We start from the raw sequence: 113,250 nt of genomic DNA, 5'->3' as shown, positions 1-113,250 counted from the left end.
AAGGCGCCCGGGGTGCGTCCCGCCGTCGTCCGCCCCGGCAGCTTCACACAGCTGGCCGGCCCCCTGGCGCCTCCCACCCGCGTGACCGGGGAACTGGTTCCCGTTTCCATCACCCGCCTGCCAAACGGCAACCAGGTGGTGGACTTCGGCCAGAACCTCCACGGCTGGATCCGCCTTACCCAACTGGGGGCGCCGGGCGAAACCGTCGCACTGGAGTACGGCGAGGCCCTGGGTCCGGACGGTGACGTTACCCGGGACCACCTGCGCCCACATGATTTCCGCTCACCGGGGGCCTTCCTCGACGCCGGCCAGGTGGACACGGTCGCCGCTTCCGGGGCCCCGGGCGAAGTCTTTGAGCCCCGGCACACCACCCACGGCTTCCGGTACGTCTCCTTGCAGGGCCTCGCCGCGGACCTGGCACCGGCGGACATCACCGCCTGCGTGGTCCGGACGGACATGGAGCGCATCGGCACCTTCAGCTGCAGCGATGAGCGGCTGAACCAGCTCCACGGGATTGTGGAGTGGAGCTTCCTGGGGAACACCTGCGAGGTCCCCACCGACTGCCCGCAGCGCGAGAAGGCCGGCTGGACCGGGGACTGGCAGCTGTTCGTCCCCACCGCCGCGTACCTGTACGACGTCACCGGCTTTACCCGGAAGTGGCTCCGCGACGTCCGCGCCGACCAGTGGGAGGACGGCGTCATCGCCAACATCTCGCCGTCACCCGGGCCGGAGGCCACCTCGGCCGAATTCATGGCCTTCACCAACGGCGCGGCCGGCTGGGGCGACGCGATCGTGATGGTGCCGTGGGAGGCTTATCTGGCCACCGGCGATGCCGCCATCCTCGCCGAGAACTGGGAGGCGATGAAGCGCTGGCTCGGTTTCGTCCGGACGGCCGCCGAAACCCGGCGGCATGCAGCCCGCGCAGCGCGGGCGCCGTTCCCGGCCGCCCACGAGAAGTACCTGTGGGACACGGGCTTCCACTTCGGCGAATGGATGGAGCCGGACGGCCCGGAACCGGACCTGTTTGCCGCCCGCACCGCGGACAACGGCATCGTGGCCACCGCCTACTACCGGCACACTACGGAGCTGATGGCACGCATCGCCTCGATCCTGGGGCTCGCCGGGGAGGCCGCCGCGCTGGCGGAACTTTCGGCAAGCATCCGGGATGCCTGGGAAAGGGAATACCTCGACGCCGCCGGACATGTCACCCAAGCCAGCCAGGCCAACTGTGTCCGCGCCCTTGCCTTCCACCTTGTCAGCCCGGTACACCGCACCACCGTCACCGCGCAGCTGGCGGAACTGATCCGTGGCGCCGGCACCCACCTCGGCACCGGCTTCCTGGCCACGCCCTATCTGCTGCCCGTCCTGGCTGACAACGGCGAACTGGACCTCGCCTACGAACTGCTCATGCAGGACTCCGAACCGTCGTGGCTGGCCATGGTGGACCGCGGCGCCACCACAGTATGGGAACTCTGGAACGGCATCGACGGCGACGGCATCCCGCACCAGTCGCTCAACCATTACAGCAAGGGCGCCGTGGTGTCCTTCCTGCACAGGTACACGGCCGGGCTTCGCCAGGCACCCGGAAGCGCAGGCTGGGACCGGGTGGTCATCGAACCCCGCCCCGGCGCCGGACTCACCTCCGCATCCACCTCCCACCAGGGGCCGCACGGCCTGATCGAAGTGCATTGGGCTGTGTCGACGGACCCGGCGGACGGCGCCGTGCTGACGCTCACTGCCACGATCCCCGCCGGCACCACCGCCGAGGTGCTGCTGCCCGGCCGGCCGGCAGCCGTCGTCGGGCCCGGACACCATACTTTCCTGGCCGCACCCGGCGGGGACAGCACCCAACCTGAGCTGATGAGGAGCACACTATGACAGTGGAAGACGCTACCGGGGTACTCGACCCGTCCCGCCCTGACGTTTCCCGCCCCGGAGGCCGGACTGTTCCGGCCTTCCCGGTCTACGATGCCCCCGGCAGGCCGGAGCGGGTGGGCGACGGTTCCCTGGCCCACCGCGAAGTGACGTACGCCCGCGCACTCGGCTTCCGGCCGCTGAAGCTGGACATCTGGCTGCCCCGCAACGCTGCCGGACCCACGCCGCTGGTGCTGTGGGTGCACGGCGGCGCGTTCCAGCTGGGCGACCGGCGGGAACTGCCGCCCACATTTGTGCCGGACTCCGTTTTCCGGCTGCTCAACCAGGCCGGCATCGCCTGCGCCACGGCCGACTACCGGCACTCCCTGGAAGCACCCTTCCCGGCGCAGCTGCACGACCTCAAGGCCGCCGTCCGGTACCTCCGCGAATTCGCCGCAGACCTCAACATCGACCCGGAACGGTTCGGGGCCTGGGGCGAATCCGCCGGCGGGCACCTGGTGGCGCTCCTGGGGCTGACCGGGAACCGCCCGGACCTGGAGGGCGGCCTCGGCGTGCAGGGGCGCTCCAGCAGCGTCAGCGCCGTCGTCGACTTCTACGGTGTTTCCTCCCTGGTGGACATCCCGCCCATGCAGCGGCCCGACGGCCTGTTTCCGGACGCGTTGACCGCCGCCGTGCCGCCGGGCATGTCCCTGCAGCCCGAACACATGCTGGTGGGCGGCTCGGATGATCCGGAGCTGCTGGCCGCGGCCAGCCCGGTCAGCTACGTGGATGCCGGCGCCGCCCCGTTCCTCCTGGTCCACGGTGACTCCGACGGGCTGGTGCCGCATTCGCAGACCGACCTGCTGGCCGCGGCACTCGCGGAGGCCGGCGTGGAGCATGACGTGGTCACCATCCAAGGCGGCGACCACTGCTTCTTCGGTGCGGAGGACCAGATGGACACCATCCTGGCCACCGCCGTCGACTACTTCTCACGGAAGCTGGGCACACCATGACCCCCACCAAACGTGCAGACTCCGCCCCGGCCGCCGGCACGGGGCACGACCGCCAGGCGCCTGACGCCGGGTTCGCGGAGTACCTGGCAACCCCGGAAGGCCCGCAGTTCCTCAACCCGGACGCCGTGCGCTCGCCCGGACCCGTGGTGCCCATCCGCACGGTGGCCGCGGACGGCCGGCACGGGCCGGTAGGCATACGGATCTACGGCGAACCCGGAGCTCCGGGCAGCCCGGGCCTCGTGTGGCTGCACGGCGGCGGCTTCGTCAGCGGCAGCATTGACAGCCCCGAATCGGATTACCTGGCACGCGTGCTCGCTGCCCGGGGGACGCCGGTGTTGTCCGTGGACTACCGCCTGGCGCGCAACGGCGTGTCCTTTCCCGTTCCGCATGATGACACCCTGGCAGGGTGGTTCTGGGCCCGGAAGAACGCCGGATCCCTCGGCCTGGATCCGGACCTGCTCTGCCTGGGCGGGGCCGGCGCCGGGGGCAACCTCGCAGTAGGGGCCGCACTGTACCTCGTGGACGCCGGCAAGCCGCTGCCCGCGAAACTGCTGCTGGCCTACCCCTTCCTGGACGCCGAACTCCCAGCGCCTGCCGGGGGACTGGACGATGAGGCCATGGCCGGGCTGCCGCGGCACCTGCGGTTCACGTTGGAGGACTGCATCCGGACGGCGGAGAACTACGTGGGCGGGCCGGTCAGCATGGCGCCGTCCTATGCGATGCCCGGCTATGCGGATCCTGCCGGGCTTCCGCCCGCCGCCCTGCTTGCCTGCGAGTACGACGACGCCCGCGGCTCAACCGAGCAGTTTGCCTCGGCATTGGAGCGGGCAGGGGTTCCGGTGTCCTATTTCCTGGCCGAGGGCGCCGTGCACGGCCACCTCAACCACACGGCCGGGCTGCCGGAAGGGCAGGCGGCCCTGGAGTTCCTGGCGGGCCAGCTGGCGGCGGTGCGCCGGCCTTAGCCGCGGCCAAGGGATCAGGGCTGCCCGGAACTTTCTTCCTGGTGGCTGCTGGACCAGATGTCGCCCATTTCCTCGGTGGACTGCTCCACGATCCTGCTCATGGCCGCGAGCGCGGCTCCCGGGTCGCGGTGCTGGATGGCACTGGCCACATCCACGTGCAGCTGCAGCGCCTCGTGGTCCGGCAGATGCGGCATCAGTCCGTGCTGCGTCCGCCCGGCCAGCACTTCCGCCACGAGGTTGTGCAGCTGCGAAAACATCAGGTTGCCCGAGGCGTTCAGGACCGCGGCGTGGAACTCGATGTCCAGGCGGAGGAATTCGTCCTGGTCCCCGCGCTGCCCGACGGCCCACAGGCGGGCGGCCATGGAGACAAGGTCGCTGGCTGCATCGAGTGACGCCCGTTCAGCGGCCAGGCGGGCGGCCTGCGGTTCAATGGCGCCGCGCAATTCATTCAGGGCCCGCAGCTGCTCCAGCCGCTTGGCCGACGCCAGCCGCCACCGGATCACCTGAGGGTCGTAGAGGTTCCAGCTCGCCTCTGGCTGGACCACCGTGCCCAGGCGCCGGCGGGACTCGAGCATTCCCATGGAAGACAGGACGCGGGTGGCCTCCCGGATCACGGATCGGGACACCTTGTGCTGGGTTTCCAGTTCGTCCAGCCGCAGGATGGAGTTCGGTGCCAGTGTTCCCTCGGCAATGGCAAGCCCCAGGTTGTCGACCAGCGACGAATGCAGGTCCGGGGACAACGCCGCCTTTGGGATGGTCATGAATAAATCATATGGCGGGACGGAGAGACCGGGTATTTGTCTGTCTTATTTGTCTCTGTCCACGGAACATGGCAGACATGAAGGGGGTGGCAGGGAAGCCTTAGCCCTCCAGTACGAAGGGCCTGCTGTGCCCGGCAGCCTCGGGTGCCAGCCTCTCCGCAGCCTCCTCCGCGTAGGAACGGGCATCCTCCAGTAACGGGTTGTAGAGGGCTAATAGGATGCGGCGCGCTTCGAACAAGGGGAAATCGTGGGGCAGCAGCTCCGGGGGGAGCCCGGGGTCCTCCCAGGGGAACGCCCGCCAGGCGTCCATCACCTCGGTCCTCAGCCGAAAGGCCTCTTCCCCCGGGAGGCGTTCGCCGGCCAGGGCGTCAGTTTTCTGGCGGTAGGCGTTGATGAAGGGGGTGTACTGCCGGCGTACTTCGTCCAGGTCCCAGGCCTCCAACAACGGCCGCCCGCGCAGCCCTTCCGCGGCGGTGCGGAAGATGACGTAGTTCTCCACCCCCAGGTGGCGGCAGGAATCCTCCAGGTCGTCGGCGGTGTCCCACGCGGAAACCCACACCGCCCCATACAACGGAGCGAACCCCAGCCATTTGAGCCGGCTCCGCAGCAGCTCGCGCACTTCGCGCGAGCGCTCCGGGACACTGAAGGCCACCACGGTCCACATGCCATCCCAGGGGCGTTCCCCGGAGCCGAAGCCACTGATCTGTCTCACCCCGATCTCCAGGCGTGCCCTCGCCTCCGGGGTGAACCTGTACCGGGAAGCGCGCCCCGCACTCGACTGTTCCAGGACGGCGCGCCCTGCGAGCCGGCTGAGGGCTGTTGAGGCAGCGGAAGAGCTAAGGCCCAGGGCCGCGGCCAGGGACACAATCAGCCGGGAGGGCAGCCACCCGGTGTAGTCGCGCCAATAGTCCGCCAGCATCGTGACCACCAGGTGCTGGGTCGCCGAGCCTTTCGATGGGCGCGGGAAATTGACTTCCTCGGCGGCAACACGGGGTTCGGCGGGCCCGCCTGGGAATGGATGCGGCTCAGAAGTCACACCCCATCTTCGCAGGCAGGCAAAGCGGAGCAAATTTACTTTGCATATTTGTTGACGGTCGTCTTGATAAGCGCATAACATTTAGCCAGTGATCCGGGCCACATCCCGCGCCGGCACGCACAGTCCCCAGCAGGCGCCTGCTGACCCATCATTTCCAGGAGATCCGCAATGACCGCAGGTCCCATCCCGGTGACGCCGTTGTCCCCGGACGCCATATCACTTCCCGCATCCACCGAAGAGGGCACGCAGAATGCCCGCCGGGCAGCAGTCGCCAGCTTCATCGGCAGCACCCTCGAGTACTACGACTTCTTCATCTACGGCTCAGCCTCGGCGCTGATCTTCAACAAGATCTTCTTCCCGGGCATCGATCCCGCCCTCGGGATGGTCTTGTCCATGGCAACCATTGGTATCGGCTACGTGGTGCGGCCCCTGGCTGCCGGCGTGATTGGCCACTTCGGCGACCGGATCGGGCGCCGGCAGATGCTGGTCCTGACGCTGGTCCTCATGGGAGTGGCCACGTTCCTGATCGGCTGCCTTCCTCCGGTGTCCGCCATCGGTGCCGCCGCGCCGGTCCTGCTGGTGCTCCTGCGCGCACTGCAGGGAGCCTCGGCGGCCGGCGAATCCGTCGGTGCCGTCACCATGACCATGGAACACGCCCCCACTCACAAACGGGCCTTTTACGCCAGCTGGGTCAACACCGGAGCCGTGGCAGGCATCATGCTGGCGTCGCTGGCATTCCTTGCTGTTTCGCTCCTGCCGCAGGACGACCTGCTCGCGTGGGGATGGCGCCTGCCGTTCCTTGCCAGCATCCTGGTTGTCGCGGTGGGCCTGTACATCCGCCTCCGCCTCCCGGAATCGGAAGTGTTCGAGGCCGCCAAGGAGGAGGACCACAAGCAGGAACTGCCCATCAAGGTGGTCCTCCGCGACCACTGGGCCACCATCCTCAAGGTGATCCTCTTCGGCCTGTGGAGCGTGGTCTCCTCGGTGTTCGCTGCCTTCGGGCTGGCCTACGCCGGCAAGCTCGGAGTCCCCGCGGCCGTCATGCTCACCGTCACCATCGTCACCGCGGCCCTGGGCATCATCGTCCAGCCGTACGCCGGCATCCTGGCCGACCGGATCGGACGTAAACCGGTGTTCATCACGGGCAACATCGTCTGTGCCGGGGCTGTCTTTGCCTTCTTCTGGTCGATCAGCGCCGGCTCCATCCCGCTGATCTTCGCCACGGCCATCCTCTTCATGACCGTCGGATACGGCATGGTCAACCCGCTCGGCCCATCCATGACCGCGGAAATGTTCGAGACCAGGATCCGCTACACCGGAGCAGCCACTGCCTCCCAGCTGGGCCTGGTCGTCACCGGCTTTGCTCCCGCCATTGCCGCCGCCATCGTCCAGCCCGGCCCCGACGGGTGGCTGCCCGTTGCCGTCTTCACGGCCGCCTGCTGCCTGGTCTCCGCCCTCGTGACCGCCGTGTGGGTTAAGGAGACCTACCGGACCAGGACCGAAGACCTCGGCAAGCGGCCCGTCCAGGCCGCCTGAGCACCAAGCCACCCCCCACCCAAACGAAAGGCACGCACGTGCGCTACCCGGTCGTCGTCGACGGCGATGTTGAAGCAACCATGACCGACGGAACCATCCTCCGGTCCACCGTTTACCGGCCGGACGCGCCGGGCAGCACCTTCCCGGTGCTGCTCACGCGCACTCCCTACGGGCGGGACCTGGCGGTCAACTCGGCCTACTTCAATCCGTTGACCGTTGCGGCGGCCGGGTACGTGGTGGTGATGCAGGACTGCCGCGGCAGGTTCGGCTCGGACGGCAGGTTTGAGCCCTCGGTCAATGAAGCGTCCGACGGCGCCACAACGGTGGAGTGGGCCACGCGCCTTCCGTGGTCCAACGGCCGCGTGGGCATGTGGGGCCGGTCCTACTTCGCGGAAACCCAGTGGCGTGCAGCCCGGTACGCCCCGGCCGGGCTAAAGGCCCTGGCCCCGGGGGTCTCGGCGGGCGGCAACGCCAACAACGGCGCGCTGTACCGGGGCGGCGCCCATGAGCTGGGCAGCCGCCTGGCCTGGGGCCATGCCTCGATTTCGCTCAATGAACTGATGCGGGAACATGCTGACGATCCCGAGCGGCGCGCGAAAGAGCTCCAGGAATGGCTTGCCCTGGATGCTGGATTTGCTGATGGTTCCTGCTACGGCGTCCTGCCGCTGCGGGACCTGGAGCCCAGGGTGGGCACCTTCCTTCGCAGCGAGGTCATTCCGTCGGCGGGGGAGGGGCCGGGGAGTAATTTCTGCCGGTTGTGGGATGCCGCTTCCGATGCGGCGGTGCCGCTGCCAACGCTGCACATCGGCGGCTGGTTCGATATCTTCGCCCCCAACACGCTGGACCAGTACCGCCGCCAGGCGGCCCTCAGCAAGACCTTCCCCGGTATGGAACCCCGCCTCATCCTGGGTCCGTGGACGCACACCAACCTCACCGGCGGGTACCCGGACATCCACTTCGGCGCGGCCGCGTCCTCCGGCATCGTCGATGGCCGTGGAGATCTGTCGTCCCTCCATACGGCCTGGTTCGACGCCGTCCTCAAGGAGGACGAAGCGGCCATCGCTGCGGTCCCCCCGGTGCTGGTGTACTTCCTGGGCGAGAACCGCTGGCGCGGCTTTGATGAACTTCCGGTTCCCTCAGGGCAGAGGTCGTGGTTCTTCTCCGCCGGCGGGGAGCTGCTGGACCAGGCGGGTGCGGACGGAAATGTTGAGTACGCCTACGATCCGCTGGACGCGGTCCCCACCATCGGGGGGCCACCATGTTGGCCGGCGCCTTTCCTGCGGGACCGGCACGGCAGGACGCCGTGGAGGCGCGGGCCGACGTCGCCGTCTTCACCACGGAGCCCTTCACCGAGGCCACCACCATTTTCGGTGCCGTCACCGCAACGTTGTTCGCATCATCCAGCGCCGTGGACACGGACTGGGTTGTCCGGCTCTGCAAGGTGTCGGCGGACGGTGTTTCCCTGGGCATTGCCGACGGCATCGTCCGGGCGTCCTGGCGCGACGCCTACGCGGAAACCGGGCTGTTCAAGGAGGGATGCCCGCCCTCTGCCATCGAGCCGGATCGGGTTTACGAGTACACCATCTCCCTCTGGGAGACGGCGTTGACTTTTGCGCCGGGGGAGCGGCTGCGCGTACAGGTCACCTCAAGCTGCCACCCGCGCTGGGACCGGAACCTTAACACCGGCAAGCTCGCCTACGAATCGGGAGTTGCCGTAACCGCCAACCAGCGCATCCATGTTGGTTCCTCCCACCCCAGCCGCCTGACGGTTGGCCTGCTGTGAGCACTCGTGTACCGCCGCCCCTGGAGTTCCTGACGGAGCTGCACGTCATGGTGGAAACACCCATTGACGTCGGCCAGGCTCCCACGGGACACCGCCGGATCATACCGATCACTGGCGGTTCGCTGACGGGGCCCGCCCTCAGCGGCACGGTGCTGCCCGGCGGCGCGGATTTCCAGACCCTGCACAGCCCGGAACTGACAGAACTCGATGCCCGCTACGTCATCAAGGCGGCGGACGGGGCATTGATCCACGTGCACAACAGCGCCCTCCGTCACGGCTCCGCGGCCGACATCGCCCGTCTGAACCGCGGTGACGCAGTGGATCCGGACGCCATCTACTTCCGCTGCTCGTTGAGGTTTTCCACCGCCTCCGAGGCGTGGGGGTGGCTGAACCATATCGTCGCGGTGGGCACCGGCGAGCGCTACCCGGACTCGGTGAAGATCGCCGTCTTCATAGTTCGCTGACCCGGGTGCTGCGGCTTCAGTCGTGTTCAGGGTGCAGGTTTGCGTCTGCATTGGTCTCAACCCATCGGGTGAAGGTGGTCGTGAGGTTAGCCCGAGTAGGCGAGGCACAAAATGGGCCGACCTCGGCATTTACTGTTTCATCCAGAGGAGCAACGCGGACGAGCCGGAAAGACTCATCCCCGGCGCGAGCCCTGATGGTGACGGCGTTACCGGCCCTGCTCAGCCGCACTGTGACTTCCTGATTGATCCACTCAGGGACTGGTGCCACCGACCAGTCGGATACCCCGCGTGTTACGACGGCCCCAACCTGGGGAACCCCGTCGGACACCTCCACGCCGGCCTTGATCCAAACGGAGTCCGAAACGTGCAGATAGATTCCCGCCTGGTCGAACTGCTCGGTGTAATTCAGGAGGAATGAAACCTCCACGGCCCCCTCAGCGGGCAGCGGTGCCAACAGGGCATGCGCACTGTCATGGACGAAGCCGTACGAGGTGTGCCTCCACGCATCACTGTTCTCGGCTGCGGTTACCCGCAGAGTCCGACCATCTGCGATGACACGCACCGGCGGGTTGCGCCACCTTCCCCGGTCCCAGGAATAGGAATCGTTTGCTTCCTTTATCAGTTGTGTCACGTCAGATTTCCTAAGTCGATCGTTCAGGCCGTAAGCCCTATTCAAGCAGCGGCACATCCAACACGACGGCTATTGCCCGTTGACCGATCCTTGAACGGACACCATAGCGTCGGATGTGCCGCGGGCTCATGGAGTACTCGCGTTTAGCGCGATTTGTCACTTCGGCTCGAGGCTCGGATCGCTTCGAAAGCTGGCCAAGAGTTGTTCGAAGCTGGAAACGTGCTTGTGGATCCTTGCTGCGTCCTGTTCAGCGTTGAGCCAGGGCTTACGCTTCCCGATCAAGAGAACGTCGCGAGGCTTACCGGCAAGGTCGAAGGGTGTCCTAAGCGGGAGAATGGCCTTCAATGCTTCCGATTCCAGTGTTTCAGGCAGCCGTGCTCGGAGCCAAGCGATCTGCTCTGTCGTGAACAGGTTGAAAGGTATCTGTAGATTTTCGAGGTCGGTAAGTTTACCAAGAGGCTGGATCCGACCATCGTCGATGCTTTTCGGAAGCAAGCTTAGGCTGAGTAATCCCGTCAGCGAGGCCAAGGGCTCCAGCGTCTCGAAAGTGGTCTTGTTCCATACCGCGTCGCCGAGGATGAGTTCCTTTAGTGCGTGTCCGGCCGAGAGGTCATCCAGCCGATGAAAGCGTGTGAAGTCCTGTACCCGTAACTCAGTCAAGTGTGGCGTACGGGATAGGTTCCATAGTCGCGCGGACCGCTGATTCCAATAGAACGAGACCATCCGGAGCCCTGATAGGTCCTCAAGCGGGGTGAGGTCTTCAATTCTGGGGCACTTCCAGAACTCAATTGCTGTGAACTGTTGTCCGTAGCTGGAAACTAGTCGCTCAAACACAGCCTGGTCCAGCCCGCTGATACGAAGCGCCGTCGCTTCAGGGCGTGCCTCGATCCGCAGGAGATCTCCTGGATCAAATTTTCCACCGCCAATCTGCGGTTGGACGAGGTCAAGGAACCACACGGGCTGGGTATCTCCAGCCCACCTGAGCTCTGACAGGTTCTTGGGGCCCGGTTCCCCGATTGCACTGTCTACGGTCATAATCATCAAAACGTTAGTCGCAAGGCACCAAAAGGGCGCTGAGGTAGGATCGGCAACCGGAACAATGTCGTTTTGCGATATGCCCGTTAGCCGATCCTTCAGCGGGCGTACTTTTGCTACGCCGCTATGCTCACGGATGTGAGCCCGGGCATGGATTCATCCCTCAGCTTCGTTGCCGACCCCTGATATGCACGTTTACCCCGAACGCTGACATGCACGGTGAGGGTGCCCTAACCGCTACGCCTCAGACTGCCTCGAAACCCTTGTGACAGGCAACGTCTCAGCGGTCCTCGGACGAGTTGTCGAAGCTGCCCCTACTCGTGGGGCCACATGGTTCTCGTAACTATGTCGCATTACCCCGCGCTCGACTCGCTGCACGCTTCGTTAGTTATAGGACACCCAAAAAAGCACGCTTGCGACGGACCCGCTAGGCCGGCAGCGCCCTATTCGGACGCGCCCCAGAGGGCTTTGCGTAAAAGCCGCTTCAGTTCCTGCGACTCCTCCCCGGAAAGCCCGGCCAGCTGGTCCAGCTCGGCCTCGTCCAGGGCTGCCCGCGCCTTGGTATGCATCCTGCGGCCCTCGGCCGTGGAGACGATGATCTTGGCGCGCCGGTCCTGCTTGCCCTGCGCCCGTTCCACCAGGCCGCGGCGTTCCAGGTCGTCCACGAGGGTGACCACCTGGCTCGGGTCCAGGCTGAGGAAATCCGCCAGTTCCCGCTGCGTAGGCTCCAGCCCGCTGCACGCCAGCGTCAGGATAGAGAAGGACCGCTCCCGCAGCCCGAAGTCAGCCAACGCCTTGTTGTTCAGCACCGAGCCGGCAGCATGCAGCTTGGCCAGCAGCAGGCCCACATCACTGCCGATCCTGGCTGCCGCAAGGCGGGGGGTCTGAACTTCGGTGCCCAAGGTGGCCATCACAACTCCGGTGTAAAAAACAATCGTTGACTTTTTCAATGATCCGTAATTTCATTGATTTCAACAAGGATCTCACACCGCAGTGGGACCACCCCAACGGCTTCGGCCGGCGCATGCGAAGGAGCAGGCCATGAGCTTGAACGGCAAGGTTGCAATCGTCACCGGCAGCGGGCAGGGCCTCGGCCTAGCCTACGCAAGGGAACTGGCCCGCCAGGGCGCCGCCGTCGTCATCAACGACGTGAACCCCGACACTGCCGCGCAGGCCGTCGCGCAGATCGAGGCCGACGGCGGCCGGGCCACCGCAGTGGTCGTTCCGGTGGGCACCACCGATGCTGCCAAGGCGCTGGTGGTCGGAGCCGTCGACACGTTCGGCCGGCTCGATATCCTGGTCACCAACGCCGGAATCCTGCGGGACAAGTCCCTGCTGAAGATGACGGACGAGGACTTCGACGTGGTCATCAACGTCCACCTCAAGGGCACCTTCACCTGCGTCCGGGAGGCCTACGCGTACTTCAAGGAAAACAACGTGCAGGGCCGCATCATCACCATCGGGTCGCCCACCGGGCAGCGCGGGAACTTCGGCCAGACCAACTATGCCGCCGCCAAGGCCGGGATCGTGGGCATGGTCCGCACCTGGGCGCTGGAAATGAAGAAGGCCGGCGTGACGGTCAACAGCGTCATCCCCGTGGCCGCCACCGCCATGACCAAGACCGTCCCCTACTTCCAGAAAGCCGTGGAGGCCGACGAACGCGGCGAGGCCATGCCGTCCTTCTTCCGCCACGACCTGGGCTTTGGAACGGCCGACGACGTCGCCGGGCTGGTTGCCTTCCTCGCCTCCGACGAGGCCGCCACCATCACCGGCCAGGCCATCGGAGCCGGCGGTGACCGGCTGCAGGTCTGGACCCACCCGGAAGCGGCCACCACCGAGTACCGCGAGGGCGGCTGGAGCTACCAGGCGCTGCTGGAGAACGCCGGCCAGCTGTTCACCCCGGAAACGCTGCAAAGCTACGGCGAGGAATTCCTGCCCCTGCCCGCGGACCTGCAGCCCGAACCGGCCCAGGCACGCTGATCATGGCAACGGACCGCTACGAACTGGGCGTCGACCCCGCCAAGCTCGACGCCATCGACATGCACGTCCACCTTGAGGTGGACAGCTGCGGACACGGCTCCCTGCCGGAGGAACTGACCGAAGCCTCGGCAAAATACTTCAAGGCCGAGGACCGCACCCCCTCCCTGGACCGCATCGCGGACATCTACCGCGAACTGAACATGGCCGCCGTCGTCTTCACGGTCGACGCCCGCACCCAGCTCAAGCACGAACCCAACAGCATCCCGGAACTCATCGCCGGCGCCGCCCGGAACAACGATGTGCTGATCCCATTCGGCAGCGTGGACCCGCGCACCGGCGAGGACGCCATCGCCGGGGCCAAGCACCAGGCCGTAGAACTCGGCGCCCGCGGCTTCAAGTTCCACCCGTCCCTGCAGGGCTTCGACCCGTCCAGCGAACGCTTCTACCCACTATGGGAAACCCTCCAGGAACTCGGCCTGCCCGCCATCTTCCACACCGGGCAAAACGGCATGGGCGCAGGCCTTCCCGGTGGGTACGGCATCAAGCTCGCCTACTCCAACCCCCTGCTGCTGGACGCGGTGGCCGCGGATTTCCCCGGCCTGCAGATCATCATGGCCCACCCCTCGGTGCCGTGGCAGGACGAGGCCAACTCCATCGCCACGCACAAGGCCAACGTCTTCATCGACCTCTCCGGCTGGTCGCCCAAGTACTTCCCGGAATCGCTGGTGAAGGCCTCCAACTCCTATCTCCAGGACAAGGTGCTGTTCGGCACCGACTTCCCGCTGATCACCCCGCAGAAATGGCTCGGTGCCTTCGCGGACCTGCCCCTGAAGGACGAGGTCCGGCCAAAGATCCTTAAGGACAACGCGGTCCGCCTCCTCGGGCTGGGGGCCTGAGATGGGCACGCTGACGACGGCGGAGGCCGGCCCGGGTGCCCGGCTCTATGAGGCAGCGGACTGGTACGACGCCGAGTCCCTCCTCACGCCGGAAGAACGCCAGGTCCTGTCCCGGCTGCGGTCCTTCCTGGACGCGGAAGCCAGGCCCCTCCTGGCCGAGTACTGGGAACGCGGCGAATTTCCGGAGCAGCTCGCCCGGCCGCTGATCGACCTCGACATGATGGAACCTGCCGGCCTCACGGCCGACGGTCCGGCCCGTGGAATTTACCAGGGCTTCCGGATCTTCGAACTTGCCCGCACCGATGCCTCGCTGGCCACCTGGTACACCGCCCAGGCCGGCCTGTTCCGCACCGCCATCCGGGTGGGCGCCTCGGCGGAACAGCAGGCCGAATGGATGCCCAAAGTCATCGACTTTTCGCTCAAGGGCGTGTTCTCGCTGACCGAACCGGAATCCGGATCGGACATCGCCGGCGGACTCTCCACCACCGCCCGGCGGCAGCCCGACGGCAGCTGGATCCTGGACGGCGCCAAACGCTGGATCGGCGGCGCCGCCACCGCGGACGTCCTCGCGGTATTCGCCCGGGACACCGCGGACGGGCAGGTCAAGGCCTTCCTCGTGGACCGGACAGCCGACGGCGTCACCCTGGAGAAGATCCACGGGAAGACGGCACTGCGGATGATGCAGAACGCCCACATCACCCTCACCGGTGTCCGCGTCCCCGAGGCCATGCGCCTGCACAACGTGAGCTCCTTCAGGGATGTCGCGGCGATGCTCCGGGCCATGCGCTCGGACGTCGCCTGGATCGCCACCGGCATCGCCGCCGGCGCCTTCGAGGCAGCGCTCGCCTACGTCAACGAACGCCGTCAGTTCGGACGCCCCCTGGGTTCCTTCCAGCTGGTCCAGGAGAAACTGGCCCGCATGCTCGGCAACGTCACGGCCAGCCTGTCCCTGGTGGTCAGGCTCACCGAGCAGCAGGCCAAAGGCATCTACCGGGACCAGGACTCGGCCCTGGCCAAGATGCAGACATCCCTGTTCATGCGCGACACCGTAGCGCTGGCCCGGGAGGTGGTGGGCGGCAACGGCATTACCCTCGCCGCCGGCGTCGCCCGCTTCCACGCCGACGCCGAAGCCGTCTACTCCTACGAAGGCACCCACGAGATCAATGCCCTCATCATCGGCCGCGCCCTCACCGGCGAAAGCGCCTTCACCCGCTGAACCACTACTTCCCAACCAACAAACAACTGCCAGGAGGCAACGATGCCCAATCTCGTCGTCGATTTCGACACCCTGCTCACCCTGTCCGGCAAGGACCTCGGCACCACCGACTACCGCCAGATCACCCAGGACCAGATCAACCAGTTCGCGGACGCCACGGACGACCAGCAGTGGATCCACACCGACCCCGAACGCGCCAAGGACGGCCCGTTCGGCGCCCCCATCGCCCACGGCTTCCTCACGCTCTCGCTGATCATCCCGTTTTGGGGGGAGCTGTTCGACGTCGAAGGCGTCACCACCAAGGTCAACTACGGCCTGGACAAGGTCCGCTTCACCTCCCCGGTCAAGGTCGGCTCCAAGGTCCGTATGAAGGCCACCATCGCCGACGTCACCGAGGTCAAGGGCGGCGCCCAGATCAAGGTCAACGCCACCATCGAGATCGAAGGCCAGGAACGCCCCGCCGTCGTGGCCGAATTCCTGGCCCGCTTCTACAAGTAAGCCGCTTCTACAAGTAAGCCACTTCCACCAGTAACAGCAGTCCCAAACCCCAGGCGGCGCCCCGGCGCCGCCGCCTCAGGCAACCCCAAAAACCCCACATTCCTCCGTCTTTAGGAACAGCCATGTCCGGACACACCACGCTCGCACCTGCGGGCACGGCCGCCAAGCGCAAGGAAGCGCGCACGGTCATCCTGTCCAGCTATCTGGGCAGCACCATCGAGTTCTACGACTTTCTGCTCTACGCCACGGCCGCAGCGGTGGCCTTCCCCAAGGTCTTCTTCGCCGGCACGGACGAATGGGTAGGCGTCGTGGCCGCCTACGCCACCTTCGCCGCCGGATACGTGGCCAGGCCGCTGGGCGGCATCATCTTCGGACACTTTGGTGACAAGGTGGGCCGCAAGGGGATGCTGATCATCTCCATGGCCATGATGGGCATCGCCTCCACCCTCATCGGCCTGATTCCCGGCGCCGGCGTCATCGGGCCGTGGGGCGCCGTGATCCTGGTGCTGCTGCGGGTCTGCCAGGGCATCGCCGTCGGCGGTGAATGGGGCGGGGCGGCGCTCATGGCACTGGAGCACGCGGACCCGAAACGGCGCGGCTTCGCGGCGTCGTTCGTCAACGCCGGGGCGCCCACCGGCGCCGTGCTGGGCACCCTGGTGATGGGTGCCTTCTCGGCCCTGCCGCAGGATGCCTTCCTGGCCTGGGGCTGGCGCGTGCCGTTCCTGCTGTCCTTCGTGCTCCTGATCGTGGGCATGTTCGTGCGCCTCCGCGTTTCTGAAAGCCCCATCTTCGCCGAGGCCGTGGCCAAGGAAGAAGCACAGGGCGCCAAGCGCAAGATCCCGCTGCTGGACGTGCTCCGCCGGCCCAAGGCACTGATCATGATCATGTTCGCCGGGGCTGCCGGGTTCGGCCTGCAGGTGGTGCTGCCCACCTTCTCGGTGACCTACGCCGTGTCCAAGGGCGCACCGCAGCAGGGCGTGCTCTACGCGTTCGCCGGGGCCTCGGCCATTTCCATCGTCTTCGTCCTCCTGGGCGGCCGCCTTTCGGACCGCTTCGGCCGCCGCCCGGTGATGATCACCGGCCTGGCGCTGTTCATTGCGTACCTCTTCCCGATGTTCGGGATGCTTGGCTCGGGCAACGTTGCCATGGTGTTCGTGGCCTTCACTGTGGCGCTGATCCTGCACTCCTCCCTCTACGGGCCGCTGGCAGCATTCGTGTCCGAACAGTTCGGCACCACCTCCCGCTACACCGGTGCCGCGGTGGGCTACCAGTTGGCCACCCTCATCGGCGCCGGCTTCACGCCGGGCATAATCGCCGGCCTCTACAAGGACTCCGGGCAAAGCATCCTCCCGGTGGTGGTGTTCCTGTCCGTCATGGCGCTGGTCTCGATTGTCTTCATCGCCCTGACGCGGGAATCTAAGAACAACGACCTCACCACGGTCCGTTAGGAGAACCATGGACAACAACGGAGTTGGCTCCTGGCTGCAGCGCCGCCGCCGCAAGTCGGGCACCAAGACGGCCCTGCTGTCAGCAGCGGGCACCCTGAGCTACGAAGAGCTCGCCGAACGGACGGACCGCCTGGCCAACGCGCTCCGCGACCGCGGAGTGGCCAAGGGGGACCGGGTGGCCTACCTGGGGGAGAACCACCCTTCTTTCGTGGAAACGTTCTTCGCCTGCGGCCTCCTCGGCGCCATCTTCGTCCCGCTCAACACCCGGCTGGCACCGCCGGAGCTGCAGTTCCAGCTCCAGGATTCCGGAGCCCGGCTCCTGGTCAACGCCGGCGCATTGGAGGCCTCCGCCTCCGCTGCCGTGCAAGGAACGGCGGTGACCCACCGCATGGTCGTAACGGCCGACGGCGGGGCGGAACCTTCCGCCGCCACGTCACCGGCCGCCGTCGAACATTCTGCAGTGGTTGTGTCATACGGGGAGGCGCTGCAGGCGGCGGCGCCGGACCACCCCGACGTGCCGGTGGGGCACGATGACGGGGCAATGATCCTCTACACCTCGGGGACCACCGGGAAACCCAAGGGTGCGCTCCTGACCCACGGGAACATCACGTGGAACTGCATCAACACCATCGTGGACATGGACTTGAACCGCAACGACGTGGCGCTGATGATTTCGCCGCTGTTCCACGTGGCGTCCCTGGACATGGGGCTGCTGCCGATGCTCCTCAAGGGGGCCACCGTGGTCCTTGAGGCGAAGTTCGATCCCGCCCGGGTCCTGGAACTCATCCGGAAACACAAGGTGACCACCCTCAACGGAGTGCCCACCACGTTCCAGCTGCTCTGCGAAGATCCGGGCTGGGCGGCGGCCGACCTCAGCTCCCTGGACAAGCTGACCTGCGGCGGCTCAGCGATTCCCCGTCGGGTCCTGGACGCGTACGAGGACCGCGGCATCGGTTTCACCAGCTGCTACGGCATGACCGAAACAGCCCCCGGCGTCACCATGCTCCCCGTGGACCGGTCGCGGGAAAAGGCGGGTTCGGCCGGCCTGCCGCACTTCTTCACCGACGTCCGGATCGCCGATCCCATGGGCGGCACGGTGGAACCGGGCGAGGTGGGGGAAATCCAGATCTCCGGACCCAACGTCATCAAGGAGTACTGGAACCGGCCGGAGGCCACAGCCGCCAGCTATGCGGACGGCGCCTGGTTCCGCTCGGGCGACATGGGCTACCGCGACCAGGAAGGCTTCCTGTTCGTCTCTGACCGGCTCAAGGACATGATCATTTCCGGCGGGGAGAACATCTACCCGGCGGAGGTGGAGGCGGTCATCTCCGAGCACAGCGCTGTGGGCAGCGTCGCCGTCATCGGCGTCCCGGATGAGAAATGGGGCGAGGTCCCCCAAGCGATCGTGACGCTGCGGGAGGGGGAATCGCTGACTGCGGAGCAGCTGCGCAGCTTCCTCGACGGCAGGCTTGCCCGCTACAAGATCCCCAAGTCAATGGTGGTGGTGGAGGACATGCCGCGTACCGCCAGCGGCAAGATCCGAAAGATGGAGCTCCGGAAACAGCTCTAAGGGCGGAACCCCCTCCGGGACTGCCGCCGGTATGGTTCCGCCGTTGTTACCGTTCACGGTCATCAATTGGCGGAACCATACCAGCCGGTGCCACCATGATTGGATGCTTGAGGCAACTAAACCCCAGAATTCGGACGGGACACCCGTCAACCCCGCGCTCGAAGCGGAAAGCAAAATCGCCCGCATCGCGGTGACAGTGTTCCCCATCCTGGTGGTTGTCGCAGGCATGCTCGGGTTCCTGCTCCCCGGCCTTTTCAAGCCCATGGCCCCCAGCGTGCCCTACCTGCTCGGCATCATCATGTTCTGCATGGGCCTGACCCTGACTCCGCCGGACTTCGCCGCGGTAGCCAAGCGGCCGTGGGCCGTGGCCCTGGGGATCGTGGCGCACTACGTCATCATGCCCGGCGCCGGCTGGCTGATCGCAGGCGCCCTCAACCTTCCGCCCGAACTGGCCGTCGGCGTGATCCTGGTGGGCTGCGCCCCCTCCGGCACAGCCTCGAACGTCATGGCCTTCCTGGCCAAGGGCGATGTTGCCCTCTCCGTGGCGGTGGCCTCGGTCTCCACCCTGATCGCCCCGATCGTCACCCCGCTGCTGGTCCTGTTCCTGGCCGGCTCCTACCTGCAGATCGACGCCGCCGGCATGGTCCTGGACATCGTCAAGACCGTGCTGCTGCCGGTGGTCGCCGGCCTCCTCGCCCGGGTCTTCCTCAAGAAGCTCGTCGCCAAGGTGCTGCCCGCGCTGCCGTGGGCGTCCGCCGTCGTAATTTCCCTGATCGTGGCCATCGTGGTGGCCGGCAGCGCCAACAAGATCATCGACGCCGGGGCCATCGTGTTCCTTGCCGTGGTGCTGCACAACGGCTTCGGGCTGGGCCTTGGGTACCTGGCCGGCAAGCTGGGCCGCCTGGATGACAAGGCCCGCCGCGCCCTGGCCTTCGAAGTGGGCATGCAGAACTCCGGCCTGGCGGCGACGCTCGCCACCGCGCACTTCACCCCGCTGGCTGCGCTGCCGTCCGCGGTCTTCTCGCTCTGGCACAACATCTCCGGTGCCATCGTGGCCGCCTGGCTCGCCCGGCGGCCGCTGCAGGACACGCAGGCCTAAGGGGCGCGTTTCCGGCCCGCCATTCCGGGTACAGGATCCGGTAGGGACAGCGATGTTTCGACGCTGTCCGCCAGTTCCTGTAAGGAGATGGACAGATGGCTCGGATCGACCGGATAGCTGAACCATGGGGGACACGGACACCGTACGGCAGCGGCGGTGACTGGCCCGTCAGGGTGGACACCCACCTGGCCGAAGGAGTGGCTCCGGAGGACGTGGACCGGTGGGTCCAGACGGCCTCGCTCCTGCACTCCAACGGCGACGCCATGGACATCGCGGTCAAGGACAACAGAATCGTTGGCGTGCGGGGACGGGCCGTAGACCGCGTCAATCACGGCCGGCTGGGCCCCAAGGACCTGTACGGCTGGCAGGCGAACGCGTCCCCGGACCGGCTCACCAAACCCCTCATCCGCGAGGGCGGGAAGCTGGTGGAAACAGACTGGGACACCGCCATGCAGCGCATCGTGGACAAGTCCAAGGCGCTGCTGGCGGAACAGGGCCCCAGCGCCCTCGGCTTCTACACCACCGGCCAGCTCTTCTCCGAGGAGTACTACACCCTGGGTACGCTGGCGCACGGCGGCATCGGCACCAACCACGTGGACGGCAACACCCGGCTGTGCACGGCGACGGCCGGGGAGGCGCTGAAGGAATCCTTCGGCTGCGACGGGCAGCCCGGCTCCTACACGGACGTGGACCACGCCGACGTCATCGCCCTGTACGGGCACAACGTCGCGGAGACCCAGACCGTCCTCTGGACCCGGATGCTGGACCGGCTGGCCGGCGCCAACCCGCCCAAGATCATCTGCGTGGACCCGCGCATGACGCCCGTGGCCAGGGCCGCCACCGTGCACCTGGCGCCGCGGCCAGGCACCAACGTGGCCCTGATGAACGGCATCCTGCACGAGATCATCACCAACGGCTGGGTGGACCGGGAGTACATCCAGGCGCACACCGTGGGGTACCCGGAGCTCGAAAATGAGGTCAAGAACTACCCGCCGGCACTCGTGGCGGAAATCTGCGGTGTCCCGGCGGAGCAGATCACCGAGGCGGCCGGCATCATCGGCCACGCGGAGCGGCTGCTGTCCACGGTGCTGCAGGGCTTCTACCAGTCCAACCAGGCCACCGCGGCAGCGGTCCAGGTCAACAACGTCAACATCATTCGCGGAATGCTCGGCAGGCCCGGCTGCGGCATCCTGCAAATGAACGGCCAGCCCACTGCCGAAAACACCCGCGAATGCGGGGCCGACGGCGACCTTGCCGCCTTCCGGAACTGGTCCAACGACGCGCACATCCAGGACCTGGCCCGGGTCTGGAACGTCGATCCCATGTCCATCCCGCATTACTCCCCGCCCACGCACGTTATGCAGATGATGCGGTACGCGGAGGACGGTTCCATCCGGATGCTGTGGGTCAGCGGGACCAACCCTGCCGTCTCGCTGCCCGAGCTGGCACGCATCCGCGGCATCCTGGAACAGGACCGCCTGTTCCTGGTGGTGCAGGATATCTTCCTCTCCGAGACGGCCCAGCTGGCCGACGTCGTCCTTCCCGCCGCCACCTGGGGTGAAAAGACCGGGACCTTCACCAACGTGGACCGCACCGTCCACCTCTCCGAGAAAGCCGTTGACCCGCCGGGCGAGGCCCGGCCGGACCTGGAGATCTTCATCGACTACGCCCACCGCATGGGCCTGCAGGACAAGGACGGGCAGCCGCTGATCAAGTGGCACGACCCCGAATCGGCCTTCGAAGCCTGGAAGGAATGCACCCGCGGCAGGCCCTGCGACTACACCGGCATCACCTACGACAAACTGCGCGGCGGCTCGGGCATCCAGTGGCCCTGCAACGAGGAGAACCCGGACGGTACGGAACGCATCTACGCTGACGGGAAGTTCTGGGCGCACCCCGGGTACTGCGAAACCTACGGCCGCGACCTCATCACCGGTGCGCCAGTGGAACCCACGGAGTACAAGGCCCTGAACCCCGAGGGCAAGGCCATCATCAAGGCCGCCGAATACATGCCGCCGCACGAGCTGCCCAGCCAGGACTTCCCGCTCCAGCTCATCACCGGCCGCACGCTCTACCAGTTCCACACCCGCACCAAGACAGGGCGGGCACCTGAGCTGCAGGCTGCCGCGCCCGACGTGTGGGTTGAGTTGTCAGCAGACGACGCCGGCGCGTACGGGATTGCCGAAGGCGACCTTGCGGAGGTGGAGACACCCCGCGGGTCCGTCCGTGCAAAGGTGCGGATCAGCGGCATCCGCAACGGCGTCCTCTTCCTGCCCTTCCATTACGGCTACTGGGACACCGATGGCGGACACCAGCCGGACGGGGCCGGCAGGGCTGCGAACGAACTGACCATCACCGACTGGGACGCGGCGTCCAAGCAGCCCATCTTCAAATCGGCGGCAGCCCGCATCACCCGCGTTTCCGGCGGCAACGGGCCCGCTCCGGCGCCCACCACCACGGCATCGGCACCTGCCGGGTACTTCCCGGAAGACGCCAGGACCAAGGGCATACCCACCGCTTTGGCGGACGAGGCCACCGAAACTGGCGAGGCCACCGAAACGGCAGGAGGGGGACGATGAAATTCGGGCTGGTACTGGAGGAAATGCACCGCTCCGAGAACGACCTGGCGCACCACCTGCTGGTCATCTCCGACCGGCACAAGGTAGACCACGAGATCCACCACCTGGCCCGGGACCTGGCACGCTGGTCGCAGCAGCACGTCCGGGACATCGCGGACATCGCCAAAAACTACGGCCAAAACCTGGACCCGGAGCCCCGCGGCGAGGCAGGGCTAATGGAAACCATCAGGGATAAGGGCAGCGAGATGGTGGGCAGGCGCCCCGAAACCGGGATGCTGCTGCTGCGCGACCTCCGCGAGCTCTACCTGAAGGCCTGCGGGGTGTCAGCCGACTGGGAACTGCTGGCCCAGGCCGCCCAGGGGATGAAGGACAAGAACCTGCTGGCCCTGGCACAGAAGTGCCACCCGCAGACCATCCGCCAGATGAAATGGGCCAACGGCAAACTGAAGGAATCCGCCACGCAGGTCCTGGTCAGCTAAGCGCCAGCTGCGTGAATCCTCAGCAGCTCCCGGGCCGCCTGCCGGTGCAACCGCCGGCGCACCCGGATCTTCCCAGCGCCCTGTTCCGGGCGAACCAGTTTCAATCAGTGAAACTGCCAGCGCGTGCATCCCTGCCCATGCCACAGAGTTGAATCCATGGATGCGGGTCCCGTTGCGGGCCCGCCCAGCCCATTCAGCAGTCCGGTAAACACAGCACAGAAACGGCGCGCCACACATGGAGTCAACGATGACGGGACGGCAGATCCTCAAGGGGATCGAGTTTGCCCGGCCACAGAACGCGGAGCCGCTGCTGCTGGACCTCTACCTTCCCGCAGGAGAAACGCACCAGGGCGGCCGGCCGGCGGTGGTCCACTTCCACGGCGGCGGTTGGCGGACGGGGGAACGGTCTTCGCTGGGCCCCGCTGTTGACGGTTTCGGGCTCAGCCCCATCGGGCAGCTGGCAGATGCCGGGTTCGTGGTGGCCTCTGCCGACTATCGCCTCAGCACGGGTGCCACGTTTCCTGCCCAGCTGGAGGACGCCAAGGCGGCCGTCCGCTGGCTCCGCAGCCACGCGGCCGAATACGGCGTGGACCCACACCGCATCTACGCCTGGGGAGACTCGGCCGGCGGCCACCTCGCCGCCCTCGTGGGCCTGACCGCGGGGGCCCCGGACTTTCCAGGCCGGGGCGGCAACGACGGGCCGGACGGTGACGACTCAGTTGCCGGCGTCGTGGCCTGGTACCCGCCCACTGACCTGCTCCGGATGGGGGGACAGGCACGGCCGGACGCCGTAGCCCGGGCGGATGACCCCGGTTCCCGCGAAGCACTGCTGATCGGCGCGCAGCCCGCCGACGCCCCGGACAAGGCCAGGGCCGCAAGCCCCCTCGGCTACGTCCACGCAGGCGCCCCGCCCTTCCTCCTCATCCATGGAACGGCGGACCGCTTCGTCCCCGTGGAGCAGTCCACCTCGCTGGCCGCGGCGCTCGAAGGCGCGGGCAACGCCGTCGAACTCCTCCTGCTGGATGGTGCGGACCACATGTGGGCCAGCCCGGACGGCAACAGCGGCGCCGCGGAACGGGCCATTGCCGCCACCATCGATTTCCTCCGCCGCCAGTCGGAACAGCACTGATTTCCCACCACCATGCGGGGGCAATACGCGCACCCCGGACCAGACCGAAAGGCCTCCCATGCAGTTCATCGGCATCACCCACCACGGCGGACCCTGGGCAGCGGCGCTCGCCGGCTCCCGCGTCCTCCCGCTCACATCGGTCGACGAATTCTGGGCCGACGCCGAGGGCTGGCAGGACAAGGCCGCAGCCCTGGTTGCCGGCGCTGCACATGCTGGAGCCTCCGACGACGACGGCTGGCTGGAGCGCGGCAGCGTCACCGAAGTCCCGCTGGTCCCGGCCTCCGCGCGGGTGATCTGCGTGGGGCTGAACTACAAGGCGCATGTGGCCGAGGGCAGCTACAAGGACCAGGAACTCCCGCCCTACCCCACGCTGTTTGCCCGTTGGACGGCCTCCCTGTCCGTGGGCAACGCCCCGGTCCCGGTCCCGGCGGGCGAGGCAGGGCTGGACTGGGAAGGCGAAGTTGCCGCCTACATCGGCCGCCGCGTGGAGTCCGCCGGCGAGGACACCGCTGCCGATGCCGTCTTTGGCTACTCCACGTTCAACGACATCACCTCCCGCAGGGCCCAGAAGCTCACGTCGCAGTGGACCCTGGGCAAGAACGGCGATTTCAGCGGCCCCCTGGGTCCCGTGGTGAGCCGCGACGAGGTGGGCGACCTGCGCGACGGCCTCCAGGTCCGCACCCGGGTCAACGGAATCGAAGCCCAGAACGGCAACACCCGGGACATGATCTTCTCCGTCCCGGCCATCATCTCGCTCATCAGCGAAACCTTCACCCTGCACCCGGGCGACGTCATCGCCACGGGCACCCCCGAAGGCGTGGGCTACGCCCGTACCCCGCAGTGGCTCCTCCAGCCCGGCGACACCGTGGAAGTGGAGATCGAGAAACTCGGCACCCTGACCACGCCGGTGGGCGACATTTCCCTGCGGAGCCGTGCCTGATGAACGGCTTCCATACCGCCGCGGACCTGCCGTCGGAGGTGCAGGTCCTGGTCGCCGGCGGAGGACCCAGCGGACTCTTCCTCGCCCTGGACCTCGCCTCCCGGGGGGTGCCCAGTACCGTCATCGAACCGCGGACAGCGCTGGACCACACCCGGCCGCGTGCCAAGACCACCAATGCCCGCACCATGACGCACCTGCGCCGGCTGGGCCTCGCCGAGGTCCTCCGGGACGCGGCGCCGCTGCCGGTGGAGTACGCACAGGACGTCATCTTCTGCACCGGCCTCACCGGCCCTTCCGCCCATGAGCTGCGCCGGTTCCGCAACGCCTTCCAACTGGTTCCAGGCCGGTACGGGCCGCAGCCGGAGTGCGGCCAGCAGGTGCCCCAGCCCGTCCTCGAGGAGGTGCTCCGGGCCGCCGTCGAAAGCCACCCGCTGGTGACGTTCCTGGCCGGCTGGACCGTCACTGGCGTCAGCGTCCCGGAAGGCGGGGCAGCCACGGAACCCTGCGCCGTCGTCGTCCGGGATCCTGACGGGGCCGAACGCACCACCGCCGCGGAGTACGTCATCGGGGCCGACGGCGGATCCTCCGCCGTGCGGCGCAGCCTGGGGCTGCGGCTGGAAGGCGGCTCCGCCGAGCTGTCCAACATCAGCATCCTCTTCCGCTCGGCGTCCTTGGCGTCCGCTGTGTCCTTGGCTCCGGCGGTGCAGTACTGGGTAGTGGGCTCGGAGACCGCCGGCATGGTGGGACCCATGGACCGTGACGGCACGTGGTGGGCCATCGTCCAGGGCGTGGATCCATCCGTCAGCCCCACCGCGGGGGAGGCAGCCGCCATGGTCCGCTCCCTGGTGGGCCCGGACGTGGACATCGAGGTGGTGGCCACCGACCCCTGGACGGCCCGGATGCTGCTCGCGCCCGAATACAGCCGCGGCAACGTCTTCCTGGCGGGGGACGCCGCCCACCTCAACCCGCCCTGGGGAGGCCACGGGTTCAACACCTGCATCGGCGACGCCGCCAACCTGGCCTGGAAGCTCGCCGCCACCGTCAACGGCTGGGCCGGCCCCGGACTGCTTGCCAGCTACGGGACAGAACGCCGCCCCGTGGCTGCGCGCACCATCCGCGACGCCGCCACCAACGGCAAGGCCCTGGCCTACCACTTCGCAGACCCGGAGCTCGTTGCGGCCGGCCCTGCCGGGGAAGCGGCCCGCCGGGCTGCGCACCGGGCACTCGCCGTGAAGCAGAGCGAGTTCGATTCCCTGGGCCTGGTGCTGGGCTACGACTACGGCGGCTCACCCGTCGTGGTGCCGGACGGTTCAGCCCTCCCCGACGAGGACCCCATCCGCTACGTTCCGTCCGCTGCTCCGGGGGCCCTGCTGCCGCACGCCTGGCTGGCAGATTCCCGTTCCCTGTACAGCGCCCTTGATGCGGGCTTCACTTTGCTGGCCGACGCCGGATCGCTGGGCGGGCTGGACGCGGGCGGAGTTTTCGGGCCGGTCCTGGCCGCCGGTGCCCGGCACGGCATCCCGGTGACCGTCGCCGCCGTCGGGCCTTCCGAGGACGGAACCCCCCTGTCCCAGCTGTGGGGTGCCCCCGCCGTGCTGGTCCGTCCCGACCAGCACGTGGCCTGGCGCGGCAACTCCCCGGTGGAGGCCGCCGCCGCGCTCTCCGTCGCCGCGGGCTGGGCGCCGGCTTTCCCGCCCGCACGTCCCGAAGAATCTGCACCTTCCATCCAAACCAGGAGCGCCCGTGTCGTCGCCGTCATTCCGTGATTTCCTCTTTGCCCCGGACCATCCCCGCGTAGCGGACATCCGGGGGCTGGCTGCCCGCGAATACGCCGAAGCGGCCAAGACCGATGCGTTCGCCGGGCCCATGATCGAAGGCTGGCGGAAGCTCTACCCGCAGCCGTTCACGGGCATCACCAGCGACGGCGTCCGCCGGGAGGCCCTCTATCCGCTGGTGCCTGCCCGCCCCGGGGAGGAAGCACCCACCGCGGACATGGTGGCTGCGGCGCGGAAGCTGCTTGGCGCCGCCGCCGCGGACCAGACCGGAAGGCTTCGCTACGCCGTGGACGCGCCGGAGTGGCAGAGCTGGGCCAACCCCGAGTTCATGCAGCACGACACCGGGCTGCGGCTGGACGAGCTGGAACCACCGGTCCGCGACGCCGCCCTGGGCGTGGTGGAAGCAAGCCTGAGCGCTTCCGGGTTTGAGCTGGTGCGGAACCTGATGCGCATCAACGGGTTCCTGGGTGACCTGGTGGAGCTGCCGCTGCTCATGAACGAGTTCAGCTACAACTTCGCCCTGTATGGGGAGCCGTCCGAGACGGCGCCGTGGGGGTGGCAGCTCTTCGGCCACCACGCGGCGCTGAACTGCCTGGTGGCCGGGACGCAGCTGGTGATCTCGCCGGTGTTCATGGGCGCAGAGCCGGACATGATCGACGCCGGCCCGCATAAGGGCGTCAAAGTGTTCAAGGAGCGCATCACCCTGGCCCGGCAGCTGATGGCCGCCCTGCCTGTGGACCTGCGGGACCGTGCTGTTGTTTACGCGGAGATGGTGGATCCTGCCATGCCCGAAGGCCGCCTCCACCCGGGCGACGAACGGCACCTGGGTGGCTGTTTCCAGGACAACCGGGTGATTCCGTACGAGGGCATCCGGGTGGCGGAACTGCCGGCCGGGGCCCGTGACTTGCTGGACGCGGTGGTGGAGGACTTCATCGCCTACCTGCCCGACGGTCCACGGGCCGCGCGCCGCCGGGAGATCCAGGAACACTATTCAGAGACGTTCTTCAGCTGGATCGGCGGCTGGGAGGGGGAGGAGGCCTACTACTTCCGGGTGCAGAGCCCGGTGGTGGTGCTGGAACTGGACCACCACACCGGCGTGTTCCTCAGCAACGATGAGCCCGCCCCGTTCCATATGCACACCGTGGTCCGCACCCCCAACGGCAACGACTACGGCCGCGAACTCGTCAGGCAAGCCACCCCCTGACCCACCCTCCTACAAATACGTAAGGCCCGGATTTCCTCTCGGAAGTCCGGGCCTTACGTATTGGGTGGGGTTAGGGGATGTCCAGGGCCGCGCGGCGCTGCGGCGGAGGGCCGACGACGGTCAGGTCCATCTCGGCCTGGGCACGGCCGAAGCCCTCCATGTCCATGTACGGTTCGCCGCCCTCGGTGTACATGTAGTCCTCCGTGGGCTTGTTGAAGTACTCAAAGAACCCGTTGAACACCGACGGCGTCAGGAAACCCACCATCTGGGTGTTGTGGGCATCGAGCGCGAACGAGTGGACGGTTCCGGCGGGGGCATGCACAAAGTCGCCCTTGGTCAGGAGCATCTCCCGGCCGTTGGCGTAGAGCCACATCCGGCCCTCGGTGCAGAGGAAGTTCTCCGTGTGCTGCGAGTGGAAGTGCAGCGGAATGTAGGGGGATTTGGCGCCCTTGGTGTGCACGGCGAAGTAATTGGAGCCGGTGTTGGCGGGCCGGGACAGGTAGGTGAACATGGTCTGGTAGCTGACCATGCGCTCACCCTCTCCGGCGCTGAGGAAGTACGGGCTCTGTGTGGGCGGCAGCCCGGCGTCGTGCTTGAACGACGGCGCCACACGCTCAACGTCGGGGAACGTGATGCCGAACTCGGCGCCCACCTCTGCCTGCTCCTGGAGGCTGGCCTTGTGGCCGGCGCGCACCGGCGGGACGTGCGAATCGATGGGCGTGCCCACCCGCTCGTAGTAAGCCTCGCCGCCGCCAGGGGTCATCCAGTTCAGGAAGCGGGTGTAGTGGCTGGCCATCCGGTAGGCGTGCGGGGTGTTGGGCGGGATGACCACCGAATCGCCGGGGGTCAGGATGCGGCTCTCGCCCGGCAGCCAGACGTGCAGGATCCCGTCGAAAACGTAGAGCGTCTTGTGCTCCACCTTGTGGCTGACGAACGGGGATTCGGCTCCCATGCCGCCGGAGATGTAGGCAGCGCTGAAGATGCCCCCGGTGTCGGCGGCGCGGGCGATGACCGTGACCAGCTGGCCGTTGAGTTCGTAGCGCGCGCCTTCGCCCGACGCCATGTAATACGGGACTGCCTCGCCGGGCAGCGCGTTGGCCACCGGGAGCTGCTTGTTCATTTCCTCAACGCTGAGGGACATGGTTTCCTTCTTTCCAGTCGGCCGGCCTTGCCGGAGCGTGAGTTCCAGCATGGCCGTCCCACGCCCGGGCCACGAGCCCGGATTCCATTAGTTGAAATCCAAACCTGGCCGTCATTGTCCCCCTGCTAGCCTTCACATTCCTTGCAGTACTTCTTGCCGTCCTTCTCACGGGCCAACTGGCTGCGGTGGTGCACCAGGAAGCAGGACATGCACGTGAATTCGTCGGCCTGCACCGGAACCACCTGGATGAGGAGTTCCTCGTTGGAGAGATCGGCGCCGGGCAGCTCAAAGCTATCCGCGAGGTCCGTTTCATCCATGTCGGGAGCGGCCTCCCGGCGTCCGGACTTATCGGACTTCAGCTCCTCCAGGGCGACATTCGGCTCCTCCTCGGGAGCCACCCGCGGAGCGTCGTAGTCAACTGACATGTGGTGTTTTCTCCTGTCGAGCTTTAGTTGTCCAGATTGTTCTGAACAAATCGACAACGCCGGATGGGCGCAACTAATTCCCGTGCCCCGGCATCCGGCCCCTGGGGCGGGCGCGGACGGCGTTGGTCACCGGAAGTCGTTCCCTGCCAGCCCGGCACAAGCGTCCCACAACCGCCGCCGCGCCTCCGGGTCAGAACCCATGCCGGGGGTGGGAAGCTCCTTCCGGCCTGCCCACAGCTTGCCGGTCAGCCCCGCCGTTTCGGGCGAGGTTGCCAGCCAGAGGGACGTGTCGGTAGCTTTCTCTGCCGACTTTCCCAAGGTGTTCGTGATCCACCGGAACGGGCCGCCCACGTCCTGCAACAGCCCCGTGTTCTTCACCAGTCCGGGATGGACGGCGTTGACTACCACCCCAGTTCCACGCAGCCTGGCGGCGAATTCCTGGGTCAGGAGGACCCGGCCCAGCATGGTGGGCGGCGTGGAACGCAGGAAGCTGTATTTCCCCGTCGCTGTCTGCAGGTCATCGAAGGGGATCCGGACGTTACCGTACTTTGACGCAATATTGATGACGCGTGACGGCAGCGCGGCTGACGCTTCCTTCCTGAGGTCGTCCAGCAGGAGCCCGGTGACCAGGTAGTAGGACATCACGTTCGTGGCGAAGGTGAGTTCCAGCCCTTCGGCAGTTTCGTGGCGTTCTTTGCGGAACACGCCGGCCGCGTTCACCAGCACATCCAGCCTGCCGTGACGGGAGCGGAACTGGTCCACGGCAGAGCGAATCGAAGACTGCAGTGACAGGTCACAGGCGAGTGGCTCAAGGTCCGCTCCCGGAACGTGGGTGCGGATATCCGCCATCACCGCCTGGGCCCGCGCCACACTCCGGCCCACGACCACCACCGTTGCACCTTCGCGGGCGAGGCCGGCAGCTACTGCCCGCCCTATCCCACCGGTGGCACCGGTCACCAACGCAATACGCCCGTCCAGCCGTGCCATGCCATCGCCTCCACATCGCCAGCAGTTGACGACACTATCCCAGCACCTGTTCGGGGCGGCTGGCCAGGGTCTTCCGGACCGGAACCAGGGTACGCGGGTATTGGTGGTGCGGCGGCCCTGGCAACAGGAAGACCTCTTAGTGGTTGGCTGTTGGTGCCGTCACTAAGAGGTCTTCACTTGTTCACAACGGAATCAACGTTGTGGGACGTACCGCGAGTCCGTGATCATCTCAAGGGAGATATCCCGTCATCCCGCTCTTGGGTCTAACCAGCGAGGCCGCGGGCAGCCGGGCTTGGGGACATGGCCGCGGCCGTGAGCACGGACGTTTCCCGCTCGCTCTGCTGCACCTCGTCGAGCTCCTTGAGGGTGAACTTCCTGGTCTCCTTGGCGGTGAGGGCTGAGGCTCCTGCCAGGACCATGAACCCGAGCGCGACCATGGACGGTCCGACCCAGTCCTTCAGGTCGGGGCCGGCGAGTGCTGTCGAGAGAACGGGGCCGATGACGCCCGAGATGGCGAAGCCGACCTGGGTGCCAAGAGCGAGCCCGGAGACGCGCAGGCGGCCGGGGAACATCTCCGCGAAGAATGACGGCCAGGACGCGTTCACCATTGAGTAGAAGAGGGAGTAGTTGATGATGCCAAACAGGAAGATCAGCGACCAGTTCCCGGTCGTGATTGACCACAGGTAGGGGACCATCGTGACGCCCACGCCGCCTGTTGCGATGAGGAACATCGTCTTGCGGCCGATCTTGTCCACAAGGAATCCTGCCAGGGGCGTGATGCCGAGCGCGATTACGGCCGAGACCGTGGTCGTCAGGAGCATGGTCGGCTTATCCAGCTTGTATCCGGCGGTACCGAATGCCACCGAGAAGGTCTGCATCATGTAGCTCGTGCCCGCGATGAGGGCACAGAACACGATCCGCAGCACCGCACGCCAGTGGAAGCGCAGAAGATGCCGGAGGGGAGCAACGTTCACCTTGGCGGCCTGGGCCTTTACGAACTCCGGCGGCTCCTCGATGTGGCGGCGGATCAGGTAGGCAGCTACGACTACGAGGGCGGAGGCCCAGAACGGCAGCCGCCAACCCCAGCTCAGCAACTGCTCCGAGGGCATGGCGGCGATCGGGATGAAGACCAACAGGGTAAGCAGCGTGCCGGAGGAGGAACCCAAGGTGGTGAAGCTCGCGAGGAACCCGCGCCGGCCTTCGGAAGCATGCTCCAGGCTCATGGTGATGGCACTGGGCTGCTCACCGGAGAGGCACAGTCCCTGGATGACGCGGATCAGCACGAGCAAGACTGGAGCAAGAGGACCGATTTGGGCGTATGTGGGCAGGCACCCGATCAGGAAGGTGCAGCCGCCGATGCCGAACAGTGTGATCATCATGACGAACTTGCGGCCGCGACGATCGCCCAGCGGCCCCAGGATGAGGGAGCCGAGGGGGCGCACCGCGTAGCCGACCGCGAAGGTGATCATGGCGAGCAGTACGCTGAGGCCCTGGGGAAGCTCGGGTGAAAAGAAGAGCACGTTCAGAACCAACGCCGACGAGGTGCCGTACACCGCGAAGTCGTAGTACTCCAACGTCGTACCGATCCAGGCCGCGATTGCGGCCTTGACCGGGGTCTTCCTGGGAAGTGTGGTTTCTGTCATTTCGTCTCCGTGGGTGATGGGTGAACACCGGTTGCCGCTAAACCTGGGCTCTCGGAAAGAGATCTTGAGTGGAATATCCTGTTGGTCCTGCTGTGAGCTCTCTCGCAAATCGTGTTTACGGCTTTGCGGACCGGCCTCAAACATCAAGTTAACGTTTGCGGTGTGGGTCACACAAAGTCCGCTTTTATGTACCTACATAGCGATTTGTTATGGCTTGGAGTCGAAGAACCGGGGACCTGGGACAACAGGAAGCTCGCCTTGGAACGGGGATGGCAGAGCGTAAGGCCGCCGGCAGGGGATCAGGCGGGACGATTACTGGGCTGAGCCACACGCAAGCCGACGCCCCTGGTCATTTTGCGGATTTCGTCGGACTTGAGACCGCTTGCCCCGGCAAGTTGGTAGTCGTCAAGGAGCCGGGACTTCCTGGCCAGGGCCAGTACCTGCGTTCGTTGTTCTTCCGCGTCACTGCGGGCGCCTTCTGCTGCCGCCAGCTCCGAAGCCAATCCCGCAATGAGGTGAAGATGCCCGCTTCGGGTTTGGCCGGACGGGTACAGCTCGCCGCGTGCCAGTGTGGCAGACCGGATACTGGCTGCCGGCTGTCCGGCGGCCTTCGCGACAGCGGCAACCTTCACGCCATCGCACACGGCCTGGGCAAGGCAATCACCCAACTCGGCGGTGAGGGCACGTACCCTGCTGGACCGAAGTGCCAGGGTCGTCCTCAGCTGGGCCAGCATGGCCAGGGCTTGTTGGGCTCGGGCCGTGGCGGGGTCCGGCTTCGGGACGCCGCGGTACCGGTACGCTGCCGCGCCGGCCGCACCCGTCCCGGTGCTGGCTGAACGCGGAGGTATCCGAACGTGAATTTCTCTGCCGGGCACCTCTGCTCCTTGTCTCCGTTAGTGTTTCACTGCCCGCGCGGCTTCCCGCCGGCAGGCGTACCCCTCCTGCGGGCCGGCCCGTCGGCCTTGGAGGCGCCGCGGGGGCCGGCGGTGTGCCTTCATTGGGCCAGTTATCCACCCTGCAGGCTACGCCTCAGGCAAGCCGGCAGGGCAATACCAAAAGTGCGTGGAGCAATAGGCGAAAGTTCTATGTGCTCCGTCATAAGGGCTGCTTATCTGTCCACGCACTTTAGGTCTTATCCAAGGGGCAGGCTCCTTCCCTAGGCTCGAATGAACCACCCTCATCCGTACCGGAAGCCTGGAAGACACCATGCCTGAATTCGTGCCCGCGTCACGCGTAACCCGTATCAAATCCTCACCCAGCGTTGCCGCGGCGGCCCGTGTCCGGGAGCTCAAGGCCGAGGGCCGCCGGATCCTGGACCTGACGGTCGGCGAGCCGGATTTCGACACGCCCCAGCACATCAAGGACGCTGCCGTCGCGGCCATCGACCGTGGTGAAACCAAGTACACATCGGTCACCGGGACGCCCGAACTGCAAAAAGCCATCCTGCAGACGCTGCACCGCAAAACCGGCCAGCAATACACCGCCGGCGAAATCACCATCGGGGGAGGCGGCAAGCAGGTCATCTTCACCGCGTTCATGGCCACTCTCGATCCGGGCGACGAGGTCGTCATTCCCGCGCCATACTGGGTCTCCTACCCGGACATGGTGCTCGCCAACGAAGGCACCCCCGTCATCGTTTCCTGTGGTGAGGACACCGGTTTCAAGCTAACCCCTGAGGCACTCGCAGGCGCACTGACGGAGCACACCAAATGGGTCATCCTCAACACGCCCTCCAATCCCACAGGAGCGGTGTACTCCCGCGAAGAACTGGCAGGCCTGGCCGCCGTCCTCATGGACCACCCTGCCGTCTATGTCCTCACCGATGAGATCTATGACGGGATTCATTTCGGCGAAGAGCCCATAACGGGTCTCGTGGCCGTTGCCCCTGGGCTCAAGGACCGTGTGCTGGTCACCAACGGGGTCTCCAAGGCCTACGCGATGACCGGATGGCGGCTGGGTTACGCCGGCGGACCGGCCCCCCTGGTGGCTGCCATCAACAAGCTGCAGTCCCAAATGTCCTCCTGCCCGTCCTCGATCAGCCAGGCAGCTGCCGCCGCGGCACTCACCGGAGACCAAGCATTCGTCCGCGAAAGTGTTGACGTGTACCGCGAGCGGCGTGACGCGGCAGTGTCCGGGCTGAACGCGGTCAACGGCCTGCAGTGCGCGACGCCGGAAGGCGCCTTTTACGCGTACGTCAACTGCGCCGGGGTCATCGGCAAGACGACGCCCGATGGCAGGCAGATCAGCAACGACGAGGACTTCACGCTGTACCTGCTGGAAGCGGCGTCTGTTGCCGTCATCCAGGGGTCGGCGTATGGACTAAGCCCCTACTTCCGGATTTCCTATGCCACCGGGCTGCCGGTGATCGAGGATTCCATCGCTGCCATCGAAAAGGCCGTCAGGGCGCTGGCCTGACCCAAACCACCACGTTGCCCACGCTTTCTACAAAACAGGAGCACCTCATGATCCATGTCAAAACGAAATTCGACCGGCCTTCCGAAGATGCCGTTCAGCGACTTTCCAAGTTCTCCTCTGCCACAGTGCATGAAGCGCAGGGCCGCAAAGGTGCCCTGAGTTCGAAGATCAAGCCGATTGACCGCAGCATGTCCTTCTGCGGCCCCGCCGTCACAGTGGTCTGTGCACCGCGGGACAACCTGATGCTTCAGGTGGCCATCCACTACGCCCGGAAGGGTGACGTTGTCCTGGTGGCAGCCGGTGAGTACGAGGAAGCCGGGACGTTCGGCGACGTGCTGGGCAACGCCATGAAGGCGAAAGGCCTGGCCGGTATGGTCACGGATTCAGGTGTCCGCGACACCAAGGACCTGATTGAACTCGGATTGCCGGTGTTCTCCGGCAGTGTCTGCATTAAGGGGACCGTCAAGGAAACCATTGGCCCGGTCAACCATCCCTTGGTGTTCGGCGACGAAATTGTCTACCCGGGCGATGTCCTGCTGGGTGATGCCGACGGTGTGGTGGTAGTCCGCAAGGATGAGATCGAGGAAGTCATCAAGCTGTCGCAGGCACGCGTGGACGCTGAGGACGACCTCATCCGCCGCTACAAGGAGGGTGGCACCACCATCGAGCTGTGCAAGCTGACTGAGGTCCTGAAGGCCAAGGGGCTGCTGGTGGAAGACGCCGAATTGGAGCCCGCGCTGTAGCTTCACGCCGATGGGGTTAAACCACAGAGGCCCGGCGTTCCTTCTGGAACTCCGGGCCTTCTCTTGGCCGCCGGCGAAGTGCGGTGGTTCAAGCCACCTCAGTTCATCCCGGGAAGAAGGTACGCAGGTGGCCCCACCTGGCAGTCGTCCAGGTACCACATGGTGGATCCCCGCTTGCCCGGCGGCATCATGCTGCCCTCGAAGACAAACACCGGATCCGAGGCAGCACCGTCCTCGGGCCGCCAGAAACCATTGGTGGGGCAATGCGAACCGGTGCTGGCCTTAAGCTGGATCCTTCGTTCCGAGGATTTCCGGTATTGCAGGCTGGTGATCTTTTTCATGCTGGGCTCCAAGGGAATCATTTGTGCCGGGTAACGCCGTTGGCGAACCTTTATGGCTTTTATCCTAGGACGCAGCAAAATCTATGGATAAGACTAATGGGGCGTGACCTGATAAGGCCCGCTTATGATGCATCCGCGCCAGCTGAGCGTGTTCCGCTGGAAAACGGCTGGTATTTGCTGCGCAGCATTTCCTGGAGCATTTCCTTCAGTACCAGCAGAACGGCGGAACCGGCCTCGGAGAGCGGTTCGTGGTCCGGAGTGCACAGCGCGATCTTGCACTGCAGTGCAGGTCCGGTGATCCGGAGGACCCGGAAGTCCTCCTCATGGAACAGGGCATCCGCGGCCGACTTGGGCAGGATGGTCGCACCCAGGTCGCTGCGCAGCAGCCTGGTCAGGGACGGCACGGATTCCACTTCCCCCACCAGGTGCAGCGTGAGGCCCCTGCTGTCGAAGCCCGCCTCCACCACCTGGCGCAGGGTGTGGATCCGTTCTGGCAGGAACAGGCCCAGCGTGGCCGCCGCTTCCAGGGCGATGGTGCCGGCCCCGGGGTCCACCGGAAGCTCCCGCGCGGCGTTGACCACCAGGTACAGGTCCTCGACGATGAGGGTGGTGAATTGCACACCCCGAATGGGCCCCGGTTCATAGATGAGGGCCATGTCCAGCCGCCCGTTCTTGATGGCCTCGCTGAGTACGCCGCCGTAAATCTCGGTCAGGTGCAGCACGATGTCGGGATAGCGCCGCCCTACTTCGCGGATAATCCGCGGGGTAAGGCTTGAGGCCATGCTGTAGGGAGCGATTGCTATGGAGACGCGCCCGGAAGGTGCCGCTCCTGAAGCTGCCACATCGATCCTTGCCTGCTCCACCTGGCGCAGGATGGTCTGGGCATGCCGGTAGAGGGTATGGCCCGCCGCAGTGGGCTCCACGCCCTGCTTGCTCCGGATCAGGAGCCGCTGCTTCAGGTCCGTTTCCAGCGCCGACACCTGCTGGCTCAGCGCCGGCTGGGCGACGTGGAGGGCGGCGGCCGCCTTCGTGATGCTTCCTGAGTCGACGATCTTCACGAAGTACGCCAGCTTCCGGGTGTCCATAGCGCTCCTCTTTTCCAGCCGGGGACGGCACAGCATGCGGGGTCATACGTTGGCGCTATGGCGGGACATGCAATACGTCTTTGTGTGATCCGAGTCTCGGGCATAGGTTAATTGCAGATGACTTTCCAATGACCAGAGCATTCTATCCCGACCCAAGCCATCGCCGGTTTTGATGCCGGCATATATTTTGTGCATAAGTAGGGAAACAATTTATTGGAAAAGCCAGTCTTGTTGTCACGAAATAAGGGCCGCTTGCATTTTTTGGGCCGCCAATAGCGCCTCTAAAGGTCATAACTGTTCCCTATAGCGTGATACCGCATTCGTCTTTGTGTGGCTCCAATCCCGATGCCACACTGATTTACACCCGCAGCACCAGCAGAGGAAGGCCCGCAATGCCCACAGTTGATCTCGTAGCGGATCTTGGTGAAGGTTTTGGCGCCTACTCGATCGGCGACGACAACGCCCTCCTGGACATCGTGTCCAGCGCCAACATCGCCTGCGGCTTCCACGCAGGGGACCCTGACATCATGGACGCCACCGTGGCTGAATGTGTCAGGACGGGAGTTGGCATCGGCGCCCATCCGAGCTTCCCGGATCTTCGCGGCTTCGGCCGCCGGGCCATGGACCTCACGGCTGACGAAGTCCGCAACGATGTCATCTACCAGCTGGGTGCCCTGTCGGCGTTTGCCGCCTACCACGGCGGTACCGTCTCCCACCTGGCTCCCCACGGCCGCCTGGGCAACCTGGTGGCCACCCGCGCGGACTACGCCCGAGCCGTAGCGGATGCCGCCGCCCGGGTGGACCCGAAACTGATCATCCTGGCGCAGGACGGTGAACTCGCCACTGCGGCGGCGGAGCGCGGCCTGCGGGTGGCCATCGTTGGCATCGCGGACCGCGCCTACCAGGATGACGGGACCCTGGTGCCGCGCAGCCGGCCCGGCGCCGTGATCCACGACCCCTCCGTCATTGTCCGGCGCACTGTGCGGATGGTGACCGAAGGACTCATCGAAACAGTCTCCGGCAGCGACATCGCCGTCCATGCCGACACGGTGCTGCTCCACGGCGACAATCCGGGCGCCGTCGAACTTGCCCGCCTGGTTCGCAGCGAACTGATCGCCGCGGGCGTCACCATTGCCCCGCTGGCGCAAGTGCTCGCCGCAAAGCAAAAGGTTTCCTGACCATGGCCGCCCCAACGACAACCAGCCGGACAATGCTGGACATCTACGAGTCGGGCGACGCCGCCCTGCGCGTGGTGGCACAGTCCGGTGACGCAGAAGCCAACTGGGCCACGGTCCACGCCCTGGCCGGCTGGCTGGCGACCGTCGGTGTCGAAGGCATCCACGGCGCCGTTCCCACCTACGACTCCGTCCTGGTCGAATACGACCCCTACCTCACCTCCGCCCGCCAGGTCAGGGCGTTCATCCTCCTGGGGATGCGCCAGCTGGACTTCGTGGGCACCACCCTGCGCGAGCCGCGCCGCTTCGAAGTACCCGTCGTCTACGGGGGCAGCTACGGGCCGGACCTGGAAAGCGTGGCAGACCACCAGGGCCTGGATGTCCAGGACGTGATCACCCGGCACACGGCCAAGACCTACGTCATCCGCTGCCTCGGAGCGCCGGCAGGCTCGCCCATGATGGACGGACCAGACTTCCCGGTCCCCGTCCCCAGGCTCAAGGACCCGCGGCTGTCCGTACCCGCCGGTGCAGTATCCGTGGCCGGACGCCAAGCCGTGATCGCGCCCGCAGTCGCACCAGGAGGCTGGTGCGTCATCGGCCAGACCCCCCTGGCGGTCCTGGACGCAGCACGCGAACCCCTGGTGCCCTACGTCCCCGGCGATGAACTGCGCTTCTACCGCATTCCTCCGGAGGACTTCGGAAAGTACGAGGGGCAGTTCCTGGAGGCCCGGCCATGACCGGGTCACTCATCGTCCTTCAGCCCGGACACTCCGTCGTTACCGACCTTGGCCGGACGAAGGGTCCTGCATTCGGACTTCCCGTCAACGGCGCCCTGGACCAGTTTTCGGCCAAGGCCGCGAACATCCTGGCCGGCAACGGCGACAACGATCCGCTGCTGGAACTCACCGCCCTGGACTTCAGGATGCGCGCCACCACGGACCTGCTGATCGCCGTGACCGGCGCGCCGCTGGACCTCTCTGTGGGCGGCCGCGGCTGCCCCCAGTGGGAGCCCGTCTCCGTCCGGGCCGGCGAAACAGTGACGGTCCGCGGAATCCGCACCGGTCTCCGCGCCTACATCGCCGTCCGCGGATCCTTCACTGTCCCCACGCTGCTGGGCAGTTGCGCACCGGACACGGTGGTGGGCTTCGGACTGAAACTTGTTGAGGGCACCCGGCTTGCAACGCAAAAGACCACCGCACCCCTCACCCAGCCATACTTCGGCCTGCCCCTGTTCCGGCTGGGGCTGGCAAAGCCGGAATTCACCACCCACCCGGTCATCGACGTCACCGACGGGCCGGACGTAGCCGAATTCGGCGACACCGCAGGCCTGCTTTTCACCTCGCAGTACACCGTGAGCCCCCGAAGCAACCACATCGGACTCCGGCTCGGCGGCGCACTGCCCGAACGCCAGCTCACCTCCGAGGTCCTGTCCCGCGGTGTCCCGGTGGGGGCCATCGAGGTTCCGTCCCGGGACGAACTGCTGGTCCTGCACCGGGGACGCGGCGTTACCGCGGGCTATCCGGTCCTGGGAGTCGTTACGAGCCGCTCCCTGGATGTCCTGGCACAGTCCAGGCCTGGACACACCGTCACCTTCAGAAAGACAACCGTGGCTGAAGCAACAGCCATGCACCGCACTGCCTGCCAGGAGCTGGACAGACTCCGGAAGACGATCGACACAGTCTTCGGACTCCTCGGGGTCGGCGCCGGCGAGCGCTGGTACGAACTCAGCCCGGCGTCAGGAGCCTGAACGTCATGAATGCCCGGACCACCGCCCAGGACCGCACCCACAAAGTGCTGCGCGACCCCTAACCCCCTGCCCACCACTGCGTCCAGCCCCTTGCCGGACGCAAGAGCCCGTCCATTCCCACTTTGGAGTATCAAATGCCTTTTTCCGACTACACCACGGCCCTGGTCACCGGAGCCTCCACCGGCATGGGCGCCGCCATCGCCGAACGGCTTGCCAAGCGGGGCCTCACCGTCCACGCGGTGGCCCGCAACGAGGAACGCCTCGCCGAACTGGCCGACCGCACGGGAGCAGTCCCGCACGTGGTGGACCTGACAGACACTGCTGCGCTCGCCGCCGTCGTCCGCGACCTCAAGGTGGACGTCCTGGTGAACTGCGCCGGCGTGTCCCGGCCCGGCAACATCCTGGACTCCTCCGAACAGGACATCGACGAACTGGTGGATGTGAACCTCCGCGGGCTGCTGCAGCTCACCCGGCTGGTGCTGCCCGGAATGGTGGAGCGGGACCTGGGCCACGTGGTGAACATCAGCTCGATCGCGGGCGTGTACAACTTCTACGGCCACACCGTGTACCACGCCACCAAGGCCGCGGTGCACCAGATCTCGCGCCAGCTCCGCAACGACACCGTGGGCAAGCGTATCCGCGTCACCGAAATCTGCCCCGGCCGGGTGGAAACCGAAATCTTCGGCCGCAACATGGGTGGCAGCCCCGAAGCCATGGAAGAAGCCTGGAAGACGTTCTACGAAGGCTACGAGTCGCTCACTACCGACGACATTGTCAACGCCCTTGATTACGCCATTGAGACCCCGCGGCACGTGAATGTTGGCATGCTTGAGCTTATGCCCACGTTCCAGGTCCCGGGCGGCCTGACCTTCGACCGCCGCGAGCCCACCGCCTGACGCCCGACCGGCACTTCAACCACCACTACCCGATAGGCCACCACCAATGCAGCACGTGCACACCGTCAGCTTTCCCGATTCCCAGCTCCTGGCCGACCTGTCGCCGCTTCCCGGCAGCCTGCGCGGGGTGGTCTGGGATATGAAGGAGGCACCCGGCGTGGACCTGGGCGGCATCGACGGCGTCATCCTGCCCTACCTCAACGCCGGGGCAGTGCTGGGCTCCCTGGGCAAGGTCCCGGACCTCAAGTTCGTGCAGACGCAGTCAACAGGGTACGACGGCGTCTGCGAGGCCGCCGGTCCGGGCGCCGCAGTGGCAAACGCCTCGGGCGTCCATGCAGCTGCCACCGCAGAGCTGGCCGTTGGCCTCATCCTCGCCAAGCTGCGCGGCATCGACCAGGCCGTCAGGGACCAGCAGGTTGAAAGCTGGAAGCCGCAGCGCCGCCAGTCCCTGGCCGACCGCAAGGTCCTGCTGCTGGGCATCGGCGGAATCGGCAAGGAACTGGCCCGCCGCCTGGCACCCTTCGAAGTCACCATCACCCGGGTGGGAAGCACGGCCCGCATGGACGCCGAAGGGCAGGTCCACGGCCCGGACGAACTGGTGGCCCTCGCCGCCGACCACGACATCCTGGTCTCCGTCCTGCCCCTGAACGGCAACACCCACCACCTGGTGGGCCGGGACGTCCTGGCCGCCCTGCCCGATGGTGCCCTGGTAGTGAACGTAGGCCGCGGCGCCGTCATCAGCACGGAGGCCCTGACCCGCGAAGTGGTCTCCGGCCGCCTCCAGTGCGCCATCGACGTCGTCGATCCCGAACCGCTTCCCGCCGGCCACCCGCTCTGGTCGTCGGAGAACGCCCTCATCACCCCGCACGTGGGCGGAAACGCCTCGGCCTTTGAGCCCCGGATCCTGAAACTCCTTAAACAGCAGCTCGAGGCCCTGGCGGCCGGGCAAACCCCGGCCAACCTGGTTCAGCAGGGACCCTTCGAGCAGGGCTCGGTCTAAACGGCTGCCGGGATTTAATGCATACGGCGGCACGACACAACAATGAAGAGGAAGTAACCAGGACATGACAGGGCTTTTTGATCTCACGGGGCGCGTAGCCCTGGTCACGGGTTCGAGCAGGGGCATCGGTTCGGCCCTTGCCAAGGCATTGGCCGACGCCGGTGCCACAGTAGTGCTCAACGGCGTAAACCCGGAGCGGCTCAAGGACGCCGAGACGGCCATGGCGGCAGGCTTCCCGCCCGGCCGGATCCACAGTGTGGCCTTCGACGTCACCGACGACGACGCCGCCGCCCGCAGCATCCGCTGGATCGAGGACAACGTGGGCCCGCTGGAAATCCTGGTGAACAACGCCGGCATCCAGCATCGGGTCCCCATGCTGGATCTTGATGTGGCGGACTGGGAACGCGTCCTCTCAACGGACCTCACCAGTGCCTTCCTGGTGGGCCGCGAGGCGGCCCGCCACATGATCGGCCGGGGCCGCGGAAAGATCATCAACATCTGCTCTGTGCAGACCGACCTGGCCCGCCCCACCATCGCCCCGTACATCGCGGCCAAGGGCGGGCTGCGGAACCTCACCCGGGCCATGACCGCCGAATGGGCGGCCTCCGGGCTGCAGATCAACGCCGTCGCACCCGGCTACATCCACACCGAGATGACCCAGAACCTGGTGGACGACGAGGAGTTCAACTCCTGGATCCTCGGCCGGACACCCGCCCACCGCTGGGGCACCGTGGAGGACCTCGCCGGTCCCGTGGTGTGGCTGGCCTCGGATGGCTCCAACTTCGTGAACGGACAGACCATTTTCATCGATGGCGGAATGACGGTGGTGGTCTGATGGCAACGCCCCTTGATATCGCATTGCCGGCCACGGGTCCTGCGCTGGTGGCCCACGCCGCCGGCGACCTGCGGATCGACGAGGTCCCGGTGCCCCAGCCCGCACCCGACGAAGCGGTGGTCGAGGTCCTCTACGGCGGCATCTGCGGCTCAGACCTGCACTACTGGCTGCACGGCGCGGCGGGGGAGTCCATCCTCAAAGCGCCTCTGGTCCTGGGCCACGAGATCTCCGGCACGGTGGTGCGCCAGGCCGCGGACGGCTCAGGGCCGCAGCCAGGAACCGCCGTCGCCGTCCACCCCGCAACGCCCGGTCCAGGCGCCGCCAGGTATCCCGCGGACCGTCCCAACCTCTCCCCGGGCTGCACGTACCTGGGCAGCGCCGCCCGCTACCCGCATAAGGACGGCGCCTTCAGCCGCTACGTCACGCTGCCCGTCCGGATGCTCCGCCCGCTCCCGGACAGCCTCAACCTGCGCACTGCAGCACTGATCGAACCCGCATCCGTCGCCTGGCATGCCGTGTCCAGGGCCGGGGACGTCCGCGGAAAAACCGCGCTGGTCATCGGCTCCGGCCCCATCGGCGCCCTCGCCGTCGCCGTCCTCAAGCGCGCGGGCGCAGCCCATATCACCGCCGTCGACCTCCATCCCAAACCGCTGGAAATCGCCAAGGCCGTGGGTGCGGACCAGGTGATCAACGCCGCGGACGCCGAAGCCATCGCCGCCGTGGAGGCCGACGTCGTGATCGAATCCTCCGGCAACCACCATGGGCTGGCCTCTGCCATCCGCGGCGCGGTGCGCGGGGGCACCGTGGTGATGGTGGGGCTGCTGCCCACCGGCATGCAGCCGGTGCCCATCTCCCTGGCGATCACCCGCGAACTGCAACTGCTCGGCTCGTTCCGTTTCAACGACGAGATTGATGACGTCATCGCGGCACTCGCCGAGGGGTCCCTGCACATCGAGCCCGTCATCACGCACGAATTCCCGCTGGCCGATGCCCTCCGCGCCTTCGAGGTAGCCAAGGACTCCACCCGCTCCGGCAAAGTGCTCCTCTCCTTCGGCAACGCCGGGCAGGCCCAATAAGCGGGCAACTGCCACCCTTGGTCGCGGTGGGAGTCCCGGGTTGCGGCAAGTCCACCGCCGGCGAGCCGGCCGGGACAGGGGTTTCACGCTCGCACATTGGTAGGTAGACTGGTCTACCTATCAACGTGCGAGGAGTGAACCATGGCTGCAGCAGGCCTCCCAACCCAAGGCCTCCCGGCCCCGGCACGGCGCCCGGCCCGCGAGCTGCTGCTGGAAGCTGCCGCACGGCTTTTCTATGCCAACGGCGTCGCAGCCACCGGGATCGACACCATCACGGCCGAGGCCGGAGTGGCCAAAAAGAGCCTCTACAACAACTTCAGTTCCAAAGCGGAGTTGGTGGCCGCCTACCTGGAGGCCAGGCATGAGGAATGGCTGGGCCTGTACCGCCGGCGGCTGGAGACGGCGAAAACGCCGCGGGACCAGGCCCTGGCGGTCTTCGATGCCTACCTGGACCACGCCAACTTCGCCTACCGGCACGGCTTCCGGGGATGCGGCCTGCTCAACGCCGCCGCGGAACTCCCGGCCGGCGATCCCGGGAGGGAAGCTGTGCGCCGCCACAAGGAGGAGGTCCAGGAGCTCCTGGCCGCGCATGTGGCGGGGTTGTTGCCGGGACGGGAAGAGCTGGCCCCCGCCACCGCGGCGCACCTGGCTTTCCTGCTCGAGGGTGCCATGGCCAGGGCCGGGCTGGAAGGCGATGACGGTCCGCTGAAGGAAGCCAGGAGCATTGCCGGGCACCTGCTGGACGCCCTATGAACGTCACGCACCACCCCAAAGCCCAACTCCGGGGAGCAATGTGCGTGGTGGCGGCCTCCGTCCTTTGGGGCACCACCGGGACCGCGGCCGCCTTCGCCCCCGGCGTGAGCCCGCTCGCCATTGGCGCCGTGGCCATGGGATTGGGCGGCCTGCTGCAGGCACTCTTCGCCGCACGGCACATCGCGGCCCAGGCGGGCAGCCTGCTCGGCCGGTGGCGCCTTGCGACGCTCGGTGCCGTGGCCGTGGCCGTCTACCCCTTGGCCTTCTACAGCTCCATGCACCTCTCCGGCGTTGCAGTGGGAACGGTCGTCTCAATCGGTTCCGCCCCTGTGGCGGCAGCCCTGATTGAACGCTTCGCGGACAGGAAACGGCTGGGCCGGCAATGGATCCTTGGGGCACTGCTGGGAGTCGGCGGCGCTGCGCTGCTCTCCTTCGCCGGGCACACGCCGGCAGGGCCTGCCCCAGCAGCAGCCGCACCGGCTGCTGCGGAAGCAGCCGCGGATTGGAGTCCGACGGCGGGAATCCTCCTTGGCCTGCTGGCCGGCACAACCTACGCACTGTACTCCTGGACGGCGCACCGCCTGGCGGCCACCGGGGTCACGTCCAGGGCTGCGATGGGGAGCATTTTCGGGCTGGGCGGACTCCTGCTGATGCCCGTCCTTGCGGTGACGGGCGGCCCGCTGCTGGAGTCCTGGGGCAACGTCAGTGTGGGTGCCTACATGGCTGTGGTCCCCATGTTTGCCGGGTACCTCCTGTTCGGCTGGGGCTTGGCCCGGGTGGGGGCAAGCACCGCCACCGGCATCTCCCTGCTGGAAACCGCGGTGGCAGCCGTCCTGGCCGTGCTGGTGGTGGGCGAAAGGCTCCCGGCACCCGGGTGGCTTGGCGCCGCCGTCGTCCTGGCCAGCCTGTTCATCCTGGCGCCGCGCCCCCGCCCGGCAAAAGTTCCAGCGGGGCAGCCGCGTGCTGCAGAACCTCCGGCGGCAGAATCAACCGGTGTGCTGCCGCCGGGCGCTCCGGGCCAGTACCGTGGGCCCCAGCAGCAGGCATGCCCCCAGCCCCAGCAGCAAAATCCCTAGCACCATTGCCCCCGGCGCGGGGATCCCGGCCCCGGCGAGGATGAGCACCACGCCGATCAGGGCCGCCGCCATGCCCGGGAACAGGCCTGCAGGAAGACGACGTGCCGGATAGCCGGAGAGCAGTTCCATGGCCAGGTGGGGATCATCCACGATCAGCCCCATTTCCAGCTCCTTGAGCAGGCGTCGCTCCTCGTCGGACATTGGCATGGCAGGCCCCTGCTTCCCTGGGAGGCGGTTTCGGTATCAAACCGTAGGAGCCTTCTACCACTTAGTCAATAGTTTCAGCCGCCCCCGGGCTGCCCTCATGCCGGGACGTCGTAGCGCAGCTCATCGCCCACAACCCGGACTCCATGGGTGGGTACGTGGGGTACGGCCTTGCCGGGTGGCATGAGGTGTTTAACGGGCAGCCCGGCCAGCAGCACGCAATGATCGGCGATGAGGCGGCGGTGGCAGCGCCACCAGAGGGTTTCGCTGCACATGATCGCTGTCCGGGCCACCTGGGATCCGGCCGCCAGTTCTGCGGCTGCCGCCAGGAAGTCTTCACTGCGCATGTAGCCGGCATAGGCTCGGAAAGAGTCATTCCGGAGGGCCGTGTCCGGGGAGTCCGGGAGCAGTTTGCGGAAGCCGCCCAGCCGTTTCTCCCAGCGGTAGCCGATCCCCGCCTCCGGAAGCCACACCGACAGGCGGTCCTTTCCGAAATGCGGATACTTGCGGCTGCCCGGGCCTATCCGGACATCTACCAGGGACGTCACGCCGGCGGTCTGCAGCAGCGCTGTGAAGTCCTCCTGGGATCCAGTGCCGTGGCCGATCGTGAACAGCGTCTCCATCCCGGCCATCATAGGCAGGTGCGGCGCCGCCGTACCTGGCGCCGCCGTACCTGGCGCCGCCGCGTGGCGGGCGCCAGGTACGGGAAGCCGGCTAACGTCGTCGTAACTCCGCGAACTCGATGGATGGCACGATGGCGCCCGCGTCCCGCTCCACGAAGTTGGTGCCCGGGGGCACCAGGTCGTCGATGGCGTCGAGTACCGTCTCGCCCAGCTGGACGTCGGCGGCGCGAAGGTACGCCTGGAGGTGTTCTTCGCTCCGCGGACCGATGATCACACTGCTGATGGCGGGATGCGTCAGGGCAAACCCTACGGCCAGGTCCACCAGGGACAGCTCCAGCTTGTCTGCCAGGCGGGCCAGCGAATCCTTGGCCAGCAGCTTGCGCTCGCTGGTGGGCCCGGACATGTCGTACCGGCCGGGAAGCGTGTGCACCCGGGTGGCGGGCTGACCGGATTCCAGGACGAAGCTGCCGGAAAGCCAGCCGCCTGCCAGGGGTCCGTACGCGAGGACACCCACGCCATACTGTTGGGCAATCGGCAGTACGTCGCGCTCGTTGCCGCGGACCAGCATGGAATACGGAACCTGGTTGCCCATCGGCGGGATCAGGTGGTTGGTGGTGGCCAGCCACTGTGCTTCCACCAGTTGGGCCGGCGTGAACACCGAGGTGCCGTAGTACAGGATCTTGCCCTGGCGGATCAGGTCGTTCAAGGTGGTGATGGTTTCCAAGACGTCGGTGTTGTAGTCCGGCCGGTGTGCCTGGTAGAGGTCGATCCGGTCTGTCTGCAGCCGGCGGAGGCTGCCTTCCACGGCCTGGGTGATCCAGCGCCGCGAGTTGCCGGAGTGGGCCGGGTTGGGGCTCATCTGGCCATGGAACTTGGTGGCCAGGAAGACGTCGTCCCTGCGGCCCCGCAGTGCCCGCCCCACCACCTGCTCCGATTCGCCCTGCGAGTAGACGTCGGCGGTATCAACCGCGGTGATGCCAGCGTCCAGCGCCGCATGGATGATCCGGATGCTTTCCTCCGCGCCGGTAGGGGCACCCTGGCCGTTGCCGGTCCCCTCGCCGAAGTTCATGGTCCCCAAAGTGAGGGGGCTGATGGGGGTTCCCGACCGCCCGAACACGCGCAGTTCACTCAGGCTCATCTCCGGTCTCCTCCATTCAGTGGCCATGCCCTGGATCGTCACGACGCTACACAGATTCGGCAGGCCGGCACAGATTTCCGTTTTAGTCCTTCTCTTTTCGTCGCACGGAGTAACCAGAGCAGCGGGGATGACGAATTGTGGCGCCCAAACAGCCGGAAACAGCGCTTATATTGAGGCATGGGCACCCTCAATAACGACGAACCGTTCGTCCAGTTGCACGACCTCATCATCGGCAGCAGCAACGTTGCTGACTTCCTGTCCGAACTCTCGGCTGTTGCCGCGTCAACGCTCAGCGATGCCGCAGGCGTCTTCATCGAATGCGGGGTTACGCTCCGCCGCCGCAAGCGCAGCGCCACCATTGCCGGCAGCAGTGAACGGGCAGCCGTGCTGGACAAACTGGAGCAGGTCCTCGGGGAGGGGCCGTGCATCGCATCCCTGGATGCCATGCAGCCAATGATCCTGTCCGACGTTGAGACCGATACCCGGTGGCCCGAATACCAGAAAGTGCTGGCTGACAACGGGTGCCGCAGCGTGCTGGGAGTTCCCCTGGCGCTGGACGCCGACCAGGCCGCCGCGCTGAACTTCTTTGCCGCGGAACCCGGCGTCTTTGCTCCCAAAGTCCTCCGCACGGCGGAGGGGTTTGCCGACCTCGCCGGCAGGGCGTTGAGGCTGGCCCTGCGGATCGCCGACGCCCAAAACCTGGCGGATGACCTGAAGGCCGCCATGGCAAACCGCACCACGATCGACCTGGCGTGCGGGGTGATCATGGCGCAGAACCGGTGTACCCAGGATGAAGCCATGGCCCTGCTCACCAAGGCGTCCAGCCACCGGAACCAGAAGCTGCGGGACCTGGCCGCTGAAGTCCTTGGCCGGGTGAGCGACGGGCCGGTGACCACGCACTTCGATCCGTAGCCCGGCCGGATCCGCCCTCAAGCTTTTCCCGCCCCGCTGCATGCTGCGTGGCTTTCGCCCCTGCGCTGCCCTGCAATAATCTGAACCAACGGTTGTGCACGGGGGTGTGAGCGCCCGGCACGACAGGCAGCACTGTAAGTTCCGGGACCATCACAGACGAGGCGGACACCCATGACGGAAGCAGACCAGCAGCACGCAGCACGGCCAACGATGCCCGAAGATCCTCCTGCCGCTGCCCCCGGGACGGTGGATCCGCACCTGCTGCAGCAGCTGGCCGACGCGCATGGCGTGGGTACGTCCTTCCAGGGCTGGGACGGCCTGCCGCACTCCGTCGCCGAGGGCACGCTGATCAAGGTACTTGCCGCGCTGGGGGTGGAGGCCCACACCAACCAGCACATCGAAGCCGCCCTCGCCGAGGTGGAACTGGCGCCCTGGCGGCGGATGCTGCCGGCCGCCGTCGTCATCAAGCAGGGCGAACCGGCCCAGGTTCCGGTCCACGTGCGGGACGGTGCCACCGCGAGCCTCACCATCACCCTTGAAGGGGGAACCGGATCGCGGGAGGCGCTCCAGCAGGACATCTGGATCCAGCCCCGGCAGGTGGACGGCGTTTCCACCGGGCGTGCCACGTTCTCCCTGCCCGAGGACCTGCCTTTGGGCTGGCACACCCTGCACGCGGAGTCGGAGGGTGCCGCAGCCACTGCCGCGCTGGTGGTCACGCCGGCCAGGCTGGACACGGCCAAGCCCCTTGAGGACCGGCGCGGCTGGGGGCTGGCCACGCAGCTTTATTCGGTCCGGTCCAAGCGGTCATGGGGCATCGGCGACTTTGCGGACCTTGCGGACCTGGCGGCCGTCAGCGGCGCACGCGGGGCCGACTATGTGCTGGTCAACCCGCTGCACGCCGCGGAGCCCGTCCCGCCCGTCCAGCCCTCGCCCTACTCGCCGTCCACCCGCCGGTTCTTCAACCCCCTCTACATCCGGATCGAGGCTATCCCCGAGCTGGCATACCTCCGGCCACGGAAGCGCGCGGCCCTGGAAAAGCTGCACGAGGAAGTGGCCGGCCTGAACAGGGACGGCACCCGGCTGGACCGTGACGCCGTCTACGCGGCCAAGCTGCAGGCACTGGAGATGCTCTACCACACCCGGCGTTCGCCCTCCCGGCAGGCCGCCTTCGAGGAGTTTTGCCGCGTCTCCGGCCCCGGCCTGGACGATTTTGCGCTCTGGTCCGCCATCCGCGAAGACCTTGCTCCCGCCGATCCGTTGTGGACGGATCCGGAGTGCGCCATCGGAACACCGGCCGCGGAGGCATTGCGGGAGCAATTGGCGGACCGGATCGGGTTCCACCGCTGGCTGCAGTGGATCTGCGACGAGCAGCTGGAAAGCGCGCAGCAGGCGGCGCTCCGCTCCGGCATGCGGCTGGGCGTGGTGCACGACCTCGCAGTCGGCGTGGACCACAACAGTGCCGACGCGTGGACACTGGGCCGTGTACTGGCCCCAAACACCAGCGTGGGTGCGCCGCCGGACATGTACAACCAACAGGGCCAGGACTGGGGCCAGCCGCCGTGGCACCCGGCCCGCCTGGCCGAAGCCGGCTACGAACCGTTCCGCAACATGCTGTCCAACGTGCTGCGCCACGCCGGCGGCATCCGCGTGGACCACATCCTGGGCCTGTTCCGGCTGTGGTGGATCCCCATCGGAAATGCGCCGGGGGACGGTGCCTACGTCCGGTACGACCACGAGGCCCTGATTGGCATCCTGGCCCTTGAGGCGCACCGTGCCCGTGCCGTGGTAATCGGGGAGGACCTGGGCACCTTCGAGCCCTGGGTGCGTGACTACCTCGCGGACCGCGGCATCCTGGGCACGTCCATCCTGTGGTTCGAGTACGACGGCGATTCGCCCCTTGCACCGGAAAAGTACCGTACACAGGCGCTCGCCAGCGTAAATACCCATGATCTTCCGCCCACGGCCGGCTACCTTGCCGGCGACCATGTGGGCCTGCGGAGCCGTCTTGGCCTGCTCGAGCGGTCCGAAGAGGAAGAGCGGGCCGAGCACAACGCATCCCTGGAGAAAATGTTCGCCCTGCTGCGTGAACGGGGCTACCTCTCCGAGGGGACTGCTGCCGGGGCCGGCCAGCAGTCCGCGGAGGAGCACACCATCGAGGCGCTGCACCTCCTGCTGGCCCAGTCGCCGTCGGTATTGCTGGGCGTGGCGTTGGTGGACGCGGTGGGGGAGCGGCGGCTCCAGAACCAGCCCGGTACCACGGAAGCCCTGTATCCCAACTGGCAGGTTCCGCTGGGCGGCCCGGACGGCAGGCCGGTTTACCTTGACGACCTTCCCGGCAACAAGCGGTTCAACGCGCTGCTCGCCGCGGTGGAGGGATCCCTGCACGGATCCTGAGCAGCTGGTCAAAGAACGATGGCCCCGCCACTTCCTCAAGCGGCGGGGCCATGGTGCTTTCTCCGCTGGCCTAGCCTGCGGTGATCACGTGGGTGACGTGGTCGTACCGGAAGGTGACCGGGCCGCCGTCGTGCTCAAACACGATGTTGGCCCCGGGCGTTGCGCCGCCGGCCCCGTAACTGGCGTCCCAGGACTTGTTGAGGGCCGCCTTGAACTCGTAGCTCCCTGCCGGCAGCTCCGGCACGGTGAGCTTCCAGACGAGGTCTGCCGGGTCCAGGGCCAGCTGGGCTTGCTGGCAGGCCGGCTCCCAGTCGGTGGCGCAGCCCAGCTCGCTGTCCATGCTTCCCGCCGCCGCCACGGCGGACGGCTGCTGTGAGGCGTAGACGGCGCTGAGCAGGTGCGTGCTGTTGTCGTAGCGGAAGGTGACTGGTCCGCCGGGATGGTCCAGCACGATGTTCTGGCCATTGAACTGGCCGTCGGCACCGTAGTTTTCGTCCCAGCCGCCGTTGAGCGCTGCCTTGTATTCGTACTTCCCGGCCGGCAGGTCGGCGGTCAGCCGCCAGATGCGGTCCGCCGGGTCCAGGACCATCTTTGCCTGCTGGCATGTGGGATCCCACTGCGCCGTACAGCCCATGGCCTGGTTCAGTGATCCGGCCACAGTGACCGAATCGGGTTGCGGGGCCTGGCCCACGGTGACGGTCCGGGTGCCGCTGGTGACGTTGAAGCCCGTGCCGGCCATGACGGCACGGTATTGGACCTTCGTGCCGTCAGCCAGCGTGGAAACATCATCGGTTGCCGAATACACCGGGGACGAGGAATCGGTGCCCACCGCGGTCCAGTTCCCGCCGTTGACGCTGCGCTCAAAAGACACAACGTTGCTCGCCTTCTCAGGATCGGCAGTGGCGCTAAGTTCCACCTTTCCCTCCACACTGCTGCCTTCGGCGGGCTTCTGCAGGGTCAGGACCGGCGCGGGGACGCTTGCCCGACGGCTCTGGCTGGCGGCGGTATGGCCGCCGTTGTCCAGCACGGTGGCGCGGTACTCCAGGGCTGTGCCGGCGTCCAAATCCGCGACGTCGTGGAACACCTGGTACGGGGCGGTGTCATCCGTGCCGATCGGCTGCCATTGGCCGCCGGCCGTCCGGGCTTCGAAGGTGACCTCATTGAACGAAGAACCCTCGACGTCGGCCGTCACGTTGATGCGCCCGTTGTCGCCCGGGGCTGCGGCCGGCTGCTGGAGGGCGACGGCGGGCGCAGCCTTCGAGTGCGGGATCCGGCCTGCGGATTCGTAGACGACGGCGGAGAGCGGCGGCACGGTGACCGTCAGCTTGGCATCCTCCGAGGTTTTGGCCTCGTCGGGTCCTTCGCCGTAGATCCGCGTGTAGCTGCGCTTGGCGATGTAGGTGGGGATGGGGGCTGTCTGCGGCTGGGCGCTGTTGTTCAGCGCGACCACGTATTCGCGCTGGTCCTGGGCGTCCGTGCGGGAGAAGGCGTAGATGCCGGGGCCATCCGAGGCGTAGCGGTGCTGGTGGGCACCGTTCCGCAGTGCGGGATGCTCTTTGGTCAGGGCAGCCAGCTCACGGATTTTGGCGTACAGCGGGTGGCTCGGGTTGAAGTTGTCCGTGGCGTGCGTGGCATCGGTGCCCAGCAGGTCGTCGTCAAGGTACTCCGGCACCTTGCTGGCGAAGAGCGTCTGGCGGGCGTCCTGGTCCCCGCCGGGGCCGGTGAAGCCCTGTTCATCGCCGTAGTAGACCACCGGGTTGCCGCGGGAGAAGTACATCAGCTCGTGGGCCAGTTCGTCGCGGGCAACCTTCTCGGCGTCGCTGGCTGCCGGGTTGTCCTGGCTGATGAAGCTGCCGATGCGGCCCATGTCGTGGTTGCCCAGGAAGGTGGGGAGCTCATAGACGTTGGAGTCGGCGTCGGTGTACCAGTCGTCACCGGCGAAGAACGTTTGCAGGGCCCTGGCGTCCTGGCTCTTGGATGCGAAGTTGCGGGCCGCGTCCTGGAAGGGGAAATCCAGGACTGCCTGCATCTTGTTGCGGGTGGTGAACTGCGAGGTGAAGCTCTTGCTGGTATCGAAGACCTCGCCGAACATGAAGAAATCGTCCTTGCCGTGCTCTTTGGCGTAGGTGAGGACATTGGGGCCGAATTCCTGCCAGAACTCGTTGTTCACATGCTTCATGGTGTCGATGCGGAAGCCGTCCACGCCGAAATCGCCGATCCAGGACTTGTAGATGTCCTCCATGCCGTGCACCACCTTGGGGTTTTCGGTGAACAGGTCATCGAGGCCGAAGAAGTCCCCGTACATGGAGTCCTCGCCGGTAAAGGTGGTGTCGCCACGGTTGTGGTACAGGGTGGGGTCGTTCAGCCAGGCCGGGACTTTGAGGTTTTCTTCGCCCGGTGCCAGGACGGGCTTGTAGGGGAACGAGGTGTTCGCGTCCAGTTGGGGGAAGGCACCGGTGCCGGCGTAATCGCGGTCGTCGAAGGGTTCGCCGGAAGCTGTTTTGTAGGGGACGGTGTCCTTGGACACGTAGCCCTTGCGGTCGCCTTCCTGGTAGCCGATGACGTCAGCGGTGTGGTTGGTGATGATGTCGAAGTACACCTTCATGCCGCGTGCATGGGCCTCGTCGATGAGGCCCTTCAGTTCGTCATTGGTTCCCAGGTGCGGATCGATCTGGGTGAAGTCGGTGACCCAGTAGCCGTGGTAGCCGGCTGACTTGTCCTCCGGCTGGACTGCCTTGTTCTTGAAGCTGGGGGTCAGCCAGATCGATGTGGTGCCCAGGCCCTGGATGTAGTCGATCTTATTGCGGAGGCCGGCCAGGTCGCCGCCGTTGTAGAAGCCCTTCTTCGTGGGATCGAAACCGGAGACCATGGGGTCGGGTCCGAGGCCGCCCTGGTCGTTTGCAGTGCTGCCGTTGCTGAAGCGGTCCGCCATGACGAAGTAGAAGTTTTCGTCGGTAACGGGACCGCGGAGCGAATGCAGGGCTTCTGCAGAGCCTTGGTTCTTGGTGCCGGGGTCCTTGGAACCCGGGCCGTTAGGGGCGGCATGGGCGGGGAGGACTGCGGCGGAGACGGCGACGGCGGCCGCAAGAAGACCGGCCGCGGAGCGGGCTGCAACGCGTTTCCGGGTTGGCTTGGTTGTTGAGGGGCGAATTGTTACGGCTGGACTGGCCGGCTGGTGGGCGCGTGGGGGAGCGCCGGGAGGGGTGCGGAATAGCAAGGGTGAGACCTTCCTGGGAAGCAGCGCTGCTGTACAGGCTTGCCGTTGACATGGGGATGCGGCAGGAGGGTTCGAAGGACAGCATGCTGCCTTGTGAACCGAGTCACAACTGTAAGCGCTTGCACTGAATTACTCCAGTGTTTAGGGAAGGGGACCTTCGGGTGGATCCGCCGGGGCAGCAGCGCTATCCCGCGGCTACCACTGCGGTGGGCGACGGGACGTTGACGGTGTGCCTGATTGGTCCGGGGAGGCCGGTGATGGGATCCAGCTCAAACGTGGCGATGTTGTGTGAGCGTTCATGCGCCACGTGGAGCAAGTTCCCGCGGACCATGTGGTGGCGCGGCCAGTTCCCGCCGCTGTCAAAGTCCTTGACGGGAATCAGTTCGGTGCCGTCCCCGGAGACTTCCAGGACACTGATGAGATTGGACCCGCGCACGCCGGCATAGGCGAAGTTTCCTTGCGGGCCCAGGCAGATCTCGGCTGCGGAGTCGCCTTGCTGGCTTCCGCCGGCCGTCGCGGGTCCGCGGAATACCAGCTCGTAGGTGCCGGCCTCGGGGCGGACTACGAAGACTTCCACGGAGTACTCCGAAACTATGAAGACGTTCCCGTTCTGGTGCTGCACCAGGTGCCGCGGGCCACTGCCATAGGGGAGGACGACCTCGTGGTCCGCCACCAGCCCGGCGCCTGCCTGGTAGGTCCAGATACGGAGGGTGTCGTGGCCCAGGTCGGTGGTCATGATGCGTCCGTCCAACAGCATCAGGCTGGCGTGGGCACGGCTTTGCCTGGGGCTTCCGGGCGGGAGGGCGGCGTGGGGATCAACCGATGGTGCGGCGGGAAACCGCCGGGTCATGCCGCCGTCGGAATCCAACTCGTAGAGGAGGACCTGCCCGTCGCCCCAGCAGGCGGCAGTAACAAAGCGGCCGTGCGGGTCAACGGCAACATGGCAGGTCGCCTCGCCGGCAAGCTGCGGTTCCCCGTGGGCCTCCAAAGCAGCTTCGCCGTGCCGGCGGTACGCCTGGACTTTCCCGCGCTGTTCGGCCGCCGCGTACACCACCGGCAGGGTTGGGTGTACAGCAACGAACGACGGCGATTGTGCTTCGACGGCCGTTCCCAACCATTCCAGGCTGCCGTCCAGGTGCGCGCGGACGGCGCCGATACCGTCCGCGCGGCCGCCGCCGTCGGGCGTGTACGTGCCGATCCACTGGATATTGGTGGCTGGACTGTTGTTGGCTGCGCCGTTGGTCATGGTCCAATCCTGCCAAGGTTTAACCCCCTATTCCCGTACCCCGGGCGGCCGATTAGCATGGGGTTTCCGGCAGTGGAAGAGCGGAGGCGGGCGTGGTTAGGGCTGAATTGATGTCGATTGTCCGCACCGGGCGCTCTCCGGAGACCTGGGCCTGACCGGCGTGGAGGTGACCCTGGGCTGCCCGGAGGGCGGTGTTCAGCCTTCTCCCGGCTCGCGGGCTGTCCATGGCCAGTCCGGGCCGCCGGGCTTCAACCAGATCGTGTCCCGGTTGCGGTCCGCCGGCTGTGTGTTCGCCGAAGATGAGGCCCGGCTCCTCCTCGCTGAGCGCGCCGGCCCCGCGGAACTTTCACTCAGTGTCCAGCGGCGGGTGGAAGGCGTCCCCTTGGAGCACATCCTGGGATGGGCTGAGTTTGCCGGCGGCCGTGTTGTGGTTGCGCCCGGCGTCTTCGTGCCGCGGCGACGCACGGAACTTCTGGTCAGCGAGGCCCTGGATCTGCTGCTTGGCGAGGCCTTGGGCCTGCCGCCAGACGCCGCACTGCCGGTGCCTCCGGTAGTGGTGGATCTCTGTTGTGGATCCGGGGCCGTGGGAACGGCCATCCTGCGAAGCGCCCCGCACGTGGAACTGCATGCAGCGGATATCGAGCCTGCTGCCGTAAGGTGCGCCCGGCGGAACCTGGAGCCCCTGGGTGGCCAGGTTCATGCGGGTGACCTGTTCGCAGCCCTGCCGCGTGAACTGCGTGGCCGAATCCGGGTGCTCGTGGTCAATGCTCCCTACGTGCCCACGGAGGCAATCCGAACCATGCCCCCCGAAGCGCGGTTGTACGAACCTGCGGCATCCCTCGATGGCGGTCCTGACGGACTGGACTTCCACCGACGCGTCGCCGCCGGGGGCATTGGATGGCTGGCTGCCGGCGGGCACCTGATCATCGAAACCAGCCAGCGGCAAGCTGCCGGCACCTCCGCAATCCTGGCCGCCGCCGGGTTCGGCACACGGACAGTCCATTCGGAGGAAGTGGACGGCACCGTGGTCGTCGGGCGCGTGGCGGCAGGAACCCACTGACACCGTCCTCCCCCTCCCCAGTATCCGGCCTGCCGCCTGGAGGATCGAGCCAACCAGGCCCAGCAGCCGTGGACCGCACGTAGCGATCCTTCTAAACCGTCCGGAAAACCCCAGTACGCCAGGCTGCGCCCTACCGGGCTGCGTTCCCTATTCGTGTTGATGGGGTGGTGGTGGGGGTTTGAAGTAGTGGTTTTGTTGGGGTGTTTGGGTGGGGTCGATGTGGGGTGGGGGGATGAAGGCGGGTGTGCCGGTCGTGGTGGTGATGGTCCATTGTTCTTTGTGGATGAGGTGGTGGTGGTGGCTGCAGAGCAGGACGCCGTTGTTGGTGGTGGTGGGTCCGCCGTGTGACCAGTAGGTGATGTGGTGGGCTTCGCACCAGGGTGCGGGAATGGTGCAGCTGGGGAAGGCGCAGCCTTGGTCGCGGGTGGTGAGGGCGGTGCGTTGGGCGGGGGTGAAGAGGCGGGTTTTGCGGCCGAGGTCGAGGATTTCGCCGTTGGTGCCCAGGAGGGCGGGGATGGGGATGATGTCGGCGTCGCAGGCGATTTTGCGCAGGGTGGCCGCGGCGACGGGGCCGGTGAACGCGAAGGTTCCTGTCCCTGCTTCCGCGCTGTGGTCTTTTCTTGCGGAGGTGGCGGCGTGGGTGGGGAAGAGGTCCCGGTAGTGGATGGTGGCGACGATTTGGGGTCGGTTGCCGCCGGTGGTGGGCAGGGTGTTGGTGGCGAGGGCGGTTTTGGCGGCGGTGATGAGGCCGTCAAGTTGTTTTTGGGCGCGGGTGCGCCGGTCCAGGTCAGGCAGGTCGGGCAGGGCTGCTGTTTCGGCTGTTCGCCTGCTGTGTTCGGTGCCGGTGCCGGGCGAGTCGCCGGTGCTGGTGGCTGGGGTGGTGGTGCGGGGGTTGGTGGCGGTGTTCATGACGGTGAGGAGGTGTTCGTATTGGTCGGTGGTGGCGAAGATTTCGAGGTGGTGCAGGCCGTGGCGGGGTTTGCGGATGAAGGCGCCTTGGGTGTTGCGGAGGGCTTCTTCGGTGGGTTCGGTGCCGTCGGCGTCGATGGTGTCGGTCCAGCGTTGGGCCAGGCGGGTGAGGAAGTCGGGGTCGGTGTTGGTGGCTGCGGTGGTGAGGTGCTCTTCGATCCGGTCCAGGGTCTCTGGGGTGGTGTGGTGTTGGAGCCGGTCCAGGGTGGCGGTGATGAGGGTCGCGGCGTGGGAGGACACGGCGGTGCCCTGAACCATCCGGGAAGGGTCGATGGAGTCCGTGCCGGGTGTAAGGGCGGCGGCAAGGTGGAGCCGGGGTGGTGTGAGTGGTTCGCCGGTCAGTGTGCTGCCGGACAGGGTGTGCTGTGCGAGGGTGAGTCGGCGGCGGGCTTCGCGGATGGGGATCCGAAGCCGGAGGCGGAGGAACTCTGCGGTGTTGCGGCACCCGTCATCGGCCGGTGAGGGCACGGCAGCGTGGGTGGTCCGGGCCGCGGCCTGGGTGATGGCCTGGGTACGGGTCCGCTCCACGGCACCGGCGGCCAGGAGCTGAAGATACTCCACGGTGCGGGCCAGTTCCTCGGCGTGGCCGGCGTAATCGGCCGCCTCGCTGTAGGTGGCGATGGCCAGCAGGCCGGGGGCGGCCAGGGCGGCGGTGGCGAGTTCTTCGGCAAGCGCCCCGAGGATGGCAGGGCCGGATCCCTCCCCGCCGGGGACGGCGCGAAGGCGGGCCGGACCCGTCCGCCGGCTGCCGGCGTCGTCCGCGTTCCCGCTGAACAGCCCGCCGTACAACACACCGAACGACTCATCCAGCTGCTCCCCAACTGCCTCCATGACCACACTCTGCCAGCCGCCACTGACAATGAAGAGACCCCACAACCCCTATGTGGAAAACGGGGAAACTGCGATGGGTGTGCCAGTTAAAAACCGCCGGCCGCCGCGTCCCCCAAGGATCGCGACGGCCGGCAAGGCGATTCAGTTGTAGCACAAAGGCTGGTCATTCCCATGTCATGCGGCGGGACCAGCGTCATGGATGACCGGTGAAGCGTCGATTAGGACTTCGTGGCGGTCCCATCGGAGGTACCAAAGTTGGTGGTCTCCGGGTGGGTGCTGTGGGCGGGGATGTGGTCCTCACCCAGGGCGTCGGCGGGGCCGGTACCCGTTGAAGGCCAAGCAGAAGTGCCTGCTGCAGCATGACCCGCAGAAGTGTCGCGGTGCATTGCAGAGCCGATCACTGTGCCTGCCCTGCGTGCGGCTTCCCCAAGCTGGTCGGCCACTTCAGGCGCTTTTTCCTTGATGGTTTCCGTCGCCACCGAGACTTTGTCCTGCACCGGCTTGCTGTCCCAGATGCCGGCCGCGCGGGCCTTCAGCTTGTCGTAGGCAGCACGGCCTGACCGCGATCCGAGGACGTAGCCCACGGCAACGCCTACACCCAAAAGAAGCTTGTTTTTCACGATGATCTCCTGCTCTGCGAGAAGGTTGTCAGTCCCGGCTAGGGGCGTGACGCCAGTTGCCGGGGAAAATGAAAGCCGGCCCGGGGATGATGTCCCCAGGCCGGCTTCCTGGCGTGCCCGTGCAGTTATCCGCGGGCGCTGCGCTTGGTGACCATGCCGTAAATGGCAAGGACGATCAGCGAGCCGACGATCGCCAGCAGCCACGTCTGGATCGAGAAGAACTCCTGCAGTCCACTGCCGAAGATCATCCCGCCCAGCCAGCCACCGAGGAAAGCGCCGACGACGCCCAGCACCATGGTGATGATCCAGCCGCCACCCTGGCGTCCCGGGAGGATCGCCTTAGCGATCGCACCGGCAATAAGTCCGAGAATCAGAAATGCAATAAATCCCATTTGAAGCTCTCTTCCTAAGTAAAGGAGGCCTCCGGGTCCCGGAGGCACTTCATCCTTCTGGCTCAATAGTAATCATGCTTACTATCTTTTTGCCAACCCCGTTTCTGGAAAAAAGTGCAGTTCAGGACGGTTTTAGTGCCCCGTCGTGTCCGAGTCATTGCCTGCCCCTGGGCCCTCGTCCAGGGCCGCTAAATCAGCGAGATCCTGCGGGTCAAGGACGAAATCGAACACGTCCAGATTGTCGGCCATCCGGGTGGGGGAAGCCGTCTTGGGAATCGTTACCAATCCGTTTTGTACGTGCCACCGCAGGACCACTTGGCCAGGGGCTTTGCCATGCTTTTCCGCCAGCCGGGAGAGGATGGGAGCAGCCAATAAACCTGCCCCCGACCCGCCCAACGGACTGTAGGACTCTGTCACAATGCCATGCCGGTCATGGAATTCCCGCTCTGCGCGCCGCGTGATAGCCGGGCTCAGCTGGATCTGGTTCACCGCCGGCACAACGTCAGTCTCCGCCATCAGTCGTTCCAGGTGCGCCGGCTTGAAGTTGGACACGCCTATAGACCGGACCTTCCCCTCAGCCTGCAGGCGTTCGAACGTCTGCCACGTGGAAACGTACTGGTCCCTGCCGGGAAGCGGCCAGTGAATCAACAACAGGTCCACGTAATCCAGGCCCAGGCGCCCCAGTGACCCTTCCAGGCCGGCCACCGCGCGGTCGAGGCCCTGGAACTCGCCGTCGAGCTTGGTGGTGATGAAGAGCTCGCCGCGATCCGCGCCGCAGGCCCGGATGCCGTTCCCGACGCCGCGCTCGTTGCCGTACTTCACGGCCGTGTCGATGTGCCGGTACCCGGCTTCAACAGCCTGCACGACGGCGGCGGCCGCCTGTTCGTCGTCCAGCGGCCAGGTGCCAAGCCCCAGCTGCGGAATCCTGTTGCCGTCATTGAGGTGGATGAGCGGTGCAAGTGTCATGCGACCAGTCTGCCCCCTGCGGGCCGTCCCGGCTCCCGGTGCCCGCGATTCGGGACGGCCCGCAGGTTACTGCCGGTGGAGCCTAGGCCGGTTCCTCCGCCAATTTCCGCTTCAGGATCTTGCCGCTGGGCCCCAGCGGGAGTTCGGAAAGTATCCTGACCACGCGCGGGTACTTGTAGGCCGCGAGCCGGGCGCTGGCGAAGTCCATCAGCTCGGTCTCGGTGACTGTCGCCCCCGCGTCCAGGACGATGGCGGCCGCGATTTCCTGGCCGTGGACGTCGTGCGGGACGCCGTACACGGCCGCGCTGACCACGGCGGGATGGGTCAGCAGGACTTCCTCCACCTCCCGCGGGTACACGTTGTAGCCGTTCCGGATGATCATGTCCTTCTTGCGGTCCACGATGGTGAGGTAGCCGTCGTCGTCCTTGGTGCCAAGGTCGCCGCTGCGGAACCAGCCGTCCACCACGGCCTCGGCGGTGGCATCGGGCCGGTTGAGGTAGCCCTTCATCAGCAGGTGCCCCCGGATTACCAGCTCGCCGAGTTCCCCGTTGGGCAGCAGCTCGATCCGCTCGGTCACCTCGGGACGGGCGATCTCGATGTCGACGCCCCAGATGGGAATCCCGATGGTGCCCGGCCTCGGCTGCATGCCCACGTGGTTGAAGGCCGCCACCGGCGAAGTTTCCGTCAGGCCATACCCTTCATGGATTTCCACGCCGAAGACGTCGCGGAAACGGTCCATCACGGCGAGCGGAAGGGATGCGCCGCCGGAGATGCCGTACCGCAGCGCGGTGGGCCGTTCCGCCACGGTCTTGGCAGCTTCCAGGAGCGCCACATACATGGTGGGCACGCCAAGGAAGATGTTGACGTTGTGCCGTGCCAGCAGCTTCAGGGCATCCGGGCCCGTGAACCGGGGCATCAGGACGATGGTGGCCCCGGCGCGCAGGCCCGTGTTCAGCACCACCGTCTGGCCGAAGGTGTGGAAGAGCGGCAGCCCGCCGAAGAGGGTGTCGCCCGGCCGGAAGTCCATCACGCTGGTCAGCAGGACCGACGTCTGCTCCACCAGGGCGAAGTGCGTCCCCAGCGCACCCTTCGGTTTGCCGGTAGTGCCGGACGTGTACAGGATGGTGGCCGTGTCCGATGGGCGGCAGGGTTCGTACGTCCGGATCGGCTCCGCGGCGGCCGCCTCCGCTTCCAGCCGTGGAAACCCGCCGTCGTCGGGCGCCATGACCGTCAGCACATCGACCCCGCTGGCCGAAGCACCGGCAGCGCCCTCCGTGAGCAGGGGAGCGGCGCAGATGAGCAGCCGGGCGCCACTGTCCTGCAGGACGTATTCGATTTCGCGGGCCTTCAGCAGGGCGTGCACCGGGACGACGATGGCGCCGAGCGAGAGGATGGCGTAATACACCCGCGCGAAGTCCGGCACATTGGGGATCAGGACGGCGACGGCGTCTCCCGGACCAACGCCGCGGGCGCGCAGCGCACCGGCGTAGGCGCGGGTCTGGCGCCAGAGGTCGCCGTAGCTGACCTGGTCTTCACCGACAACCAGGGCGATGCTGCCGGGAGTCCTCTTGGCTGATTCAGCGAGGATCGCTGCGACGGAGATGGTGGCGAAGCCGTCGGCGGAGTTGGTGTTGGTCATGTCCTGCTTCTTCGTTGGGATGGTTACGCGGTGAGGATGAGGGCGTCGCCTTGGCCGCCGCCCCCGCAGAGGGCCACGACGCCGATGCCTCCGCCGCGGCGTTTCAGCGCCAGCGCCTGGTGCAGCACCAGGCGCGCGCCCGAGGCGCCCACGGGGTGGCCCAGCGCAATGGCGCCCCCTTCGGCGTTGACGGTTTCGGCGTCGATGCCGAGATCGTTGGCGGACTGGATGAGGACTGACGCGAAGGCCTCGTTGATTTCCACCAGGTCCAGCTCCTGGACGGTCAGCCCCTGGTCCTTGAGCGCGCGTTCGATGGCCCGCGCCGGCTGGGAGTGCAGGGAGCCGTCGGGGCCTGCGGTCTGGCCGTGGGCGCCGATCTCGGCAATCCACTCCAGGCCTGCTGCTTCCGCGGCTGCCTTGCTGGCAATGACCAGCGCCGCGGCGCCGTCGGAAAGGGGCGACGACGACCCTGCCGTGATGGTGGCGGTGTCGGCCTTGGAGAACGCAGGGCGGAGTTGGGCCAGGGATTCCGCTGTCGTGTCCGGACGGATGCCCTCGTCGTGTTCGAGCGTCACGGCAGGTCCCTTGCGCTGCGGGATGTCGATTGGTGCGATCTCCTCCGCCATGATCCCGGCCGCGCGGGCGGCTTCGGCGCGCTGGTGGGACCGGGCCGCCACGGCGTCCTGTTCTTCGCGCGTGATTCCGCGTTCGGCGTTGCCGGAATCGGTGGCCTCACCCATCAGCTTCCCGCTGACCGGGTCCTGCAGTCCGTCGTGGTTCAGGGAGTCAAGCATGGGGGCATCGCCGATGACGACGCCGGCGCGCAGCCCGGGGACCAGGTGCGGTGCGTTGGTCATCGATTCCTGGCCGGCGGCCACGATGAAGTCGGCTTCCCCCGTGCGGATCATCCGGGCAGCGTCGATGACGGCGGTGAGTCCGGACAGGCAGAGCTTGTTGATGGTGATGGTGGGGACGTCCCAGCCGATTCCGGCGGCCAGGCTGGCTTGGCGTGCGGGGCCCTGGCCCGCTCCGGCCTGGATCACCTGGCCGACAATGACGGCCCCGATCTGCTCCGGCGCCACGCCCGTGCGTTCCAGTGCAGCGCGGATGGCATGGGCGCCCAGTTCGCTGGAGGAAAAGGGCGTGAGGCCGCCGCGGAACCTGCCGAACGGGGTGCGGGCGCCGCCCAGGATGACGGGGATGTTGGCGTTCTGGTTCAAGAACAGTCCTTTCGGGGGATGGCGGGTGGCGGAGCCGGGTGGTCAAGGCTCAGGCGAAGGCGGAGGTACCGGTGATGCCGCGGCCGATGATGAGCGCCTGCATGGTTTCGGTGCCTTCGTAGGTGTGGATGGCTTCAATGTCGGCAAGGTGCCTGGCAACCCGGTTTTCCAGCAGGATGCCGTTGCCGCCCAGCAGGTCACGGGCGTTGGAGGCGATGCCGCGCGCGGTCCGGGTGCAGGTGTACTTCACCAGCGATGCCTGCTCGGGCGTAAGCGTCCCGGCCTCATCCAGGCGCGTCATCTGCACCACCATCAGCTGCATGGTGGCCAGTTCGCTGAGCATCCGGGCCAGCCGTTCCTGGACGATCTGGGACGCGGCCAGCGGACGGCCGAACTGCTTGCGCTGCCTGGCGTACTGGACGGCCGTTTCGTAGCAGGCCGTAGCGTGGCCGACGGCGGACCAGGCAACGCCCAGGCGGGTCGCCAGCAGGACCCGGGCTGTGTCCTTGAAGGTACGTGCGCCCGGCAGGACGTTTTCTTCCGGGACGAAGACGTCCTCCAGGCGGATGTGGGCCTGCCAGATGGCGCGGAGGGCAAGTTTGCCCTCGATTTTCCTGGCGGTGTAGCCGGGGGAGTCCTGTGGAACCAGGTAGCCGTGGACCTGGCCGTCGTCGCCCCGGGCCCAGACGACGCTGACGCCGCCCACGGAACCATTGCCGATCCATTTCTTTTCGCCGTTGAGCAGGAAGCCGCCCTCCGTGCGGGTGGCAGTGGTTTCCAGGGCCACGGAGTCGGAGCCATGGGTTGGTTCCGTGAGGGCGAACGCCGCGTATTCCGTGCCTTTGGCGATCGCGGGCAGCCAACGCTCCTGCTGTGCCGCGGATCCGCACTCGGCAACCGACCGAAGGGCCAGGCCGCCCTGGACCGCAATCATCGTGGCCACGGATCCGTCTCCGCGGCTGATTTCCATGTTCACCAGGCCGGCGGCCATGCTGCTCATGGGCGCGAAGCCCTCCACCGTGATGCCATCGCGGAGCAGGTCCAGTTCGCCCAGGCGGCGGAGGAGGTGCAGCGGGTATTCCCCGCGCTCCCAGTAGCCGTCAATGACAGGGAGGACCTCATCCTGGACGAAGTTGCGGGCTCTGTCCCAGTACCTGCGGTCCTGGTCGCTGACGCCGGCCAGGATGGATGCGGGGTCCGTCCCGAGGGCTTCGGTCAGGACATACTCCGGCTCTACCGTCCCGGACGGGAAGCCGGCAGGGTCTCCGGTGCCGGTGGGCGCGAGGCTGGGTGACGACGTCGTCATGTATCTGCATCCTTTGAATCAGCGGCGGCGCTGGGGCCGGGGCCGTGTGGCGTGCACCACACGGTTCAAGGATGCTATGAAACGCAGTTCCACGTCAAGAAACTGAGTACCACGGCGGCGGCAGCGAGCTAGGGAAGGGCGTCGAGGACGGCCTGGGCGATCGCTTCCCTGCCGGCCTGGCCCGGGAGAACGGTGACGACGACGGTCGGCGCGGGTTGTGCGGTGGCGGCGGCACCAAGGAGTGCGGGCCGGAAGGTTTCTGCCAGGGTACGAAGTTCGGCGGCGAGGGCTGCGGCCCTTTTCCGGTCCCCATCCCCAGCATCCGCGGGGTCGGGCGAGGCGCGGAGCCATTGCCGGAGGAAGGCATTATGCACGGCTACCACGGCTGCGGCGAAGGCCACGGCCTTGTACCCGCTCCGCCCGTCCTGCGGCAGCCGCTCGTTCAGGTATTGCAGGAATGCCCGCTCGTACCGGTGCGACGTGACCAGTTCCCGGTCCCTGAGGGCCGGAACCGCCTGCAGGAGCCCATACCGGGCCCGGGACGTATCGCGGTTCCGCACATGGTGTTCGAAGACCAGCAGTGCCGCGTCCGCGACGGCGGCCAGGGGCTCGAGCCTGGATTCCGCGAGCCGGTCATTCACCTGGCGCAGGATCCGTTCGTGGTCGGCGAAGACCACGTCCTCCTTTGACCCGAAGCGTCGGAAGAACGTGCTGCGGCTCATGCCCGAGGCTTCGGCAAGTTCCTCAACGGACGTTGCATCGAAACCCTGGCCGGCCAGGAGCGCGATGGCGGCGGCGACAGGTTTGTCGACGGGCTGTTCTGAAGGGGGCAACGTCATGCGCCGAAATTAGCACAGCCGGCAGGCGCCGTCGGGCCACCGCTGGATGCGGGAGGACCCAGCGGTGACTGCAGCGCAGGCTCAGGCGCCCTGCCGCGCCCAGCCGGTGAGCTTGTCCGAGAGCTGCATGAAGGCCTCGTTGACCTGCTGCAGCTCCGGGTGGCTGTCGTACCACTCAACAATCTCCCGTGCACCGTCCGCGAACGGGATCGTGGCCGTGTAGTCCGGGACCAGGGACTTGATCTTGGCGTTGTCGAAGACCACCGAATGGGACCGGTCGCCCAGGAGGTTGGAACCCAGTTCGGAGTCGCGGGCGGCGATGGTTTCGGACGCCACGTGGACCAGTTCGGGTTCCTTGACGCCGGCCGCCCTCGCGAAGAGCCGGTAGATCTGGTTCCAGGGCAGATATTCGTCGGAGGTGATGGTATAGCTTTCACCGACTGCCTGCGGCCGGCCGAGCAGGCCCACGAACGCCTTGGCGAAGTCCCTGCTGTGCGTCAGCGTCCACAGGGAAGTACCGTCGCCGTGGACCATGACCGGCAGCCCGGCGCGCATCCGGTGAATGTCAGTCCAGCCGCCCACCATGGCGATCTTGGTGCGGTCGTAGGTGTGCGACGGACGCACCACCGTCAGCGGAAAGTCGTCCTCCCGGTAGGCCCTGAAGAGTAGCTCCTCGCACGCGATCTTGTCCCGGGAGTATTGCCAGAAGGGGTTCTTCAAAGGCGTGGATTCGAGGATCGGGAGCCTGGTGGGCGGCTTCTGGTATGCGGAGGCCGAACTGATGAACACGTACTGGCCCGTCCGCTCCCGGAACAACTCCATGCTGGTTTGCGCCTGGTCCGGAGTGTAGGAGATGAAGTCCGCCACGGCGTCGAACTCCCTCCCGCCCAGCACCTCCCGCACAGCCGCTGCGTCACGGACGTCCGCGTGCAGCACTTCCGCGCCTTCAGGGGCAGGCCTGCCTGACTGGCCGCGGTTCAAAATGGTCAGCCGGTGGCCCAGCGCGGCGGCGCGTTCTGCCGCCGCCGCGCTGATGACCCCGGTGCCGCCGATGAAGAGGATGCTCCTCGGCGCCACCGTCTCCGTGGCGGTTGGGCTCACCACGCGTAGTCTTCCGGTGCCGTACGGTGCCCGGGGAAGATGTCGTCCAACCGCTTGAGGGCGTCGGCGCCAAGGGTGACATCCAGTGCGCGGATGGCGGCGTCCAACTGTTCCTGCGTGCGTGGGCCCACGATCGGCGCCGTCACCGCGGGTTGGTGCAGGAGCCACGCCAGGGCCACGTCGCCGGGTTCGTGGCCCAGTTCGTCCGCGAAGTCCTCGTACTCGCGGATCTGGCCCTCATGCTTCTTCAGCGTTTCCGCGGCCCGTCCTTCGGTGCGGCGGACGCCCTGGCGTTCCTTTTTCAGTACCCCGCCCAGCAGTCCGCCCTGCAGCGGCGACCAGGGAATGAGGCCCAGCCCGTACTGCTGTGCCGCCGGGATGACTTCCAGTTCCACCTGGCGCATGAACAGGTTGTAGATGGACTGCTCGCTGACCAGGCCGGTGTAGTTACGTCGGCGCGCTGCTTCCTGGGCCTGGGCGATGTGCCAGCCGGCGAAGTTGCTGCTGCCCGAGTACAGGATCTTGCCCTGCTGCACTGCCACCTCGATGGCTTGCCAGATCTCATCCCACGGGGTGTCGCGGTCAATGTGGTGGAACTGGTAGACATCGATGTAGTCGGTCTGCAGGCGCTTGAGGCTGGCATCGAGGGCGCGGCGGATGTTCAGCGCCGAGAGCTTCGACTCGTTGGGGCGGTCCGTCATGGTGCCGTAGAGCTTGGTGGCAAGGACGGTGTGCTCCCGGCGCTCGCCGCCCTTGGCGAACCACCGCCCGATGATTTCTTCGGTCCAGCCGCGGTGGTCGGCTCCGCCGTAGACGTTGGCGGTGTCGAAGAAGTTGATGCCGGCTTCATGGGCCGAGTCCATGATGCTGTGGGCGTCCGCTTCCTCGGTCTGCGGCCCGAAGTTCATGGTGCCCAGGCAGAGGCGGGAGACTTTCAGGCCGGAGCGGCCCAGATGGGTGTACTGCATGGAGAATCCTTTCAACGGGTAAGCATGCCAAGCCGGTGGTTGGGCAGGCTGGAACCTACATCTGGGTGAAGGAGGCGACGGCGGGATCGGAGCCAATGCGCGCGCCGGTCTCCAGTGCGGTGATGGCGGAGATTTCGTCCGCGGACAGCTTCAGGGACGAAGCCGCGAAGTTTTCCCGGATGCGGGCAGGGTTCGCGGACTTGGGAATGACGATGTTGCCGCTGGCCAGGTGCCAGGCGAGCACCACCTGGGCGGTGGTGGCATCGTGGGCGGCGGCGATCGCGGTGACGGCGTTTCCATTGAGGTCCCCGCCCTGCCCCAGGGGGCTGTACGCCTCGACGGCGATTCCCAAATCGCGGCATTTGGCGGCAAGGTCTGCCTGCTGGTAGCTGGGGTGCAGCTCGAATTGGTTGACGGCCGGCACGGTTTCGGTGGATTGCAGCAGGGTGTCCAGGTGGTCGGAGAGGAAGTTGGAGACTCCGATGGCGCGGATTTCCTTGTTCTCGTAAAGCCGTTCCATCTCCTTCCATGCCTGGACGAAGAGGCCCTGCGACGGAACCGGCCAGTGGATGAGGTAGAGGTCGATGAAGTCCAGGCCCAGTGCCTTGCGGCTGTTCTGGAATGCCTCCTGCGCCCTGCCCTGTTCGCCGTTGCGCAACTTGGTGGTGACGAAGATGTCCTCGCGTGCGATGCCTGTGGCGGCGAGGGCTGCCCCGACTCCTGCTTCGTTCCGGTAGGCGGCTGCGGTATCGATGTGGCGGTAGCCCGCTTCCAGGGCGTCCTCCACGGTCCGCTGGGTATCTTCCGGCGGGACCTGGAAAACACCGAAGCCAAGCTGGGGGATGGTGACGCCGTTGTTGAGTGTCAGCTCTGACATGGGAGTGCTCCTTTTGGAAGGTGGTGCCGGAGTTTGCTGCCGGCTGCCCCGCGGAAGAGAAATCGGTTTCCACTGGCTCATTCCTGAGCCTATGCATTTCGGTCCAGCAAGTCAGCAGGCAAGGCTGTTCCTGTTTTTCCTAGGACTGCCAGTCCTACCTTCGTGGTAGAGCGCGCCGTCCCACGCAGGCACAATGGTCTGCATGGGTCAAAGCGCCGAGTTCGGAAAATTCCTCAAAGCCATGCGGTCCCGGCTGAGCCCGGATGTCGCCGGGACGGGACCCACCACAGGGGCACGCAGGGTTCCGGGCCTGCGGCGGGAGGAAGTGGCGCGGCTTGCCGGCGTCAGCACCGACTACTACGTCCGGCTGGAGCAAGGCCGGAACATCCACCCGTCCCGCACGGTCCTGGACGCCGTAGCCAGGGCCCTCCGGCTGGACAGCAGCGAGCACGCGCACATGCTGGACCTGCTCGAGAACTGCGCCGGTGCTCCCCGCGAGCCCGGTGCCAACGCTGCCCAGGGTGTCCGGCCCGCGCTGCGCCAGCTCCTGGACGCGGTGGGGGAGGTTCCCGCCATGGTGCTGGGCCGCCGGAACGATGTCCTGGCCGGCAACCGGATGGCCTTCCTCCTGTTCACCGACTTCCCTTCGTTGCCCCCCGCAGAGCGCAACCTGACCCGCTGGACCATCCTGGACCCCGCGGCGCGGGAGCTCTTCAGGGACTGGAAGACGGTTGCCGCCGAAGCGGCAGGATCCCTGCGGCTGGACGTGGGCCGGCACCCCAATGATCCCCAGGCCAGCCACCTGGTGGGCGAACTGGCTGTCCACAGCGAACACTTCCGCAAGTGGTGGGCGGGGCACCGTGTGGCCACTCGGGCTGCCGGGACCATCCGGCTGCATCATCCGTCCGTGGGGGACCTGGAACTGAACTTTGAAAACCTGGTCTTGCCGGAGGATCCCGACCAGACGCTGAGGGTGTATTCCGCCCGACCGGGGTCGCCGTCGTCGGACGCGCTGGCCCTGCTGGGAAGCCTCGGCGCCGGGCCGGACCTGGACCCGGAACGGGACGCCGCTGCCGCCACCCAGGCCGAAGCCGCGGGCTGAGCGGTCCGTCCTGGCGGGACCGGGTGTGGGCCACTGTACATTCGTCCATCGAAGTGGGTTGATTCTGGCCAGCCGCCCATTGGTGGGCGGCCGGCCTTTTCCTAGGGTGGGAGTACATGCTTACCCACGCCCATTTTTCGACACCCAGGATGGTCTCAACGATGAAACGCATCGCCCTGCTGAAGGAACGCCAGGCATCCGCCGGCGCCGCGTCCACCGCTACCGGTTCGCACTGCCCGGCTTCGGGTCTTTGGAGCCCGGACCTGGACCCACACACCGTCCTGTCCTTCTTCGAAGGCCATGTCTTTCCGGCGTTCGACGGCGTGCCCACCGTATGGCGGCGGCGCAGCCCGGGCACCGCGAACTAGGGCGCCTAAAACAGGACTGACCCGCAGCCGGCGCTGGAAAGGTGCCGGCTGCGGGTCAGTTTGCGTGGCCTAGTGTTCTTCCAGCCGGAAACCGATCTTGATGGTCACCTGCCAGTCCGCGATCTTCCCGTCCTCAAGGTGGCCGCGGACCTCCTTCACCTCGAACCAGTCGAGGTTCCGCAGGGTCTTGGAGGCTTGGGCAATCCCGTTGCGGACGGCGTCGTCCACTCCCTGGGTAGACGTGCCGACAATTTCAGAAATGCTGTACGTGTGGTTGGACAACTTCGCTCCTCGTGATCGTCGATGCTCCCGGTTGCGGGCCGTCCCTGAAGCCTAGTGGGCCTGCGGGAGCGTTGAACAGGGTCCCCTGGCAACGGGAACCGCGGACACAGCGGCTACTTGGCGTCCAGGACCAGCTGCTTCAGGTCATCGAGCGTTTGCTGCATGTGCGCATCCATGGCCTGGCGTGAGCGGGCGGCATCGCGGGACTCCAGCGCTTCGGCGATGTTCTGGTGGTGGCCGATTGCGTGCTCCTGGATTGCCGGAACGGCGGAGGTCTCGGCCCTGCGCTTTTCCAGGACGCGGTGCAGCGGCTCGAAGAGGACAGAGACGAACACGTTGCCGGAGGCGCGCAGGATGACGTCGTGGAAGGCGAGGTCGGCTTCCACGAAGGCTGCGACGTCGTTAATGCCATGGGCGGCTTTCATCGCCGCAATGTAGTTGAAGAGGGACGTGATGTCCTCCTCGACAATCCGTCCGGCTGCCAGTTCGCAGGCGCCCGTTTCGAGCATCCTGCGCAGCTCGATGAGCTGGATGGAGGCATCGGCGTCGTTCTTGCCCTCCGACGCGGCCCGGAGTACGGCTTCCAGCGAGGCCCAGCGGCTCAGGGGATTGACGAAGGTACCCCTGCCCCGCTCCACGCTGAGGATGCGCTGGGCCTGCAGTGTCTTCATGGCCTCGCGCACGGTCATGCGGCTGACTTCGTGGCGGGCGCTCAGCTCATGCTCGCCGGGAACGACGGAACCGGGCGGAAACTCGCCTTCGATGATGCGGTCCAGCAGCTCATCGGCCACCACGCCCACCAGCGACTTCCTTGCCATGTTCCCCCCGATCACTCTGTCCGGCCGACTCCTGGCGGATATGTCAGACAAGTGTACTTGCGCGTCCGTATGCCGTGTGCCACACTAATTTTCGAATGCAAGATGTCTGACATCTTACAGTTTTCTTTACATCAGGATCCGGGAGCCGGATCGCTACACAACGGAGTGCACTGTGACGCATGAAGCAGACGTTCTGGCCGCCTATCCGGCAGACCTCGAGATTCCCGCCGGGCTGGTTGCTGCCACGCTGGCCGCTTCCAACGCGGACGTTCCCCGCGTCCTGGTAGTGCTCGACGACGACCCCACAGGCACGCAGTCCGTGGCTGACCTGCCGGTGCTCACCCGCTGGGACGTGGAAGATTTCACCTGGGCCTTCGGCCAGGGCAAGCCCGCCGTGTATGTCCTGACCAACACCCGCAGCCTCGACCCGGCCGAGGCTGCAGCCCGCAACGAGGAAGTGGTCCGCAACGCGCTTGAAGCGGCAGGTTCGGCGGAGTCTGCCGGTTCCAGTCTTCGGCTGGGATTCGTCAGCCGGAGCGATTCCACCCTCCGCGGCCACTTCCCCCTGGAGCCGGACGTCATCGCAGCCACGGTTGCCGAAGTCAGCGGCGAAAAGACCGACGGCGTCGTCCTGGTCCCCGCCTTCCCCGACGCCGGCCGGCTCACCATTGGCGGCGTCCATTACATGCGCGGCACCGGTGACGCGGCGGGAACCCTGGTCCCCGTCTCCGAGACCGAGTTCGCCAAGGACGCCTCCTTCGGCTTCAGTACGTCCGTCATGGCGGACTACATCGCAGAGAAGTCACAGGGCCGGTTCCCGGCAGACTCCGTGATCGTCCTGGACCTGAACATCATCCGTGCAGGTGCCTCCGCGCAGGACCCGGCCATCTCCGCCAAGGCGATCGCCGATGCCATCGAGCCGGCCACCGATTCCACCCCCATCGTCGCGGACATCGTCACCGAGAACGACTTCCGCGCGCTGGCCCTGGGCCTGGAAGAAGCCGAGCGCCGCGGGAAGAAGCTCCTGTACCGCGTTGGCCCGCCGTTCGTCCGCGGCCGCATCGGCCAGGAAGTACGCACCGCACTCACGGCCGGGGAGGCCTACGCCGGCAACACCCCGTCCGGGGCCGGCGGCCTGATCGTGGTGGGCTCGCACGTCGGCGTCACCACGCGCCAGCTCAACGTCCTCACCGCGGAGCACGGCTCCGCGCGGATCATTGAGATCGACGTCGAGAAGCTCCTCGGTGCCGAACCGGACGCTAAAGCCCACCTGGACCAGACCGTGGACGCCGTCGTCGAGGCCCTCCACGCCGGGGACGTCATCGTCCACACCAGCCGCCTGCTGATCAAGACCGATGACCCCGCCGAAAGCCTGCGGATCGCCCGTACGGTGTCCGCCGCCGTCGTCGCCGTGGTCAACCGGACCCTGAAGACCTTCCCGCCGCGGTTCGTCATCGCCAAGGGCGGCATCACGTCCTCGGACGTCGCAGCCCACGGACTGGAAATCCGCCACGCGATCGTGCGCGGACCCATGCTGCCCGGCATCGTCAGCCTCTGGGAGCCCGTGGACGGTCCCGCCAAGGGCATCCCGTACATCGTCTTCGCCGGCAACGTGGGCGACGACGATTCCCTGGCCCAGGTCACCCGCAAGCTCAGCAGTACTTTCTAGAAGCCCCGCAAGAATTCAATGGAGAACACCATGACCAGCAACTACACCGTCACCGTCCTGGGCCTCGGGGCCATGGGCCTGCCCATGGCCACCCGCCTGGCTTCCCAGCTGACCGTCCACGGCTTCGACATCGCCGAGCCCCGCCTGGAGCTGGCCCGGGAAGCCGGGATTGCCACCTTCACCACGGCCCGGGAAGCCGCCAAGGGTGCCGACGCCGTCCTCCTGGCCGTCCGCAACGGCGAGCAGCTCAACGACGTCCTCTTCGGCGAGAACGGCGTGGCCTCCGTGCTGGAGCCCGGCGCCGTGGTGATCCTTGGCAGCACGGTGGGCACCGACGCCATCCCCGCCACCGTGGCCAAGCTGGCCGAATACGGCGTGGACCTGGTGGATGCCCCGCTCTCCGGCGGTCCCAAGCGCGCCGGTGAAGGCGACCTGCTGATCGTCGTGGGTGCTTCCCCCGAAGCCCGCGAAAAGGCCGCCCCCGCCCTGGACCTGCTCGCCTCCACGCTTACCGTGGTGGGCGACAACCCCGGCGACGGACAAGCGCTGAAGACGGTCAACCAGCTCCTGTGCGGCGTCCACATTGCCGCCGCTGCCGAGGCCCTGGCCCTGGCCGACGCGCTGGGACTGGACCAGGCCAAGACCCTCGCCGCCCTGGAAGCAGGCGCGGCAGGTTCCTTCATGCTCTCCAACCGCGGCCCGCGCATCCTCGAGGCCTACGACGAGGAAGGCGCCGAGGTGCTGTCCCGCCTGGACATCTTCGTCAAGGACATGGGCATCGTGGGCAAGGCCACCCGCGCCGCAGGCCTGGCAGCCCCCGTTGCCGCCGCCGCCGAACAGCTCTACCTGCTGGGCCAGGCCCAGGGCCTCGCCGCCGCCGATGACTCCGCCGTCATCAAGGTGGTCGCGCCGGCAAAGCGCACCAAGTAGCCCAGCGCACCTGATAAGCCACCCTCCTGCCCTTGCGGCAAAAGGTACGACGACGGCGGTCCCCCCTCCGCCGTCGTCGTCCCTCCCAGCGCTGCCGGCGCAGTCCCGCAACGTTTATCCCCACCCCACCATTCCCTGATGCCGCCCTGCCCCGGGACCGGCACGTCAAAGGAGACATCCCCCTGTGAACCACCTGATGAACCCGCTGCTGCAGCGGGCGGCCGATGCCCCGGCCATCAAGCCCGCCGTTGAGCTGGGCACCCCGGTACTGCTCACCATCGCAGCGGTGGGCATCGCCATCCTGCTGGTGATGATCATCCGCTTCAAGGTCCAGGCCTTCGTGGCCCTGCTGACGGTCAGCATCCTGGTGGCCGTCGCCGCCACCATTCCGCTGCAGGACATCTTCACTGTGGTCTCCAGCGGTGTGGGCAGCACCATGGGCAAGGTCGCCATCCTGATTGCGCTCGGCGCAGTACTGGGCCGCATGATCGAGGTGTCCGGCGGTGTCCAGTCCCTCGCCGACCATTTCACCCGCAAGCTCGGGGCCCGCCGCGTGGCCGTGGCGCTGACCGCCGTCGGCTTCCTGGTGGCCATTCCCGTCTTCTTCGAGGTGGGCATCATCGTGCTGGTGCCTATCGTGTACGCCTTCGCCAAGATCGCCAAGGTGCACCCGGTCAAGTTTGGGCTGCCCATGGCCGGCATCATGCTCTCCATCCACGTGGCTGTCCCGCCGCACCCGGGAATCGTTGCCGGCGCGGGCGTCCTCGGCGCCGACATCGGACTGATCGCGCTGATCTCGCTCCTGATCTGCGTGCCGCTGGGCTTCCTGTCCTACTGGGTGGCTTCCATCATGAACCGCAAGGACTACGAACTGCTGCCCGCGGTGAAGACCCAGGTTGAAGAGTTCGGTTCCAAGTCACTGGTCAAGGTAGGCCACGACGGTCCCGGCGCCGCCGCCGTCGCACCGCCGCGCCCCGGCCTGATTATCTTCCTGATCGCAGCGCCCATCGTGCAGATCCTGCTTGGCACCGTGGGCACGCTCGTCATCCCCAAGTCCGATCCGCTGTACGGCCTCGCTTCCTTCATCGGCAACCCCTTCCTGGCCCTGCTGGTGGCCGTGGCGCTGTCCTTCTTCCTGCTGGCTGTCCGCCGCGGCTGGTCCTTCAAGGAAACCGGCGAAATCTTCGAGGGCTCCCTGCCCCCCATCGCCTCGATCCTGATGGTGGTGGCCGCCGGCGGCGTGTTCGGCAACGTCCTGCAGGTTTCCGGCATCGGCGGCGCCCTCTCCAAGACCCTGGACACCCTCGGTGTGCCGCTGCTGCTCCTGGGCTTCATCATCTCGCTGGCCCTTCGCGCTGCCCAGGGTTCAGCCACCGTGGCCATCGTGACCACCACCGGCCTGCTGTCCGCTGCGGTCAGCGGCGGCGGCTACAGCCCGGCCCAGATCGCCGTGATCGTCATCGCCATCGGTTTCGGTGCCCTTGGCCTGTCCCATGTGACGGACGCCGGCTTCTGGGTTGTCGTCCGGTACTACGGCCTGACGGTGTCCGACGGCCTCAAGACCTGGACCGTCCTGACCACCATCCTGGGCGTGGCCGGCTTCGCGCTGACCTTCGTGGCCTGGATCCTGGTGGGAGGCCTGGGCGCCTGATGCATACCCGACTGGACTACTTGGTCACCTCCGCCCTCCAGAAGGGCTCCGCCGTGCCGGCCTTCACCTGCTACGACTTCACCACCGCGCTGGCAGTGGTGGCGGCCGCCGAGGAATCCGGCCGGGGCGTGATCCTGCTGGTGGCCCCCAAGACCGCCGCCACCCCCAACGGACTCCGCCTTATTGCCGCCCTCCGGGGCCTGGCGGATTCTGCCGACGTGCCGGTCGCCTTGCAGCTGGACCACGCTTCAGACCTGAAAGTCATGGCCGAAGCCGTCGCGGCAGGGGCGGACTCCGTCCTCGCCGACGGTTCGTCCCTCCCGTATGAGGACAACATTGCGCTGGTCCGGGCGGCCCGGGCCCTCCTCGGCGCAGACGTGGTGCTCGAGGCGGAGCTGGGCGGCCTGGCAGGGGACGAGGACCGTGCTTTCCAGCCCGGCCAGTCCGGCGTCGACGTGGCGGGCCTGACCGACTCCGCGCAGGTGGAGGACTTCGTGTCCCGCACCGGCGCGGAACTGCTGGCCATCGCCGTGGGCAACGTCCACGGCAAGTACAAGGGCGAGCCCAGGCTGCGCTGGGACGTGCTGCAGGACATCGCGGCGCGGATCCACATCCCGCTGGTGCTGCACGGCGCCTCCGGCATCCCGGCCGAAGAACTGGTCAAAGCCGCGGCCATGAACGTGGGCAAGGTCAACTTCAACACCGAACTGCGGACCGGCGTGCTGGCCACCCTCCAGGACCAGCTTCCCGCCCACCGAGCCGACGGTGAAAACCTCCAGGGCCTGCTGGCGCTGTGGAACCAGTCGGCGAAGGGGTTTGCCGGCACCACGCTGGCCACGCTGGCGCGATAGGACAGCCGCGGTGAGGGGGGAGGCTAGGATCGAGCCATGATCCTGGCCTCCCTTCTTTTTGCCTTCCTCGCCGGCGCGCTGCACGTCTTCATCTTCACCATGGAGTCCCTCACCTGGACCCGGCCCGCCACGTGGAAACGGTTCGGGGTCGCCTCCCAGCCGGACGCCGAAACCACCAAGTCCCTGGCGTACAACCAGGGCTTCTACAACCTGTTCCTCGCCATTGGGGCCTTGATCGGCGTGGGCCTTGTGGCTTTCGCCGGTGCCGGATCGGCGCAGGCCGTGGCAGGCTGGACCCTCATCTTCAGCTGCTGCGGCTCCATGCTGCTGGCGGCCGCCGTCCTGGCGCTCACCGGACGCAAGTACCTCCGCGCGGCCGCAACCCAGGGCACCACGCCGCTGCTCGCCGTCGTACTCGGACTGCTGGCAGTGCTGCAATAGCGGCAGAAGGGACGGAAGTCCTCAAACCGGGCAGGTAACGGGGGCACAATAGAGCCGTGGGCAGCGTCGCATCGTTGCAGGTCCCATGCGCAGCACCGTAGGGCGGGGGACAGGAACCGGGGCGGACACGGCGGACCGTGATCCGGCGATCGACCTTGTCCGCTTCGTCTGCCTGGCATTGGTGGTGGTGGGGCATTCCATGATGGTCAGTCCGGTCCTCCACCCGGACGGGACCGTGACAACGGAGAACACCCTTGGCGACCAGGACTGGTTTGTCCCGGTCATCTGGATCTTCATGGTGATGCCCCTGTTCTTCGTTACCGGGGGTGTGACCGGGCTGCAGTCCTGGCGCCGGCTTAAGGCGCGGGGCGGCACGGCGGCCCAGTTCCTCCGTGCGCGGCTCCTGCGCCTGGTCCGTCCGGCCACTGCGCTGCTCGCGGCGATGGTCCTGGGACTGTCGTTGGCCCGTGCCCTCGGGGTGGACCAGCAGGTAGTCCAGCTCATGGCCACCGGCGCGGGCATGCCGCTGTGGTTCCTGGCGGCCTACCTCGCGGCGCAGTTGAACATTCCGGTCCTGGCGGCGCTCCATGCGCGTTCCCCCTGGCTGGCGCTCGGCCTGCTCCTCGGCCTCGTGGTTGCCGTGGATTGCCTCCGGGAGGCGCTGCCGAACCTTGCCTACGCGAACCTGGTGTTCGTCTGGTGCGCAGTGCAGCAACTGGGCTTCCTGGCGGCCGACGGCTGGACGGCCCGGCTTTCCCGTTCCGGCCTGCTGGCCATCGCGCTGGCAGCAAACCTTGCGTTGGGCTTAGTGACGGGGCTGGGGCTGTATACCGGCAACATGCTGGTGAACCTCAATCCACCCAACCTCACCCTGGTCCTTCTGGGCGTTTCCCAGCTGGCCGTGATGGAACTGGCACGGCCTGTCCTGGCGGCGCTCGCCAAGGTCCGCTGGATTGGCCGCCTCGTGGCCATGGCGGGCCGCCGGTCCCTGACGGTGTACTTGTGGCACCTGCCGTTGCTGGGCGCAATGTCGGGACTGCTGCTCCTGGTGCCGTTTCCCAAGCCCGGCGCCGGCACCGCCGCATGGTGGTGGTCACGGCCCCTGGTGGTGCTGGCGCTGGTCATCCTGCTCCTGCCGGTGGCCGCAGCCTTCGGCCGCCTGGAGGACCGGACGACGCCGGCCGCCACCATCCGCTGCCGGCCCGCCATGGCGGGGGCCGCCGTCGTGGTGGTCTTCATCCCGGTGGCCGATGCCGCACTCAGCGGACTGTCGCTGGGACTGCTGGCAGCCGGAACAGTGTGTTTCTCGGTGGCCCTCCTGTTGCTGCGGGGTTCACCGCTGGGCCGCCGGCAGGCATTCCGGCGCCCCCATGGCCGATGGACCATTGCCAGCGGACTGAAGTAGTGCCAGTGTCGAACCATGACCGAGTACACCACGTCCGCGGAGGACAAGTTCACCGCCAACGTCTCGCTGAGGCGCAACGACGAGCAGCATTGGTACGAGCTCCTGGTGGACGGACAGCTCGCGGTGCAGGCCTTCTTCCACGACCTTCCCGGGCACATCGACTTCACCCACACCGAAACCGGCCGGGATTTTGAGGGCCAGGGGCTGGGAAAGGTCCTGGCGCATTTTGCCCTGGATGACGTGGTGGCCACGGGCAAGCGGATCATCCCGCACTGCCCGTTTATTTCCAGCTACCTTCGCAAGCACGAAGGCTACGAGCAGTTTGTCGACTGGCCGGAGGGATGACCCCAGGACGCCGGCATGAGTGCCGGCGGTGGTCAGCTGGCCAGGGCCTGGTCGCTGACTGCCGCTACGGCTCCCGGATCGTCGATGGTGAAGCCGCACGCGCAACGGTAGGTGACGATGCTCTCCGGCACGGAGCCGGGACGCAGGGCAACGACGGTGTTGCCGTCCACGTAGACGGGCTGCCGGACCGGAAGTTCGTCCGGATCGACGCGCTGCATCGGCGTACGGCAGTGCATGCGCGAGTTCAAGGTCATCAGCAGGCCGGCGTCCACGGGTACGGTGGTGGACAAGGCCGGGCCAGCTGTTTGGGTGCCTTCCCCGGACGCCGTCAGCTGGTGTTCCATTGCGGTGGTCATTATGTTCTTCCTTGGGCTTCTTCACGGAACCGCCGGCGGTGGCAGTCCCGCCGCGAACTGCTTGCGGAGGTTCATCTGTCACCATAAGCAAAGCATGCTTATTATTTGGTGCACAAGTCAGGGCCTCATCTCCAGTTCCAGCCCCGCCGGCGCTGCCAAGTCCAGGCGTGCCAGAACAGCAGGGCAATCAGGACGGCAATCCCGCCGGAAATCCCCTGCGGGGCAAAGGCGAACACGAGATAGTCGAACGTGGCCCGGTCTCCCATGGACACGAACATGGGGTTGTTCAGCAGCGCCGACGCTCCGCCGGCAATCATTGCGGCGCACAGCAGCCACAGCGCCACGATGAACGGGTTGGGCGCCGGCCATGACCTTGGCGTCCCTGCCGGCTCAGCACCGTCTGCTTCAGGCGCTACGGGTTGTCCGTGCCTGTCCACTTCGCGGAATCCGAGCGCCCCGGAGTGTTGCTGTTCCATGTTTCCCCCTCAGGCAGCAGCCCGGCCGGCCGCCGGCGGTACCAGCCTAGCGGCCCACAACATGCTCCCGCTGGCTAGGCTTGCAGCATGACGCCAACCAGCACCCGAACCACAGCACTCGTCACCGGCGCCAGCGCCGGCCTGGGCCACGAATTCGCAAAGCAACTTGCCGCGCAGGGGCATGACGTGGTGCTGGTGGCGCGCAACGCCTCCCGGCTTGCGGCAACAGCGGAGGAATTCCAGCGCCGCTATGGCATCTCAGCTGAGGTGCTCGCCGCGGACCTGACGAAGGATGGCGACGTCGCCGCCGTCGTCGAACGCCTGAAGGACCCTGCGCGGCCGGTGGGGATCCTGGTGAACAACGCCGGGATCGGCCTGCTGCACAACTTCGAGGACAACCACCCGGCGGAGGAGGCGAGCCACCTCAAGCTGCACGCGGAAACGTCCATGCTACTTACCCACGCGGCCCTCAAGGGCATGCTGGAACGCGGGGGCGGCAGGATCATCAATGTGGCCAGCGTGGCGGCATTCCTGCCGCGCGGCACCTACTCGGCTGCGAAGGCGTGGCTGGTGAGTTTCAGCCGGTGGGCAAACCTGGCCTACCGCAAGCGCGGCGTCAAGGTCACCGCTGTCTGCCCTGGGTTCACCCACACCGAATTCCACGACCGGATGGGGATGGACAAATCGGTGGCCCCGTCCTGGACGTGGCTGCGGGCGGAGCGGGTGGTCCGGGAAGGCCTGGCGGACAACGAGCGCGGCAAGGCGGTGTCCATCCCGTCCAAGCGCTACAAAGTGGTGGCAGCGGTGGCCAAGGTGGCTCCGGCGCGGCTAATGGCCGGGCCGGCGCGGAAGCCGAAGTAGGCCGGAGGTCCGGCCTCGAAGCCGGGGAATCCCCTTCTGCGGCCTCGAACCTGACCTGCGGACGGCCACCACCACCAGGATCCCCAGCAGCGCGCCCACCAGCGTCTCCACGGCCCGCTCAAGGATCAGGACCCTCGGTTCAATGGGGGAGGCCAGCTGGGTCATCAGCAGGATGACAGGGGTGAACCAGACCATGGCCAGGCCGTAGTGCCGGGTCATGAACAGTTCAGTGGCGAACTGGAAGAGGATCACCAGCAGGGCCAGCACCACACCCCGGTGCACCGGCTCCTGCAGGGCCGGGTACAGCGCGGACAGGGTCCACGGCCCGGGAATGAGGACGACGGCGGTGACGCCCAGCCCAATGAACGTCCCCACGATGCGGTGGACACCCCGCCGGACGCTGCTGGGGAGGTCTGCACCAGCGAGCGGTACGGCGGCTGCGGCCATGGCCCAGTGCGGGTGGCCGCTGCCGCTGATGACGCCCACCGTCCCGGCAGCACCCACCGCCAGGACGTACCGGGCGGCGTGCACCGACAACTCCCGGCGCCCCGCCGCCGAACGGCGCGGAACGCTCCGGGTGGCCCCTGGCTCCCAGGACCGCCGCCGCACCCAGCCGCTGAATCCAACCAGGATGGAAAACACCGACGATCCCGCTGCGATAAGCAGGGCGGCGTACCAAGGGACCGCGGTGGGAACGGAAGCACAGGCACCCAGGGCGAGGATCCCGAAGAAGGGCCCGTTAGGTTTCAGCCGCACCCTGTCCGCGTAGACCGAGCCTACGCCGGCCAGTGTGGCTTCCACGGCCACCAGCCACCAGGAATGGATGTGGTTGATGGACAGGGTTACGCCCACGGCCACGCCGGTGAGCAGTACCAGGGCACCTTGGCCCTGGTGGCGGAGCCGCAGCTGGTGCGGTTCCTGCCGGCCATACATGCCGGTCAGCGCGCCGAAGACGGCGTAGATGATGAGGTCCGCGCGGCCCAGGGCCAGCAGGAGCAACGAGGGGACAGCCACGCTGATGGCAACGCGGAGGGCGGCAAGGTTGTCTCCATTGGCGGGTTCGAGCCGGTGCAGTGCGCGCACCTGCTCCCTGACGCGCTTCATGGTCGACCTGTCCTGTTTTGGTGGGGGCACAGCAGCCCGGGGCCCTTGTGAAATTACCACCGCGCCGCGGGCACAGTCATATGCGGTCAGTCATAAGGGGACATCAGGCGGGCACGCAAAGGCCCGTCCAGCGTGGTTCCCCCAAGGAACCACGCGGGACGGGCCTGTGAGCGTGGGCTACAAGAATGCCCGGCCGGCCGGCGGGACTACGCCCCGGCCGGGACCCCGCGGTGGGAGTGGGGGTCGGTGCCGTCATGGGTGTCGAACGGCAGCTCGTCCAGGTTGATCAGCGGGTTCTCGTCCTGGGTGGCCACCAGTTCCTTCGCCTCGGCCTGGGTGTCGACGCTGGGCATCGATCCCGGGAGCGGGCGGTTGGCGGATTCCTTCAGGAAGTAGATGGCGATGGCACCGGCCAGGGACGTGGCCATCAGGTAGTAGGCGGGCATCATGTCGTTGCCGGTGGCGCCGATCAGCGCAGCCACGATGAACGGGGTAGTGCCGCCGAAGATGGCTACCGCGAAGTTGTAGGCGATGCCCATGGCACCGTACCGGCTGGACGTGGGGAACTGGGCCGGCAGTGCCGAGGCCAGGTTGGCCACGTAGAAGGTCACGGGGAACGCAATGAGCGCCAGTCCGGCAAGGGTGGACCAGATCTGTCCAATACCGATCAGCATGAAGGCCGGAATGGCCAGGACGATGGTGCTGACCGCGCCGATCCAGAGCACGGGCCGGCGGCCGATCCGGTCGGAGAGCTTGCCGGTCAGCGGGATGCAGAGGCTCATGACCACCAGGACGGGGATGGTCAGCAGCGTGCCGTGAACTTCGTCGTAGCCCTTGGAGTCCGTCAGGTACGTGGGCATGTAGGACGTCAGCGCGTAACCTGCCGTGTTGGCGGCGGCAACAACCACCATGGCGACGATGATGGGGCGCCAGTGGGCCTTGATGATACCGACGGGGCCCTTGGCCTGTGCGGTCTCACCTTCGGACGCGGTCCGGGCATGCTCTTCCTGGGCATCAAGGGTGGCCTGGAACTGCGGCGATTCCTCGATCTTGCTCCGGAAGTACACGGCGATGATGCCCAGCGGGCCGGCCACGAGGAACGGGATGCGCCATCCCCACTCCTCCATGGTGCCCTGGCCCAGGGTCAGTTGCAGGACTGATACCAGGGCGGCGCCGATGGCGAAGCCCAGGTAGCTGCCCAGGTCCAGGAAGCTGGCAAAGAAGCCGCGGCGTTTGTCGGCTGCATATTCACTGACGAACGTGGTGGCGCCGGCGTACTCGCCGCCGGTGGAGAAGCCCTGGATGACCTTGAGGAGGACCAGGAGCGCCGCAGCCCAGAGGCCGATCTGGGCGTATCCGGGCAGGAGGCCGACGGCGAACGTGCTGGCCGCCATGATCATCAGCGTGGTGGCCAGGATCTTTTGGCGGCCGATCTTGTCGCCCAGCCAGCCGAAGATCACGCCGCCCAGCGGACGGGCGATGAAGGTGGCGGCAAAGGTTCCCAGCAGGAACAGCGTCTGGGTGGTGGGATCGGATTCGGGGAGGAAGACCGGGCCCATAGTGGTGATGAGGTAGCCGAAAACGCCTACGTCGTACCATTCCATGGTGTTGCCAACGATGGTTCCGCCGAGTGCCTTTTTCAGCATCGGCTGGTCAACCACGTTGACATCGGATTCCTTAAGCCGGCGCCGCGGCAGCAGCCTGGGCTTCTTGGCAGCCGCGGGGGCTGCCGGGTCGGTTCCGCGGGCGTTCCCAACGCCGGCTGGAGAGTGGATACTGCTTCGGTCTGTGGGCATTTGGGCAACTCCTGTGGAGGTCATTTGCTTGCGACTTGTAGCTGCCCCGCTCCGGGCAGGCCTTCAATTTTACGGGAAATCAGTACCGTTAGCTCGCCGGATGGCCTAGGATACGCCCGTTTGAACCCCTGGATCGGGGGGTGATCCGAAGATTTTTCCGGCGGTTTTCCCGCGTGATCATTGGGAAGCAGGCTGACGAAGCGGATTGTTACCGAATTTTTTCGTCTACGGCCGGTTCCGGGGCTGTTTTGGCCGGTGATGCCGCACTAAAAGTGACCGCCGCCACCGTCCGTGGAGGGGGTTCACAGGAGCCTTTGACGTGCCTATGGTAGAGCGATGAACACACTTCTTTCCGGGCGGTAGTCCACGCGCGCCCGGGCGCTTTGGTTGGCGTTTCGTTTCAAGGAAGAACGAGGGAAAGAAGGAAAGTAGACCATGGAAGAATCCAGCCAGTTCCACATCAAGCCTGAGGTCGCGGACCACCTTGCCGCAGCCATGGACGCACCTGTGGCCCCCGGACCCGCAGCAACCGGGGCGGGCATCCCCTTGGCAGGGCAGGGCGGTTGGCCGGACGGCTACGGGAAGCGGCAGCACCCGAAGGACCGCAACGCGGGGCATGGGCGGATGGGCCACGAGGCCGCCGTGGTGGCGGTCCACCGGACCGGCCGGCCGCAGATGCCGCACTCCTCGTAGGCGACACCTGGAACCACTCTCGACACGCAAATTACCTGGCGCCCCCGAAATTTGGCGGCGCCAGGTAATTTGCGCGTCGTCGACCATGTTGCGTGTCGAAAAACGGTTGCCCCGCGCGATTCCCAGGTGCCGGGTCAGCTTTCCCGCACCACGTCCGACGGGTCCTTGTCCACGCGCCAGCCCCGCCAGCGAGGATGCCGAAGCCTGCCGGGCCCCGTCCATTCGCTGTAGGTTACTTCGCCTACCAGCTCCGGTGACACCCAGTGGGCATCGGCGGAATCCGGGCGGGGCACGTCGTGGAAGGGCGACGTCTTCCGGCCAAGTCGTTCCACCGTCTGCCGCAGTTCCGTAAGCTCCCGGCTGCTGAAACCAGAACCCACGCGGCCCACGTACTGCAGCTTGCCGCCGTCGGGAATTCCCACCAGCAGCGACCCCACGGTGTCCTGGCGGCCGCCCTTTCCCGGCCGCCAGCCACCCACCACCACCTCCTGGGTTTGCTCCGTCTTGAGCTTGATCCAGGTCCTGGTCCGCTGCCCGCTCACGTAGCGGCTGTCCGTCCGCTTGGCCATCACCCCTTCAAGGCCAAGCTCCCGGGCGCTGTCGAGGAGGAGGTCCACGGATTCCTCGAGGACCATGGACAGGTCCACCGGGCAGCCGGAGGGCGCAAAAAAGTCCTCCAGCCGCTGCCTCCGTGTGCTGAGGGGCAGCCGCCGGAGGTCCTCTCCGTTGTGGAACAGGAGATCGAACAGCATCAGCTGGACCGGGATGGCCGTACGGGCTTTGGCGACGTCGGCCGCCCGGGTGAGTTTCATCCGCCCCTGCAGCAGGCCAAAGTCAGGCCTTCCGCCAGGCCCGACGGCGATAATCTCACCATCAGCCACGAACGGCTGCTCCGGCCAGCAGGCCCGGTCCGTGAACTCGGGGTAGGTCCTGGTGACATCATTGCCGTTGCGGGAGAAGATCCGGATCTTTTCGGTGTCCGCTACCAGAAGGGCCCGGACACCGTCCCACTTGAGCTCGTACTGCCACGCACTTCCCTGAAGGTCTGCCGCCGTCCCGGCGGTAGCCATCATAGGTGCGTAATCCAGGGGGTCCGCGGACGCGCTGATGGCTGGTGCCGGGGCAACGGCAGGCTCTTTTCCGCTGGTGTCCCGGGACGGTTCCTGTGCCGCCGGAGCCGCATGCCGCCGTCGTCCACCCTGCTTTTCCTGGTCCATCAGGTGGATGAGCCACTGGCCGCCGTCGTCCGTGCCCTGGCCGCGTCCGGTGTGGATGAGCGCCACTTTCTTCCTGCCGCCCAGGCCGCCGCCTTCGGATCCGTCCAGCGTGACGATGACTTCCTTGCCGTTGATCCACTTGTGCAGCTGGTATGTGCCGGTGTCCCAGATAGTCATCTCACCTGCCCCGTACTGCCCCTTGGGAATGGTCCCGTGGAAGGTGAGGTAGTCCATGGGATGGTCCTCGGTCTGGACCGCCAGGTGGTTTTTGTCCCCGGCCTCGGGAATGCCTTTGGGCAGCGCCCATGACGCCAGGACGCCTTCGTGTTCCAGCCGCAGGTCCCAGTGCAGCCGGCTGGCGTGGTGCTCCTGGATGACAAAGCTGTTGCCGCCGGAGGGGATCCCCGCAAATGGTTCGGGTGTTTCCCGCGGGTCCCGCATGGAGCGGTACCTGCCCAGGCGCGGGTCGCCGTCGTGCGTGTTTTCCTGGCCGGCGGCACCTGCCGCAGCGTTGACGACGGCGGCGAACGGGTCCTTGCCGTCGCTCACCCGGCGCAGCACCTCCTGGTAGTCCAGGTGCTTGAGCTTCGGCGACTGGATTTCCCGCCACGTCCGCGGGGCTGCCACCATGGGCGTAGGCCTGCCGCGCAGCGAGTAGGGGACCACGGTGGTTTTCGCGGCATTGTTCTGGCTCCAGTCCACCAGCACCTTGCCTTTTCGCAGGGTTTTCTTCATGTCGCTGACGGCAAGGTCCGGGTGGTCCGCTTCAAGGGCGCGTGCCAGTTCCCGGGCAAAGGCGGAGATCTGTTCCGAGGTCTGGGTCCCGTCCAGCGCCGCGTAGAGGTGGATGCCCTTGCTGCCGCTGGTGACCGGCACCGGGTCCAGCCCCACATCCTCCAGGATGGCCCGCGCCAGCAGGGCCACCTCCCGGCATTCCGGCAGTCCGGCGCCCTCTCCCGGGTCCAGGTCCAGCACCAGCCGGTCCGGGTTGAGCTGGTTGCCGTGCGAATCCACCCGCCACTGGGGCACATGGATTTCGAGCGAATTGATCTGGCCGAACCACGTCAGCGTTGCGGCGTCATTGACCAGCGGGTAATGGATGGTCCGGTCCTTGTGGGTAATCGCCGCCCGCGGCAACCAGCCGGGCGCCGAATCCTCCAGGTCCTTCTGGAAGAACACCTCGCCGGGTTTGTCCGCGGTGCCCACTCCGTTGACCCACCGCTTGCGGGTGGCCGGACGGTTGGCCGCGGCCGGGATCAGGACGTGGGCCACCGCGGCATAGTAGGCCAGCACGTCGGCCTTGGTGGTGCCGGTCTCCGGATAGATGATTTTGTCCAGGTTGGTGAGCGTTAATTCGCGTCCCGCCACCCGGACACGTTCCCTACTGCCGGCCACGGGTCTTCACCTCCGGCCCGCACTGATGTTGACTGTATGAATGAGAGCCATCTGGAAAGGTGCCATCGCGTTCGGGCTGGTCAACGTGCCCGTGAAGGTCTACAGCGCCACTGAAGATCATGACATCAGTCTGCACCAGGTCCACAACGCCGACGGCGGCAGGATCCGTTACCAGCGCCGGTGCGAGGTCTGCGGGGAGGTGGTGGACTACTCGGACATCGAGAAGGCGTTCGAGGAGGACGGCCGCACGGTGGTGCTGTCCAAGGACGAGCTCAAGTCCATTCCCGCCGAGAACAGCCACGAAATCGAGGTGGTGCAGTTCGTGCCATCCGAGCAGCTCGAACCCATGATGTTCGAGAAGAGCTATTACCTGGAGCCCGATTCCAAGTCGCCCAAGGCCTACGTGCTGCTCCGGCGGGCCCTGGAGGACACGGACCGGGTGGCCATTGTCCAGTTTGCGCTGCGGGAGAAGACGCGGCTGGGTGCCCTGCGGATCAAGGACGATGTGCTGGTGCTGCAGTCCCTGCTCTGGCCGGATGAGGTTCGCCAGGCAAGCTTCCCGTCACTGGAGGCGGACATCAGGATTTCCGCGCAGGAACGTGACATGTCCGCGGCCCTGGTGGAATCCATGGCTGCCGACTTCGAGCCCGGGTCCTTCACCGACGAGTACCAGGTGCAGCTCCGCCAACTGATCGAGGCCAAGCTGGAACAGGGCGAATCGCTGGATACGGAGGAGACTTTCGGCGTCGAGGCCGGCGAGGGGGGCAAGGGCGAGGTCATCGACCTCATGGAGGCCCTCAAACGCAGCCTGGACCGAAAGCGCGGCGGTGGCGGGGCCGCCTCGGCTGATGGCGCGTCCGACGACGGGGCGGACGCCGGGGACGAAGAGGCTGGGCCCGCCAAACCGGCACGCAGGACCTCCGGCACCAAGGCGGCCGCGTCCAGGACGGCGGCCGTGAAAACCGGGACGGACGACGCAAAACCTGCCCGGTCATCTGCCAAATCGACCTCCGCTTCCGCCAAGTCCACGGCATCGAAGTCTGTTGCGGCCAAGTCAACGGCGTCCAAGTCCGCCGGAGGGAAATCGACGGGCACCAAAACGTCCGGGACGAAGGACGCAGCCAAGCCCGCCGCCAAGACCACCAGGGCCCGCAAGCCGGCGTGACCGGCTGCGCTGGACGGGGTTGCCTGCCGCCCGGCAACAGCGCCTTTACAGCAGCCTTCATCGCGTCCACAATGAGTCGCATCACGGCCTCCGCTGTGCCAACAGCGTGCTGTCACCGATGAACCGGACACGTAGAGGGGCACGGACATGAGCCAGCAGACCGATGCAGTGGAGGCGGACCGGGAGCTAAAGAAAAATCACCGGGCCATGTGGGCGTCGGGGGACTACCCCGCCCTGGCGGACGAGATGCTCCTGGAACTGGGAGCCGTCCTGGTGGAGGCCTGCGGCATCAGATCGCGCCAACGTGTCCTTGACGTAGCGGCAGGAACCGGCAACGCGGCCATCCCGGCAGCCATGATGGGCGCCAAAGTGGTGGCCAGCGACCTCACCCCGGAGCTTTTCGAGGCGGGGCGGCGGGAAGCGGCCAACCGGGGCGTCAGCCTGGAGTGGCAGGAAGGGGATGCCGAGGCCCTGCCGTTCGGCGATGCGGAATTCGACGCTGTGATGTCCTGCATCGGCGTCATGTTCGCGCCGCACCACCAGGCGGCGGCCGACGAGCTGCTCCGGGTGTGCAAACCGGGAGGGTCCATAGGGCTGCTGTGTTGGACGCCGGAAGGATTCATCGGGCAGATGTTCGCCGTCCTGAAGCCGTTCGCTCCGCCGCCCCCGCCGGGCGCGCTTCCGGCCACGCTGTGGGGGAGCGAAGAGCACGTCCGGGAACTGCTGGGCGGGAGGATCACGGACGTCCGCACCCGCAAGCAGAACCTTGCCGTCAGGAGCTTCCACCAGCCCGGGGACTTCGTCAGGTACTTCAAGTCGCACTACGGACCCATCATCTCCGTGTACAAGTCGCTCGCCGAGGACCAGGAAAAGGTCAAGGCCCTGGACAAGGCCCTGACCGACCTTGCCGATTCCTTCGGTGATGCTCACGGCGATTCCCCGTTCCAGATGGAGTGGGAGTACCTGCTCTTCACGGCAAGAAAGGCTGCAGCATGACCGAAAACCATGTAGCAACGTCCGTCACCACCATCGACGCCGCGCCGGAGCGTGTGTGGGAGGTGATCACCGACCCCGCCGCCGTGAAGGAGTTCATGTTCGGGGCCACCCTGCACACTGACTGGAGGGTTGGCAGCCCCATCACCTGGGAGGGTGAGTGGGAGGGGAAGCCCTTCCAGGACAAGGGCAGGATCCTGGCGGTCGAGCCGGGCCGGAAACTGGTGTACACCCACTTCAGCCCGTTGTCCGGCCAGGCGGACCAGCCGGAGAACTACCACACGCTCGAATGGACGCTGGAGGACCAGGACGGTGCCACAAAGCTTTCGCTGTCGCAGGACAACAACCCCAGCGAGGAAGCTGCCGCGCACTCCAAGGGCATGTGGGACAAGCTCGTGGCGGACGTAAAGGCGCTCGCCGAGCGCGGCTGACCCACGCCGCCCCGCTGGGGTGTTCAAGGCTTAAAGCCAAGCGGCCGTCGTCGGACGTTTCCCTTTCGGAGGAAAGCCCGACGGCGGCCGCTCGCGTTGCGCTGCCTGAGGCAGCATGGCTGCTACTCGGCGTCGTGGTCCGTTTCCAGGATCTGCACCAGGCGGTCCAGCGCGTCCTCCGCGCCGGCACCTTCGGCGCGGAGGACCACCACGTCGCCGTGCGAGGCGCCCAGGCTCATGAGGGACAGGATGCTGGCGGCATCCATGGCCTCATCGGCCGGCTCGCCTTCACGGGCAATGGTGATGTCCAGGTCGAATTCTCCGGCTGCCTCGGCAAAGATGGCGGCCGGGCGGGCGTGCAGGCCCACGCGGCTGGCAACGGTTGCGGTGCGTTCTGGCATTTTTGCTCCTTTAGTCTTTCGGCGTGCTGATGGTTCAGCGCCGGGAAGGTATGTGGCTAAACCGGATCAGACGGTTACGGGAACCGGTTCAACCGTATCAACGGTCTTCTTGACTGCCCAGCGCTTCAGGGCGATGACCGAGAGGGCGGTGATTACCGTACCGACGGCGATCGATACGACGAACATCAGGAAGTTGTCGATGGCGAAGAAGACGAACAGGCCGCCGTGCGGTGCCTTGGATCCGACGCCGGCAGCCATGGAGATGGCGCCGGTCACCGCGCCGCCCAGCATGCTGGCGGGGATGACGCGCAGCGGGTCTGCGGCGGCGAACGGGATGGCGCCTTCGGAGATGAAGGACGCACCCAGCAGCCAGGCTGCCTTGCCGTTCTCCTGCTCCGCCAGGCTGAAGAGCTTCTTGTTCAGGACAGTGGAAGCCAGCGCCATGGCGAGCGGCGGAACCATGCCCGAAGCCATGACGGCGGCCATGATCTGCCACGGTGCCTGGTTGTCGATGGTTGCTGCACCGAGGCCGGCGACGGCGAAGGAGTAGGCAACCTTGTTGACGGGACCGCCGAGGTCGAAGCACATCATCAGGCCCAGGATCACGCCGAGCGCAATGGCGCCGGCACCGGTCAGGCCGGACAGCCAGGCGTTCAGGCCCTTGGTGATGGCAACGATCGGGCCGCCCAGGATCAGGAACATCAGGCCGGACGCCACCAGCGATGCCAACAGCGGGATGATCACCACGGGCATCAGGCCACGCAGCCAGCGGGCTACCTGCAGGCGTCCCACCACGTGGGCGATGTAACCGGCGAGCAGGCCGCCGACGATGCCGCCGAGGAAGCCGGCTCCCATGAATCCGGCCACGGCACCGGCGACGAAGCCGGGGGCGATGCCCGGGCGGTCAGCGATTGCATAGGCGATGTAGCCGGCAAGTGCAGGGACCAGGAACCCGAGTGACAGGGCGCCGATCTTGAACAGCACCGCACCCAGGTAGGCGCCCAGCGGACCCCACGCGTTGTCCGGGAACTCGGTGGGCAGGTTGAACAGGCTGTTCTGGACCACGATGTTGTCCGCGTACTTGGTGATCAGGTAGCCGCCCATGAGGAAGCCGAGGGCGATCAGGAGGCCGCCACCTGCCACGAACGGGATCATGTAGCTGACGCCGGTGAGCAGGGCCTTCTTGAGCTTCTGGCCGATGTGCTCGCCCTTCTCCTCAGCCTCGTGCTCGGCCTGCTCCTCCGCGCCGAAGTGCGGGACGCGGCGGGCGTGGGGGTTGTCGGCTGCGGCGAGTGCTTCCTGGACCATCTTGTCCGGCTCGTCGATGCCGCGCTTCACGGGGGCGTTGATGACGGGCTTGCCGGCGAAGCGTTCCTTTCCGCGTACGTCAACGTCCACGGCGAAGATCACGGCGTCGGCGGCCGCGATGACGGCGGGGTCCAGTGCCTTGGCGCCGGAGGATCCCTGGGTTTCCACCTGCAGGTCGACGCCCACTTCCTTGGCGGCTGCCACCAGGGAGTCGGCCGCCATGTAGGTGTGGGCGATGCCGGTGGGGCATGCGGTCACGGCCACGAGGCGCTTGGGTCCGCGGCCTGCGGAAGCTGCCGGGGCACCTGAATGGGCGCTGCCGGCGGCGGCACCAACAGCTGCGCCGGCGCCCACGGGCACTGCGTCAGCCGGGGCAGCTGCAGCGTGCGCGGCAGGCTTGTCCGCCAGTGCGCCCTCCACGAGCTCCACGATCTCCGCCTCGGAGGAGGCGTTGCGGAGGGCCGCGGTGAAGTCCTTCTTGATGAGGGAACGGGCCAGCTTGGAGAGCAGCTTGAGGTGCTCCTGGTCCGCCCCGTCCGGAGCGGCGATGAAGAACACCAGGTCAGCGGGCCCGTCCTTGGCGCCGAAGTCCACCTTCGGATTCAGGCGGGCCATGGCCAAGGTGGGCACTGTGACGGCGGCGGAGCGGCAGTGCGGGATGGCGATGCCGCCGGGGATGCCCGTGGCGGTCTTCTGCTCGCGGGCGAACGCATCGGCGAAGAGGCCTTCGACTTCTGATGCGCGTCCGGTGGCAGCTACCTTGCTTGCCAGATGCCGGATCACCGTCTCGGGGGCGTTGCCCAGGTTCTGGTCGAGCTCGACCAGGTCCGTGGTGATGAGCTGGGTCACTGTCAATCCTTTCGAAGGGCCGTGATGGTCACGGCATCCGGGGTGGTTTGGTTTACTGCCGGAACAGTGGAACCCGGCAGCGAGGCAGCGGCGGCACCGTGGGCCACCGCCTGGCGAAGGCAGTCGGCGGGGGCGGCGCCCCGGCCGTGGGCAAGCAGGTAGCCGGCCAGCGCGGAGTCGCCCGCGCCCACCGTGCTGACTGCGGCGACCGGCGGATGCGTGGCCAACCACGCGCCGTCGGCCGTGACGAGGACAGCTCCCTTGGAACCGAGAGTGGCCAGCACAGCACCCACACCGGAACGTACGACGGCGGCTGCGGCGGCTGCGGCAGCCGTTGGGTCCGCTTCCAGTTCGTCACCGGATGCCGGGGGGAAGCCGGCAGCTGCGGCCAGCTCAGCCAGTTCCTCGGCGTTGGGCTTCAGGAGGTCCGGCATGCCCTCCGCCCCGCCGGTGAGGGCGGCAGCGAGGGGCGGTCCGGACGAGTCGACGGCGATGCGCGGGGCGGCGCCGTCGGCGGAGGAACGCAGGCGCTGGGCCACCGTCGCGTAGAAGTCTGCGGGGAATCCGGGCGGCAGCGAGCCGGCCAGGACCACCCAGCCGGCACCGCGGGAGCTTTCCACCAGGAGCTTGAGGAGGGCTTCCTGCTGGTTCCCATCCAGCGCAGGGCCGGGCTCGTTGATCTTGGTGGTTACGCCGCCGGGCTCGGTGAGCGCCACGTTGGTGCGCAGCGGCTCGTCGATGGGAAGCGAAACGAAGGGTACCGCGCTTTCGCGCAGGCCGGCCAGGACGGGGTCGCTGTCCGCGCCGGGGAGGACGGCCAGGGATTCCAGTCCGGAGGCCACCAGGGCACGGGAGACGTTGACGCCCTTGCCGCCGGACTCCTGCCGGACGGAGACGGCCCGCTGGACCTCGCCGCGTTCCAGCGGGCCGGGGAGGGCTACGGTGCGGTCAAGGCTGGGGTTGGCCGTGAAGGTGACGATCATGCGACCACCACATCAACGCCGGCCTCTTCCAGGGCTGCTGCGAGTTCAGGTCCGGGTTCACTGTCTGTAATCAAGGTGTCCAGATCTTTCAGGGAGGCGAACTGGACCAGGGTTTCCGTGTCCAGCTTGGAGGAGTCGGCCAGCACCACAATGCGGCGTGCCGACTGGACGAAGGCTGCCTTCACGGCGGCTTCTTCAGGATCGGGAGTGCTGACGCCGAAGGTGGCGTGGATGCCGTTGGTCCCGATGAACGCGATATCAGGGCGGATCCGGGCGGCGGCGTTGACCGTTGCCTGCCCTACGGCCACCTGGGTGAGTCCGCGGACCCGGCCGCCCAGGATCTGCAGGGCAACACCGGGAACGTTGGAGAGTTTGCTGGCAATGGGTACAGCGTGGGTGATGACCACCAGTTCGTGCCGGGGGCCCGTTCCCTCGGAAGGCTCGACGGCGGCGCGGCGGGCGAGCAGGTCGGCAAGCACCTCTGTGGTGGTTCCGCCGTCCATCAGGACGCTGGCGGATGAGTTCCGGGGTATGAGGGCGAGTGCTGCCTCGGCGATGCGGACCTTCTGGTCCGGCCGCTGGATGGCCCGTTCGGTGACGCTTTCTTCCGTGGTGCTGAAGCGGTCCGCCGCGACGGCTCCGCCGTGGACGCGGCGCACCGTGCCGGCGTTTTCCAGGGCGGCGAGGTCCCTGCGCACCGTTTCGGTGGTGATACGGAAGCGCTCAGCCAGCAGGGTCACGCTGACCCGGCCGCTGCCGGCGACAAGCTCGGCAATCTGTTGCTGGCGCTCTTCGGCGAACACGTACCCTCCGTTGCGTAGGTCCTGCTGGGTGCCCGCCTCTTCCGTTCCCGGCTTCGGCATGACTGGCATCACATTGATGTTGAGTTACTTGACTTTATCTTTGGTTCTGTTGGTTTGTCAATGGAAACCAACATGAAACAAGATCCGGTGTGGAATCTTTGCGGGGGCATGGAAAAGCCGGGCTGGACACGTGGTGGTCCAGCCCGGCTTTTCGGGTTCATCAGTGGTGGCCCGGATCCCGTTCCCGGTGGCGGCGTCGTTAGATACCGCCGTCCCGGCTCTCGTGGCGGGTGATGCGTTCGCCCGTGTTGGGATCGATGACGGAACGCGATTCGCTGACCCGGCGGCTGCGGCCGGGGGAGGCGAGGATCAGCGATGCGATCAGTCCGATCACGCCCACGGCCATCAGGATGTATCCCACCAGTTGCTGGTCCACAAAGGGGATCAGTCCGGGGGCTACCGCCCAGGCAAGGATGGCGCCGAGGGCGATGAGGAAGATTGATGAGCCGATTCTCATGACTTGCTCCTTATGGCCGCGGCCTGCGCGGCGCTGGTAGGGCGATACGGGAGGGTGGTGCGTACACTGCCAAAAGCTAAGCCTGCTGTCTGTCAAGCGTCACGCTACCGTCCGGTCGTTGCGGATTCAATGATCCGGGCGGGGCGTCGGCTTCCGCGTGGTTAGGCTTGACCAGTGGAAACAGTTGTGTGGTCCAGGCCGGAAGGCCAGCGAGCCGGCACTCCCTTGCTGGTGATGATGCACGGTTACGGCACGGATGAGTCGCGGATGGTGCGCCTGTTCGAATACTTGCCACAGGAGTTCACCTTCGCCGCGCTGCGGGCCCCTATGCCCATCGGTGACCACTGGGGCTGGTTCCTGCTCGACTACTTCCTGGCAAACGATTTCGCTGATGTCATCTCCGCAGCAACTGCGGTCCGGACCTGGATCAACGGAGTGAGGGACCAGCACAGCAGCGTCACCCTGATGGGGTATTCGCAGGGCATGGCCATGGCCAGCACGCTCCTGCGGCTGCACCCGGACGACTACAAAGCGGTTGTGGGACTGTCCGGCTTCGTGCTCAACAACGAGCTCCTGTCCGCGATGGACTCCTTCGACACCAAGCCTCCGTTCTTCTGGGGGCGGGACAAGGCGGACCTGGTGATCAACGAAGACGCCGTTGCCTACACCGCCGGGTGGCTTGAAGAGAACACGCTGTTGACGGCCCGGACCTACCCGGGCATGGGGCACGCCATGTCCAAGGCCGAAATGGTGGACGTCAGCGCCTTCCTGCGCCACTACGTGCTGCGCTGACTGTGTGACTGCCCCATCGGTGGGTACGAAAAAACAGTTGCCAGCGAAATTTGCAAGCGCTTACACTCGTCTACGGCCATGATCGGTCCTGCAGTGGGCGGACAAGGAAGTGATGCTGCGCGCATGAGGCGCAGCAGTACCTTCCTTAAGGCTGTCCCGGCAGGGCCGGCTGTCCACGAACCGAAAGGACACCGCACTGCCGATGACTCTGGAAACTGCAGCCAAGCCCGCCGACTGGACCGGCGCGGCGGCAATCCTGTTTGACCTGGACGGGGTCCTGACCCCGACGGCCACCGTCCACGAGCGTGCTTGGCAGGAATTGTTCGACGGCTACCTTGCCTCGCACCCGGAGGTTCCCGGGTACCGGGAAAGCGACTACTTTGACCATATCGACGGCAAACCCCGCTTTGACGGAGTCCGTGACTTCCTGGCTTCGCGGGGGATCACGCTGCCGGAAGGCCCCCTTGACGACGATCCGGCAAACGAGACCGTCCATGGCCTGGGCAACCGCAAGAACGCCGTCTTCAATGACATCGTGAGCGCCGGCGTCGAACCGTTCGAAGGCTCGGTGCGCTTCCTCGAAGCCGCGCTTGCCCGCGGACTCAAGGTCGCCGTCGTCTCCTCATCCCGCAATGCCCCCGCCGTCCTGGAAGCCGCCGGCCTCAGCCGCCACTTCCCGGTCGTGGTGGACGGCGTGGTGGCCGCGGAGCAGGGGCTGCCCGGCAAGCCGAGCCCCGCCACGTACGAGTACGCAGCCAAACTGCTGGACCTCTCCAGTCCGGAGTGCGTGGTGGTGGAGGACGCAGTGTCAGGGGTCCAGGCCGGACGCGCGGGCTCCTTCCACTCCGTCATCGGCGTGGACCGGGGCGCGGGCCGCCAGACGCTCCTCGACGCCGGCGCCACCCTGGTGGTCAACGACCTCCAGGAACTCATCCCCTAAAATCCGCAGGACCCCCGTTGCCTTCCCCGGGGCAACACCGCTGCTTCCCCGGCAGCGCCCATCCCAGTACCGCCCTTCCCCCGAATACTTCGTGCCGGCCAGTCCGGCACCACAGCAAGGCCAAAAGGACCCCCAACCATGGCACTGATTTCCGCGGACCGCGACCGGTTCCCCGATACTCCCTGGCAGATCGTCGAAACGCGCTACGAAGCCGATGCAGCGGGAACCCTGGAGACCCTGTTTGCCCTGGGCAACGGGCACCTGGGCATCCGGGGCGCCCACTGGGCAGTGGCCGATGCCGAACTGCCGGGCAGCTTCATCAATGGCCTGCACGAGATCTGGGACATCAAGCACGCCGAAAATGCCTTTGGCTTTGCCCGGACGGGGCAGCGCATCCTCTACATCCCCGACGCCAACAACTTCGCGGTGGTGGTGGACGGCGAAAGCCTGACCCTCGCCGAATCGGAGGTGCAGGAATACCGGCGCAGCGTCGACTTCTCCACCGGGACCTACGAGTGCCGCATCACGTGGCAGTGCCGGTCCGGCGCCACGGTGACCACCACCGAACGCCGCGCCGTTGGTTATGAGTCCCGCGGCAGCCTGGGCATCTCGCTGGAGGTGGCCGCGGACCGGCAAATCTCCCTGGACGTCACCTCTGCCGTGATCAACCGCCAGGACCAGCCGGTGGAAGACCACTCCGTGCACGATCCCCGCCGGGCCGGACGCCACGCCGGCAGGGTGCTGCTCCCTGTGCGGCTCGACGGCGGCGACGGGTCGCTGCGTTTGTCCTGGGAAGCGGCTGAATCCAAGCAGCGCGTTGGCCTGGCAGTGGACCACTGGACCTCCGCCGGGCAGCAGCCCTTTGAAACCGTGGTGGACCAGGACCACAGCACTGTCCGGTACGTCCTGGCGGTTGGTGGCGGCGAGCCGTTCCGGCTGGAGAAGAGCGTCAGCTACGTGGCCGGGCGCAGCATCCAGGACCCGGACGTGGATGCGGCCGCGGTGGCTGAGGAGGCCCTCAGCCCGGTGGACAGCATCTTTGCCGAGAGCATGGCCCACTACCGCGCCTACTGGGCTACCTCCGACATCGTGGTGGAGGGCGGCCGGCCCGGGCTGCAGCAGGCCATCCGCTGGAACCTGTTCCAGCTTGCCCAGGCCACGGCGCGTGCCGATGTTGCCGGTATCCCCGCCAAGGGCGTGACGGGCTCAGGCTATGAGGGGCACTACTTCTGGGACCAGGAGGTGTACCTGCTGCCGTACCTCACCTACACCAACCCCGACGGAGCCCGGCAGGTCCTCGAGTTCCGCCACGGCATGCTTCCCGAGGCCAGGATACGGGCGAAGGAACTGAGTGTGGACGGCGCCCTCTTCCCGTGGCGCACCATCAACGGGCTCGAGGCCAGCGCCTACTACGCGGCCGGTACCGCACAGTTCCACATCGCCGCCGCCATAGCCTTCGCCACCAACAGGTACCTCTGGGCTACCGGGGATGCCGCGTTCCGGGACGGCATGGGTGCGGAACTGCTGATCGAGACGGCCCGCATGTGGATCTCCCTGGGCTTCTTTGGCAAGGACGGGCTCTTCCATATCCACGGCGTCACCGGCCCTGATGAGTACACGGCCGTGGTGAACGACAACCTGTACACCAACGTCATGGCCCGCTTCAACCTGCGTGCTGCCGCGGCGCTCGAGCATGCCGGCATCACCCAGGAGGAGCGCCAGCTGTGGGAGGCTGCCGCCAACCGCATGCAACTGCCGTTCGATGACCGGATGCAGGTGCACTCGCAGGACAACGACTTCATGACCCTGGAAGCATGGGACTGGACCACGCCCCGGTCGAAGTATCCGCTGCTCCTGCACTTCCACCCGCTGGTGATCTACCGGCACCAGGTCCTGAAGCAGGCAGACACCGTCCTGGCCATGTTCCTGCAGTGGCAGGACTTCACCGCAGGTGAAAAGCAGCGGGCCTTCGACTTCTACGACCCCATCACCACCGGTGACTCAACGCTTTCCGCCTGCGTCCAGGGGATCATGGCGGCAGAAGTGGGCTATTCGAGGGAGGCGCTGGAGCACTTCACCAGTGCCGCGTTCATCGACCTGGATGACACGCATGGCAATACGATCGACGGCGTGCACATCGCCTCCAGCGGGGGAGTGTGGAGTTCGCTGGTATGCGGGTTCGCGGGCATGCGGGACCAAGGCCCGGTCCCGTACTTCGATCCCCGCCTGCCCGCGGAGTGGGAAGGGCTGGCCTTCCACCTGAAGATCCGGGGCCGCCTGCTGTTGGTCCAGCTCGCCTCCGGATCCATCACCTTGACGGTCCAGGACGGCGGCCCGCTGGAGGTGGATGTCCGCGGCCGGCGGGTGACGGTGGGCAACACGCCCGTGCAGCTGCCGTTGGAGCCAGTCGCAGAGCCGGAACCCACGGTGTTCCCCAGCGGGCTGCCGACGGCGAGTATCCCCGTGGTGGGCGGCAACAGCTGAGCGGGTTGCCCCGCAGCGCCCCGGGAGCCTTGCGGGGCCGTGCTGACTTTCCTGCCGACGTCCGGCCTGGTGCCCCCCAAAACAGCACCAGGCCGGCCCGCCGTCATTCAGCCGGCGAGGAGGGTGGCGGCTTCCTGGCGGGTGGTGCCGGAGTCCTGGATGCCTTCTGCGATGTGGGCGAGTTCGGCGGGGATGTCGCGGCCTTTTTTGCGCATGGCGGTGGCCCAGAGGCGGCCGGCGCGGTAGGAGGAGCGGACCAGGGGTCCGGACATGACGCCGAGGAAGCCGATTTCTTCGGCTTCGTGCTGGAGGTCCACGAATTCCTGGGGTTTGACCCAGCGGTCCACGGGCAGGTGCCGTTCGGAGGGGCGGAGGTATTGGGTGATGGTGATCAGGTCGCAGCCGGCCTGGTGGAGGTCGCGGAGGGCTTCGCTGATTTCTTCGCGGGTTTCGCCCATGCCCAGGATGAGGTTGGATTTGGTGACCATGCCCAGGTTCCGGCCCTGGGTGATGACGTCCAGGGAGCGTTCGTAGCGGAACGCGGGGCGGATCCGTTTGAAGATCCGGGGGACGGTTTCGACGTTGTGGGCGAAGACTTCGGGGGCGGAGTCGCAGATCGCCTTGATGTGGTCGGGGTTGCCGGAGAAGTCGGGGATGAGCAGTTCGACGCCGGTGCCGGGGTTCAGTTCGTGGATCTTGCGGACGGTTTCGGCGTAGAGCCAGACGCCTTCGTCTTCGAGGTCGTCGCGGGCCACGCCGGTGACGGTGGCGTAGCGCAGCTGCATGGATTGGACGGAGCGGGCCACCTTGGTGGGTTCGAACATGTCCACGGGGGAGGGTTTGCCGGTGTCGATCTGGCAGAAGTCGCAGCGGCGGGTGCATTCGGAGCCGCCGATCAGGAAGGTCGCTTCCTTGTCTTCCCAGCATTCGAAGATGTTGGGGCAGCCGGCTTCTTCGCAGACGGTGTGCAGGCCTTCTTTTTTGACCAGGTTCTTCAGTCCGACGAACTCGGGGCCCATCTGGACCTTGGCCTTGATCCACTCCGGCTTGCGTTCCACCGGGACCGCAGCGTTGCGCTGCTCGATCCGCAGCATCTTCCGGCCTTCAGGTGCCAGGGTCATGATCGTGTTTCCTTTGTCTTCTGGGGGAGTCGGAGTGTGCCGGGCGTCAGCATTCGACGACGTTGACGGCGAGGCCGCCCATGGCGGTTTCCTTGTATTTGTCGCTCATGTCCTTGCCGGTTTCGCGCATGGTGATGATGACTTCGTCGAGGGAGACGCGGTGGGTGCCGTCGCCCCAGAGCGCCATTTTCGCGGCGTTGATCGCTTTCGCGGCCGCGATCGCGTTCCGTTCGATGCAGGGGACCTGGACCAGCCCGCCGATCGGGTCACAGGTCAGGCCCAGGTTGTGTTCCATCGCGATTTCCGCGGCGTTCTCCACCTGGGCGGGGGTGCCGCCCATGACTTCGGCCAGGCCCGCGGCGGCCATCGAGGACGCGGAGCCGACCTCGCCCTGGCAGCCGACCTCGGCCCCGGAGATCGAGGCCTGTTCCTTGTAAAGCACCCCCACGGCGCCGGCCGCGAGCAGGAACCGCACCACCACATCATCCCGGTCCGCCTGGGTTGCCTGGTCCATGCCCGGGGCGAAATGCAGGGCGTAGAACAACACCGCGGGGATGATCCCGGCCGCCCCGTTCGTGGGCGCGGTGACCACCCGGCCGCCGGAGGCGTTTTCCTCGTTCACGGCCAACGCCACCAAGTTAACCCACTCCTGCCAGTACCGTGGGTCGTAGTGGTCCTGCCCGTCCTGGCCGGTGTCTTCGGGGCGGGCGGTTTCCTTCTTCAACCGCTCGTACCAGTCAGGGGCGCGGCGGCGGACCTTCAACCCGCCCGGCAGCACCCCTTCGCGTTTGAGTGAGGTCTGCACGCAGTTCTCCATCACGGACCAGATGTGCAGCAGCCCGGCACGGATCTCCTCCCCGGAGCGGGAGGCCAACTCGTTCGTGGACATCACGTCGGCGATGCCCAGCCCGGTCACCGCGCAGTGCGCCAACAACTCCGCCGCGGTCCGGAACGGCAGCGGCAGCCCGTCCTTGGACGCGTCCAGTTCCTGCTGCGCCGCGTCCTCCTCCCCCTCCCGGACGATGAACCCGCCACCGACCGAGAAGAACGTCGCCGCGTGCACCACCGAACCCTGCGCGTCGGTGACCGTGAACGTCATCCCGTTCGTGTGCCGCGGCAGCACCGTCAACGGCCGCAACACCATGTCCTTCACCCCATACGGCAGCGCCACCGACCCGGCCAGGTTCAGGACCCCGGTCTCCGCGATCGAGGCCAGCCGCTCCTCGACCTCTTCGGGCAGGATCAACTCCGGATGGAACCCCTCCAAGCCCAGCAGGACCGCCGTCATCGTCCCATGCCCGTGCCCCGTCGCTGCCAACGACCCATACAAATCCACCCGCAACCCCGCCACCCCAGCCAGCTTCCCCGAGGCCTTCAACTCCTCAGCGAACACAGCAGCAGCCCGCATCGGCCCCACAGTATGCGAAGACGACGGGCCAATCCCGATCGAAAAAAGATCAAAGACTCCGACTGCCATAACTAAATCCTTATTGAAACTGTGGTTCGGTTGGTGTGGCCGGGCTGGGGTGGAGCGGGCAGGACATCCTCTGCGTGCTCGGTCGCGAAGACGCCCGCTAAGCGGACGTGACGCTCCCTTAGACGCACGCTGCCGGATGCCCCGCCCACTCCGAGGGTCTGTCACCAAGGCGACATGCCCACGAGGGGACGGCGGAGCCGGACTTTTCGAAAGCCTGCGTCAAAGCGACGAAGGAGCAGCAGGCGTGAAAATGTCCGGTCCGCCGGGCCCGTTAGCGATCACGATCCCTTAGGACAGGGGTGCCACGCCCGGGTAGAGCGGGTGGGCTGCTGCGAGTGCTTCGACGCGGTGACGGAGCCCCGAAAGGTCCGCGTCGGCGTCGGCAATCAAGGCCTCGGCGATGATGTCGGCTACCTCGCGGAAGGCAGCCTCACCGAAGCCACGGGTGGCCAGGGCGGGGGTGCCGATGCGCAGGCCCGATGTCACCATCGGCGGACGCGGATCAAACGGGACCGCGTTGCGGTTGACCGTGATGTCGATCGCGGCGAGGCGGTCTTCCGCCTGCTGGCCGTCGAGTTCGCAGTTGCGCAGGTCCACCAGGACCAGGTGCACGTCCGTCCCGCCGGACACCACGCTGATGCCCTTTGCCGTGACGTCCGGCTGGACCAGGCGCTCGGCGAGGATGGATGCGCCGAGCAGGACGCGTTCCTGCCTCTCCTTGAACTCGGGGGACGCTGCGATCTTGAATGCCACGGCCTTGCCGGCAATGACGTGCTCCAGCGGGCCGCCCTGCTGGCCGGGGAAGACAGCCGAGTTGATCTTCTTGGCGATGTCGGCGTCGTTGGAGAGGATGATGCCGCCGCGCGGACCGGCGAGGGTCTTGTGCGTGGTGGACGTTACTACGTGGGCGTGCGGCACCGGTGACGGGTGCAGCCCTGCGGCCACCAGCCCGGCGAAGTGCGCCATGTCCACCATGAGGTAGGCGCCCACGGAGTCGGCGATCCGGCGGAACTCGGCAAAGTCCAGCTGGCGGGCATAGGCCGACCAGCCGGCAACGATGAGCTGCGGCTTCGTTTCCAGCGCCAGCCGTTCCACTTCTGCCATGTCGATCGTGTGGGTGTCTTCGCGGACCTGGTACGGGACCACGTTGTAGAGCTTGCCGGAAAAGTTGATCCGCATGCCGTGGGTCAGGTGGCCGCCGTGGGCCAGGTTCAGGCCCATGATGGTGTCGCCGGGCTTGATCAGCGCGTGCATCACCGAGGCGTTGGCCTGGGCGCCGGAGTGCGGCTGCACGTTGGCGAACCCGGCACCGAAGAGCGCCTTGACCCGGTCGATGGCGAGCTGCTCAGTGACGTCCACGTGCTCGCAGCCACCGTAGTAGCGCTTGCCCGGGTAGCCTTCGGCGTACTTGTTGGTCAGGACGGAGCCCTGCGCCTGCATCACGGCCACGGCGGTGTGGTTCTCCGAGGCGATCATTTCCAGGCCCTCACGCTGGCGGCCCAATTCGTCGTCGATCTTGGCGGCGATTTCGGGGTCCAACGCGGACAGGTCCGCGTTGAGGCTCGGGGAGACTACCTGCTCGAACACTGCGGTGTCAGCGGGGGCACTCACAGTTCGCCGCCGTTCGCTTCGGCGTATTCCTCTGCGGACAGCAGCGGGCCCTCTTCGGTGACGGTGACCTTGAAGAGCCAGCCGGCGCCGTACGGATCGTTGTTGATCACGGCAGGGTCGCTGACGACGTCGTCGTTGACTTCCGTGACCTCGCCCGTGACAGGGGAGTACAGGTCCGAGACGGACTTGGTGGACTCGATCTCGCCACAGGTCTCGCCGGCCGTCACGGTGGAGCCAACCTCGGGCAGGTCCACGTAGACGATGTCGCCCAGTGCTTCGGCGGCAACAGCGGACACGCCAACCACGGACGGACCGGAGCCGTCAGCGGCGATCCATTCGTGCTCGGCGGAATACTTCAGTTCGGCGGCAACTTTAGCCATGGTGTTTTTCCTTAAGTTTGGGGTTCAAGAGTGGGGAAGCGCGAAGCTACTTTTGGCGCTTGTAGAACGGCAGGGCGACAACCTCGAAGGGCTCGGCCTTGCCGCGCAGGTCCACGTCCAGTGCGGTGCCCAGCCCGGCGTGCTCGACGTCGACGTAGGCCAGTGCTACAGGGTAGCCCAGGGTGGGGCTGGGCTGGCCGGAGGTCACCTCGCCCACCACGTTGCCGTCCTTGAGGACCGGGTAGCCACCACGGCCCGCGCGCCGGCCGAGGCCCTTCAGGCCGACGAGCTTGCGCTTGGAGCCGGACTCCTTGGCTGCCTCGAGTGCGGCCCGTCCCACGAAGTCGCCTTCCTTGGACTTGAGCGCAACGACGGGGCCAAGGCCGGCGTCGAACGGTGAACGCTCCAGGGACAGCTCATTGCCATAGAGCGGCATGCCGGCCTCGAGGCGGAGTGAGTCGCGGGACGCAAGACCGCACGGGATGATGCCGAACTCTTCGCCGGCCTGGGCCACGGACTCCCACAGGGAAGCGGCGCCTTCATTGGGCAGGAAGAGCTCAAAGCCGTCTTCGCCGGTGTAGCCCGTCCGGGCCAGGATGACGTCCTGGCCGGCGATGGTCAGCTCGTTGAACGCGTAGTACTTCAGGCCGGTGACCAGGGCGTGCTGGGATTCATCCGTGAGCTTGAGCAGGATGGCCTCGGCGTTGCGTCCCTGGACTGCGACGAGGGAGGTGGCCGACGAAGCGTCCTCCACCTTGACGTCGAAGTTAACTGCCCGTTCCGCGAGGGCTGCCGCCACGGTGGGGGCGTTGCCGGCGTTGGGGACCACCAGGTATTTTTCGTCGCCGAAACGGTAGGTGATGAGGTCATCGATGATGCCGCCGTCCTCGTTGCAGATCAGCGAGTACTTGGCCTTGCCATCCGCGATGGCGGACAACTTGCCCACCAGGGCGTAATCCAGGAAGGCGCCGGCTTCGGGGCCGGTGACCCAGACTTCGCCCATGTGGGAGAGATCGAACAGGCCCGCAGCTTTGCGGACGGCGTGGTGCTCGGCCAGTTCGGAGCTGTACTTGAGCGGCATCTGCCAGCCGCCGAAGTCGGTGAAGGAAGCTCCCAGCTTCTTGTGCTCTTCGTAGAGAGCCGTGTAGTTCTCAGTCATTGGGGGATCCTTAGTTTTCGAACTCGGACAGCGGCGGGCAGGAGCAGATCAGGTTCCGGTCTCCACCGGCACCGTCGATCCGGCCCACCGGCGGGAAGTACTTGTCCTGCTTGAGGTGGTGGACGGGGAAGACAGCCTGTTCGCGGCTGTACTGACGGGTCCATTCGGAGTTCACGACGGCGGACGCGGTGTGGGGTGCGTTGCGCAGCGGGGAGTCCTGCACAGAGAAGTCGCCGTTGGCCACCTGGTCAATTTCCTTGCGGATGGTGATCATGGCCTCGATGAAGCGGTCGATCTCGGCCAGGTCCTCGGACTCGGTGGGCTCCACCATCAGCGTGCCGGCCACCGGGAACGCCAGGGTGGGGGCGTGGAAACCGTAGTCGATGAGGCGCTTGGCCACATCCTCCGCGGTGACACCGGTCCTGGCCGTGAGTTCGCGCAGGTCCAGGATGCATTCGTGCGCCACGAGGCCACCTTCGCCGGTGTAGAGGACCGGGAAGTAGTCGTTCAGGCGCACGGCGACGTAGTTCGCAGCGAGCAATGCTGCCTTGGTGGCCTGGGTCAGGCCTTCCCCGCCCATGAGCTTCACGTAGGCCCAGGAGATCGGAAGGACTCCGGCGGAGCCGAAGTTCGAGGCGCTGATTGCCACGCCGTGGCCTTCTTCATGCGCTGCCTTGTTCGCGTCGCCGGGCATAAACGGTGCCAGGTGGGCCTTCGCCGCGACCGGCCCGACGCCGGGTCCCCCGCCGCCGTGCGGGATGCAGAAGGTCTTGTGCAGGTTCAGGTGGGACACATCCCCGCCGAACTTGCCCGGCTGGGCCAGGCCCACCAGGGCGTTCAGGTTGGCGCCGTCAACGTAGACCTGGCCGCCGGCAGCATGGACGGCCTCGCAGATCTCAGTCACGTCCGCATCGTAGACGCCGTGGGTGGACGGGTAGGTGATCATGATGGCCGAGAGGACGTCTTTGTTCGCCTCGATCTTTGCGTACAGGTCCTCGTGGTCAATCGTTCCATCCGCAGCCGTGGCAACGACGACGACCTTCATGCCGGCCAGGACGGCGGAGGCGGCGTTGGTGCCGTGGGCCGAGGCCGGGATCAGGCAAACGTTGCGCTGGGTGTCGCCGTTCGCGCGGTGGTAGCCGCGGATGGCCAGCAGGCCGGCCAGCTCGCCCTGGGACCCGGCGTTGGGCTGGAGGGACACCTGGTCGTAGCCGGTGATTTCCGCCAAGTCGGCTTCCAGGCCACTGATCAGTTCACGCCAGCCTTCGGTCTGGGAGTCCGGGGCGAAGGGGTGGATGGAGGCGAACTCCGGCCAGGAGATGGCTTCCATCTCGGCGGTGGCGTTCAGCTTCATGGTGCACGAGCCCAGCGGGATCATGGTGCGGTCCAGCGCGAGGTCCCGGTCAGAGAGCTTGCGGATGTAGCGCAGCAGCTGGGTTTCGGACCGGTGGGTGTTGAACACCGGGTGCTGCATGTACTCGGAGGTGCGGAGCACCTCTGCGGGCAGTTCGAAGCCCTCGGCGTCCACCACGGGGCCGGCACCGAAGGCGACGGCGATCGCGGACAGGATTTCCGGCGTCGTGGTTTCATCCACGGACACGCCGATGGTGTCGGCATCAATATGCCGCAGGTTGATCCCGCGTGCTTCAGCAGCGGTGATGACCTTGGCGGCCTTGCCGGGAACGGAGACCGTGACTGTGTCGAAGAACGTCTCAGTGGCCAGTTCCCGGCCTGCGACCTTGAGGGTGGTGGCCAGGGCGCGGGCGTTGTTGTGGACGCGCTCGGCGATGGCCTTCAGTCCGTCCGGGCCGTGGTAGACGGCGTAGAAGGAGGACACGATGGCCAGCAGGGCCTGCGCGGTGCAGATGTTGGACGTGGCCTTTTCGCGGCGGATGTGCTGCTCGCGCGTCTGCAGCGCCAGGCGGTAGGCCGGGAGGCCGGCGTCGTCCTTGGACACGCCCACCAGGCGGCCGGGCATGGAACGCTCCAGGCCCTTGGCCACGGCCATGTAGGCGGCGTGCGGGCCGCCGAAGAACAGCGGCACCCCGAAACGCTGGGTGGAGCCGACGGCGATGTCGGCGCCCTGCTCGCCCGGAGGCGTGATCAGGGTCAGTGCCAGCAGGTCGGCGGCGACGGTAACCAGTGCACCGCGCTGCTTCGCCTCGGCGATCACGCCTGCGTGGTTGAAGACGCGGCCGGAGACGCCGGGTTGCTGGAGCACGATCCCGTTGATGGCACCTTCAGGGAGTCCCTTGGACAGGTCGGCAACCTCAACCTCGAAGCCGAGCGCCTCGGCGCGGCCTTTGACGATGGCGATGGTCTGGGGCAGGACGTCGGCGTCCAGGACGGTCTTGCCGTCGCGGGCGTCCTTGTTTTTGTTGGCGCGGCGCATCATCAGCACGGCCTCGGCCACGGCGGTGGCTTCGTCCAGCAGGGAGGCGTTGGCGATGGGCAGGCCCACCAGGTCCTGGACCATGGTCTGGAAGTTCAGGAGTGCCTCGAGCCGGCCCTGGGAAATTTCGGGCTGGTACGGGGTGTAGGCGGTGTACCAGGCCGGGGCCTCGAGGATGTTCCGGCGGATCACGGCAGGGGTGATGGTGTCGTAGTAGCCCTGGCCGATCATCTGGACCGCGGTCTTGTTCTTGGCGGCCAGCCGGCGCAATTCAGCAAGCACCTCAACCTCGCTGAGGGCGCCCTTGAGCGCGAGCGGCTTGGACTGGCGGATCGAATTGGGGACGGCGATGTCCACAAGGCCGTCAACGCTGTCGTAGCCAACGGCCTTGAGCATGGTGTCCACGTCAGCCTGGCGGCGTGCACCGATGTGCCGGTCCGCAAAGACAGACGGTTGGGATTGAATCGTCATGAGGAACTCCAGGATTGGCCGGCCACGGGTGGCTCGGCATGGATCGGGTCCCTCCCCGCTCTGTATTGGACCTGAGAGATTCCGCAAACCCAGCCAGGGCCTGCTTGCACCGTCGGTGAGTACTGCCGGAGCAGCACTGCTTTCCAGAGTCGCCTCGCCGTGACGGTACATGGGCCTGAGAGATTCCTGGGGAGGATTTGCTCCTACGGCGCCTGCCCGGTGATGGCCGGGAGAACTCTCCCGCCACAGCTCGAAAGGCTTATTGAAATGTGGGTGATTCGGCTCACAAGTTACAGGATGGCGGCACGGGGAGCAAATCGGTCCGTCATGAAGCACGCAGGCGGGACCGTTACGCAGATGCTGTCATGGCGGGCTTGACTTTTGTTCGTGACCGACGCCACACTGAACCCCGTGATCCGGCCGGGCAGCGGAACTGGCCCAAAGAACGCTGGGCGCTCCGTCGCCGGCTGTGATTGCCGGAGGCCCAAAAATGCGCCGTGCGGCTTGAAGTCCACAGCGGATGCACTCCGATAACTGAACACTGATTTACCAATCAACGCTTTTGACCTGCGGCGGGAGAGCCCTGCCGGTACGTTCAGCAGGCGCCGTAGGAGCAAACCCTCCCCAGGAAACTCTCAGGCCCACGTACCGCCGCGGTGAGGCAACTCTGGAAAGCAGCCAGGCCCTGTCCTGGCTCACCGACGGTGCAAGCACGCCATCCCGGCGAGTGGAAACTCTCAGGTCCAAGACAGAGCGGGGAGGAAATCCAATCTTTGCGACACCCCGGGTGCCGCTCGAACGATGGAGTTCCTCAATGACGACCCATTCCCCGACGTCCCCCGGCGGCGGAGCCCCGCACCTGGAGCGGCAGCTCAGCAACCGCCACATCCAACTGATCGCCATCGGCGGCGCAATCGGCACCGGCCTGTTCATGGGTTCCGGCAAGACTATCTCGGCAGCCGGCCCCTCGGTGATCTTCGTATACATGATCATCGGCTTCATGCTGTTCTTCGTCATGCGTGCCATGGGTGAACTGCTGCTCAGCAACCTCAACTACAAGTCCTTCAGCGATTTCGCCGCAGACCTGCTGGGCCCGTGGGCCGGCTTCTTTACGGGCTGGACCTACTGGTTCTGCTGGGTCATCACCGGCATCGCCGATGTCATCGCCATCGCCGGCTACTCCCGGGAACTGTGGCCCGGGGTGCCCCTGTGGATCCCCGGCCTGGCCACCGTAGCCATCCTTCTCCTGCTGAACCTCACCACCGTCAAGGCCTTTGGCGAAACCGAGTTCTGGTTCGCGCTCATCAAGATCATTGCCATTGCTGCGCTGATCATCGTTGGCCTGTTCATGATCTTCACCGGTTTCCAGTCCGACGCCGGCCCTGCCACCTTCACCAACCTGTGGAGCCACGGCGGATTCTTCCCGAACGAGTTCATGGGCTTCGTGGCGGGCTTCCAGATCGCCGTCTTCGCCTTCGTGGGAATCGAACTGGTGGGTACCACCGCCGCCGAGGCCAAGAACCCGGAGCGGAACCTGCCCAAGGCCATCAACTCCATCCCCATCCGCGTGCTCCTCTTCTACGTAGGCGCCCTCATCATCCTGATGGCAGTCACCCCCTGGACCGAGTTCAGGGCCGGCCACAGCCCCTTCATCGCCATGTTCTCGCTGGCAGGCCTGGGTGCCGCAGCCACCATCGTCAACCTCGTGGTGCTGAGCTCCGCGATGTCCTCCGCGAACTCCGGCATCTACTCGACCTCCCGCATGGTCTTCGGCCTTGCCCAGGAAGGCGACGCTCCCGACGTCTTTGGCAAACTGTCCCGGCGGAAGGTGCCCCAGAACGCACTGTTCCTCTCCTGCGTGCTGCTGCTGTCCGGCGTCGTCCTCATGTATGCGGGCCAGGACGTGGGCAAGGCCTTCGACATGGTTACCACCGTCTCAGCTGTCTGCTTCGTCTTTGTCTGGTCGATCATCCTGGCCAGCTACATCGCCTTCCGCCGCCGCCGGCCGCACCTGCATGAAGCATCGAAGTTCAAAATGCCCGGCGGTGTTGCCATGGTCTGGGTTGTCTTCGCCTTCTTCGCTTTCGTGATCTGGACCCTCACCACTCAGCCGGACACCCTGGTGGCCCTGCTGGTCACGCCGGTCTGGTTCGTCCTGCTGGGCGCCGCTTGGTTCGTCCTCCGCCGCCGGCCCGCACACCAGGCCCGATTCGCCACGTTCCAGGCTGAACTACAGGCAGACCAGGACTTCACTGACGCCGCATCCGGGAATGCCGTCCGTCCTGGTGCCGCCGCAGAAGCGGGGGAAGAGCGGGTCAAGCGGTGATCGGCACGGAAGCCCGCGTGTCGCAGGCCAGCACGGCCGAGGCCGGGCAGCGCCAGGCCGTGGCTCCGGAAACGGGCAAGGAATTCGTCCTGACATTCCATTGCCCGGATGCGCTCGGCATCGTCCAGGCGGTGGCGGCCTACCTGCTGGAGCAGGAATGCTACATCGTGGACATCAAGCAGTTCGGGGACCGCGCGAGCGGCAGGTTCTTCATGCGGATCCACGTCACCGCGCAGGTAGAGGTGGAACTCGACCGCCTCCGGGCCGGTTTTGAGCAGGTGGCCCGGGAGTGGCAGATGGACTGGCGCCTCGAACGCCACGGCCGCAAGCAGCCCATCCTGGTCATGGTGTCCAAATACGACCACTGCCTCAACGACCTCCTGTTCCGCGCCCGCAGCGGTGAGTTGCCCGTCCGGATTGCCGCCGTGGTGTCCAACCACCCGGACCTGGAACCCCTTGCCGCGTGGCACGGTGTCCCGTTCCACCACATCCCGGTCACGCCCGATACCAAGGCGGAAGCTGAGGGGCGCCTGCTGGAACTGGTGGACCAGTACGCAGTGGAACTGGTGGTGCTGGCCCGCTACATGCAGGTGCTCAGCGATGAAGCCACTACGCGCCTCAGCGGCAAGGCCATCAACATCCACCACTCGTTCCTGCCCAGCTTCAAGGGCGCAAAGCCGTACCACCAGGCGTACGAACGCGGTGTCAAGACGGTGGGCGCCACTGCCCACTACGTGAACTCGGAGCTGGACGAGGGGCCTATCATTTCGCAGCAGGTCATCGAGGTGGACCACACGTATTCCGCTTCAGACCTGGTCACGGTTGGCCGCGACGCCGAATGCAAGGCGCTCACGAATGCCGTCCGCTGGCACGCTGAAGGGCGGATAGTCCTCTCCGGCAACCGGACGGTCATCCTCCGCTAGTTGCAGGCCCATCCACGCCGCCGGCGCTGCACTCCTCCCGGGCGGAGGGGCAGGCGCCGGCCGCCGTGGCACCACATTTGAATACAGCCTTTCGAGCTGTGGCGGGAGAGTTCTCCCGGCCATCACCGGGCAGGCGCCGTAGGAGCAAATCCTCCCCAGGAATCTCTCAGGCCCATGTACCGTCACGGCGAGGCGACTCTGGAAAGCAGTGCTGCTCCGGCAGTACTCACCGACGGTGCAAGCAGGCCCTGGCTGGGTTTGCGGAATCTCTCAGGTCCAATACAGAGCGGGGAGGGACCCGATCCATGCCGAGCCACCCGTGGCCGGCCAATCCTGGAGTTCCTCATGACGATTCGATCCCTCATGGCACCAGCCGCCGCATCGATCCCCGCGGCAGGACAGGCCTCCGGTTCCGGGGCAGCGCTGCCCGTCCGGATGCAGGTCAATCCCACCGAGGACGTTGCCGCCCTCGTCCAGGCACACGCTCCCGCCGGCACGGCCCTGAGGGTGACCTGCCTGCCGCGCCAAGGTGTGGGGCCGACCATCCGGACAGCCATCGAGCTTGCCTACCTCGGCTTCGAGGTTGTCCCGCACCTGGCCGCACGGAGCATCGAAAGCCGTGGGCAGCTGGCCGGTGTGGTCCGGAACTGCCACGATGCCGGGATCACCGAAGTATTCGCCGTCGGCGGTGACGCAGGGGAGCCCGCCGGGCCCTATGACAGCAGCCTTCCGCTGCTGGAGGACCTCGCCGAGCTGTCCGGCGGCACCATCCGGGCCGGTGTGGCGGGCTACCCGGAAGGCCATCCCGGCCACAGCGAGCTGCACATGCTTGATGCGTTGCTGGAAAAGCAGCATCTGGCCTCATCCGTGGTGACGCAGCTGTGCTTCTCGGCCTCCCGCATCCAGTGGTACGCCGAAACGCTGCGCAAGGAAGGGGTGCGGCTGCCCGTCTGGGCCGGAGTTGCCGGCACCGTTCCACGGGCGCAGCTCATCCGTGCTGCACTGAAAATCGGTGTGGGCCCGTCCCTCAAACTCCTGAATCGCAGGGGCCCGCTTGGCCGCCGCCTGCTCAAGGGCGGCCTCTACTCACCGCAGGCGATCCTTGCGGAGCTGGAGGGCCGCGGGGTGGTGGAGGGGGTGCACCTGTACACGTTCAACAACCTGGCGGGCGCCGGCAGCTAAGGACGGGCAGCGGGGAAGAACCAAGTGCCGGCCGGAAAGTTCAGCATGCTTAGTGTTTGTCCACATAGGATGGATAAGCACGGCAGCCCACCCGCTGCAGGTCGATTTGAATGAAGGTGACCATGGCCAGGCGCAGCAATCCCGCAGTACGAATCGCACAGGAAACCGCCCATAACGCAATGTTCGATGCCGAGGGCAAGCCCAAGCCCGGCGTCCACAACATGCTCCTGAAGGCAGTGCAGGTCCAGCGGCCCTTGGTGGTGGCCTATATCCGCCGGCTCCAGAAGAAGCATCCGCGGGCTACCGCAGCGCAGCTCGCAGACATCGCGGAGCGTGACTACCTTAGGGCGGTGGCCGGCGGAGGTGCCTTGGTGGGCGCTACCGCCGTCGTCCCGGGTGTGGGTACTGTCGCGTCGCTGGGACTGTCTGCGGCCGCGACGGTTGGCTTCCTGGAGGCGACAGCCCTCTATGCGACGTCGCTGGCCGAGCTCCACGGCATTCGCCTCACCAACCCGGAGAAAGCCGGCACCATGGTCATGGCCATCATGCTGGGCGAGGAAGGAACCGCCCTGCTGGGGACCCTGAGCGGACAGGCGGCCGGCGGAGCAAAGCCCGCGGACGTCTGGGGAAACGTGCTGTCCAGGTCCTCGATCCCGGGATTCGGCAGCGTCCGGAAGCGGATCCAGAACGCCTTCCTCAAGAACCTGCTCAAGCGGCAGGGCACCGCGCTGTTCGGACGGGCCCTGCCCTTCGGCATAGGGGCGGTTGTGGGCGGAGCCGGTAACCTCGTGATGGGCCGTGCAGTGGCCAAGAACGCCCGGGAGGCGTTCGGACCCATGCCGGACACCATCCCCGGGGAGCTGACCGCGGCTGCCGGGCCTGACAACCTGACCCTGGAAGGCAACATCCTTGGATCTCAACGCTGACGTAGGCCAATCATTCGGTTCCTGGACCACGGGAGGCGATCCGGCGATGTTCCAGCTGGCCACCAGCGCCAACGTCGCGTGCGGCCTCCACGCGGGCGACCCCGTCACCATGCTGGACAGTTGCCGGGCCGCCTACGAACTGGACGTCACCGTGGGTGCGCACCTCGGCTACCGCGATATGGCCGGGTTCGGCCGGCGTTCGCTGGACATGAGCTTTGATGAGCTATTTGGCGACGTGCTGTACCAGTTGGGCGCCCTCGACGGCGTCGCGCATGCCGTGGGTGCCTCGGTGGACTACGTGAAACCACACGGTGCGCTGTATGACACGCTGATCCACGATGCTGAGCAGGCTTCCGCGCTCGTGGCGGCCGTGAATGCCTACGATCCGGGGCTGCCCATCCTTGGATTCCCCGGCTCGGAGCTGTTGAAGCAGGCCAAGGAGGCTGGCCACCCTGTTTTCACCGAGGCCTACGCCGACCGTGCCTACTTTGCAGACGGTACCTTGGTGCCGCTGTCCGGGGAAGACGCCATGCTGAACGACGTCGACACGATCGTTGAGCGGGCCGTGCGGCTGGCAACAAAAGGCGAAGTGGTGGCCGTTGACGGTTCGTTGGTCAGGGTCCAGCCGGACTCCCTTCACCTGCCCGGCGGCAGCCCCGCAGCCTTGGAGGCGGCGGCCCGCATCCGGGCAGGTCTTGAGGCCGCAGGCGTGGAGCTGGAGGCCTTCGCTTAAAAGGCGGCGGTGTGCTCCGGCCCCGGGGCGGCTAACCGTTGGACTGTCCAGGGCTTGCATCATCCCGACGGCACTAATGGCGCCGCCAGGAGTTCGGCCCAGAGTGGATCGTCGGGTGACAGATCGTTGATGTCCACGTACCGGTCGTCGTCGGGTTCCCCCTGCGGAAGGTTTTCGAGGCTGGCCTCCGAGCACTGGCATTCACCGGCAGCTTCCCATTGCAGCCATGGTGGCAGGCTTCCCGGTGGCCAGTGGGTTGGTTCTGCATCCTGCTGTTCGGGGTTGTAGTGGCGCCCGGTGGGTGAGGTCCAGCCCGGTGGGTCCTTGCTCGTGGCCGGATCCGGGGTCCATTGGCTGTGGTGTTTGAGCCGATGGTGTTTGGGGCAGAGCTGTGCGAGGTTGCTGGTTCCGGTGGTGCCGCCGTGGTCCCACGCTTGGAGGTGGTCTGTTTCGTTGTCGGGGGTGCGGTTGGTGCAGCCGGGGAACGTGCATTTGCCGTCGCGCAGCCTGATCCAGCGTTTGATGGTTTCGGTGAGCCGGTAGTTTTTGCGGCCGATTTCCAGGGGTGCCCCGTCCCGTGGGTCGACGAGGACCCGGTAGAACGACTCCGCCCCGTCCGGCGACGAGTCTGCGGGCCATGGACGCGGGGATCGGGCCGAAACCATCCAGCATTGCGGGTTCGTCGGTGAGGCCGAGGAGGGCGAACACGGGCACGGTGACCAGGACGTCGGCCCGCGGGGTGGGAATTTCAGCAAGGTCGGTGGCGGTTCCAGCCCCCAGCAACAGGGATGCGGCGATGTCGGGGCGGAGTTGGGTGAGGGTGCGGGGTTCGTTGGGGCCCTGGAGGCTGCGGGCGGTGGCGGTGGTCCGGTTCCAGATGGCGCACGCGGTATCGCCGGGAAGGTAGAGGGAGATCCAGGCCATGCCGTCCTTGTCCGGGGTGTATCCCATCCGCCGGTCCGCCACCCCTTTCGCATGGCGCTTTTGGATTGATTCGGGGTGGTGGCGTTCGCGCCAGGCCCGGATCTTGGCCCGGAACCGGGGCGGGACCAGTTCACCGGGCGCGGCACCCCGGGCGGGGTGGGGCGCGGCGGGGTCGAAGAAGTGCGCCACCAGCCCGGCAGCCCCGACAGCGTCAAGGCCTTCGGTTTCGTCCGCGACGACGCGGGCGTGCTGCCACGACATCACGCCCGCCGCCAACGCGTTCATGACCAGCGGCAGGGAACAGACCCGGCGCGACTGGTCCACCAACGCCCCTGCTGCCGCGGAGCTGATGGTGAGGACCCCGGCGATCTCCTCCACCACCGACATCTGCCCGTAGGTACGGTCCGTGTCGGGCGCGTCCGGGGGAGTCATCGCTTGCTGCAGTTCGACG

101 protein-coding genes, 2 pseudogenes and 3 riboswitches (2 of these 106 cut by a window edge) are annotated in these 113,250 nt (G+C 66.6%); of the genes and pseudogenes, 56 read left to right on the top strand and 47 right to left on the bottom strand.

The annotated features are described in order from the left end of the window. The 3 genes in view from NIBR502771_RS03475 to NIBR502771_RS03465 are tightly spaced (each overlapping or abutting the next) and all read left to right on the top strand, a layout consistent with a single transcriptional unit that may run on beyond the window. A protein-coding gene (locus tag NIBR502771_RS03475; protein ID WP_141158493.1) for an alpha-L-rhamnosidase crosses the window boundary here: on the top strand, positions 1–1,878 show its 3' portion. 834 nt of this gene lie to the left of the window's left edge; the window shows 1,878 of its 2,712 coding nt (coding positions 835–2,712); its start codon lies off the left edge, out of view; it ends in the stop codon at positions 1,876–1,878. Next, positions 1,875–2,867: an alpha/beta hydrolase gene (locus NIBR502771_RS03470; protein WP_141158492.1), complete on the top strand. Its 993-nt coding sequence runs from the start codon at positions 1,875–1,877 to the stop codon at positions 2,865–2,867. Before NIBR502771_RS03475 ends, NIBR502771_RS03470 begins: the two co-directional genes overlap by 4 nt. Further along, positions 2,864–3,829 (top strand): alpha/beta hydrolase, encoded by a 966-nt coding sequence (locus NIBR502771_RS03465; RefSeq protein ID WP_141158491.1) that lies wholly within the window; start codon positions 2,864–2,866, stop codon positions 3,827–3,829. Before NIBR502771_RS03470 ends, NIBR502771_RS03465 begins: the two co-directional genes overlap by 4 nt. A gap of 14 nt (positions 3,830–3,843) precedes the next feature. On the opposite strand, the gene NIBR502771_RS03460 is transcribed toward NIBR502771_RS03465, so the two are convergent. Both NIBR502771_RS03460 and NIBR502771_RS03455 read right to left on the bottom strand, forming a co-directional pair. Beyond that, positions 3,844–4,590 (bottom strand): FadR/GntR family transcriptional regulator, encoded by a 747-nt coding sequence (locus NIBR502771_RS03460; protein WP_141158490.1) that lies wholly within the window; start codon positions 4,588–4,590, stop codon positions 3,844–3,846. Positions 4,591–4,690: 100 nt separating this feature from the next. Next, a complete protein-coding gene (locus tag NIBR502771_RS03455) occupies positions 4,691–5,626 on the bottom strand; it encodes a PaaX family transcriptional regulator C-terminal domain-containing protein (protein ID WP_246839798.1) in 936 nt (311 codons plus the stop codon). Positions 5,627–5,794: 168 nt separating this feature from the next. Between NIBR502771_RS03455 and NIBR502771_RS03450 the strand changes: the two genes are divergently transcribed. From NIBR502771_RS03450 to NIBR502771_RS03440, 4 genes and pseudogenes are all read left to right on the top strand, one after another. Next, complete coding sequence (locus NIBR502771_RS03450) at positions 5,795–7,162, top strand: MFS transporter (RefSeq protein ID WP_141158488.1); 1,368 nt, start codon at positions 5,795–5,797, stop codon at positions 7,160–7,162. An 80-nt stretch (positions 7,163–7,242) separates the two neighbouring features. Next, positions 7,243–8,355 (top strand): annotated as a pseudogene (locus NIBR502771_RS20925) (CocE/NonD family hydrolase); the annotation flags it as partial. 65 nt (positions 8,356–8,420) lie between these two features. Then, the gene (locus NIBR502771_RS20920) at positions 8,421–8,945 is read left to right on the top strand and encodes a CocE/NonD family hydrolase (protein ID WP_246839797.1); all 525 of its coding nucleotides are present in this window, start codon (positions 8,421–8,423) and stop codon (positions 8,943–8,945) included. Beyond that, complete coding sequence (locus NIBR502771_RS03440) at positions 8,942–9,409, top strand: DUF3237 domain-containing protein (protein ID WP_141158487.1); 468 nt, start codon at positions 8,942–8,944, stop codon at positions 9,407–9,409. Before NIBR502771_RS20920 ends, NIBR502771_RS03440 begins: the two co-directional genes overlap by 4 nt. A gap of 16 nt (positions 9,410–9,425) precedes the next feature. On the opposite strand, the gene NIBR502771_RS03435 is transcribed toward NIBR502771_RS03440, so the two are convergent. The 3 genes from NIBR502771_RS03435 to NIBR502771_RS03425 all read right to left on the bottom strand — a co-directional run bounded on the left by NIBR502771_RS03435 (position 9,426) and on the right by NIBR502771_RS03425 (position 11,986). After that, entirely contained in the window at positions 9,426–10,040 is a 615-nt protein-coding gene (locus NIBR502771_RS03435; protein ID WP_371706617.1) for a DUF1349 domain-containing protein, read from the bottom strand. Positions 10,041–10,196: 156 nt separating this feature from the next. Then, a complete protein-coding gene (locus NIBR502771_RS03430; RefSeq protein ID WP_141158485.1) occupies positions 10,197–11,075 on the bottom strand; it encodes a hypothetical protein in 879 nt (292 codons plus the stop codon). A gap of 443 nt (positions 11,076–11,518) precedes the next feature. After that, a complete protein-coding gene (locus NIBR502771_RS03425; RefSeq protein WP_141158484.1) occupies positions 11,519–11,986 on the bottom strand; it encodes a MarR family winged helix-turn-helix transcriptional regulator in 468 nt (155 codons plus the stop codon). A gap of 130 nt (positions 11,987–12,116) precedes the next feature. On the opposite strand from NIBR502771_RS03425, the gene NIBR502771_RS03420 reads away from it, so the two are divergent. The 13 genes from NIBR502771_RS03420 to NIBR502771_RS03360 all read left to right on the top strand — a co-directional run bounded on the left by NIBR502771_RS03420 (position 12,117) and on the right by NIBR502771_RS03360 (position 27,888). After that, entirely contained in the window at positions 12,117–13,055 is a 939-nt protein-coding gene (locus NIBR502771_RS03420) for an SDR family NAD(P)-dependent oxidoreductase (RefSeq protein WP_141158483.1), read from the top strand. Between the two features lie 2 nt (positions 13,056–13,057). Further along, the gene (locus NIBR502771_RS03415) at positions 13,058–13,951 is read left to right on the top strand and encodes an amidohydrolase family protein (protein WP_141158482.1); all 894 of its coding nucleotides are present in this window, start codon (positions 13,058–13,060) and stop codon (positions 13,949–13,951) included. A gap of 1 nt (position 13,952) precedes the next feature. Next, positions 13,953–15,167 (top strand): acyl-CoA dehydrogenase family protein, encoded by a 1,215-nt coding sequence (locus NIBR502771_RS03410; protein WP_141158481.1) that lies wholly within the window; start codon positions 13,953–13,955, stop codon positions 15,165–15,167. Positions 15,168–15,209: 42 nt separating this feature from the next. Next, positions 15,210–15,665, top strand: a complete 456-nt coding sequence (locus NIBR502771_RS03405; protein WP_141158480.1) for a MaoC family dehydratase — start codon at positions 15,210–15,212, stop codon at positions 15,663–15,665. A gap of 122 nt (positions 15,666–15,787) precedes the next feature. Next, on the top strand, positions 15,788–17,113 hold the full coding sequence (locus tag NIBR502771_RS03400) for an MFS transporter (RefSeq protein ID WP_141158479.1): 1,326 nt from the start codon (positions 15,788–15,790) through the stop codon (positions 17,111–17,113). A 7-nt stretch (positions 17,114–17,120) separates the two neighbouring features. Further along, positions 17,121–18,683, top strand: a complete 1,563-nt coding sequence (menE, locus tag NIBR502771_RS03395; protein ID WP_141158478.1) for an o-succinylbenzoate--CoA ligase — start codon at positions 17,121–17,123, stop codon at positions 18,681–18,683. Between the two features lie 103 nt (positions 18,684–18,786). Next, the gene (locus tag NIBR502771_RS03390; RefSeq protein ID WP_141158477.1) at positions 18,787–19,782 is read left to right on the top strand and encodes a bile acid:sodium symporter family protein; all 996 of its coding nucleotides are present in this window, start codon (positions 18,787–18,789) and stop codon (positions 19,780–19,782) included. 95 nt (positions 19,783–19,877) lie between these two features. Beyond that, positions 19,878–22,361: a molybdopterin oxidoreductase family protein gene (locus NIBR502771_RS03385; RefSeq protein WP_141158476.1), complete on the top strand. Its 2,484-nt coding sequence runs from the start codon at positions 19,878–19,880 to the stop codon at positions 22,359–22,361. Next, positions 22,358–22,840: a hypothetical protein gene (locus NIBR502771_RS03380; RefSeq protein ID WP_141158475.1), complete on the top strand. Its 483-nt coding sequence runs from the start codon at positions 22,358–22,360 to the stop codon at positions 22,838–22,840. Before NIBR502771_RS03385 ends, NIBR502771_RS03380 begins: the two co-directional genes overlap by 4 nt. 247 nt (positions 22,841–23,087) lie before the next feature. Continuing rightward, positions 23,088–23,969, top strand: a complete 882-nt coding sequence (locus NIBR502771_RS03375) for an alpha/beta hydrolase (RefSeq protein WP_141158474.1) — start codon at positions 23,088–23,090, stop codon at positions 23,967–23,969. Positions 23,970–24,027: 58 nt separating this feature from the next. After that, positions 24,028–24,909 carry a fumarylacetoacetate hydrolase family protein gene (locus NIBR502771_RS03370; RefSeq protein ID WP_141158473.1) on the top strand — a complete coding sequence of 294 codons (882 nt, stop codon included), beginning with the start codon at positions 24,028–24,030 and terminating at the stop codon, positions 24,907–24,909. Next, entirely contained in the window at positions 24,909–26,675 is a 1,767-nt protein-coding gene (locus tag NIBR502771_RS03365; protein ID WP_141158472.1) for an FAD-dependent monooxygenase, read from the top strand. Before NIBR502771_RS03370 ends, NIBR502771_RS03365 begins: the two co-directional genes overlap by 1 nt. Further along, positions 26,653–27,888 (top strand): DUF3500 domain-containing protein, encoded by a 1,236-nt coding sequence (locus NIBR502771_RS03360; protein ID WP_141158471.1) that lies wholly within the window; start codon positions 26,653–26,655, stop codon positions 27,886–27,888. The genes NIBR502771_RS03365 and NIBR502771_RS03360 overlap by 23 nt, the downstream gene beginning before the upstream one ends. Positions 27,889–27,958: 70 nt before the next feature. Here the strand turns inward: NIBR502771_RS03360 and NIBR502771_RS03355 are convergent, their stop codons facing one another. The 5 genes from NIBR502771_RS03355 to NIBR502771_RS03335 all read right to left on the bottom strand — a co-directional run bounded on the left by NIBR502771_RS03355 (position 27,959) and on the right by NIBR502771_RS03335 (position 32,959). Continuing rightward, a complete protein-coding gene (locus tag NIBR502771_RS03355; protein WP_141158470.1) occupies positions 27,959–29,029 on the bottom strand; it encodes a quercetin 2,3-dioxygenase in 1,071 nt (356 codons plus the stop codon). 125 nt (positions 29,030–29,154) lie between these two features. Further along, positions 29,155–29,454: a DUF4193 domain-containing protein gene (locus NIBR502771_RS03350; protein ID WP_141158469.1), complete on the bottom strand. Its 300-nt coding sequence runs from the start codon at positions 29,452–29,454 to the stop codon at positions 29,155–29,157. Positions 29,455–29,580: 126 nt separating this feature from the next. Continuing rightward, complete coding sequence (locus NIBR502771_RS03345; protein ID WP_141158468.1) at positions 29,581–30,441, bottom strand: SDR family NAD(P)-dependent oxidoreductase; 861 nt, start codon at positions 30,439–30,441, stop codon at positions 29,581–29,583. A gap of 263 nt (positions 30,442–30,704) precedes the next feature. Continuing rightward, positions 30,705–32,084: an MFS transporter gene (locus NIBR502771_RS03340; protein WP_141158467.1), complete on the bottom strand. Its 1,380-nt coding sequence runs from the start codon at positions 32,082–32,084 to the stop codon at positions 30,705–30,707. Between the two features lie 299 nt (positions 32,085–32,383). Continuing rightward, positions 32,384–32,959: a hypothetical protein gene (locus NIBR502771_RS03335; RefSeq protein ID WP_246839796.1), complete on the bottom strand. Its 576-nt coding sequence runs from the start codon at positions 32,957–32,959 to the stop codon at positions 32,384–32,386. A gap of 331 nt (positions 32,960–33,290) precedes the next feature. Between NIBR502771_RS03335 and NIBR502771_RS03330 the strand changes: the two genes are divergently transcribed. Then, complete coding sequence (locus NIBR502771_RS03330) at positions 33,291–34,499, top strand: aspartate transaminase (RefSeq protein ID WP_141158466.1); 1,209 nt, start codon at positions 33,291–33,293, stop codon at positions 34,497–34,499. 47 nt (positions 34,500–34,546) lie between these two features. Further along, on the top strand, positions 34,547–35,242 hold the full coding sequence (locus NIBR502771_RS03325) for a 4-carboxy-4-hydroxy-2-oxoadipate aldolase/oxaloacetate decarboxylase (protein ID WP_141158465.1): 696 nt from the start codon (positions 34,547–34,549) through the stop codon (positions 35,240–35,242). A 98-nt stretch (positions 35,243–35,340) separates the two neighbouring features. On the opposite strand, the gene NIBR502771_RS03320 is transcribed toward NIBR502771_RS03325, so the two are convergent. Both NIBR502771_RS03320 and nac read right to left on the bottom strand, forming a co-directional pair. Continuing rightward, complete coding sequence (locus tag NIBR502771_RS03320; RefSeq protein WP_141158464.1) at positions 35,341–35,583, bottom strand: hypothetical protein; 243 nt, start codon at positions 35,581–35,583, stop codon at positions 35,341–35,343. A 122-nt stretch (positions 35,584–35,705) separates the two neighbouring features. After that, positions 35,706–36,668: a nitrogen assimilation transcriptional regulator NAC gene (gene nac, locus NIBR502771_RS03315; protein WP_141158463.1), complete on the bottom strand. Its 963-nt coding sequence runs from the start codon at positions 36,666–36,668 to the stop codon at positions 35,706–35,708. 392 nt (positions 36,669–37,060) lie between these two features. On the opposite strand from nac, the gene NIBR502771_RS03310 reads away from it, so the two are divergent. The 9 genes from NIBR502771_RS03310 to NIBR502771_RS03270 all read left to right on the top strand — a co-directional run bounded on the left by NIBR502771_RS03310 (position 37,061) and on the right by NIBR502771_RS03270 (position 45,226). Continuing rightward, positions 37,061–37,846, top strand: coding sequence for a LamB/YcsF family protein (locus NIBR502771_RS03310; RefSeq protein WP_141158462.1), 786 nt, complete (start codon positions 37,061–37,063; stop codon positions 37,844–37,846). 2 nt (positions 37,847–37,848) lie between these two features. Further along, positions 37,849–38,580, top strand: a complete 732-nt coding sequence (locus NIBR502771_RS03305) for an allophanate hydrolase subunit 1 (protein WP_141158461.1) — start codon at positions 37,849–37,851, stop codon at positions 38,578–38,580. Continuing rightward, positions 38,577–39,590 carry a biotin-dependent carboxyltransferase family protein gene (locus NIBR502771_RS03300; RefSeq protein ID WP_141158460.1) on the top strand — a complete coding sequence of 338 codons (1,014 nt, stop codon included), beginning with the start codon at positions 38,577–38,579 and terminating at the stop codon, positions 39,588–39,590. Before NIBR502771_RS03305 ends, NIBR502771_RS03300 begins: the two co-directional genes overlap by 4 nt. Positions 39,591–39,724: 134 nt before the next feature. Further along, positions 39,725–40,486 (top strand): SDR family oxidoreductase, encoded by a 762-nt coding sequence (locus NIBR502771_RS03295; RefSeq protein WP_141158459.1) that lies wholly within the window; start codon positions 39,725–39,727, stop codon positions 40,484–40,486. Positions 40,487–40,532: 46 nt separating this feature from the next. After that, positions 40,533–41,486: a 2-hydroxyacid dehydrogenase gene (locus NIBR502771_RS03290; protein WP_141158458.1), complete on the top strand. Its 954-nt coding sequence runs from the start codon at positions 40,533–40,535 to the stop codon at positions 41,484–41,486. Between the two features lie 64 nt (positions 41,487–41,550). Then, positions 41,551–42,321, top strand: coding sequence for an SDR family oxidoreductase (locus NIBR502771_RS03285; protein ID WP_141158457.1), 771 nt, complete (start codon positions 41,551–41,553; stop codon positions 42,319–42,321). Then, on the top strand, positions 42,321–43,397 hold the full coding sequence (locus tag NIBR502771_RS03280) for an L-idonate 5-dehydrogenase (RefSeq protein ID WP_141158456.1): 1,077 nt from the start codon (positions 42,321–42,323) through the stop codon (positions 43,395–43,397). The genes NIBR502771_RS03285 and NIBR502771_RS03280 overlap by 1 nt, the downstream gene beginning before the upstream one ends. 141 nt (positions 43,398–43,538) lie before the next feature. Then, a complete protein-coding gene (locus NIBR502771_RS03275; RefSeq protein ID WP_141158455.1) occupies positions 43,539–44,150 on the top strand; it encodes a TetR/AcrR family transcriptional regulator in 612 nt (203 codons plus the stop codon). Further along, positions 44,147–45,226 (top strand): DMT family transporter, encoded by a 1,080-nt coding sequence (locus tag NIBR502771_RS03270; protein WP_210411319.1) that lies wholly within the window; start codon positions 44,147–44,149, stop codon positions 45,224–45,226. Before NIBR502771_RS03275 ends, NIBR502771_RS03270 begins: the two co-directional genes overlap by 4 nt. On the opposite strand, the gene NIBR502771_RS03265 is transcribed toward NIBR502771_RS03270, so the two are convergent. The 3 genes from NIBR502771_RS03265 to NIBR502771_RS03255 all read right to left on the bottom strand — a co-directional run bounded on the left by NIBR502771_RS03265 (position 45,137) and on the right by NIBR502771_RS03255 (position 47,191). Then, complete coding sequence (locus tag NIBR502771_RS03265) at positions 45,137–45,433, bottom strand: DUF3040 domain-containing protein (protein ID WP_246839795.1); 297 nt, start codon at positions 45,431–45,433, stop codon at positions 45,137–45,139. The two genes, NIBR502771_RS03270 and NIBR502771_RS03265, sit on opposite strands and share 90 nt — an antisense overlap. Before the next feature lie 95 nt (positions 45,434–45,528). Next, positions 45,529–46,053: a DUF488 family protein gene (locus tag NIBR502771_RS03260; RefSeq protein WP_141158454.1), complete on the bottom strand. Its 525-nt coding sequence runs from the start codon at positions 46,051–46,053 to the stop codon at positions 45,529–45,531. A 91-nt stretch (positions 46,054–46,144) separates the two neighbouring features. Continuing rightward, positions 46,145–47,191, bottom strand: coding sequence for an aldo/keto reductase (locus tag NIBR502771_RS03255; protein WP_141158453.1), 1,047 nt, complete (start codon positions 47,189–47,191; stop codon positions 46,145–46,147). A gap of 177 nt (positions 47,192–47,368) precedes the next feature. Between NIBR502771_RS03255 and NIBR502771_RS03250 the strand changes: the two genes are divergently transcribed. After that, the gene (locus NIBR502771_RS03250) at positions 47,369–48,103 is read left to right on the top strand and encodes a GAF and ANTAR domain-containing protein (RefSeq protein ID WP_141158452.1); all 735 of its coding nucleotides are present in this window, start codon (positions 47,369–47,371) and stop codon (positions 48,101–48,103) included. Between the two features lie 171 nt (positions 48,104–48,274). Further along, entirely contained in the window at positions 48,275–50,497 is a 2,223-nt protein-coding gene (gene malQ / locus NIBR502771_RS03245) for a 4-alpha-glucanotransferase (protein WP_210411318.1), read from the top strand. A 70-nt stretch (positions 50,498–50,567) separates the two neighbouring features. On the opposite strand, the gene NIBR502771_RS03240 is transcribed toward malQ, so the two are convergent. After that, complete coding sequence (locus NIBR502771_RS03240) at positions 50,568–53,714, bottom strand: alpha-amylase family glycosyl hydrolase (RefSeq protein ID WP_141158451.1); 3,147 nt, start codon at positions 53,712–53,714, stop codon at positions 50,568–50,570. 184 nt (positions 53,715–53,898) lie between these two features. Then, entirely contained in the window at positions 53,899–54,960 is a 1,062-nt protein-coding gene (locus NIBR502771_RS03235; RefSeq protein ID WP_141158450.1) for a beta-propeller fold lactonase family protein, read from the bottom strand. Between the two features lie 268 nt (positions 54,961–55,228). Here NIBR502771_RS03235 and NIBR502771_RS03230 point away from each other — a divergent pair, with 268 nt between their 5' ends. Next, on the top strand, positions 55,229–56,020 hold the full coding sequence (locus tag NIBR502771_RS03230) for a putative protein N(5)-glutamine methyltransferase (RefSeq protein WP_141161391.1): 792 nt from the start codon (positions 55,229–55,231) through the stop codon (positions 56,018–56,020). A gap of 147 nt (positions 56,021–56,167) precedes the next feature. Here the strand turns inward: NIBR502771_RS03230 and NIBR502771_RS03225 are convergent, their stop codons facing one another. From NIBR502771_RS03225 to NIBR502771_RS03175, 11 genes are all read right to left on the bottom strand, one after another. Continuing rightward, positions 56,168–57,820 carry an HNH endonuclease signature motif containing protein gene (locus NIBR502771_RS03225; protein ID WP_141158449.1) on the bottom strand — a complete coding sequence of 551 codons (1,653 nt, stop codon included), beginning with the start codon at positions 57,818–57,820 and terminating at the stop codon, positions 56,168–56,170. Positions 57,821–58,038: 218 nt separating this feature from the next. Then, positions 58,039–58,440 (bottom strand): YtxH domain-containing protein, encoded by a 402-nt coding sequence (locus NIBR502771_RS03220; RefSeq protein ID WP_141158448.1) that lies wholly within the window; start codon positions 58,438–58,440, stop codon positions 58,039–58,041. A gap of 125 nt (positions 58,441–58,565) precedes the next feature. Next, entirely contained in the window at positions 58,566–58,832 is a 267-nt protein-coding gene (locus NIBR502771_RS03215; RefSeq protein ID WP_141158447.1) for a GlsB/YeaQ/YmgE family stress response membrane protein, read from the bottom strand. 132 nt (positions 58,833–58,964) lie between these two features. Next, the gene (locus NIBR502771_RS03210) at positions 58,965–59,798 is read right to left on the bottom strand and encodes an aldo/keto reductase (protein ID WP_141158446.1); all 834 of its coding nucleotides are present in this window, start codon (positions 59,796–59,798) and stop codon (positions 58,965–58,967) included. An 82-nt stretch (positions 59,799–59,880) separates the two neighbouring features. Beyond that, positions 59,881–61,437, bottom strand: coding sequence for a long-chain fatty acid--CoA ligase (locus tag NIBR502771_RS03205; protein ID WP_141158445.1), 1,557 nt, complete (start codon positions 61,435–61,437; stop codon positions 59,881–59,883). Positions 61,438–61,460: 23 nt separating this feature from the next. Further along, the gene (locus NIBR502771_RS03200) at positions 61,461–62,657 is read right to left on the bottom strand and encodes an acetyl-CoA C-acetyltransferase (protein WP_141158444.1); all 1,197 of its coding nucleotides are present in this window, start codon (positions 62,655–62,657) and stop codon (positions 61,461–61,463) included. 49 nt (positions 62,658–62,706) lie between these two features. Continuing rightward, the gene (locus NIBR502771_RS03195) at positions 62,707–63,963 is read right to left on the bottom strand and encodes an acyl-CoA dehydrogenase family protein (RefSeq protein WP_141158443.1); all 1,257 of its coding nucleotides are present in this window, start codon (positions 63,961–63,963) and stop codon (positions 62,707–62,709) included. A gap of 128 nt (positions 63,964–64,091) precedes the next feature. Beyond that, on the bottom strand, positions 64,092–64,802 hold the full coding sequence (locus tag NIBR502771_RS03190) for a TetR/AcrR family transcriptional regulator (RefSeq protein WP_141158442.1): 711 nt from the start codon (positions 64,800–64,802) through the stop codon (positions 64,092–64,094). Between the two features lie 81 nt (positions 64,803–64,883). Then, positions 64,884–65,906 (bottom strand): SDR family oxidoreductase, encoded by a 1,023-nt coding sequence (locus NIBR502771_RS03185; protein ID WP_141158441.1) that lies wholly within the window; start codon positions 65,904–65,906, stop codon positions 64,884–64,886. Continuing rightward, the gene (locus NIBR502771_RS03180) at positions 65,900–66,871 is read right to left on the bottom strand and encodes an aldo/keto reductase (RefSeq protein ID WP_141158440.1); all 972 of its coding nucleotides are present in this window, start codon (positions 66,869–66,871) and stop codon (positions 65,900–65,902) included. The genes NIBR502771_RS03185 and NIBR502771_RS03180 overlap by 7 nt, the downstream gene beginning before the upstream one ends. Positions 66,872–66,926: 55 nt before the next feature. Then, a complete protein-coding gene (locus NIBR502771_RS03175; protein ID WP_141158439.1) occupies positions 66,927–67,748 on the bottom strand; it encodes an aldo/keto reductase in 822 nt (273 codons plus the stop codon). Positions 67,749–67,950: 202 nt separating this feature from the next. On the opposite strand from NIBR502771_RS03175, the gene NIBR502771_RS03170 reads away from it, so the two are divergent. Together NIBR502771_RS03170 and NIBR502771_RS03165 are read left to right on the top strand one after the other, a co-directional pair. Continuing rightward, positions 67,951–68,850 carry a helix-turn-helix transcriptional regulator gene (locus NIBR502771_RS03170; protein WP_141158438.1) on the top strand — a complete coding sequence of 300 codons (900 nt, stop codon included), beginning with the start codon at positions 67,951–67,953 and terminating at the stop codon, positions 68,848–68,850. Positions 68,851–69,011: 161 nt separating this feature from the next. After that, on the top strand, positions 69,012–69,218 hold the full coding sequence (locus NIBR502771_RS03165; RefSeq protein ID WP_056331347.1) for a hypothetical protein: 207 nt from the start codon (positions 69,012–69,014) through the stop codon (positions 69,216–69,218). Between the two features lie 69 nt (positions 69,219–69,287). On the opposite strand, the gene NIBR502771_RS03160 is transcribed toward NIBR502771_RS03165, so the two are convergent. Further along, on the bottom strand, positions 69,288–69,500 hold the full coding sequence (locus NIBR502771_RS03160; protein ID WP_141158437.1) for a dodecin: 213 nt from the start codon (positions 69,498–69,500) through the stop codon (positions 69,288–69,290). Between the two features lie 113 nt (positions 69,501–69,613). Beyond that, complete coding sequence (locus NIBR502771_RS03155; RefSeq protein ID WP_141158436.1) at positions 69,614–70,318, bottom strand: FadR/GntR family transcriptional regulator; 705 nt, start codon at positions 70,316–70,318, stop codon at positions 69,614–69,616. A 172-nt stretch (positions 70,319–70,490) separates the two neighbouring features. Between NIBR502771_RS03155 and NIBR502771_RS03150 the strand changes: the two genes are divergently transcribed. The 7 genes from NIBR502771_RS03150 (at position 70,491) to NIBR502771_RS03120 (ending at position 77,610) form a co-directional block, all read left to right on the top strand. Further along, entirely contained in the window at positions 70,491–71,987 is a 1,497-nt protein-coding gene (locus NIBR502771_RS03150; protein WP_141158435.1) for a four-carbon acid sugar kinase family protein, read from the top strand. A gap of 30 nt (positions 71,988–72,017) precedes the next feature. Next, the gene (locus tag NIBR502771_RS03145) at positions 72,018–72,917 is read left to right on the top strand and encodes an NAD(P)-dependent oxidoreductase (protein ID WP_141158434.1); all 900 of its coding nucleotides are present in this window, start codon (positions 72,018–72,020) and stop codon (positions 72,915–72,917) included. Positions 72,918–73,101: 184 nt separating this feature from the next. Then, positions 73,102–74,568 (top strand): GntP family transporter, encoded by a 1,467-nt coding sequence (locus NIBR502771_RS03140; protein WP_141158433.1) that lies wholly within the window; start codon positions 73,102–73,104, stop codon positions 74,566–74,568. Then, positions 74,568–75,419, top strand: a complete 852-nt coding sequence (locus NIBR502771_RS03135; protein WP_141158432.1) for a class II fructose-bisphosphate aldolase — start codon at positions 74,568–74,570, stop codon at positions 75,417–75,419. Before NIBR502771_RS03140 ends, NIBR502771_RS03135 begins: the two co-directional genes overlap by 1 nt. A gap of 36 nt (positions 75,420–75,455) precedes the next feature. Next, positions 75,456–75,860 (top strand): DUF1304 domain-containing protein, encoded by a 405-nt coding sequence (locus NIBR502771_RS03130; protein WP_141158431.1) that lies wholly within the window; start codon positions 75,456–75,458, stop codon positions 75,858–75,860. Between the two features lie 85 nt (positions 75,861–75,945). Further along, positions 75,946–77,265, top strand: a complete 1,320-nt coding sequence (locus NIBR502771_RS03125; RefSeq protein ID WP_141158430.1) for an acyltransferase — start codon at positions 75,946–75,948, stop codon at positions 77,263–77,265. Positions 77,266–77,280: 15 nt separating this feature from the next. Continuing rightward, a complete protein-coding gene (locus tag NIBR502771_RS03120) occupies positions 77,281–77,610 on the top strand; it encodes a GNAT family N-acetyltransferase (RefSeq protein WP_141158429.1) in 330 nt (109 codons plus the stop codon). Between the two features lie 32 nt (positions 77,611–77,642). On the opposite strand, the gene NIBR502771_RS03115 is transcribed toward NIBR502771_RS03120, so the two are convergent. Continuing rightward, on the bottom strand, positions 77,643–77,966 hold the full coding sequence (locus NIBR502771_RS03115) for a hypothetical protein (protein WP_141158428.1): 324 nt from the start codon (positions 77,964–77,966) through the stop codon (positions 77,643–77,645). Positions 77,967–78,091: 125 nt separating this feature from the next. Continuing rightward, a complete protein-coding gene (locus tag NIBR502771_RS03110) occupies positions 78,092–78,442 on the bottom strand; it encodes a hypothetical protein (protein ID WP_141158427.1) in 351 nt (116 codons plus the stop codon). An 87-nt stretch (positions 78,443–78,529) separates the two neighbouring features. Here NIBR502771_RS03110 and NIBR502771_RS03105 point away from each other — a divergent pair, with 87 nt between their 5' ends. Continuing rightward, positions 78,530–79,303, top strand: coding sequence for an SDR family oxidoreductase (locus NIBR502771_RS03105; RefSeq protein WP_141158426.1), 774 nt, complete (start codon positions 78,530–78,532; stop codon positions 79,301–79,303). On the opposite strand, the gene NIBR502771_RS03100 is transcribed toward NIBR502771_RS03105, so the two are convergent. Together NIBR502771_RS03100 and NIBR502771_RS03095 are read right to left on the bottom strand one after the other, a co-directional pair. After that, positions 79,271–80,407 (bottom strand): FUSC family protein, encoded by a 1,137-nt coding sequence (locus NIBR502771_RS03100; RefSeq protein ID WP_141158425.1) that lies wholly within the window; start codon positions 80,405–80,407, stop codon positions 79,271–79,273. The two genes, NIBR502771_RS03105 and NIBR502771_RS03100, sit on opposite strands and share 33 nt — an antisense overlap. 206 nt (positions 80,408–80,613) lie before the next feature. Beyond that, complete coding sequence (locus NIBR502771_RS03095; protein ID WP_141158424.1) at positions 80,614–82,203, bottom strand: MFS transporter; 1,590 nt, start codon at positions 82,201–82,203, stop codon at positions 80,614–80,616. 435 nt (positions 82,204–82,638) lie between these two features. On the opposite strand from NIBR502771_RS03095, the gene NIBR502771_RS03090 reads away from it, so the two are divergent. Then, positions 82,639–82,896: a hypothetical protein gene (locus NIBR502771_RS03090; protein WP_141158423.1), complete on the top strand. Its 258-nt coding sequence runs from the start codon at positions 82,639–82,641 to the stop codon at positions 82,894–82,896. Positions 82,897–83,030: 134 nt separating this feature from the next. Here the strand turns inward: NIBR502771_RS03090 and NIBR502771_RS03085 are convergent, their stop codons facing one another. After that, entirely contained in the window at positions 83,031–85,508 is a 2,478-nt protein-coding gene (locus tag NIBR502771_RS03085) for an ATP-dependent DNA ligase (protein WP_141158422.1), read from the bottom strand. A 40-nt stretch (positions 85,509–85,548) separates the two neighbouring features. Here NIBR502771_RS03085 and NIBR502771_RS03080 point away from each other — a divergent pair, with 40 nt between their 5' ends. The 3 genes from NIBR502771_RS03080 (at position 85,549) to NIBR502771_RS03070 (ending at position 88,097) form a co-directional block, all read left to right on the top strand. Then, entirely contained in the window at positions 85,549–86,673 is a 1,125-nt protein-coding gene (locus NIBR502771_RS03080; protein ID WP_141158421.1) for a Ku protein, read from the top strand. 147 nt (positions 86,674–86,820) lie between these two features. Beyond that, positions 86,821–87,669, top strand: coding sequence for a class I SAM-dependent methyltransferase (locus NIBR502771_RS03075; RefSeq protein ID WP_141158420.1), 849 nt, complete (start codon positions 86,821–86,823; stop codon positions 87,667–87,669). Further along, positions 87,666–88,097: an SRPBCC domain-containing protein gene (locus NIBR502771_RS03070; protein ID WP_141158419.1), complete on the top strand. Its 432-nt coding sequence runs from the start codon at positions 87,666–87,668 to the stop codon at positions 88,095–88,097. Before NIBR502771_RS03075 ends, NIBR502771_RS03070 begins: the two co-directional genes overlap by 4 nt. 122 nt (positions 88,098–88,219) lie before the next feature. Here the strand turns inward: NIBR502771_RS03070 and NIBR502771_RS03065 are convergent, their stop codons facing one another. From NIBR502771_RS03065 to NIBR502771_RS03045, 5 genes are all read right to left on the bottom strand, one after another. Continuing rightward, entirely contained in the window at positions 88,220–88,498 is a 279-nt protein-coding gene (locus NIBR502771_RS03065) for an HPr family phosphocarrier protein (protein WP_141158418.1), read from the bottom strand. A gap of 66 nt (positions 88,499–88,564) precedes the next feature. Next, positions 88,565–90,655 carry a fructose-specific PTS transporter subunit EIIC gene (locus tag NIBR502771_RS03060; protein ID WP_141158417.1) on the bottom strand — a complete coding sequence of 697 codons (2,091 nt, stop codon included), beginning with the start codon at positions 90,653–90,655 and terminating at the stop codon, positions 88,565–88,567. A 2-nt stretch (positions 90,656–90,657) separates the two neighbouring features. Next, the gene (locus NIBR502771_RS03055; RefSeq protein WP_141158416.1) at positions 90,658–91,638 is read right to left on the bottom strand and encodes a 1-phosphofructokinase family hexose kinase; all 981 of its coding nucleotides are present in this window, start codon (positions 91,636–91,638) and stop codon (positions 90,658–90,660) included. Further along, complete coding sequence (locus tag NIBR502771_RS03050; protein ID WP_141161390.1) at positions 91,635–92,441, bottom strand: DeoR/GlpR family DNA-binding transcription regulator; 807 nt, start codon at positions 92,439–92,441, stop codon at positions 91,635–91,637. The genes NIBR502771_RS03055 and NIBR502771_RS03050 overlap by 4 nt, the downstream gene beginning before the upstream one ends. A 259-nt stretch (positions 92,442–92,700) precedes the next feature. Beyond that, the gene (locus NIBR502771_RS03045; protein WP_141158415.1) at positions 92,701–92,958 is read right to left on the bottom strand and encodes a DUF6458 family protein; all 258 of its coding nucleotides are present in this window, start codon (positions 92,956–92,958) and stop codon (positions 92,701–92,703) included. 174 nt (positions 92,959–93,132) lie between these two features. Here NIBR502771_RS03045 and NIBR502771_RS03040 point away from each other — a divergent pair, with 174 nt between their 5' ends. The 3 genes from NIBR502771_RS03040 (at position 93,133) to NIBR502771_RS03030 (ending at position 97,174) form a co-directional block, all read left to right on the top strand. Beyond that, positions 93,133–93,750 carry an alpha/beta hydrolase gene (locus NIBR502771_RS03040; protein ID WP_141158414.1) on the top strand — a complete coding sequence of 206 codons (618 nt, stop codon included), beginning with the start codon at positions 93,133–93,135 and terminating at the stop codon, positions 93,748–93,750. Positions 93,751–93,952: 202 nt separating this feature from the next. Further along, positions 93,953–94,690 carry an HAD family phosphatase gene (locus NIBR502771_RS03035; protein WP_141158413.1) on the top strand — a complete coding sequence of 246 codons (738 nt, stop codon included), beginning with the start codon at positions 93,953–93,955 and terminating at the stop codon, positions 94,688–94,690. 138 nt (positions 94,691–94,828) lie between these two features. Beyond that, a complete protein-coding gene (locus NIBR502771_RS03030; RefSeq protein WP_141158412.1) occupies positions 94,829–97,174 on the top strand; it encodes a glycoside hydrolase family 65 protein in 2,346 nt (781 codons plus the stop codon). Positions 97,175–97,281: 107 nt separating this feature from the next. Here the strand turns inward: NIBR502771_RS03030 and lipA are convergent, their stop codons facing one another. The 6 genes from lipA to gcvP all read right to left on the bottom strand — a co-directional run bounded on the left by lipA (position 97,282) and on the right by gcvP (position 105,785). Further along, positions 97,282–98,295 carry a lipoyl synthase gene (gene lipA / locus NIBR502771_RS03025; RefSeq protein WP_141158411.1) on the bottom strand — a complete coding sequence of 338 codons (1,014 nt, stop codon included), beginning with the start codon at positions 98,293–98,295 and terminating at the stop codon, positions 97,282–97,284. Between the two features lie 46 nt (positions 98,296–98,341). Beyond that, positions 98,342–99,772, bottom strand: coding sequence for an L-serine ammonia-lyase (locus NIBR502771_RS03020; RefSeq protein ID WP_141158410.1), 1,431 nt, complete (start codon positions 99,770–99,772; stop codon positions 98,342–98,344). Between the two features lie 288 nt (positions 99,773–100,060). After that, on the bottom strand, positions 100,061–101,383 hold the full coding sequence (glyA, locus tag NIBR502771_RS03015; RefSeq protein ID WP_141158409.1) for a serine hydroxymethyltransferase: 1,323 nt from the start codon (positions 101,381–101,383) through the stop codon (positions 100,061–100,063). Continuing rightward, a complete protein-coding gene (gene gcvH / locus NIBR502771_RS03010) occupies positions 101,380–101,763 on the bottom strand; it encodes a glycine cleavage system protein GcvH (protein WP_141158408.1) in 384 nt (127 codons plus the stop codon). The genes glyA and gcvH overlap by 4 nt, the downstream gene beginning before the upstream one ends. Before the next feature lie 46 nt (positions 101,764–101,809). After that, positions 101,810–102,922 carry a glycine cleavage system aminomethyltransferase GcvT gene (gcvT, locus tag NIBR502771_RS03005; protein ID WP_141158407.1) on the bottom strand — a complete coding sequence of 371 codons (1,113 nt, stop codon included), beginning with the start codon at positions 102,920–102,922 and terminating at the stop codon, positions 101,810–101,812. Positions 102,923–102,932: 10 nt separating this feature from the next. Further along, on the bottom strand, positions 102,933–105,785 hold the full coding sequence (gcvP, locus tag NIBR502771_RS03000) for an aminomethyl-transferring glycine dehydrogenase (RefSeq protein WP_141158406.1): 2,853 nt from the start codon (positions 105,783–105,785) through the stop codon (positions 102,933–102,935). Positions 105,786–105,938: 153 nt separating this feature from the next. Then, positions 105,939–106,038: riboswitch (glycine riboswitch) on the bottom strand. Positions 106,039–106,348: 310 nt separating this feature from the next. Further along, positions 106,349–106,446: riboswitch (glycine riboswitch) on the top strand. A gap of 153 nt (positions 106,447–106,599) precedes the next feature. On the opposite strand from gcvP, the gene cycA reads away from it, so the two are divergent. From cycA to NIBR502771_RS02975, 5 genes are all read left to right on the top strand, one after another. Further along, on the top strand, positions 106,600–108,111 hold the full coding sequence (cycA, locus tag NIBR502771_RS02995) for a D-serine/D-alanine/glycine transporter (protein WP_141158405.1): 1,512 nt from the start codon (positions 106,600–106,602) through the stop codon (positions 108,109–108,111). Positions 108,112–108,170: 59 nt separating this feature from the next. Continuing rightward, positions 108,171–109,034 carry a formyltetrahydrofolate deformylase gene (gene purU, locus NIBR502771_RS02990; protein ID WP_141161389.1) on the top strand — a complete coding sequence of 288 codons (864 nt, stop codon included), beginning with the start codon at positions 108,171–108,173 and terminating at the stop codon, positions 109,032–109,034. Between the two features lie 92 nt (positions 109,035–109,126). Then, positions 109,127–109,226, top strand: a riboswitch (glycine riboswitch). A gap of 153 nt (positions 109,227–109,379) precedes the next feature. Continuing rightward, positions 109,380–110,216, top strand: coding sequence for a methylenetetrahydrofolate reductase (locus tag NIBR502771_RS02985; RefSeq protein WP_246839794.1), 837 nt, complete (start codon positions 109,380–109,382; stop codon positions 110,214–110,216). A gap of 122 nt (positions 110,217–110,338) precedes the next feature. Further along, the gene (locus NIBR502771_RS02980) at positions 110,339–111,142 is read left to right on the top strand and encodes a hypothetical protein (RefSeq protein WP_141158404.1); all 804 of its coding nucleotides are present in this window, start codon (positions 110,339–110,341) and stop codon (positions 111,140–111,142) included. Next, positions 111,126–111,875: a LamB/YcsF family protein gene (locus tag NIBR502771_RS02975; protein ID WP_141158403.1), complete on the top strand. Its 750-nt coding sequence runs from the start codon at positions 111,126–111,128 to the stop codon at positions 111,873–111,875. Before NIBR502771_RS02980 ends, NIBR502771_RS02975 begins: the two co-directional genes overlap by 17 nt. Before the next feature lie 59 nt (positions 111,876–111,934). On the opposite strand, the pseudogene NIBR502771_RS02970 reads toward NIBR502771_RS02975, so the two are convergent. Then, a pseudogene (locus tag NIBR502771_RS02970) lies at positions 111,935–113,250 on the bottom strand (HNH endonuclease) (it continues 227 nt past the right edge of the window).

Source organism: Pseudarthrobacter sp. NIBRBAC000502771, assembly GCF_006517215.1.
In the GTDB taxonomy this organism is placed as follows: domain Bacteria; phylum Actinomycetota; class Actinomycetes; order Actinomycetales; family Micrococcaceae; genus Arthrobacter; species Arthrobacter niigatensis.
This window is presented reverse-complemented; position numbering and strand designations above follow the sequence as displayed.

Bases quoted from the DNA above. Each gene is read 5' to 3' on its own strand.
- NIBR502771_RS03325 (WP_141158465.1), top strand. From the start codon at position 34,547: ATGATCCATGTCAAAACGAAATTCGACCGGCCTTCCGAAGATGCCGTT.
- NIBR502771_RS03410 (WP_141158481.1), top strand. From the start codon at position 13,953: ATGGGCACGCTGACGACGGCGGAGGCCGGCCCGGGTGCCCGGCTCTAT.
- cycA (WP_141158405.1), top strand. From the start codon at position 106,600: ATGACGACCCATTCCCCGACGTCCCCCGGCGGCGGAGCCCCGCACCTG.
- gcvH (WP_141158408.1), bottom strand. From the start codon at position 101,763: ATGGCTAAAGTTGCCGCCGAACTGAAGTATTCCGCCGAGCACGAATGG.
- NIBR502771_RS03285 (WP_141158457.1), top strand. From the start codon at position 41,551: ATGACAGGGCTTTTTGATCTCACGGGGCGCGTAGCCCTGGTCACGGGT.
- menE (WP_141158478.1), top strand. From the start codon at position 17,121: ATGGACAACAACGGAGTTGGCTCCTGGCTGCAGCGCCGCCGCCGCAAG.
- NIBR502771_RS03080 (WP_141158421.1), top strand. From the start codon at position 85,549: ATGAGAGCCATCTGGAAAGGTGCCATCGCGTTCGGGCTGGTCAACGTG.
- NIBR502771_RS03345 (WP_141158468.1), bottom strand. From the start codon at position 30,441: ATGGCACGGCTGGACGGGCGTATTGCGTTGGTGACCGGTGCCACCGGT.
- NIBR502771_RS03365 (WP_141158472.1), top strand. From the start codon at position 24,909: ATGAACGGCTTCCATACCGCCGCGGACCTGCCGTCGGAGGTGCAGGTC.
- NIBR502771_RS03280 (WP_141158456.1), top strand. From the start codon at position 42,321: ATGGCAACGCCCCTTGATATCGCATTGCCGGCCACGGGTCCTGCGCTG.
- NIBR502771_RS03045 (WP_141158415.1), bottom strand. From the start codon at position 92,958: ATGAGAATCGGCTCATCAATCTTCCTCATCGCCCTCGGCGCCATCCTT.
- NIBR502771_RS03415 (WP_141158482.1), top strand. From the start codon at position 13,058: ATGGCAACGGACCGCTACGAACTGGGCGTCGACCCCGCCAAGCTCGAC.
- NIBR502771_RS03390 (WP_141158477.1), top strand. From the start codon at position 18,787: ATGCTTGAGGCAACTAAACCCCAGAATTCGGACGGGACACCCGTCAAC.
- gcvP (WP_141158406.1), bottom strand. From the start codon at position 105,785: ATGACGATTCAATCCCAACCGTCTGTCTTTGCGGACCGGCACATCGGT.
- gcvT (WP_141158407.1), bottom strand. From the start codon at position 102,922: ATGACTGAGAACTACACGGCTCTCTACGAAGAGCACAAGAAGCTGGGA.
- NIBR502771_RS03465 (WP_141158491.1), top strand. From the start codon at position 2,864: ATGACCCCCACCAAACGTGCAGACTCCGCCCCGGCCGCCGGCACGGGG.
- NIBR502771_RS03120 (WP_141158429.1), top strand. From the start codon at position 77,281: ATGACCGAGTACACCACGTCCGCGGAGGACAAGTTCACCGCCAACGTC.
- NIBR502771_RS20920 (WP_246839797.1), top strand. From the start codon at position 8,421: ATGTTGGCCGGCGCCTTTCCTGCGGGACCGGCACGGCAGGACGCCGTG.
- NIBR502771_RS03155 (WP_141158436.1), bottom strand. From the start codon at position 70,318: ATGGCAAGGAAGTCGCTGGTGGGCGTGGTGGCCGATGAGCTGCTGGAC.
- NIBR502771_RS03225 (WP_141158449.1), bottom strand. From the start codon at position 57,820: ATGGAGGCAGTTGGGGAGCAGCTGGATGAGTCGTTCGGTGTGTTGTAC.
- NIBR502771_RS03110 (WP_141158427.1), bottom strand. From the start codon at position 78,442: ATGGAACAGCAACACTCCGGGGCGCTCGGATTCCGCGAAGTGGACAGG.
- lipA (WP_141158411.1), bottom strand. From the start codon at position 98,295: ATGACCCTGGCACCTGAAGGCCGGAAGATGCTGCGGATCGAGCAGCGC.
- NIBR502771_RS03340 (WP_141158467.1), bottom strand. From the start codon at position 32,084: ATGACAGAAACCACACTTCCCAGGAAGACCCCGGTCAAGGCCGCAATC.
- NIBR502771_RS03105 (WP_141158426.1), top strand. From the start codon at position 78,530: ATGACGCCAACCAGCACCCGAACCACAGCACTCGTCACCGGCGCCAGC.
- NIBR502771_RS03075 (WP_141158420.1), top strand. From the start codon at position 86,821: ATGAGCCAGCAGACCGATGCAGTGGAGGCGGACCGGGAGCTAAAGAAA.
- NIBR502771_RS03350 (WP_141158469.1), bottom strand. From the start codon at position 29,454: ATGTCAGTTGACTACGACGCTCCGCGGGTGGCTCCCGAGGAGGAGCCG.
- NIBR502771_RS03265 (WP_246839795.1), bottom strand. From the start codon at position 45,433: ATGCCAATGTCCGACGAGGAGCGACGCCTGCTCAAGGAGCTGGAAATG.
- NIBR502771_RS03425 (WP_141158484.1), bottom strand. From the start codon at position 11,986: ATGGCCACCTTGGGCACCGAAGTTCAGACCCCCCGCCTTGCGGCAGCC.
- NIBR502771_RS03270 (WP_210411319.1), top strand. From the start codon at position 44,147: ATGAACGTCACGCACCACCCCAAAGCCCAACTCCGGGGAGCAATGTGC.
- NIBR502771_RS03320 (WP_141158464.1), bottom strand. From the start codon at position 35,583: ATGAAAAAGATCACCAGCCTGCAATACCGGAAATCCTCGGAACGAAGG.
- nac (WP_141158463.1), bottom strand. From the start codon at position 36,668: ATGGACACCCGGAAGCTGGCGTACTTCGTGAAGATCGTCGACTCAGGA.
- NIBR502771_RS03135 (WP_141158432.1), top strand. From the start codon at position 74,568: ATGCATACCCGACTGGACTACTTGGTCACCTCCGCCCTCCAGAAGGGC.
- NIBR502771_RS03035 (WP_141158413.1), top strand. From the start codon at position 93,953: ATGACTCTGGAAACTGCAGCCAAGCCCGCCGACTGGACCGGCGCGGCG.
- NIBR502771_RS03305 (WP_141158461.1), top strand. From the start codon at position 37,849: ATGGCCGCCCCAACGACAACCAGCCGGACAATGCTGGACATCTACGAG.
- NIBR502771_RS03420 (WP_141158483.1), top strand. From the start codon at position 12,117: ATGAGCTTGAACGGCAAGGTTGCAATCGTCACCGGCAGCGGGCAGGGC.
- NIBR502771_RS03095 (WP_141158424.1), bottom strand. From the start codon at position 82,203: ATGCCCACAGACCGAAGCAGTATCCACTCTCCAGCCGGCGTTGGGAAC.
- NIBR502771_RS02985 (WP_246839794.1), top strand. From the start codon at position 109,380: ATGACGATTCGATCCCTCATGGCACCAGCCGCCGCATCGATCCCCGCG.
- NIBR502771_RS03125 (WP_141158430.1), top strand. From the start codon at position 75,946: ATGCGCAGCACCGTAGGGCGGGGGACAGGAACCGGGGCGGACACGGCG.
- NIBR502771_RS03055 (WP_141158416.1), bottom strand. From the start codon at position 91,638: ATGATCGTCACCTTCACGGCCAACCCCAGCCTTGACCGCACCGTAGCC.
- NIBR502771_RS03205 (WP_141158445.1), bottom strand. From the start codon at position 61,437: ATGACCAACACCAACTCCGCCGACGGCTTCGCCACCATCTCCGTCGCA.
- NIBR502771_RS03175 (WP_141158439.1), bottom strand. From the start codon at position 67,748: ATGTCAGAGCTGACACTCAACAACGGCGTCACCATCCCCCAGCTTGGC.
- NIBR502771_RS03470 (WP_141158492.1), top strand. From the start codon at position 1,875: ATGACAGTGGAAGACGCTACCGGGGTACTCGACCCGTCCCGCCCTGAC.
- NIBR502771_RS03330 (WP_141158466.1), top strand. From the start codon at position 33,291: ATGCCTGAATTCGTGCCCGCGTCACGCGTAACCCGTATCAAATCCTCA.
- NIBR502771_RS03090 (WP_141158423.1), top strand. From the start codon at position 82,639: ATGGAAGAATCCAGCCAGTTCCACATCAAGCCTGAGGTCGCGGACCAC.
- NIBR502771_RS03260 (WP_141158454.1), bottom strand. From the start codon at position 46,053: ATGGAGACGCTGTTCACGATCGGCCACGGCACTGGATCCCAGGAGGAC.
- NIBR502771_RS03020 (WP_141158410.1), bottom strand. From the start codon at position 99,772: ATGGCAGTCGGAGTCTTTGATCTTTTTTCGATCGGGATTGGCCCGTCG.
- NIBR502771_RS03115 (WP_141158428.1), bottom strand. From the start codon at position 77,966: ATGACCACCGCAATGGAACACCAGCTGACGGCGTCCGGGGAAGGCACC.
- NIBR502771_RS03400 (WP_141158479.1), top strand. From the start codon at position 15,788: ATGTCCGGACACACCACGCTCGCACCTGCGGGCACGGCCGCCAAGCGC.
- NIBR502771_RS03070 (WP_141158419.1), top strand. From the start codon at position 87,666: ATGACCGAAAACCATGTAGCAACGTCCGTCACCACCATCGACGCCGCG.
- NIBR502771_RS03370 (WP_141158473.1), top strand. From the start codon at position 24,028: ATGCAGTTCATCGGCATCACCCACCACGGCGGACCCTGGGCAGCGGCG.
- NIBR502771_RS03310 (WP_141158462.1), top strand. From the start codon at position 37,061: ATGCCCACAGTTGATCTCGTAGCGGATCTTGGTGAAGGTTTTGGCGCC.
- NIBR502771_RS03275 (WP_141158455.1), top strand. From the start codon at position 43,539: ATGGCTGCAGCAGGCCTCCCAACCCAAGGCCTCCCGGCCCCGGCACGG.
- NIBR502771_RS03065 (WP_141158418.1), bottom strand. From the start codon at position 88,498: ATGCCAGAACGCACCGCAACCGTTGCCAGCCGCGTGGGCCTGCACGCC.
- NIBR502771_RS03190 (WP_141158442.1), bottom strand. From the start codon at position 64,802: ATGACGTTGCCCCCTTCAGAACAGCCCGTCGACAAACCTGTCGCCGCC.
- NIBR502771_RS03385 (WP_141158476.1), top strand. From the start codon at position 19,878: ATGGCTCGGATCGACCGGATAGCTGAACCATGGGGGACACGGACACCG.
- NIBR502771_RS03300 (WP_141158460.1), top strand. From the start codon at position 38,577: ATGACCGGGTCACTCATCGTCCTTCAGCCCGGACACTCCGTCGTTACC.
- NIBR502771_RS03460 (WP_141158490.1), bottom strand. From the start codon at position 4,590: ATGACCATCCCAAAGGCGGCGTTGTCCCCGGACCTGCATTCGTCGCTG.
- NIBR502771_RS03430 (WP_141158485.1), bottom strand. From the start codon at position 11,075: ATGACCGTAGACAGTGCAATCGGGGAACCGGGCCCCAAGAACCTGTCA.
- NIBR502771_RS03145 (WP_141158434.1), top strand. From the start codon at position 72,018: ATGACCAGCAACTACACCGTCACCGTCCTGGGCCTCGGGGCCATGGGC.
- NIBR502771_RS03170 (WP_141158438.1), top strand. From the start codon at position 67,951: ATGGGTCAAAGCGCCGAGTTCGGAAAATTCCTCAAAGCCATGCGGTCC.
- NIBR502771_RS03295 (WP_141158459.1), top strand. From the start codon at position 39,725: ATGCCTTTTTCCGACTACACCACGGCCCTGGTCACCGGAGCCTCCACC.
- NIBR502771_RS02980 (WP_141158404.1), top strand. From the start codon at position 110,339: ATGGCCAGGCGCAGCAATCCCGCAGTACGAATCGCACAGGAAACCGCC.
- NIBR502771_RS03100 (WP_141158425.1), bottom strand. From the start codon at position 80,407: ATGAAGCGCGTCAGGGAGCAGGTGCGCGCACTGCACCGGCTCGAACCC.
- malQ (WP_210411318.1), top strand. From the start codon at position 48,275: ATGACGGAAGCAGACCAGCAGCACGCAGCACGGCCAACGATGCCCGAA.
- NIBR502771_RS03130 (WP_141158431.1), top strand. From the start codon at position 75,456: ATGATCCTGGCCTCCCTTCTTTTTGCCTTCCTCGCCGGCGCGCTGCAC.
- NIBR502771_RS03215 (WP_141158447.1), bottom strand. From the start codon at position 58,832: ATGGGATTTATTGCATTTCTGATTCTCGGACTTATTGCCGGTGCGATC.
- NIBR502771_RS03380 (WP_141158475.1), top strand. From the start codon at position 22,358: ATGAAATTCGGGCTGGTACTGGAGGAAATGCACCGCTCCGAGAACGAC.
- NIBR502771_RS03165 (WP_056331347.1), top strand. From the start codon at position 69,012: ATGAAACGCATCGCCCTGCTGAAGGAACGCCAGGCATCCGCCGGCGCC.
- NIBR502771_RS03235 (WP_141158450.1), bottom strand. From the start codon at position 54,960: ATGACCAACGGCGCAGCCAACAACAGTCCAGCCACCAATATCCAGTGG.
- NIBR502771_RS03375 (WP_141158474.1), top strand. From the start codon at position 23,088: ATGACGGGACGGCAGATCCTCAAGGGGATCGAGTTTGCCCGGCCACAG.
- NIBR502771_RS03405 (WP_141158480.1), top strand. From the start codon at position 15,210: ATGCCCAATCTCGTCGTCGATTTCGACACCCTGCTCACCCTGTCCGGC.
- NIBR502771_RS03255 (WP_141158453.1), bottom strand. From the start codon at position 47,191: ATGAGCCTGAGTGAACTGCGCGTGTTCGGGCGGTCGGGAACCCCCATC.
- NIBR502771_RS03290 (WP_141158458.1), top strand. From the start codon at position 40,533: ATGCAGCACGTGCACACCGTCAGCTTTCCCGATTCCCAGCTCCTGGCC.
- NIBR502771_RS03195 (WP_141158443.1), bottom strand. From the start codon at position 63,963: ATGACGACGTCGTCACCCAGCCTCGCGCCCACCGGCACCGGAGACCCT.
- NIBR502771_RS03210 (WP_141158446.1), bottom strand. From the start codon at position 59,798: ATGACACTTGCACCGCTCATCCACCTCAATGACGGCAACAGGATTCCG.
- NIBR502771_RS03450 (WP_141158488.1), top strand. From the start codon at position 5,795: ATGACCGCAGGTCCCATCCCGGTGACGCCGTTGTCCCCGGACGCCATA.
- NIBR502771_RS03180 (WP_141158440.1), bottom strand. From the start codon at position 66,871: ATGCAGTACACCCATCTGGGCCGCTCCGGCCTGAAAGTCTCCCGCCTC.
- NIBR502771_RS03250 (WP_141158452.1), top strand. From the start codon at position 47,369: ATGGGCACCCTCAATAACGACGAACCGTTCGTCCAGTTGCACGACCTC.
- NIBR502771_RS03355 (WP_141158470.1), bottom strand. From the start codon at position 29,029: ATGTCCCTCAGCGTTGAGGAAATGAACAAGCAGCTCCCGGTGGCCAAC.
- NIBR502771_RS03030 (WP_141158412.1), top strand. From the start codon at position 94,829: ATGGCACTGATTTCCGCGGACCGCGACCGGTTCCCCGATACTCCCTGG.